The sequence below is a fragment of the Sphingobacterium micropteri genome, assembly GCF_014692515.1.
In the GTDB taxonomy this organism is placed as follows: Bacteria; Bacteroidota; Bacteroidia; order Sphingobacteriales; family Sphingobacteriaceae; genus Sphingobacterium; species Sphingobacterium micropteri.
Genome location: NZ_JACOIK010000003.1, coordinates 115343 through 230685, shown reverse-complemented (window position 1 = coordinate 230685; position 115343 = coordinate 115343). Strand labels below are relative to the sequence as shown.

The window sequence follows — 115343 nt, the reverse complement described above, 5'->3', positions numbered from 1 at the left end:
TATGGGACGACGGACAGGAACTAAGTGCACAGTTTCCGATCCACATCGCACACGACGGCACTTTCTCTGCTGTTTTATTTGACGGCGAATACAAATTAGTACGCAAGGCCAATTCCCCTTGGCTTCCAGAATTGACGGATACCCTTGTCATTCAGGTAAACGGGCATACCGAAATAGACGTCCCGGTACAACCCTATTTTACAGTGAGCAATAGCAGTATCCAACAGAATGATGGCACGGTTACGGCGGACTTCACATTAAACAAAGTGGCAGAAACTGCGACTTTAGACAATGTAAATATCTACTTTGGCAAAAATATGCTAATCGATGATGTCCGCCATGACCATAAAACCTCGATACCTGCTGCCGACATTACGATAGACGGAACAAATAGTATAACGGCCGAGATTCCAGCGACCCTAAGTAGTCTAGGATACATTTTCATACGGATAGGTGTAAAATCCACTGCTTCCGGAGAACTGTATTATACGCAGGTTCAAAAAATTAATTTATAGCATCTGATACTTGATTTGATATAGCATGATAAAAACAAAGTCTTTATTACCCCTAGCTTTCGTTTGGTTACTCACAGGTGGAATACCATACGCCGTCTTCGCACAACCGGGCTTCGGCCAGGCAGAAAAAATAAATAATAACTGGCGTTTCCATCTTGGCGATACCGACCAAGCTATCGCACAGGATCAATTGGGTCGCTCATGGCGTTCTGTTCAACTGCCGCACGATTGGAGTGTGAAACAGCCCCTGAGTCCTACCTTGGCAAGTGCCACCGGATACCTACCCGGCGGTATTGGATGGTATAGAAAGACCATAAACTTTTCGCAGAAAGACAAGGGTAAAAAACTCTATATTTATTTTGAAGGCGTGTACAACCGCAGTGAAGTGTTTGTCAACGGACAATCGATTGGCAAACGTCCGAATGGATATATCTCGCTCAACTACGACATTACACCCTATATCAAATATGGCGAAGAAAACACTATAGCGGTCAAAGTAGACCACAGCCAAGACGCCGACTCCCGCTGGTATACCGGTTCAGGAATCTATCGAGATGTATGGTTGGTACGTGCTAACCCAATCCATATAGAGCAATGGGGTGTGTACGCCTATCCGGAAGTTAAAAACAACCGGGGAACACTGCACGTACAAACGGCTGTACAAAATGAAACAGGCCAAACAACATCGTTGTCTGTACTGACAGAACTTCTAGATCCCCAAGGTCAGGTCGTAGCAAAGAAAACCACAAAAACAACATTGGCGGCTGGTGGGCGTGAAGAGGTACAAACCTCACTGGACGTGAAAAACCCAAAATTGTGGAGCTTAGAAACGCCACATCAGTATACATTAAGGACCCGCGTTCTACAAGGAAAAGAGCAGATCGACGAATCAGAAGTCAAAACAGGCTTCCGTACCTTAACTTTTGATCCTAACAAAGGTTTTGCGCTTAACGGTGAATGGATGAAAATGAAAGGGGTCTGTATCCACCATGATTCGGGTGTGTTAGGTGCCGAAGCCTATCCGGAAGTTTGGCGTCGCCGTTTATTAGCTTTAAAAGAACTCGGCGTGAATGCTATCCGTACCAGTCATAACCCGCAAGCTCCTTCTTTATATGCGTTGTGCGATGAGCTTGGCCTCCTCGTCATGAACGAAGCATATGATGAATGGGAATTTCCTAAGAGAAAATGGTTGGAAGGCTGGAACGTAGGAACGCCAGGATTCCAAGGATCGTATGATTTCTTTGAAGAATGGGGCGAAAAAGATCTGGAAGACATGGTGAAACGCGACCGCAACCACATCTCCATCTTCGCCTGGAGTATCGGTAATGAGGTAGATTATCCTAACGATCCCTACTCCCACCCCGTGCTAGATGGTGGTGCCGAAAGTGGGTTTACACAAGCCATGTTTGGAGGATACAAAAAAGATGCTCCAGATGCAATGCGTCTGGGCGCTATTGCTAAACGTCTCGCAGCGGTCGTGCGCAAATTCGACAACCGCCCGATAACGGCTGGATTAGCAGGGGTAGCCATGTCTAATGAAACGGAGTATCCTAGTGCATTAGATATCGCCGGCTATAATTATACCGAAAGCTTTTACCATCGGGATCATGAGCGGTATCCCGCACGTGTTATTTACGGAAGTGAAAACCGCCACGACATGGGTGCGTGGAAAGCTGTACGTGACAACGAACATATCTTCGGGCAGTTTCTTTGGACAGGTATCGACTATCTTGGCGAATCCGGCCGCTGGCCATCTCGTGGGTTCTATTCCGGATTATTAGATTTTGCAGGTTTTGTGAAACCACGTGGGCATTTCCGTCAAGCGCTATGGGCAGACAAACCCGTGGCACACTTAGGCACATATCCGCTACAAGGTGGTGGTGCTGCGACCGATGTATGGTCTAGACTAGAAGCCGAACAAGGGCAACAAAAAGATCAGGCTCCATCCATGGATGCTTGGCCGACCTGGAATTATCAAGAAGGACAACAGATACGCGTGGTGTGCTACACCAACAGTGCACAAGCACGACTAGAACTCAACGGAAAAGTAGTTGGTGAAACCAAAGCCTACAACGATGAGCATGGAATTATTTACTGGGATATTCCATATACAGCTGGAAAACTGGAAGTGATCGGACTAGATGACAACAACCAAGAGGTAGTTCGTCAACATATTCAATCCAGTAAAAAGCCGCATGCTATCCAGATCATACCGTCGAATAGTACGTCCGTGCAAGCTCAGGGAGGTGTTGCACAAATCGAATTGCAGATTGTCGATGAGGATGGCCTACCGGTTATCTTGGCGGAGGATGAAATCACCTGCCAAGTTGCTGGAAAGGGTAGATTGCTAGGCATGGAAGCTGGTAATAACTCCGATATGGGTGATTACACAGACAATAAACAACGTGTATACCACGGTAAAATGATTGTATATGTACAAGCCAATGGGAATCCAGACGAAAAATTAGCTGTGCGGTTTACAGCTCCTTGGCTAGAAGCAGCCGATGTAGAGATTACGTTAAACTAATAAAGAAAAAAGCGCTGTAACAAAACAAAGCGCTTTTTTCTTTATTTATTTCTTTTCTTTATTGTACCCCTTCTGTGGTCATCACAATACGCTTGATTGTCCCGTCATCATCATGGTATAACCGATCGATGCATATCGAACGGCTATAGCTGCCTCCATCCGTATTAATACCGCCATTATGGTATATAAAATACCAATCTCCTTTAAATTGGACGATAGCCTGATGGTTCGTGTTGCTATTGCCAGCAATTTCATTGAGAATACCCTTATATTCATAGGGACCTTCGATATTGTCTGCCGTAGCATACGCAATTTTTTCGGGAAATTCCGTGGCATAGGTCAAATAATACTTGCCATTATAGGTATGGATCCATGGTGCCTCGGTAAAGCTAAAGCCATCAAATTGTACTTGTTTGATCTCGCCATCAATCTCGATCATATTATCTTTTAGCTTCGCATAATAACACTCTCTGTTTCCCCAAAAAATCCATGCTTGTCCATCGTCATCAATAAATACTGCCGGATCAATGCAAGCCCAGGAATGGGTCGATGCAAAACAGTCATCATTTGTCAACAGCGGCTTACCCAAAGCGTCTTTGAATGGCCCTTCGGGACGATCAGACACGGCGACGCCGATTCCCGACCAGTTCGTGCTGATATAACAATAATATTTGCCGTTACGTTTCACCATATCTGCCGCAAACGCATCACCACTTTTTGCCCAGGAAAAATCCGTTATTTTCATCGGCACTGGATATTCTGTCCAATTTTTCATATCGGTCGTAGAAAACACCAACCAGTCTTTCATCTTATATCCCCGCTGACCTCCCGCAAAATCATGCCCAGCATATAACCATAAGGTATCCCCTTGTACAAGAGCCGCAGGATCTGCCGTATAATGATGGGTAATAATCGGGTTGCCTTTTGCTTCGAAATGATAACGATCTCCTTTTTCGAGAGGCTGTAGCAATGCCGTCGGCACACCTCCCCATTTCGCATGTAGACGACGTGCTACCTGTTTCGTAATGCCAATGACGCTTCCATGACGCGGATGGAAATTCTTATTAAATGATTCTGTTTCCGTTGTAAAGTCAAACAAATCCGTACTCCGTTGGAATTCATACCGTCCGTCAGCATAAAGATCATACATCAAGATATATTCATCGCTATCATTCAGCTTGAAGACACTCGATCCTTCAACCACCATAGATGTATCCGCATAGGCATCCAAATAGATAAAATCCTCTTTCCAAGGCCCTTTCAACGATTTACTGGTTGCTTGTTGAATGCCATTTTTGAATTCTTTCCCTTCGGCGTCTTTGGTATTTCCTTTATAAAAGAAGTGGTAAAGCCCATCTTTGTAAATAATATCACCATCGATACCGCCAAACTTGGGGCTAAACAACAATGTAGGCTCTTTTTCAAATCCTGTAAAATCTTTATTCGCATACGCGCCATAAAAATCCAGTTTGGTATTGTCATGCAAGCGAACGGTAAAATATACGAGGTATTTTCCTACTTTTTTATCATAGAAAACCTGCGGTGCCCATACCCATTTCACATTCCCAAACTTTTTAGGGTATAATTTAGCCAGATCCAAAATACTATGCTTCCAATCGATCAGATCGTCCGATTTCATTAAGATAATACCCGGGTTGCTATCCCAACCGTCGCGCATCGTAAACATATCTGTCGCGACCATATAGAAACGATCATCCCCCTCTCTCCGATACAAATGTGGGTCACGTATACCCCCGGTTTGGGAGATATCGGAGGACGCCAGAATAGGTCTGTTTCCATTCAGGGCTGTCCAATTTGTTGCATCCGCACTAACAGCCAAGCGAAGTTGTTCCTGTTCGTCCCTTTCGCCCGAGCCTTCAAAATAAGCAAATAAGTACCCCTCAAATTTAGATTCCTGCGTTTGCGATTGCCCGTGTATATACGGCGGGTGGAACAATAAACAAAAGAAAAACAATGCGCCCAATAGGGTTTTTGATACTTGGTCTGAACTTTTCATCATATTTTGTCTGAATATATGTGTTAGATTAATGGAGGGCGATTATCTCCTGATTATTTAATACGCGATTATAAACGTGAATACCTTGAACCCAACTATTGAGGGATGTCCATTTAACAGCTGGTTGATTGATTTTCCCAATCACTATACATTGATCTAACAGACCATTGATATAGGTATACAAGATTCCTTTTTCATACGTTAAGATCAACTTGAAACGCTGTAGTTTTTCAGGAACATACCATTTTCCGCTTGTACCACGGTTATACTGTCTCCAACTATCTGCAGAGCCAAGTACATTCGTGCTAGGGTATATTGTTCCTTTAAACTCAACTTGTGGTTTCAAGCTATTGCTATCCAACCGATAAGACAAATCTCCAATCTGGAACAACGTGCCTTCATAATTTGTCGTATCGGTCACTACATCCAATGAAATGGTAAATCTTTTGCCAAGTTTGCCTTGAAAACCATTCTCCTTGCTAACGACTCCTTTGGCAAGATCAACAGCCGTGTTCATGCCTTCAAAGTCACTGTGAATCGCCGTTGGATAACCCGGACGCGACTTGCTTACAATCCAATCATAATAATCCCCATGCATCCAAGTCAGGCGCAGCGGTATCCCCAGACTTCCCTTGATCATATAAGGTCGTATATTATTCTTAGGTGAGTTGGAGGTAATCGCTTCCGTCGACAGGATATCACCGGCATCATCAAGGGTATATTTTATCAACTCATATACATATCCATGCGTACCATCCATTGGGACGGAACAATATATCTCATTTACCTTATCCGGATTAATTGCCATTCCGCCGCTATAACACATTTCTAAGTTTTCCGTCTGGTGAAAATGTCCGCCACCGTTTGCTAAAAACGTCTTTTCCCACGCTGCTCCTGTCCACCTCCCGTAATAATAATCGTGCGACTTTTTGTCTTCACTGATCCGCACAAAGGCAATGACCGGAGAGCCATCTTTATCAATGGCCACCTGCCAAACCCAATCACGCTGTTCTGGATTATCCACCACGGTGGCCGGAAACTCTTGTAGATATGCATCGGTTTTGTTGACACGAAAAGCCCCCTCTTCAATTTTCGCGAGTGCAGTACCCTGTACATCGTGCAATGTCAGGCTATTTATATCCACATAACTGAAATACAAAAAGTTTGGATTTTCATTATCTGGATGTCCTGTTGTATACGCGATATAAATTTTGTCTTTACCATTGGATACATATTTAGCATAAGGTCGGGAACCTGTAGATTGGACAATCTGACGTGGTTCACCTACAAAGGCTACATTGTCTGCTGCATCCGGTAAGGACAAACGAGCGATCGTCGGATGCCAGTTCAGCCCTCGCCAACAGAGATAAAAATGTTCCGGATCGTCTGCCAAGATAAAAGGTGACGGATAGGTTGTATTGTGATCTGTTTCCAGCCTTTTTTCTTCACCTAGTGTCGTGATATCACCTGGCTTTTGTGAAATCCGGTAATAAAAACAGCGTTCATCGGTGTGGCGGGAATAAAATACCATCACCCGGTCATCGGGTAACACTAAAAACGTAGGATTATTGTGATCGTCGGGCTGAAACCAAGAGCGTATCAATACCTCCACCTGTTCGTTTTTTACGAAGTCGTACTGCATCGCCTTGATGTTGCCGTGCACATCAATATAACCGATATATGTTTTTTGGATTTTCTTTTTGGGGTTTTCATGATGGATAGCTCTCGGATCGGCAAACCAACACCATGCTCCTTCGGGAGATACTTCATATCCTTGTCCGAAAACTGGAGCAGCAACATTCAAAAGATGCGCTAAAAGAAGTAAAACTATGTAGCATATTTTTTTGACCATATTATCCATGTCATTTGATTAAGTCTATAAATTTGGATATTGCTGCACAAAAATGTACAAATATGCCCGTTTTTGTGTCTGTAAATTGCCCAAATAGGTTTAAAATCCATTCATCCAAGCCAATGGCCATAGTGTGAAATAAAAATAAATGTTATTTTTACATTTGTCAAGTAAATTTCGTTTATTTAAGAAATTTTATTGTTACACCTAGATGTAAACCTTTATATGATGAACACAAATTCAATAAAAAGACAGACCTATCTTAGCCCCCTCTTGCTTTTATACTGTGTGGTTATCGGCGTCACACAAAGTAAAGCACAACAAGCTCCGACAGAAAAAGACATGAGTGCTTACCTCATGGTTTTTCATAACGACGACACCCATAGTTTACATATGGCGTTAAGCCATGACGGTTATACCTTTACCGCACTGAACGACGGCAACTCCATTATCGCGGGCGATACTATTGCCGACCAAAAAGGTATCCGGGATCCACATATTTACCGGGGCCCGGACGGAGCCTTTTATCTAGCCATGACCGATCTGCACATCTATGCTCAGCAAGCCGGATATCGCGATGCCGAATGGGAGCGCGAAGACTATGGCTGGGGAAACAACCGCGGGTTGGTCCTCATGAAGTCCCCCGATCTGATCCATTGGAAACGCGCAAACCTACGGTTAGACAACCAGGCTCCCTTCTTTCAGGATATCGGATGTGCATGGGCTCCCGAGATCACCTTCGATGAAGAAGTCGGAAAACTGATGATTTACTTTACCATGCGGCACCGCACAGATGCCGCAAAATTATATTACGCTTATGTCAATGATGATTTCGACCGTTTGGAATCCACCCCGCAGATACTATTTGAATATCCCGACGAAAAAATCACTGCATTGGATGCCGATATTACTAAAGTAGGCGACAAATACCGGATGTTCTACGTTTCGCATGATGGGGTCGCGGGTATTAAGCAAGCTGTATCGGATCGTGCAAACGGAGGTTACGTATTCGACCCTCGTTGGTATGATCCGGAACCTCAAGCCTGTGAAGCTCCTAACGTATGGAAACGCATTGGCGAAGAAAAATGGGTACTGATGTATGATTGCTACGGGCAATCGGTTCACAATTTTGGTTTCAGTGAAACAACAGATTTCGTAAACTTCCAAAATCTCGGACAGTTCAACCAAGGCGTTATGAAAACTACTAATTTTACCTCACTCAAGCATGGCGCGGTTATTCATCTCACCAAAGCGGAGGCTGATAAATTAATAGAAAAATGGGGATTATAAGCCCCAACTGTTTTATAGATTCAAACACTATTTGTGAGAATATTTCTTTGGTAAATCCATCATTAAGAACTAAAACAAAGTAGCCTTATAATAAGGTTACGTAACATTATTAAACATCTAACGACTTCTTAGCAAAAGGTGTTCACCTTTTGTCTTTTCCACCCCCCTTTCGGGCCGTTTCTTTGCGGGTTTTGTGCTTTCCGAACTGAGGCGAGCGGAAAGCTAACTGGTTTCTCGGCAGCTGCAAGTACATTTTTCGATTTACCATTCACTTTTACAAGACCACCGTTTTCTTCTCGTAGACGGGTATCCTACTTTTTCCTATACGTATATAAACGACACAAAAAATAAACACTTTCACGTTGTTCCCACTTTCTTTTTCAGTCGAACAGTTCCCGTTTTTGCTACCTCTCTTCCCTTTCTACTGATTTCCACTCACATTTTCCGAAAGAGCAATGGTTTTATTGCTAGACCTAAACGCTTTTTCGGTGAACCCATTCCCTTTTAGCTGGTTACTAGCTACTTTTTCCGAAAGAACAGTGGCTTTATTGCGAGACCTAGACACTTTTTCAGAAAACCATTCTACCTTTCTCAGATTACCATTTGCTTTTTATCGGAAAGCATTCCCTCCTCGCGGGAACTACGTAACATTATAATAATACTACGTATTCATACTTATCGTTCGGTTGCCTTAATCGAGCAAGTAGTTACGTTCTCCCAGAAAGGGATTGCCTCTAGGGAGAAACCATTCACTCTTCGCCAAAAAGCTATTGCTTCCATCGCAAAACCGTTCCCCCTAACACAAAATGTAAACAGGAATTTTGCTTAAGCAGTTACTTTTAGCTATATTTAACACGCCTCTCCGAATCAAGCAGTTTGTTTTCGGACGCAAGTAACAACCTACCGGACAAACCCAATCGATCAAAGAGAAAACATGAAATACCAACGTGCTAAATCAAGTTTCTTTCGCACAAAAGACGCCCATTTGGCCATCCAAGCAAAAGCAATCCTACACGGACTGGACGACGAAACCATTTTTCCATCCCCTATCCCTGCACTTCCAGAATTGAAAGCTGCAATAATAGATTATGAAAGCAAACTCCATAAAGCACTTAGCGGAAGTCTGTTGCAGCGCGAAGCAAAACGGGAAAGCAAGAAACGATTGGCAATCCTCCTGCAGCAACTGGCATTCTACGTTAACCGTATTGCAGATGGGGATCTTACGATACTGTACCGATCCGGCTTTCCCATATTCACAGGACGGAAAAAAGGGCTTAGTCCTGACACACCCGGCTTGCCTGTACTCAAAGACAGTATCCTCAGTGGCGAAGCTGTACTTTCGTTCCAACCGGTAGGACGCGACATGATCTACGAGTACAATCTCGCCGATCATATCGATAGCAGTACCAAAGAGCCCGCCTGGGGAGAGATGAGATACACCACGCGGTCGTTTAAGAATATCATCAAAGGCTATAGCGCCGGGCAGTGTATCTGGGTCCGTGTCCGCGCCCGTAACAAACATGGCGCTTCCGATTGGACAGAAAGTGTAAAGTGGATGATTAGGTGAGGTATCTGTAGATAAAGATCTTTGGTTCAGACACTTTTTTTAGGAATGTTCAACCGATGCTTTTGTTTTAGACTTTGGTGTTTTTTCCTGTATTCCGATGGGTTCATACCAAACAGCTTTGAAAACTGTGCTCTAAAATATTTAATATCATTGAAACCCGCTGAAAAAGCAACTTCGTTGATGGTGTATTCCGTGTCGATTAATTGCTTAGCGGTATGCCGCAAACGGACAAACCGTATAAATTCATTAGCTGATTTTCCTGAAATAGATTTTATGCGCTTGTAAACATAGGAGTGGCTCATACCAATTTCTTCGGCTAGCATTTTCACATTGAAATCTGGATCATCGAGATTTTGCTCTACGGTATCGATGGTTTTTTCTAAAAACTCCTTATACTCCGATGAAATTTTATAGTCGTTTTTTTGCAGCGTAATCTCCTTGTAGAAATAATCCTGTAGCCTATTTCTACTGCGTATAAGATTATTGACACGGGCAACCAAAATATCCTTGTTAAACGGCTTTGTGACATAGTCGTCGGCGCCAACTTCAATGCCTTTTAGCTTTACTTCTTGCGAGGCGCTGGCCGTCAGCAAAATAAACGGTATTCGCGATAAGAGTGGATTAGACTTAATCTTTTGGCATAGATCGATGCCAGAAACGCTTTCCATAACGACGTCACTAAGTATGATATCCGGCTCTTGTTTTTCTATATACAGCAACGCATTTTCCCCACTAGATGCCAGCGCGATGTTATACTCTTTTTTAAATAGATTCTCAAGGTAATGACGAATATCGGCATTGTCATCTACCACCAACATGGTCTTTTTCGTCGTTGTAACATCCGTCACGTTTTGGATTGCTTCTTTGTCGATATCTTCGTGAGTATTTACCTCGTCATACATTATCTTATTGTCTAGATCGTCCAAGACTTCTTCCATATATACCGAATGTTCAGCGACATCCTCGAATACAAAGAACTCTTGGAAACAATCTTCATTGGTCTGCAATGCCAAGGTAAAGCAGGTTCCCTGTGGTTTGTTCGGCTGATACGAAATAGAGCCTTTGTGGGCTTCAGCGAATTTTTTCACCAAGAATAATCCGATACCAAATCCATCTTTCTGCTTGGTTTGCGAACTATAGTCGCGTTGAAACATCTGGAATATACGATCTCCCCCCTGCTCACTGATCCCACAGCCGGTATCCTTAACATGAACAAGTACGCGGTCGTCGACTGTTTCTATCTTAATACTGACATTTCCGCGTTCAGCAGTATATTTAATGGCGTTGCTGATCAGGTTGAAAAGGCATATCTCCAGTTTTTCTTGATCGGCAAGGATTTCGCAGATTTCCATATCGGAATCCAAGTGGTAAGTTATTTTTTTAGAAGAAGCATGCTGTTTGAAGCACTGGTATACTTCATTGGTCAATTTAACCAGATCCAGTCGTACTAACCGCAGGTTATCAAAACCACTTTCGGTCTTTCTGAAAAGCAACAGTTTATTGATAAGTGTCAATAATCTTTTGGAATTGTTATAGATAGGCGTCAATTCACTTTTATTGATGTTGCCATCAGCAATAATTAGCATCTCCTTTAGTGGATTGGTGATAAGTGTCAGCGGGTTTCTGAACTCATGTGCAATATGCGTAAAAAAAGCCAGTTTCTTGTCTATGAGTTCTTTTTCCTGATTAGATTTCATTTTGACCAATTCGAGCTCATAATGCAGTTTCGTTTCGTGTCTGTCATACCGTATATATATAAACAACAATAGCAGGCCACTGGCAATATAGGCCATGTATGCCCAGCCGGACCTCCACCAGGGAGGGAGAACTTCTATGCGGACGACTTTTTCTTCGGTGTTCCAAACCCCATTGGCATTTGTTGATTTGATACGTAGTGTATACTGTCCTTCCCGTAAGCCCGAGTATAATGCCGTGCGCTGATTGTCGACATAATTCCAGTCGTTATCCCACCCTTCCAAAAAATAAGCATACTTGATCTTATCTGGAAAGGAATATTCTAAAGCTGCAAAACTGAAAGACAAGGTGGCGTCTTCGTAACCCATAGAAATTGCATTTAAATCGGTTAAACTGCCTATTGCGTCACTATACAGGTCGTAATGCTTATTGTTAACTTTAAAAGAGGTTAAAACGATCGGCGGATTGAGTGTATACTGTTCCAAGCTATCCGGATGAAAGACGTTAAATCCGCGTATACCGCCAAATAACATTTCTCCGGATGGAAGCTTTAGCGCAGCATTATAACTAAACTGATTGCTCTGTAATCCATCGGATTTATGATAATTATGGAATTTTTCATCGTGGACAGCAAACTTACTCAACCCCTTGTAAGTAGATAGCCATAAATTTCTTTGACTGTCCTCCAGTATCGTAAGGATGGTATTACTGGACAGCCCATCTTGTTCTGTAAAACGTTGATACTTATAAGTATTTTTGTCAAACTTTAATAGTCCTCCCCCCTCTGTTGCTATCCATAGTGTATTTCCGTCTCCTTTATGGATCTCGCGTACCGTGTGGCCGATATCGATCTCTTGTTTTTCTCCACTCTCAAGGTCAAACCGAGTGAGTGTAGACCAACTTCCAAACCAGAATATGCTACTGTTTTCCTCATAAATAGTCAACGCATCATATATTTTACCTTCCACAACCTCAAACGAATCCTTGGCAGGGCTGTAGATAAACACATCTCCTCGATTGAGTGTCGATGCCCAAATTCTCTCTTTACTATCTTTAAATAATTTCCATATGTTGCGTAATTCGTGACCGGTAGAAGGGGAAATACACTTGTATTGTTTGAAATTACCTGTGGCCACATCCAATCGATTAATACCTCCTCCGTGTGTGCCGACCCACACATCTCCGTCTGGATTCTGTAGTGTGGCGGTTACAAAATTATTGGACAGATTAGTTTTGCGATGTTCATACATTTTAAATGTATTTTGCTTCCTGTCCCAATGTAATAATCCTCCCCCATCGGTTCCGATCCATATTCCTCCTTGCTTATCCTGAGAGAAAGAAAGAACAAAGTTTTGTTGGCTATTGGTATTTTTACCAGGTGAGACCTGTACATGTTTGAACCCGCCCCATAACGTATCAACAATGTTTACCCCCCCTCTAAGAGTCCCAATCCATGTCCTGGATAGGTTATCTTGATATACGGTATAGACGGCCTGACTTTGTATATTGTCCATGATATTTTTCGACGGCACACTAACCGTATCGTTATCAATGTCCACTATGTATATCCCTCCGCCATCCGTAGTTATCCATATCTTGTTTGTTTTGTCCAGATAAATCCCTGTAATAAGAAGATTTTGAGGAAGTCCCTTTTCAACACTGTAATGTAGGTATATTCCCTTTTTTTGGTCATAGCGGTGTAGACCATTTTCAGCCGAAACCCATATATCGTTATCCCTAGAAATGACCATGTGTGTGCCTGATAATATATCTGAACTTTTAATTATCAAGATATTTTCTCGTTCATCATAGTAGCATAAGCCATGTTCATGAACGAACGCCCAAATAGAATGGTTTTGATCTACTGCAACATCTCTTACCGTATACCTTGTTATCTTTTTCTCCTGAGATAATAAAGGGATGGTCTCACCGATAGGCCTTCCATCTTTTACTTTTTTAATCTGCAGAAGTCCGGTATGCTCCGTACCTGCAAATAGTCGTTTGTCTTTCCAGTTCATAAATTTCGTAATACCGGAATTGATGGGGGTGTATTCTCCGTTATTTAGCCATTGTAGTTCCCTAAAAAAAAGTTGGTTTTTCGATAAATAAGCAGCTCCATTTTTCGTGGCTACCCATAATAGGCCCTCATGATCCTCTACGATGTCTGTTATCCTGTTGTCGGGCAAAGACTCCTTAGCCCCTAGATTATTTTTGTAAGATTTGAAGGTATAGCCATCGTACATATTTAACCCATCGTACGTGCCAAACCACATGAAACCGGTTTGATCCTGATATATCTTGGTCACATTATTATTAGATAGACCATGCTCAATGCCTAAATAATGTATAGGGTTTTCTTGGGCGGAGGCGGCTATATAATATAGCAATATAGAGATAACAAGGTTGATTTTCTTCCGCATACGAGGTATTATTGGTTTATAATAATTACATTATAAATGTATACAATTAATGTGAGGTATAAAAACAAAACCTTGCCATTGCTTTAAAAAAATACGGATTTGTCCCCCTATATATCAGAATATATCCCCTTTTGTAAACAGAATTTAGGTACAACTTTGTAGTGTTAATCAAAAACCTAATCAGTATGAGAAAACATTTTATTTTAATCACTTATGTAATGCTGATGCTATTCGCATATAGTTGTCGGCAATCTACGGAAGACGAATGGGAAGCATTGAAACTGCCTCAAATTACTTTAATAGATATCACTGAGCACCCGGAAATAGGGGTAATTGTCAAAGGACGCGTAGTAGGCGACAAAAGCATACATGGCTATGGCGTATGCTGGGGCAATCACCCCAACCTAACGTTGTTGGACAATAAGATGTTGGAAACATCACACTTAGACGATGGAGAGTTCGAGTTTGTTTTGACTACTTTGAACGACCATACACATTATTATATATCTGTATTTGCACAGAATGAAGAAGGAACCGCATTTAGTGATGCACATCGGATATTGACGCTGTCTGCACCAGGTATCCCTCCCGTTGTTTTTTTGGATTCGATGACTTTTGACTCGCCGGAAAGCTTTGATGCCCATTGGAATATGTATTATCCGTGGGGAATAGAGCATAATGGGTCTGCGAGAATGTATGACAGTCAGGTCGAGCTCCTCGAAGAGGGAGTATTGCGCATAAAAGCAGATGTTATCGATTGGTGGGAAGGCACTAGCGGACATGACCCTTGGTTAACCATCCGTTATCACGCAGGAGCCATACATTACAAACAGCATATCACCGTCACCGACGAATTTCCCGAATGGGAGATCAGTGGCGATTTTCAGGTGCCGACCGTAATTGGTACATGGCCGGCATTCTGGATTACAGGTGTTGAAAACTGGCCGCCAGAGAGTGATATTATGGAGTTTAAGGGCGATAATATCAACTGGCAGAATACCGTAACCGGACCAAATTGGACGGCGACATACTGGCAAAACGAACTTAGGGCTGTCGCCAATGCCGGAGGATGGCATAACTATAAAGTCATTATACGTAAGGTTTCGGATACGGACACGGAATTAGACTATTATATAGATAATGTGAAAACAGCGACACATTATGCTGATTTTGTGGATAAGCCTTTTTTTGGTTGATTATTAACCTACAGATGGAAAATTCTTGGGATCAGCTGGGACAAGGACCTGACTATGCAGAGATGCGTGCAAGAAATATATATGTAGCAGCGGTGCCAAAAAAGTAGACATATATACTTTTTGGAAGTGCTGACAGAAGATAAATTAAAATTATATATCTAATTATAAATGCAGTTAATAATAAATTATGGTATTGTCTAGAATTTTTTCAGTATTTGGCTGTCTCGTTATAGGCTTGTGCTTTGCTGGACAGGTGTATGCGCAGACAGGCGTAGATGGTCGTGTAACGACAACGCAAGGAGAGCCTTTACCAGGTGTGAGCATAATTGTCCAGGGAACGTCTAACGGTGTTACCACGGATACCGAAGGTTATTATCGGTTGGACAACGTCTCCGAAAGCGCGATTTTAGTATTTCGATATATCGGATATCTGAGTATAGAACGTCCTTTGCAAGGGCGAATCACGTTGAATGTACAGCTCGAACAAGACCCGTCCACACTGGACGAGGTTGTCGTAGTGGGATTTGGTACACAAAAGAAAGCTACGCTTACGGGAGCAATATCCACGGTGGAAGGAAAAGAACTGGTACAGTCGCCCGTTGCCAATATCAGTAACTCGTTGGTCGGTCGTTTACCTGGGTTGGTGGCATTACAACCTAGTGGCGAACCCGGATTTGACCAATCCCGCTTAAAGATTCGCGGTATCGGGACGCTGAACGAAGGGTCTGAATCCGACCCCTTGGTGTTGGTAGACGGCGTGCCCCGTAACTTTAACGAAATAGACCCAAATGAAGTCGAAAACATCAGTATTTTGAAAGATGCTTCCGCCACAGCCGTATTCGGTGTACGAGGGGCAAATGGTGTGATATTAATTACGACCAAATCAGGTAAATCGGGAAAACCGCAGATCAGCTATACGGCCAATGTAGGTCTGCAATCGCCGAATAGCTTACCCCAGATGCTGGATAGCTATCAATATGCCATGCTACACAATGAAGCCGAACGCAACATGGGTAGGGATCAGGTTTTCTTTTCCGAGCAAGATCTGGAAGCATATCGGACGGGTTCAGATCCTATATTCCGTCCCAGCACCAATTGGTATGATCAAGTCCTTCAAGAAACTTCCGCTCAGCAACAACATAACTTTAATATCCACGGAGGGTCTCAAGATACCCGGTATTTTGTGTCGGCAGGATATTTTTCGCAAAACGGAGCATATAAAGTCAACGAAATACAACGTGATTTCTCTGCTAACCCCAAATACAAACGTTATAATTTTAGGTCAAACTTTGATATAGACTTCAACGATAATTTTTCAACCTCATTAAAGTTGGCTGGACAAGTTGCGGATATGAACTTTCCAGGCCAGAGTGCAGGAGAGATCTTTTTCCGTATGCTACGGGCAAATCCATTGATGAACCCGGGCATTGTCGACGGACGTATCATCGACAATGTAGAGGGGTTGCCTTCTAATATCAATAACCCGCTCAGCTTTATCACATCCAGTGGTTTTCGGCGGAATTTCAATAGTACACTGAATGCGAATATCGGGCTTACCCATAAACTCGGGTTTATAACAGAAGGTCTCTCTGCTCGGGGGATGTTGGCATACGACCATTATTATCAGCATTGGGTAGCGCGGAATAAATGGACGGCTACCTATAATATTGTCAGAAATCCGCAAGATATTAACGAGCCGGTATTTATCCGCAACGGTGAGGATACACCGTTCTCTTTCAACGAAGGGTATGGCCGAAACCGTAAGATATATACCGAACTCGCTGTGGACTATGCTAGGACGTTCGGAGATCACAATATCGGTGGGCTCTTGTTGTACATGCGTGAGAAAAGTCATAACCCAGGTTACGCATACGCGGTTCCTATGGGATACATCGGTACGGTAGGGCGCGTAACATACGACTATGCCCAAAGATACCTGGCCGAGTTTAATATGGGTTACAATGGCTCTGAGAATTTTCCGGAAGGCAATCGGTTTGGTTTCTTCCCTTCATTTTCATTGGGGTGGGTATTGACAGAAGAGCCGTTCATGAGCAATCAAAAATGGCTGAGTTTTATGAAAATTCGTGGTTCTTATGGCGAAGTCGGCAATGATAAAATCGGCGGAGAGCGCTTTTTGTACCTACCGGATGTCTTCAACTACGGAGGCGGCTATAATTTTGGCGATGTCAACGCCGGAAATTTCCAATGGTACGGAGGGTCGCAGGAAGGTAAAGTCGGAAACCCAAATGTTACCTGGGAACGTGCACAAAAAACCAACATCGGACTGGAGTTCAATCTCTTTGATAACAAAATCGGTTTCGTGGGCGATTTATTCTGGGAAAAAAGGGACAATATCCTTTCCTATCTCGGCACGGTGCCCGCTTTGGTACAAGCGCCCTTGCCCCCGGCAAACATAAGCTCTGTAGAGAACAGAGGCTTCGAAGTGGAGGCAAAGTTTAATCATCATTTCGGCGATTTCAACTATTGGTTTCGGGCAAACTATACATTTGCTCGTAATGAAATACGATATATGGACGAGCCGAATAGGCCTTATGACTATATGCGGCGTACAGGGCGTCCTGTTGGTCAGTTTTTCGGTTTGGAGAGTAGTGGGTTTTATAATACGACACAGGAAATTGAGGATAGTGGAATCACGTCTTGGGCGTGGGGCTCACCACAACCCGGTGACATTCGCTATATCGATCAAAATGGTGATGGGGAGATTAACGAGTATGATATTAGGTCGATTGGTTATTCCACGTTTCCACAAGGCGTATATGGTATTTCTGTTGGTTTTGATTACAAAGGTTTTGATTTCTCTGTACTGTTCCAAGGAGCAGAAAGAGCATCCTTTTATCTGAATGAAATGGCGGCCTGGCCCTTTGATACCGATTGGGGGAGTGCACAGGAAATCCATTTGGAACGCTGGACAGAAGAGCGCTATACCAATGGAGAGGCTATTACCTTTCCACGGTTAGAGCTTTCCCCGAATTCGGGAAAGCATAATTATACGCAGTCTGATTTTTGGTTAAAAGAAGGGCGTTATCTGCGTTTGAAAAATGCTGAGATTGCTTATCGTTTTACAGGAAGCTTTCTCTCTAAAGTAGGCGCACGGCAACTGCGTGTTTTTGCTAATGGAAATAACCTGTTGACGTGGAGCAATATTAAAAATTTCGATCCTGAAGCTCCTTCTGGTCGAGGGCAGTTCTATCCACAGATGAGGGTTTACAATTTTGGTGTCAACATACAGTTTTAACGATACAATAATTAAAAACAAGATGGAGATGATACAATATATAAGGACATTTACATTGCTGAGTTTAGCTGCATGCCTGCTCATTTTGGCTTCGTGCAGTAAAGATTTTTTAGGGAAACCGGACAGCAGTGACGTTACGATAGATACTATATTCTCGGAAAGGATAAAAGCAGAAACCTTTCTCTGGGAAACCTATGGCAGTTCGATTTCAGGTGGATTACCGAGAGATTGGGGTCGGTGGGAAGGCGTAGGTGCCTCTATGTTGATGGCGGCCTGTGATGAAGGGGATGTTTATGACGATTGGCCAGAATCGAATTTGTTTAATACGGGCGTGTGGGGACCACAACGTGTACCGGAAGACGGTTTTGGACACCATTATAAGGGGATCCGCAATGCAAATATATTTATTGAAAATATAGAAAGAGTACCCGATATATCGGATACCGAACGAGCACAAATGCGTGCAGAGGCCGTTTTCCTAAGAGCTTTAAAACACGCCGAACTGCTTAAAAGATACGGGGGTATTCCTATTGTAGATCATGTGCTACTGGCCGATGGCGAGGTGCAATTACCTCGGAACAGCTATGCGGAGTGTGTGGACTTTATTGTGCAGAGCTGTGATGAGGCCGCTACTGTTCTACCGGATACGTATCCGTCCGCATTTCTGGGCAGGATTACTAAAGGAGCAGCATTGGCTTTAAAATCGAGAGTGTTATTATTTGCCGCCAGCCCGTTGGCCAATAGCCCAACACCTTATAACACCCAAGACCGAGAGTTTACTGGCTATACTGATTATAACCCGGAGCGTTGGCGAGCCGCGGCAGATGCCGCCAAGGCCGTATTAGATTGGGCAGCAGGAGCCGGAAATATTCGTCTTATCGTCGATGCTCAAAACCCGGGGAACGCCTACGAAACTGCTGTCTCACAACCTGATAATGCAGAAATAATACTCGCGGATAAATCGGTAGACTGGTGGGGAGACTGGTGGCCCATGACATTTCAATTTGTGATGCCTCGAGGTGTGTACAACGGATGGTATGGCCATGGGGTTACGCTACAACATGCCCAAAAGTACTATACTGTGGCCGGAAACGACCAAGATTGGCCAAACGAAGGCTCCTATGCGGAGTTCTTGGATAAAATGGGTGAAATGGAACCTCGTTTTCAGCGTTCTGTATTCTATTCGGGTTCGTCATTCAATGATCAATATGGTGTTAGGGAGTTTTATAGGAGGAACAATGGTGCTTGGACGGAACACGCCCCCGTAAACGGCGTAGGATATATGAAAAAATTTCTAGCACGATTCAATTGGGGAGGAGGCCGGTTCAATTGGCCGATCTTTAGATTGGCCGAGTTCTACCTCAACTATGCAGAAGCACTTAATGAAGTCAGCCCGATGGATAACCAAAGCTTCACGGCACTTAATGCGATCAGAAATAGAGCGGGTATCCCGGAAGCAAACAACGGCGATCAACGATACAATTCGCAGGAAAAATTAAGGGAAGCAATCAGACGCGAAAGAGCGATCGAATTGGCTTTTGAGGAACATAGGTTTTGGGACGTTCGACGGTGGATGATTGCATCTAATGAAGGTGTGATGCGCGGCGCCATGTACGGTCTCAACCTATATCAACAGGGCGATGGATCGATTGTTTACCGCAAAGAGGTATTTGAAAACCGGGTATGGGAGGATCGGATGTACGTATACCCCATCCCTCAGACCGAGTATGACAAAGGATATATTTCGCAAACCCCAGGGTGGTAAACTTCCCGCCTAAGTAAAAAAGAAAAGAATATGAAACATATATTAATGACAATCCTGCTGCTCTCATGTCTGTTTTCGCATGATGCCTCTGCGCAGGAATTGATTAAGGGAAGGGTGGTCGATCAGTTTGGATATGGTCTAGCTTTCGTTGATATTTACGACTTGAATGATGAAATTGTGACCCAGACGGACGAAAGTGGCGGTTTCTCCATTACCGATGTACATACCGATGTATTGGTCTTTCGTTTGGAAGGATATCTTCCGATCCGTGAAAAGATCGACCGTGGTCAAGGTGATATGACCTTGGAAATGGTGCAGGATATCCGTACAGCAGATATTAACGTCGCGTTTACCAAACAGCAGGCATTAGGCTCCACGGCGGCGATATCATCCGTCAGTTCGGCCGATATGAACAAAACTTTCGTGCCTAATCTAGCGAACACGTTGTTCGGGAGATTGCCTGGTTTAACGGTCATGCAAGGGAGTGGCGAACCCGGATATGATAGCCCTAATATGCTTATCCGAGGTCAAGGAACTTATCAGGACAACGGTTTCTTAGTCTTTGTTGACGGATTGGAAACCTCTTTTGAACATTTGTCCGTGCACGAAGTACAGTCTGTTTCCGTCTTAAAGGATGCGGCGGCGTTGTCGCAGTTTGGTATACGGGGTGCAAATGGGGCTTTATGGGTAACGACCAAGCGTGGAGAAGTTGGGAAAACCCGTATTACGCTCGACGCACGGAATGGGTGGCAAAGCCCTGTTGCCTTGCCTAGCTTTGTCGGATCTTTCGACTATGCCAGCCTTTATAACGAAGCTCTCCAAAACGATGGGCTATCGCCCCGCTATACAGATCAGGATTTAGAAGCCTATCGTACTGGTAGCGACCCGTATTTATATCCTGATGTAAACTGGTATGATGAGGTGCTACGCAAAAGCGCGCCGCAACGAGATATCAATTTGACGTTTTCAGGCGGTGGAAATACGGCAAGATACTTTGTCTTGCTTGGATACAATCGGACAGAAGGACTATATGATAATACCGACTCCAAGCGTATAGAAAATTCAAATGCTGATTTTCAACGCTATAATTTTAGGGCAAACGTGGATATGCAATTGAGCCAATATGTCACAGCCTCCATGGATTTAGGGGGACGGGTGGAAGATCGGGCGTTCCCTAATTTCAATGGCGGTGACTTGTGGAATAACATGGCGCGTTTTCCGGCCAATGCTTACCCCGTGCGCAACCCGAATAATAGTTGGGGAGGAAATGCACTGTTTTTTGATAATCCAGTGGCCTCTGTGCTGGATAGAGGGCTGAACACCACTACAGACCGTAACCTGTTGGCCAATCTGCAGCTGGTCGAAAAGCTGGATTTTATCACAGAAGGACTAAGTCTACGTCAAGCGGTTGCTTTCAATAACTGGCATAGAGGGCATTACGATAAAACCAGAAATATCGCTGTCTATGAAATAACTGGAAAAACAAACGGTACAGCTGGAGAAGAATATACCTATCGGCAACACGGTACAAGAACAGACCTTGCCGTGAACCAAGGTGGGAATAACCAATGGAACCGGACAAATTTGCAGTTTTCGGCACACTACGACCGTTCTTTTGGGCTAAATGCCTTATCTGCTCAGGTGATGTATTACCAGGATCTGTATCAGACCAGTGGAAATAATGTTCCCTATGCCACACAAAATATAATGGGGCGAGTTCATTATGGGTATAATGATACCTACTTCGCGGAGCTCGGCTTTTCGTATAGTGGTTCAGAAAGGTTTCCTCCGGGAAAAAGATTCGGTTTTTTCCCCAGCTTGTCCACAGCCTGGATTGTGAGCAATGAAAGTTTCTTGAAGGATAACCAGACGATTAATTTCCTTAAAGCCCGGGCATCTGTTGGCCTACTTGGAAATGACCGTCTGATAGGGCAACGTTTTGCTTATCGACAGGACTACTATTATGATGGGAGTTACCATTTCGGACCGGATTATAACGGATTCGGAACAGTTGTCGAAGGGGTTGCCGGAAACCCAAATATCTCTTGGGAGAAGTCGTTACAGACCAATATAGGTGTTGAAGCTACGCTTTTCCATAAACTGAACATCTCTTTGGATGCGTTTTATGAAAACCGTTGGGATATCCTCGCCTCGGGAGATGCTACAGTTCCGGGATATGTCGGCATATCGTCAGGTTACTTTAACTATGGAAAGGTAAAGAACATAGGAGGTGAAGCCGTACTGACCTTTAGTGATAAAATTGGTGACCTTACCTATCAGGTCGGCGGAAGCGTATTCTACACCAGAAATAAGATATTGGAAATGAATGAAGTTGTCCGAGCAGAAAGTTATCTATACCAAACCGGCCAGCAGGTTGGCCAGCCATTTGGGTTGCAGGCAGTGGGATTTTGGCAAACCGGAGACTTTGATGCTTCTGGTAATGTATTGAACGGGCTTCCTGTATCTACCTTTTCTCGCGTACAACCGGGAGATATACGCTATGTAGACCAAAACAATGACGGCTTAATCAATGAGAACGATTTTGTACCTATCGGGCATAGTAATAATCCTTCTTTGACGTATACCTTTAATATTGGAGCGGCATACAAAGGTTTTGATGTCAGTGCATTTCTGCATGGTATCGGCGAACGGAGCATTTTTATGAACGGCACATACTTCTTCGCCTTGCAGAACGACAACAATATTCCGTCCATCGCCATGAACCGTTGGACTGTCGAAAATGCTGCAAATGCAGATTATCCACGGCTGAGTACATTGCCGAACGATAATAATTATAATACATCTACTTTTTGGATGCGTAGCGGATCGGCTATCCGGTTAAGAAATGTAGAATTGGGCTATACATTACCGGGTCGGCTTCAAGACCAGGCCCGCCTAAAAGATTTCCGGATCTATGTCAATGGTGTAAATCTTTGGACATCAGCTCCTATTAACGGGTTTGATCCCGAATATATTGGAGGATATCCACCGCTGAAATCTTACAATATCGGGCTGACGGCGAGGTTCTAATAAAATTTGAATATAAAAAGATTTTTCGATCATGATTATCGTAAATAATATGAAAAGACTGTTTTTATTACTCATAGCAACGGGATTATTAGTCTCTTGTGAAAAAAGCTTTTTGGACAGGAGGATAGATACCAATTACTCGCTAGAGCAGGTATTTAATTCGGTCGGCACGATGCGGGATTTTGGACTAGGAGTTTATACGCAACTTCCAGAGGGATTTGATAGAATCGATGGAGCGTTACTGGCTGCAGCTTCGGACGAGGCCGTACATGCGTGGCCCGGTTCAAACATACAACGCCTTGTCAACGGCAGTTGGGGAGAGTTTTACAATCCGGACGACCAATGGGGACGTAATTATGCAGGTATCCGAAAAGCAACGATTTTTTTGGAGAACTCGATAGATTATCGCCAAATCCTCTTCCGGGACACTATAACCGAAGCCGGGCGGAATAACTATATCAATGATGTAAACGACATCGGTTGGCTTCGTGCCGAAACCCAGGTGTTACGTGCGTTTTTTTATTTTGAACTGATCAAGCGATATGGAGGCGTACCTATTATTGAAGAGGTGTTGGATCCTCAGGACGCACCCTTATTGCCGCGTAATACTTTTGACGAATGTGTTTCTTACATCACTAAAGAGATAGATGCGGCGGCACCGCGTTTGCGAAGCACCTGGAAAGGATTTCAGTCCGATAGGTATTTGGGCCGGCTGACTACGGGTGCGGCATTGGCTTTGAAGGCCCGTGTGCTTCTGTATGCTGCCAGTCCGCAGCATAATACCACGGCAGACCCCGCGAAGTGGGAAGCTGCTGCGGAAGCAGCACACGAGGTTATTTCCTTGAACCAATATCAATTGGCCACGAATTACGGCGAGTTATTTAGGGCTGTAGACAACAGTGAAATTATCTTTGAAAGAAGGTATCCTGCTACGAACAGTTTGGAGAGGGCAAGTTACCCAGTTGGTTTTGATGGTGCGCAAGGCGGAACAAATCCTTCCCAAAACCTAGTTGATGCCTACGAAACGGTCAATGGGCTGTCTATTCAGCAAGATACAGACTTTGATCCGCAGAAACCTTATGAAAATAGAGACCCACGGTTGCAGATGTCAATCATCGTCAATGGATCTGGATACAAAGGGCGGACAGTGGAGCTATGGTCGGGGGGAATCGATGGGCGTGGTCGACCTAGGACAACTGAAACCGGATATTATATGAAGAAGTTCGTCGATGAAGGGCTTGATCTGGTCTTGAACCGTACAAGCACGCATAACTGGATATATTTTCGCTACGCAGAGGTGCTGTTAAACTATGCAGAAGCAGTCAATGAGGTATATGGACCCGATGTTGTTCCTGCGGGACTTACGCTTTCTGCTCAAGAGGCCGTTAATCAAGTTCGGGATAGAAACGGGGTACAGATGCCTGAAATAAATGTTTCGGAAAAAGAAGCATTCCGTTTGCGTATCCAAAACGAGCGTCGAGTAGAACTCGCATTCGAAGAACATCGGTTTTGGGACGTACGCCGTTGGCAGATTGCCGAGCAAGCATTAGGCCAATCCATACGAGGTGTGCAAATTAATCGGAACACAGACGGATCCTTTACCTATATATATCCGACACAAGCTGTACAAATGCGGGTGTATGATAGAAAAATGGATCTATACCCCATTCCAAGGGTTGAGGTAGACAAATCAGAAGGTATAATTTCTCAAAATACAGGGTGGTAAATATTATTTTGCATTATAACAACAGAAACAACATGAAGTACACATTTTTTTTAGTAGCTGCCACATTAATTACTGCAAGTAGCTGTGCTCAGGACAACGAGGCTTATCAATTGGTATGGTCGGATGAATTTGACCAAGATGGACTGGTTAATGCCAATAATTGGGTTTTTGAAGAAGGGTTTATGCGTAATGAGGAAGCTCAATGGTATCAGAAAGACAATGCTTATGTAAAAGACGGGCTGCTCATTATTGAAGCTCGAGAGGAAACAAGACCTAACCCGACCTACGAGGAAGGAAGCAAACATTGGGCGCGTTCGCGCGAGGATATTCAATATACCTCATCTTCTATTAATACGGGAGGTAAACATAGCTGGCAGTATGGTCGTTTTGAAATACGGGCAAAAATACCCGTAGGAACGGGGCTATGGCCGGCTTTTTGGACATTGGGGGTGGATAAGGAATGGCCTTCGAATGGAGAAATAGATATTATGGAATACTACAAAGGCAATATCTTGGCCAACGTTGCCCGTGGCACCGACGAACGCTGGAAACCAAAGTGGTTCGATAGTAAAAAGTCTGTAGAAGAACTTGGTGGGAAAGCTTGGGCAGATGAGTTTCATATATGGCGAATGGATTGGGATGAGCATGAAATCACGTTGTATGTCGACGATTCGTTGATGATTAAAGTTGAAATGGAGCAACTTGTCAACGAGGATGGAAGTGGCTTCAATCCGTTCAAGCAACCGCACTATATTTTATTGAACTTAGCGCTGGGAGGTATCAACGGTGGTGAAATTGATGAAAGTCTGCTACCTGCGAAGTATGAAATAGATTATGTTCGGGTATATCAAAAATAAAAACAAACAATTTGTATGACACTTCCAACTGGACAGAAAGTGTCAAGTGGATAATTAGGTGAGCGTGCAACACACGCTCACTCCTATTTAGGATTAGACACCCTGATCACCGAAAAAGAATACGGAGGAATCTCGTAAGCCCAATCTTTCTCCACCGTAATCTCCGCTGTCACAGGCTGTGCTTTATCGTCATCGGGTTGGCCGCTCAATACCATTTTTGTTGCCTTGGCAGTTTCCGTTAACAAGCCGTCCAAAGTCACTTTACTACTTACGCCTACAGGTAATAAATTCGCCAAGCGGATGATGATATCACCACTCTCCCCATCTTTTACGACCGAACAGGCAACACGTTTTCTGACAGCTTCATCCGCGTGATTTAGTTCGATTTGATTGGCAAAATATTCGTTTCCAGCGTGTACACCGAATAGTTTTTGCACATAATACCCTACCGTTGGTTTGATCTCGTCGTTATTGAAGTAAATCAGATCCGGGCTCCACTGTGTACGTTTTTCTTTGGCCAACAAAGGTGCATAACTGGTCATGCTCACCATATCGGCATTCCGTTCGATATTGATCAGGTGCAAGGCCTCCGTCAATGCTGTTTCTATATTGGTCGCACGGTTAGGTAAATGGGCTGCGTATTCTCCCACATACACTTTTGCTTTGCTGCGATCATAGCGATCATAAAAATCCTGATTGTGGATATACCATCCAGGAGTCTGGTAGTAATGTTCATCAATCATCGGTACACCCAGGTCCGTAGCGACTTCCCATCCACGTTCATAGTCTGAACCTTCCGACCACGGCCCACTGGTACCGATCACAACGATATCCGGATATTTCTCCTTGATGGTGTCAAAAATCATTTGGAAGCGCTCTATAAATACTTCCGATATCAAGTCTTCGTTTCCGACACCGATATACTTCAAGTTAAAAGGTTCAGGATGTCCGGCATCCGCGCGCATCTTGGCCCATTTGTTTGTTTTAGGATCGCCATTTGCCCATTCAATCAAATCCAAGATATCTTGGACGTACGCGCCCATATCTTCCAATGGAATTCCCCCCTGTTGCCCTCCGATCGGATGATCACATTTTTCCGAATTTTGACAAGGAACTCCAGCCGCTACGATAGGCATAGGCGCAGCACCGATATCCGCACAGAACTGGAAATATTCGTAATAGCCTAATCCCATCGACTGATGGTAGCCCCAAAGGTTGCGCTGTGGTTTACGAGCTTCCAATGGCCCGATCGTATTTTTCCAGTGGTAGATATTTTCTATACCCTGTCCGTGTGCAACACACCCGCCCGGAAAACGCACAAAGCGAGGTTTGATATCCGCCAATACTTGGGCTAAGTCCCGACGTAAGCCATTCTTACGTCCGTTAAACGTCTCCTGGGGAAATAAGGAAACCATATCTAAGGCAATCTTCCCTTCTGCTTGCGGGATTATTTCCAGTCTTCCGTTGGAGACATCTCCTTTCGAAACCAACACGGCTTCATGTTTCTTCCAATTTTCAGTTAACGCACCAGTTGTTGTTTCGCCATATACTGTACCGTGTTCATCTAGCAGGCGTATTTTCAAACGGGCGTCCTTTCCATCGATCGCTTTGGCGAAGACCGAAAAGTCGTATTTTGCATTCGCTTTTAAAGAAATCCCATCAAAGCCCTCATTCTGCAATCCAGCACCAACCTTGTTCACTGTCAAGACGGCATAGTGCTTATTATTTTCATGGATAGGCGATGCGGTTTCGATCGCAAAGGAAACGTCATTATTTGTTGTTTTCCAAGCGGTCTTACTGTGCCAATTCGGGTCATTTTTTCTATCCGTCGGTTGGTACTCAAAACCTCTATTCTGCACGAGCTCGGCATAGATCCCACCATCTGCCGCGTAATTGATATCTTCAAAGAAAATCCCGATCAGCTTATCGCTGATCGCCTTGGATTCGTTGGCCTGAACCGTAATATTGGCTTCTAACGGATGGAGATCCCTAAAACGTGTTGGATCGTCACGCATTAACTCTGCATGTTGTGCATTTCTGTACTTGGAAACTTGCACATGTTTAATCAAACCGTCGATCAGTTTCCACGATACTTTGTGAATGGTTCCGGTTTCCGTACGATTAGCAATATTTGCCTGGGTTCTTTGATTTATGCGGATACCCTCATCTGCTTTTTTCACAGGCGTATAATGCTTAAAATCAGTCGTGCTCGTACTGAAAAACTTTTCTGACCCTGTATGGTTACCTATCCAAGATAAAATATACTGTTTTCCTGTTCCATCACCCTGAATCTCTACTTCCGTGCAGTTATCACGGTGATGCAAAATAGGATATTCCTGTGGTATCCACCGCACGAGATCAGGAGATTTCGCATAAGCAAAAGTCGGGTCTTGATCGTTGACGCTCCATAGCGCATGCCAGTAGCCATCTGCACCGAATGTCAGCACTGGTGAAAACATCCGTTTTTCCCCACCCCAAACACCATAATCCGATTTTACAAACGCAAACTCCGGGCCGATGGCATGCCATGTCTTTTGGTCTCGGCTCCATGCAAAATGCAATCCGGCCTTATTATTCTGCTTGCCGGTAGAATAGGCAAAAATATACGCCGAATCCGGTTCATTAGCAAATAAATTCAGTAAAGGACTACTTGTCAGAAGCAATAAAAGTATCCATTTCATTATTGTACAGGTATTTTAATAACAGTAAACGAATAAGGAGGAAAGGTATCCTTAATGGCTTTACCTTTATAATTCACCTGCTCTGTCTGTGGCTTTATTCTCAAAGGTTCTTCGAGGCTATTTACCACATTCCGATCGGCATTTGCCAATGTAATCTTGGTTGCATTCCCCTTCATTTTTTTCTTGGTATCCAGTTGGAAGTTGGCCTCAACAGACTGTTCGTTGTAGTTCACAAATTTAACGATCAGCTCTTTTGTATTAGCATCATACACAGCGGAAGCGTATAGACTGTCCTGACCAACAACATTTTGATCGCCAAGTTTTACAGGGATAATATCCGTACCTTTATTTAAGGAGTACAACTTCTGAACGTGATAACTTGGTGTACCATATACATTCAGGTTGTCTACCCAAATAAGGTCGGGCGACCATTGCCAACCGTCTACATGGCCAAACAGCGGTGCATAAGAAGCCATCGTTACCACATCACCGTTACGTTCCAATCCCGTCAAGAAAGCTGCTTCGGATAATGCTGCCTCCCACGTACTTCTTCCTGGACCTTGTGGTCGTGTAGTATGCGATGCATATTCTCCGGCAAAGATCTTCGGCCCGTTACGATCGTAGTCGTCATAGCGATCTGCTCCTGAAAGGAACCATGCCGGTGGACGATAGTAATGTTCATCGATGATATCCACCTTCATGTCGCGGAGTTTTTCATCCAGATAGTCAAAGCGCTCCCCATTCGGATCTGTACCCGAGCTTGCGATGATCTGTATTTCCGGATGCTTCTCTTGCAAAATCTTTTGGAAGATCGCTAATCTTTCGATATACTGCGGGCCCCAATTTTCATTTCCGACACCCAACATTTTCAAATTGAAAGGTGCTGGATGTCCCATCTCCGCACGGAGTTTACCCCAAGGTGTATGGGTATCGCCATTGGCAAATTCAATCAGATCCAAGGCATCTTGGATATATTCGTCCAATTCGTCCAACGGAACGACTTCTCCAGTATTAAACTGACACGCCATTCCACAGTTAAGGATTGGAACCGGTTCTGCACCGATATCTTCCGATAGCAAGAAATACTCATAAAAGCCCAAGCCGAAGGTTTGAAAGTAATCGGGTGTCAAGCGGTGGCTAAACTCTGTATTCCAACGATTGATAATCAGCTCACGCTCTTCGATTGGCCCGACGGTTTTTTTCCACTGAAAACGTGTTGCCAAGTCTCTACCTTCTACGATACAGCCTCCCGGAAAACGAACGAAATCAGGCTCCATATCTGCCAATATCTGCACCATATCTTTCCGAAGGCCTTTAGGACGGTTTTTCCAAGTATCCTGCGGGAAAAGCGACAACATATCCACTTCTACATCACCCGCTCCTTCAAACCAGATGTTTAATTTTCCTTTTGGTGAGGTCTCCGACGAAGTGAACGTCACCGATCCCGTCTGCCAGCTGGCTCCTTGCGACAAAGGTAACGCCGCCGTACCGATTACCTGGTCTTGTTCATTTAGCAATTCCACTTTAATCCGTATACCCGGAGACGCCTGCCGATATAGCAACGAAAATTCGTAACCATCTCCTTTCTTCACGCCCATGCCGCGGAAGCCTTCATTTTGCAGACCCGTTTTAAAGTCCGTTGGTTTATGTATTTTTAGTGATCTCGCATTTCCTTTGCGACGGCCGTCGTTGACAATCAAAAAAGTACCCTCCGGAACGTTCTCCAAACGTTTCCATCCCATCATCGGATGGTCAAACTCAAACGAACGGTTTTTAACAAGCTCCGCATAAATACCCCCATCAGCACCAAGGTTGATGTCTTCAAAGAATATACCCCACATGTGTGGTGATATTTTGCCAGAGGCATTATCTAGTTGGACTTTCAGATCGACAGCATTCTGGGCATATAAAAACGAGCCGCAAATAGCTAAAACAGTCGTTAATGATAATATCTTCTTCATTTTTTATCTATCCTAAATTTTATATTTCTTGTGTTTTTGAGAAAGTTAAAGAGTTAAAAAGTGAGACAGATCTAACTTCCTAACTTATACTAACCTTCTAACAACATGATTTGATATCTTTTTACTAAATAAGTTCCAATACAATAACCGAATGTGCTGGAATATCGATCTCTAGCTGATTATTCTTCAATTTGGCATCTTTATATTCTTTTGGAAGTACCGTATTGGGTTGCTCAAATGTATTGTGTTCTCTTAAATTATTGGTAGTCAGAATACGCCCGGTAAGATGTTTTGCCTTGATGCCCCCTAAGTCCAATGAAACTTTCTTTTTTGCTTTCGGATCAATATTCACGACAGAAATGTGTACTCTACCTTGTTTATCTTTTGATGCAGAAGCCGAGATAGCCGGGATTTCTTCTTCGCCATATTTATATGTATCGCTTTGCAGTTCGATCGGGATCAACTGCGCATCTTGGTGCACCTTATACATTTCCATCACATGATAAGTAGGTGTCACGATCATATCTTTTCCTTTGGTTAAGATAACAGCTTGCAACACATTGATAGTTTGCGCTAAGTTTGCCATTTTAACGCGTTTTGCATGGTTGTTAAAGATATTTAAAGTCATCCCAGCGATCATCGCATCGCGCATGGTATTTTGCTGGTATAAGAAACCCGGATTTGTTTCCGGCTCTACTTCATACCATCCTCCCCATTCATCCACAACAAGGTCTACCTTTGCTTGGGGGTCGTATTTATCCATAATTGCGCTATGTTTTTCGACAAGCTCATTCATAAACCACGCGGATTTCATCGTTTTGAAATATTCCTCATCAGAAAATTTTGTTGACGAACCCTTTTTATTCCAGTTGATGACCGCATAATGATGTAATGCGACACCTTTCATAAGATGGTTTGGTATATTCTTCATGAGTGTTTCCGTCCAGTGGTAATCGGCACTATTCGCTCCGGATGCGATACGGTATAATCCACCACTGTTGTCCCAATCGGCCATAAATGTTGCATATTTCCGGTAGATATCGCTGTAATACTCGGCAGTCATGTTTCCACCACACCCCCACGCTTCGTTTCCTACCCCCCAAAATTTAACGTTCCAGGGTTCTTCTCTTCCGTTTTCACGTCGGAGATCCGACATCGGACTTTTTCCGGCAAAATTGACATACTGTACCCAGTCGGCTAATTCCTGTACTTCCCCACTTCCTACATTACCCGCTAGATAGGGTTCCGTTTCCAACAGCTCGCACATGTTGAGGAAGTCGTGCGTGCCAAAGGAATTGTCTTCCGTAACGCCACCCCACCAGCTGTTGACGATGGAAGGACGGCCTTCTTTTGACCCGATTCCGTCCTTCCAATGATAGGTATCCGCAAAACATCCTCCCGGCCATCTTAAATTTGGTATCTGTAATTTTTTCAGGGCATCGACCACATCATTCCGGACACCAGCAGTATGTGCAATAGAATCATTGGCTTCTCCTACATAAAAACCATCGTAAATACATCGTCCAAGGTGTTCGGCAAAATGTCCGTAAATGTGTTTATTAATCGTAATATCGGTTTGTGTGTCCGTTAGCTTAATATTGTTCTGTCCATAAGAAAGCGTGCAGACTGACAATAAAGCAATGCTCAGTTTTAATTTTCCCTTGATCATATTTAGTTGTTTTGTTTACATACCGGTTTATAATACCTTTTGTAAGCACTCTCCTAGTAGGCTATAAAAGCTCATTTTTTGGATAGCGCTTAAAATTAGTGTCAAAATAACACTTATTTTCATAATCACAAATTTTTTTTTGTATTCTGTGCTAGATAAAAGTCAAGAAGCCGAAAGATTAAATCTTCCGGCTTTTCCTTCAAGCGTATGCTTTTTTTATTTACTATATCCCGGATTCTGCGTCAACGGCTCTCCTTCCTTGTTATTCAGTTGAATTTCGCTCAACGGAATAGGAAGCAGTGCGTGGTAATCCTGAAAACCTGACGTAATCTTATTTGATGGTCCATCATCGCCATTCAATGCAATACGCTCTCTCAACTTTCCGGTACGCACCAACGTCATCCGGCGATTTTCTTCCGAAATCAGTTCTCTTGCGCGCTCATCGAGAATAAAGTCCAACGTGATATCCGCTGCACTTACCTGCCCCAGATTGGCATTGCCACTTTCTTCGCGTGCCATTTTAAATGCCCGGTCGCGAAGTACATTGATATCATCAGCTGCTCCTCCGGTATTTCCTTGGCGTAATTTGGCTTCCGCACGTAAAAGATAGGTTTCTCCTAAGCGCATCACAGACCAGTCTTTCACCAGAGCATATCCAAAATCATCGGTTTCATCATATCCGCCCCATTTTGTTGGAAAAGGATACCACACCTCCAAGCTATCCGTTTTAAAAGGAATGGCTTGATCACCCGTTTTAATAGTCACGTTTTGTACGCCCGCATCTTTCGCCACACGCCAGCCATCGGCATCAATACCTATCTCTGCCGAATAACCCGGTCGGTTGTAATTCACAGTTCTACGGATGTTGTAGTTACTGTTCCGGATATCTCCTTCCAGCCCTTGCCATACCGTATATTTCATGAAATTGCTCAAGCGAAGACGTCCGTTACCACGTCCGCCCAGCGAATCCGCATTGACCATTCCTTCCCATTTGTGGTAAGCAGGCTGCCAAACCCGACGATGCTGTGGATTATCGATGGTACCACCGTTTACTTCGCGGTTATATTCTAGTTCAAATGTCCATATCGCTTCCGTATTGCCTTCGGAACGGCGCATATTTCCCTGACGGAACATATCCCGGTAATAATCACCGCCTTCACCTAAGTACTTTCCATAGCGTGCCTCAATCAATTGGTACTTGCCACCATCAATGATAGCAGAAGCCATTTGCTCGGCTTTTTCAAAATAAGAAGCATCACGCTCGCCCATACGAAGATAGGCTTCTGCAGCCAACTGTCTCGCTACATCTTTGTTTATCCGGCTTCCGGTACGTGTTTCTCCAACATTGGGTAGATTAGCTACCGCATAATCCAAGTCTTCCTCGATTACGATATCGACATCGGCTACCGAAGCTCTCGTGTAGTTAAAAGTAGGTATATCAATGGATTCGGTCAATAATGGAACATCTCCCCATAATGTAACGAGCGTATTATAAGCGTAGGCCCTGAAGAAACGTGCTTCCGCAGCTGCCGCCGGATTTTCGTCTCCCACCGAACTAATAATGGTATTGGCATTGTTGATAAACTGATACGAACGCTCCCAAAGGTAAGATACGCCTCCGTTTTCCGAATTGAGATCGGCATATTGATAAAAAGGATTCTCGACACCTTCCGTTGCTCCGGCACTGGTAATATCCATCCCTATTTGCCAACAGGATAAGAATCCCTGTCTACCACTCCATCCCCACAATTGGGCATAAATATAATGAAGTCCTATTAATTGGTTCTCCACGATAGAAGGGTCGCCGGTTCCTGCTTCATAGTCAGAGTAGGGCTTCTCATTCAAAAAACTATCACTACACGATGCTACCCCTAAAGAGAGCAACGCAAGCACCGAGCATAATTTTGTATGTTTATATATCTTCATGACTTTATTTTAAAATGTAAGGTTTACTCCAAAAACGTAATTACGAACCATCGGATAGTTGGTATTGTCTCCAACGCCATCCTGACTATGCCCTCTTGGGATATCCCTTGATTCTGGATCCCAGCCCAACCAACTTGTCCAGGTATAGAGGTTTCTACCGCTAGCATAGAGCGTTACGCCCGATACACCTATTTTGCTAGCGATATCTGCTGGCATATTATAACTTAATGTTACATCTTTCAGCCGTGTAAAACTTGCACTCTTCGGAAAGCCATATCCATAGATGTTGGAGCGATTACTCAATGAACGCCATTCGTTGCTCTTATTTTCGGGTGTCCAATACCCTAAATCTGCCGGCGCACTACGTCTTCCCAATTCATCAGATGCACCACCGATCTGCGGATTGTTGCGCATGGCTCCTTGAACCGTTTGAATAAACACGTTTAGCGAGAAGTCCTTATAGGTAAAAGTATTCGTAATACCACCCGTCCATTTTGGAGCGGTTTGTCCTAAGATGCGGCGATCATCGTCGTTGATGAGACCGTCACCACTTAGGTCGGCCAATTTCACCGCGCCTGCTTCTGCCTGCTCATCCCATCCGTTATGTAGACCCGCTGCAATTTCGTCCTCTTGCCATATACCTACTTGGGTATAGTCATAAATCACGCCCACCGGGTGCCCGATAAACCAACGGTTTCCCAGATCGTCTTTCTTATCGCCGTATACATCCACAATTTTGTTTTTATTATGTGCAAACACCAACATCGACGACCAGCTAAAATTATCCTTAACAATATTCTTAGAATTTAAGGTCACATCGATACCGGTATTGGATACTTTCCCTAAGTTTGACCAAACATCCGCAAAACCTGTTATCCGAGGTAACCGTTGTAGGATCAACATATCTTGTGTATTGGTTTTATAAAATTCTACGGTACCACTTAGACGATTTCCCCACAAACCAAAATCTACCCCGGTATTGAAACCTGCTGTTTTCTCCCAGCGTAAATCCTGATTACCCATTCGTACACGGTAGCGCAGTGCCGCATTTGATAACGTGCCCAAAGCTAGTGGATTGGAGTCCATCAAAGATAATGTCTGATAAGGAGTTATGGCTTCATTTCCGGCAACACCATACGAAACACGTAGTTTCAAATTATCAATAACGTTTCTGGTGCTCTCCATAAACCTTTCATTGTGAATGTTCCAAGCAGCGGCGCCTGAAGGAAAAACACCGTACTTATGGTTGTCGCCAAATACGGATGCTCCATCCCGACGCACTGTAAAGGTTAACATATAGCGGCTATCGTAACTATAGTTCAACCGGCCCATCTGCGAAATTGAACGGTAAAGATCCGCTCTCGAAGATACTTTGTGCGTGGAAGCTGTACCCAAACCTCCCCATTCTAATACATCGTTCGGGAAGATCTCCCCTACGGCTTCAGACTCCTGCCAGTATTTACTTCTTGCGGCATAAAGACCTGTAAAGTCGAAACGGTGCAGACCGATGGTTTTTTCATACGTCAAAATATTCTCCAGTGTGTAGGTCTGGCTTTCCGCATTGTGTATCCGTCCCCAACCATTTGCGTTATACACCGACAAACCGTGGTATTCGTTTGTGCGTTTCGGCACGTAAGAATAACCACCGTTAAACCGGTATTTTAATCCGGATAGTGGCTCCCATATATTGCCAAAATTCATTTCGGCGTAACCGTTTAACGACATATTAAACTCCCGCCGTTCTGGATTAGTAGTGGTATGTAGCAATGGGTTTTCCCATAATTGCTCCGAGTACATTGGCCACCGTGTCAATGTACCATCATCTCCATACATGCGCGCATACGGGCTCATCGCCAGGGCCTGTGTGAGGTTCGCACGTCCGCCATCCCGTTTATGGGCAGATATAAAAGCAGACGTACCGACGGTCAGGTACTTTGTTGGATCAAAATCTGTGTTGGTCCGGAAAGAGTAACGGTCGTAATCAAACCCTTTCACAATACCCTTTTGCCCAAAATAGTCGACCGACACATAATATTTTGCATTTTCGCTTCCACCAGATAAACCGACGTTATGATTTTGTATGGTTCCTGTTTGCATAACAGCATCCAACCAGTCTGTCGTTACACCATTTTGGTAATTATCATATTCATACTCATTACGTACCGGACCACCGTTAAATAAACTTGTATTGGTAATCCGCGCGTATTCTGCATATCTTGCCAATAGCTCTTCTGCTGATACGGGATCCAACATGTGGGATGGCTCCTCAACCCCGGCATAACCGCTATACCGTATAGTCGGCGTTCCGGTCACCCCTCTTTTTGTGGTGATCAAAATCACACCATTAGAACCGTTCACACCATAGATTGCCACAGCGGAAGGGTCTTTCAAAATCTCCACCGATTCAATATCATTCGGGTTAATATCGTTAATAGAACCATCGGTTTTGGTTAATGGTATACCGTCTACTACAATATATGGTCCTGAACCTGCACTCATCGAATTGAGCCCGCGTACTTGGGTTGCCGGTGAATCGCCCGGAATAGAGGATGCTTGGCTAATATTGACATTGGAAACAGCTCCCTGGATGGCCTGCATTACATTCGTCACAGGAAGATTGGACAGGCGTTCTTTTGGAACGGAAGCAACGGAACCGGTAATATCGGACCTCTTTTGCGAACCATACCCAACCACCACCAATTCATCCAACACATTTTCAGAAGAGACCAGCTCTACCGTAATTGTGGTGGATTGCCCTACGGCAACTTCTTTCGGATCATAGCCGATAAAACTAAAGACCAACGTTTGTCCTGTAGACGCTGAAATCGAAAATGATCCCGTAGCATCTGTTTGTGTGCTGTTGGACGTTCCCTTCACCGCCACGGTGACCCCTACAATTCCACTCCCTGTACCAGCATCTTTTACGACACCATTCCGCGTCGTCTGTTGTGCGAAGCCTAATGTAACGCTGAGTATCGCACACAAAAGCAAACAAAATGCTTTGTAATAATTTTTAGTAAAATGTTTCAACATAGTTTTTATAGTTAGTGATTTTGGTTAACATCATGTTTTGTCTGACTAGCATAGCCAATCAGCTTTCTTAATTTCCTAGCCTAGTTCAAATTGGATACATATCATTCCGTTTAATGTTTAAAAATGGTTAACTTATATTTTTAGCGTCGTGCTAACGACTTTTCCGCTTCGCTAGCTTTATCATATTTCTGTTACAAACATAGTATCGTACCAAATTCACGAGGTTGGATTATCGTTCAAAAGTGTCTAAAATGAATGCAGGAAGGATATTTTTTCGTGGAGCAATAAAAAAACCTCGTATTAACGAGGTTTGGCAAAGTTTTTATGAAACGAAGTGGTGTATGTATTTACTTATATTCTTTCAAAAACTTCTGTAGTTTAGGAGCGATAACCGCAGCACAATATGGATTACCCGGATTTTGGTTAAAATAATCGTGGTGGTAGTCTTCTGCCTCCCAAAATGTGCCGGCTGGCTCTACTGCGGTTACTATAGGATCAGCAAGAATAGCTTGTTTGTCTAATTCCTTGATAAAGCGCTCAGTCGCTTCTTTCTGTGTTTCGTCATGATAAAAAACAACGGAGCGGTACTGTGTGCCAACATCATTTCCCTGTCTGTTTAATGTCGTGGGATCATGCGTTTTAAAAAATACTTTTAATAAGGCGTTGAAATCTACTTTAGTTTCATCAAAATCCAGTTGTATAACTTCAACATGGTCTGTATCACCATTGCATACTTCTTTATACGTCGGGTTATCAGTTTTCCCGCCCATGTAACCGGGTAAAACACTACGAACTCCGTCAATGTTTTGGAATATCACTTCGGTACACCAAAAACATCCTCCTCCAAATGTTGCTTTCATAGGATAAAGATACAAGGAAGAAATTAAAAATAGAATAGATTTTAGGTATACAAAAAAGTGTATATTTTCGTTAAGTATAAATTTAAAGAAAATGCAAGCACCAATATGGCATACCCGAGAAATGGGGGAATTTATTTTACGTTTCCGACCTTATACACTGGAAATGAAACACGTATTCACGGTAGCGTCTTTCAGTCGGACAACAACACCAGTTGTTTTGATAGAGCTGGAATATGATGGGGTAGTCGGTTATGGTGAAGCCAGTATGCCTCCCTATCTTGGCGAGTCTCAGGAGAGCGTCATCAATTTGCTAAACAGAATTGATCTATCTACATTCAGCTCCCCTTTTGAGACAGCGGAGATATTGCATTATATAGATCATATTCAAGAAAAGAATACCGCAGCGAAAGCTTGCATAGATATTGCCCTACACGATTTATTAGGCAAACTTATGGGAGAACCTTTCTATAAAATCTGGGGGTTAAATCCGAATCTCATTCCGCCCACTTCCTTTACAATAGGAATTGACACGGAAGAGATCGTGCGCAGAAAAGTGGCAGAAGCAGATCAATTTAAGATTTTGAAAGTCAAACTCGGCCTCGATACAGACAAAATGATGATCAATACCATTCGGTCTATGACGGATGTTCCCTTATGTGCCGATGTCAATCAAGGTTGGACGAATAAAGAGCAGGCGCTGGAGATGACCTATTGGCTCTCTGAACAAAATGTGGTCTTTCTTGAACAGCCCATGCCCAAGGAACAAATAGACGATATAGCTTGGCTAACAGAGCGTTCTCCGATTCCAACCATTGCCGATGAAGGATGTCAGCGGTACGACGATATTATCCGTTTAAAAGATATCTATACCGGTATAAACATTAAGCTCATGAAATGTACAGGTATGCGCGAGGCAAAAAAAATGGCTGAATTGGCAAAGGCTTTGGATATGAAAGTAATGCTTGGCTGCATGACAGAAACATCATGTGCAATTTCTGCTGCCGCGCAGTTAGCTCCTCTGGTAGATTGGGCGGATCTTGACGGTGCCCTATTAATCAGCAACGATGTATATAAGGGTATGCAAATACACGAAGGTCGGTGTATACTACCCAGTGCTCCTGGCATTGGCGTTATAAAAAAGTAGAGACGCAATATATTGCGTCTCTACCTGTTATTTTATTGAACACGATCCAATTGTCGCGATTCCGACTACCAATACATGATATATAACGCAGCGGTCGCCAAAGCCACGATGAGCGCACCCACGACAAAGCCAGGGTGTGCCTTGAACATCTTGGTATCGACCTCCAAACCGTTTGGCACAACTCCTTTAGCATTTTCTATTTTACTAATGATATACATACCAACAATACAAATGATAAATACAAATCCCATACGATCAAGGAACGGGATCTCATATAGACCACTTGCCGGGTTTACGACCGCAAAACCAGTTGCATTCAAGAAAGATAAGTCTGCAAAATTCGGCAGGAATTTAAAGAAAACGGATAACAGGAATCCACCGATGGTAGCAAACAGCGCGGCATTGGAAGTGGTTTTCTTCCAGAAGAAACCAAGAATAAACATCGCAAAAATACCAGGCGATACGAAACCGGTATATTCCTGAATATACTGAAAGCCTCCTTTCTTATCAATACCCAGATGAGGTGCAATTAGTACTGCCAATATCATCGATACAATAATGGTGATTTTACCCGTATTGACCAATTGTCTTTCAGAAGCCGTCTTATTGAATACTTTCTGATATATATCAAGCGAGAATATCGTAGCGACACTGTTTGCCTTCCCGGCCAACGAGGCTACTACCGCTGCCGTTAATGCTGCAAATGATAAACCTTTCAAGCCCGATGGCAGCAAGTTTAACAACACGGGATAAGCCCGATCTGGATTGACTTCCCCTCCTTGGAGCATCTCCGCCTGGAAATGTCCATCTTTCCAAAGAACATAGGCAGCGATCCCCGGCAATACAACGATAACCGGCATCAACAATTTCAGGAAAGCAGCAAATAAGATTCCATTGCGCGCTGTTTTTAAATCAGCGCCTAGCGCCCGTTGCGTAATATATTGATTACAGCCCCAATAGTTGAGGTTTACGATCCACATACCACCAATCAACACGGACAACCCCGGTAAATCCAGATAGTTCTCGTTATCTTTCGCAAAAATCATCTCGAAATGCTCGGAAGCTTTATCGGTCATGATAGCATAGCCATTCAATACACCATCGCTACCATAGTGTTCAGAAACCAAGCTCAACGCTAGATAGGTCGTTGCTAAACCACCAAGAATCAGGAAGAATACCTGGATAACGTCCGTGTATCCAATCACTTTCATTCCGCCCAGGGTGATAATGACGGCGAATATGGCGATCGCATACATACAGAATTCCAGACTAAATCCGGATATACTGCTGACGGCCAAAGCACCTAAATACAAAATGGATGTTAAATTGACCACTACATATAGTGCTAACCAAAAAACAGCCATAATCATGGCCACTGTTCCGTTATAACGCTTATGTAGGAATTGTGGCATCGTGAAAATCTTGTTCTTTAGATAAACGGGTATAAAGAACACGGCTACAATGATTAATGTAATTGCAGCCATCCACTCATACGTCGCTATTGCCAGCCCCATTTTAAAGCCCGAACCGCTCATACCAATGAACTGCTCTGCTGAAATATTGGAGGCGATCAACGATGCACCAATGGCCCACCACGTCAGGGAGCCCTCTGCAAGAAAATAATCCTTAGAGTCTCCTCCGGCTACCTTTGATCTTTTTTTGTTATAGACCCAGATACCATACGTGGCAACAATCACGAAATACACGAGGAAAACTAAATAGTCTGGAGTTGATAATATATTATTCATACGGTTTATTTGATCCCGGCCGCTAAGGTAATAAAAGAATTTATAAATTAAATAAATCGATTTATGATATTTTCAATATATTCTTGTTTGCCGCTGGTTAATGTTGGCTCGCCGTGCTGCAGCGCGTAACTTCTCAAATCTTCCAATTGCAATTTACCGCTTTCAAACTCAGCCCCTTTACCATTGTCAAAACTGCTATATCTTTCTTTTCGTATCTTCTTATAATCCGAGTGCTGCAAGACATTATCGGCTATGATAAGAGCCCTTGCAAAATTATCCATACCACCTATATGCGCATGGAACAAATCGACCGGATCAGTTGAATTCCGGCGTATTTTAGCATCAAAGTTTACACCTCCTCCTTGTAAACCTCCGGTTTCCAATAGGACAAGTAACGCTTCAGCAAGTTCATTTAAGTTGTTGGGAAATTGATCAGTATCCCATCCATTTTGGTAGTCGCCACGATTCGCATCGATAGAACCCAATAAACCAGCATCTGCGGCTACTTGCAATTCATGTTGAAACGTATGACCTGCTAATGTAGCATGATTTACTTCTAGATTTAGCTTAAAATCATCCAATAAATCAAACTGGCGCAGAAAACCGATCACCGTAGCAGCATCATAATCATATTGGTGCTTTGTAGGCTCACATGGTTTAGGCTCAATCAGAAAAGTTCCCGTAAAGCCTTGTTTTCTAGCGTAATCTTTTGCCATATGAAGAAAACGTGCAAGATGCTCTTGTTCTCGCTTCATATTGGTGTTTAACAAGGACATATAACCTTCACGTCCTCCCCAAAAAACGTAGTTTTCACCCCCCAAAGCAATCGTCGCATCTATGGCTGCTTTTACTTGTGCTCCACCATGAGCTAGTACATGGAAATCCGGATTTGTCGCTGCTCCGTTCATATAACGATGGTGACTAAATAGGTTCGCCGTACCCCACAGTAACTTCACACCGCTTTGTTGCTGTTTTTCCTTTGCATATGCTACAATTTGCTCCATATGGCGCTCATTCTCGGCGATATTTTCCGTATGGTCTATCAAGTCGACATCATGAAAACAATAATAAGGAAGTTGCATTTTCGTCATAAACTCAAAAGCGGCATCCATTTTATCTTTTGCACGTTCTAAAATTGTCTCTTTTTTATCCCATGCAAAAAATAAGGTAGGACCACCAAAAGGATCTGATCCGTTGGCATTGAAAGAATGCCAGTAGGCACAAGCAAACTTAAAGTGTTCTGCCATGGTCTTTCCCGCGACAACGCGCGATGCATCATACCAACGAAAAGCCAGCGGATTATCTGAATCCTTACCTTCGTATTTTACCTGTCCGATGTTTTTGAAATACTCTTGATTTCCTAATAAAATGTTCATGTTATTAATTTGTTTTTATTTATTTATGTAAGTTGTTTATAGTGTTATGAGGTTAGAAAGTTATAGTGTTAAGAGGTTAGAATGTTAAAAAGTGAGAAAGGTTCTAACTGGCTAACCTATGCTAACTTTATAACTCCTCGATAACTTTTAGCCTCCATTCTAGACTTCTTTTCCATTTATCGTATAATTCCTGATAACGTTCTACATTTGTGGGCTCGATGGTAACATGCTTCTTGAGCCCGGAGAACGCATCACCACGATCACGATATACACCGGCACCTAAACCAGCCCCCAATGCCGCACCCACACTACCATCATTATCATACAGCTCTACCCCAACACCCGTAGCACCCGCAAAAGATTGTTGAAATACGGGGCTCAGAAATAGATTGGCGTGCCCTGCCCGAATGATTTCCGGTTGGATACCATTCTCCCGCATAATATCCAGGCCATATCGGAATGCAAATGCAATTCCTTCCTGTGCTGCTCGCCAAAGATGAGCCGCGTCGTGACGTACAAAATCCAAATTTTCGATATGGGCATGCACCGTTTTGTTCAGCAACATCCGCTCTGCACCGTTACCAAACGGCAGTATTTGAACTCCCTCTGAACCTATAGGGACCGCAGCCGCCCGTTCATTAATTTGCGGATAGTCATAACCCATTGCCGTTATTTTTTTCAACCAACTATTCTGAATCCCTGTTCCATTAATACACAGCAGCACACCTAGGTTAGGATTATTGTCTTGATAGTTTACATGCGCAAAGGTGTTCACTCGAGATTGCTTATCGTAAACCAATTTATCTGTCACCGCATAAATGACACCCGACGTGCCTGCTGTAGCAGCTACTTCTCCTGGCTCAAATACATTCAAGGAAAGAGCATTATTAGGCTGATCTCCAGCTTTAAAACTCACGACGACATCGGACGAAAAACCAAGTTCATCAGCTACACTAGGTCGAATTTTACCGTAAGTCGAAAAAACAGGAAGAAGATGAGGTACCAGGCTCTCCTCGATACCGTAATAACTCAATAAGGATGCAGACAATTGATGTTTTTCAAAATTCCATAAAATCCCTTCTGATATCGAACTTACATTCGAATTTATTTCTCCCGTAAAGCACATACTCAAATAATCGCCGGGTAACATAAACTTGTGTATCTGCTCATACAGCTCCGGCTCATATTGCTTAACCCATGCCAGCTTGGAAGCTGTAAAATTTCCCGGAGAATTTAAATGCGCTCCTAAAAAGGCCTGTTCTTTTAGTTGGGAAAAAGCTTCATTCCCGAGTTCCACGGCCCGGCTGTCACACCAAATAATGGCATTTCGCAACGGCTTGTGCGCTTTATCGACCACAACCAGACCATGCATCTGGTAGGCAATACCAATAGCCCCTATATCTTTTGGATTATACAGCCCACTCTGATGTGCTTTTTTAATAGCTTCTTTTGTATCAGACCACCACGTCAGTGGATCCTGCTCAGCCCATCCGACTTTCGCTGATAATATCGCAGCCTCTGAATCCGGAAAACTCGTGGACACTATTTTGGTATTTGTCGTTGCATCTACAACAGAAACTTTAATAGATGATGTACCTAAATCTATCCCTAATAATAACATGTTCGTATATCTTAAAAGCTGGCTGCAGCATGCAACCGCTTGCATAAAATTATTTAATAAATTTTATATTTACAAAAATTAAATTTAAAAGATTTTATTTTGGCTAAGAAAACGACCGTCTACGACATTGCTAAAGAGCTCAATATCACTGTATCTACTGTATCCAGAGCATTAAATAATATATCGACGATAAGCGAATCAACCCGCAAGGCTGTTCTGGAAACAGCACAGCGTATGAATTATCGCCCCAATAAAATTGCCTCTTCCCTTACATCCGGCAAAACATATACTATTGGTGTGGTGATTCCGAGCGCCCAGATTCAATTTTTTGCATCGGTTATTCATGCCCTCGAGACATCTCTAAAATCATTTGGCTATAGCATTCTTCTATATCAAACCAATGAGTCCCTAGTCTCGGAAAAGAATGGTATAGCCACTCTTTTAGAAGCGCAAGTAGATGGTATAATCGCTTCTATGTCTTTGGAGACAAAGGATCCCTCCCATTTTGAAAAAGTCAAAGAGGAGGGTAAACCGCTTATCATTTTTGACCGGACACATGATGACCTACAGTGCGCGATGGTGAAGATCGATGATCTACACGCGGGTTATATTGCTACGAAGCATCTGCTGGACGAAGGTTATCGAAAAATAGCCTATATCACCACCAAACACAAGATCAAAATTTTTAAAGAACGGTATGAGGGATATTTACGTGCATTACGAGAGGCAGGTCTTCCGGCAAGTCCTGGATATACAATATTGGGAGAGCTAAACGTAGAAGGAGGTTATGTAGGCACACATGAATTATTAAAACTTCGAGAACGCCCAGACGCTATTATAGGTGGTGATGACTACGTAGCTCTCGGCATTATTAAAGCGCTACATGATAAAAATATCACACCACCCGAAATAGGTGTAATCGGTTTCGCCAATCAAAATTTCTCGGAACACATTATACCAAGTCTTTCCACGATCGATCAACAGGCACTAAAAATAGGCGTCACCTGTGCAAAAATGTTTCTCAAAATTATCGAACAACCGGTTTCTGCACGTCTAGATCAAAAGCCGGTAGTGCTTGAACCACTGCTTTTGGCCAGAGAATCCACCAACCGGAGAAATAGATAATGGCTTAATCTTATTCTTTGGTGAACATATTCCCTATCTCCCGACTGATTTTTCGGAAGATAGGTGCTGTCTTCACATCTTCGTAATCATCTATATGCTGATTTTCACGACGACTTGGAAAAATCAAAATCAAATTTTGCTTTTTGAAATAGCGTCCTACCCTTTTTGCCAACCCGTCCAACGAATCGCGATAAGAAACGTCGCCATAACGTGCAGACACAAAAACCAATAATGCATCTGCATTGCTAAAGGTTGCCAATCCATAAATATTATTCCAGTCTTCATAATTATCAAAAGAGCACGGAACACTTGTTTCGAGCATTTTCAACACCTCCAAAATCGCCAGTTGTGTGCGCTTGTTACAAACAAATGTGAGTGGCAACGTTAATTCTCCGGCTAATTTTAACATTTTTTCCATCCAATACTCAAACCCTTTCTCTGATTCTGCTAGTGGTGGAACAAAAATGATCATGGATTTATTGGAAAGAAACGGATTATCAAATTTGCACATAAACAGATTCGTATTTGTACGATTTAAGATACTTTCCGTTTTCTCACCTACAATCTTATCAATAAAGGATGTAGCACTTGGCCAACCCAGAATAAGGCAATCTGCTAATATTTCTTTCGACGTACGTCCAATACCACTGGCTATATTGAAATCTATTGTCGACAGTAATTCCACATCTGTTTCTGAACCAGAGGCATACTTTGCCATACTATCCAAATTCTTCCGTGCATTTGCCATATTGCGTTCCGCTTGTTCATTATCTGCCACAACACTTAATATATGCAGCGGGTGGGGAGATTTTTTTGATTTTATCAATGTCGCAAAATCTAAAATCGGCTCCATAGTATCCAAATTTGCTATGGGTAGCAACAACCGTTCTTCATGCTCAGGAACATGTTCAATATGTTCATCATCCTGATGCCCCGCCATCACGATACGACGCGATGCATTCTCCGTCACCAAAGATGCGATGATACAGGTGATAAGGATTAGCACAATCGTACCATTTAATACGTTTTCATCTATAATCTCTCGGTCATATCCGACCATAATAATCGCCAAGGTAGCCGCCGCGTGTGCATTACTCAGTCCGAAGATCAAGTTTCTATCGTTTCTAGCATATTTGGCAAGAAAGCTGGTGGCTGTAGCCGCTAAAAATTTACCGGTAACGGCGACAACCGTCAATGTTCCTGCGATGATAAGTGCCATAGGACCTTTCATTAACACGCTAACATCTACAATCATCCCTACTGAGATTAAAAAGAAAGGAATAAAAATAGCGTTCCCAATGAATTCTATCCGATTCATTAACGCTGAGGAATGTGGTATTAATTTGTTCAATGCTAATCCGGCAACGAACGCACCGATAATAGGTTCTAACCCTGCAATTTCAGCAAGAAAAGCGGCAAAGAAAACCACGGCAAGGACAAAAATATAATGTGCTGTCTTCTCGCTTTCGATCTTCTGAAAGAACCATTTGGCTATCCGCGGAATAACGCCGAACATAATAAAAAGAAAAAGCACAAACGATACACCTAAAGTCACCCAAAAATCTTGATTGATTTCACCTTGCGATGCTCCCACAATGACGGCAAGAATAATCAACACGGCCGTATCGGTTAATATTGTGCCCCCAATGGTGATGGCGACTGCCTCCCGTTTTGAGATACCATAATTATTAACAATCGGATAGGACACCAGCGTATGTGTTGCAAACATACTTGCTATCAATATACTCGGCAAGAGATCATAACCTAACAAGTAGTGGCAAACAGGAAATCCGATGCTAATCGGAATAATGAACGTTAAAAACCCAAACAATAAACTCTTATTTCTAGTTTTCTTAAACTCATTCATATCGAGTTCCAATCCGGCGATAAACATGATATATAAGAGCCCAATCGTCGAGAATAAGTCAATAGCATCTACACCATTTCCTTGTAGCGTATCTTTATCAATCTTTGCCAGCCAGTTCAAACCATGAGGACCTAACAGCACACCAAACAAAATCAATCCGATAATACCCGGCACTTTAATCGGGCGCAAAATAATAGGAGAAATCAGAATAATAGTGAGGATAACGCTAAAAACCAGAACAGGATTCGTGATGGGCGTTGAAAACGCCTCTGATATATGATGTAAGAGTTTATCCATAAAAATAACTATTGTTATACAACAACTAGGAACTGAAAATAAGAAAAGTTCTTTCAATTTCCTAATAGAATAGGCGAAACCTTAAACACATTCCTGTCGGTGAACTATTTAAATTGTATTGTTTTGATGGGTGAAATCCGACTAATAAGCATTGCCGGAATAAATAAGGTAAGTAATCCTATTATCACGATAGCTACATTTAACCCAAGGACTTCATACCAGGCGATATCCATAGGTACATAGTGGATGTAATACGTATAAGGATCTAATGTAAAAAAATGTGTCTGGGTTTGAAAAAAATAGAGCGAAAGAGCAATTAAATTACCGATGAGTAACCCCACACCGATCAGGTACATGGAACCATACAAAAACACTCGTCGAATCCCTCTATTTGGATAACCAAGTGCTTTCAATATTCCGATCATCGAGGAGCGTTCCAAAATACTGATCAACAAGGAGGAGATCATATTGATAACGGCTACGATAACCATCAACACAAAAATGATATTATCATTCATATCAAGCATATTCAGCCAATTAAAAATATCAGGCATTTGTTGCACAATATTGGTTGCTTCCAGTTCGATTGGTAAGATATTATCAATTTCCTGTGTGGTATTTTCCAGTAAATCAAAAGAGGCTATTCTAATTTGATATGCCCCCGCTTCATTCTCCTGCAAATTATTCAACCTTCTAATCAAGTCTAGCGAACCAATAACATACGTTTTGTCCAGCTCTTCCGAATGTGTTGTATAGATACCTCTAATAGTAAAAGGACGCCGACGTATGGGATCCTGTATAAAATACATAATGAACTTATCTCCTACGTCTAAATCCAATCTGTTTGCTAAATATTCAGAGATCAAAAGTTGTGTGTTACCCTCTTCGGAAAAGTTGAGTGTATCCCCTTTTACTATATTTTTTTGTAAATATTGTTGGTTATAACTTTGATCCACCCCTTTCAATAATACGCCCTCCACTTGACCATCAACATTCATGATGCCCGCTTTTGTCGCAAAAGGAGTGATATCCACGACTTGCGGTAAAGCTTCTAAGTTTTTTAAATTTTCGGACGACAGTTGAATAGGCGTGTTTTCGTAGGAAGCACTCAAATCATTTTTCGTGACGACAATATCCCCAAAGAACCCTCTTTGTTTCGCTATAATCTCCCGTTTAAAGCCATTCAAGATAGCCACGGATAAAATAATAGCGGAAATGGCCAGCGCCAATGCGCCAATAGTCACGCGGACAATCAGCTTCGAAAAAGTCCGATGCCCCATGAATGTAATCCGCTTAGCTAAAAAGTAAGGAAAATTCAAGGTGAATATTAATTTTGTAACTTCGCAAAGTTAATAATTTTTGTCACTTGAAGTTGGCTAAAAGACACGATATCATCAAGCGTATTTTTTTAATTTTTTACTTTTATTATATACTATACTATGCGGATTATTTTTATGGGTACCCCCGATTTTGCAGTAGCATCTTTAGAAGCTTTACTACAAGCTGGCGAAGAGGTTGTAGCTGTTGTTACCACACCTGACAAACCAGCGGGTCGCGGCCAGAAAATGCACGAATCAGCTATTAAGAAATATGCTATACAACAGGGATTGCCGGTATTGCAGCCGGAAAAACTAAGAAATCCTGAGTTTATCACAGCATTGCAATCCTATCGAGCAGACCTACAAGTGGTCGTCGCTTTCCGTATGCTACCCGAAGTGGTGTGGAATATGCCTCCTTTAGGTACCATCAATGTCCATGCATCGCTCCTTCCGCAATACCGGGGCGCAGCCCCCATCAACCACGCTATTATCCAAGGCGAAACGCATACCGGGGTGACAACGTTTTTACTACAACATCAAATAGATACTGGAAATATTCTTTTCTCGCAGCAAGTAGAAATTGCTCAAGAAGATACAGCTGGTATATTACATGATAAATTAATGGCCGCAGGAGCCGAAGTATTATTAAAAACAGTGGAAGCCGTAAGAAACAACGATATTCATCCGGTTCCTCAGGCACAGTTAGAAACAACTGTGTTAAAAACCGCTCCAAAGATCTTTAAAGAAGATTGTCAGATTCTATGGGATAGGCCTACAGATAAAGTCTACAACCAAATCAGAGGACTAAGTCCTTATCCTGCAGCATATACGATATTAAACGATAAAGTTCTGAAAATTTTTGAAACAAAAAAAGGGCAATCACTGGGTGAAACACCGGGAACGTATAGCAGCGATGGAAAAACTTTTCTGTCATTTGCAACACAGGATGGTTCGCTTTTAGTTACCTCTCTCCAACTCGAAGGCAAAAAAAGGATGCAAATAGAGGAGTTCTTAAGAGGATATCGTTTAGACTAACAACTTTATCTTTCTTCTTCTATGTACTCCATAATATCCCCTGGTTGGCAATCCAATGCTTTGCAAAGTGCTTCCAGTGTGCTTAATCGAATTGCTTTCGATTTTTGATTTTTGATGATAGAAAGATTTGACAAGGTTATCCCCACGCGATGACTAAGCTCATTCAGGGAGACCTTTTTTTCAGACATAATCCTATCTAAATGAATTTTAATTGGCATAACTTCTCAATTTAAATATGACATATTGTGCCTAAAGGTAACAATTTTATGATCTAATATGTTTTATTGAATTTCAAAATTTTCGTTCTTCGTTAAAATTAAAAACTTCATAACAAATACGTTACGGCATACGTTTTTAGAAAATGAACAAAACAAATCCTACATTCTTACGTTTTACTTAATAACACAAGTGGAATTGGAATAATTTTTGCTGATAAAACAACACCAAAGCCCTTATGTTAACTTCCTCATACAGAGTATTTAATTTACACTTATATGAAGGAACTATGGGTAAAAATCACTATTTTTGCAGACATTTCAAAAGAGAAAGGTATTTATACATTTAAATGAGACAGCTCAAAATTACACAATCCATTACCAATCGCGAATCTCAATCGTTAGATAAATATTTGCACGAGATTGGTAAAGTAGACTTAATTACCGCAGAGGAAGAGGTAATCTTGGCACAACGCATCCGCGAAGGTGATCAGGTTGCTTTGGAGAAATTAACAAAAACTAACCTGCGTTTCGTTGTTTCTGTTGCCAAACAATACCAGAATCAAGGACTCACGTTAGGTGACTTGATTAATGAGGGCAATTTAGGCTTAATTAAGGCAGCAAAACGTTTCGATGAGACAAAAGGGTTTAAATTTATCTCCTATGCCGTATGGTGGATTCGTCAGTCTATCCTGCAAGCTATTGCTGAACAATCGCGTATTGTACGTTTACCGTTGAACCAAGTGGGTTCATTAAGCAAAATCAGCAAAGCTTTTTCCAAATTGGAGCAAGAGTATGAGCGCGAGCCCTCTCCAGAGGAATTAGCTGATATTCTGGAAACTACGGTTGACAAAGTGTCAGACACATTAAGTAACTCCGGAAGACATGTATCTATGGATGCACCATTTGTTCAAGGGGAAGAAAACACGCTTTTGGACGTCTTGGAAAATGCAGACCCAGATACGGATAGCATACTGATTGATGAGTCCCTATCAGAAGAGATCAAACGCTCGTTGTCCACCTTGACAGAGAGAGAACGTGAAATTATCGTCTTATTTTTCGGATTAGGAACCAACCACCAATTATCCTTAGAGGAAATAGGTGAGAAATTCAGCTTGACGAGAGAACGTGTACGTCAAATCAAGGACAAAGCGTTACAGCGCCTTCGCCATACGTCGCGCAGTAAAATTTTAAAATCTTATTTAGGCTAATTGCCTACACATTATGAGCAATGCGCAGCCTAAAAGCTGCGCATTTTTTGTTAATCCTCCCCTGTTACTTCTCATCCGGCAAAAGGACAAATTTAAACAGGTGGTCTTCTTTCAGATACTTGTTGGCGATGTCTTTGACAGATTCTACTGATATCTTGTCCAGATCCTCCAAATAACGGTTAATATAAGTTGGATCTTCCTCTCGCTGGTATGCACCTGAAAGTTGTCCCATCCAGAACTTATTTTCTTTTAAAGAGAGTTCCAATTGACGTCTTTGCTCGATCTTGAATTTTTCTAAATCAGATGCCAAAGGACCATTTTGCTTCACTTTATTAATTTCATCCAATGCGGATGCGATCAAAGACTCATATCGATCTACCCCTGTACCGAATGATACGGTAAAACTATACCTATTTTTTGGATGCTTATTGGTGGATGCTCTTGCTCCGGTTCCATATACCCCGCTTTCTTCTTCCCGCAGACGTTCAATAAGCTTAATACTCAACACACTTTCTAATGCGTTCATATTTAGATTTTCCATCTCGCCGTATAGATAATCCCCATAGTACGTCAACATTACATTTGCCTTTTCTTCCTGACCTTTATGCACTATTTTTTCAAAGCCTTGCTCCGGTTCATAAAGCCCTAAATCCTTTGCTTCTTCCTTGCGGTCCAGCACCGGCAAAGCGGCAAGATAATTCTCCAAATAAGGCTTGATTTCCTCTTCTGTAAACGAACCAACAATCGTAAATACAAAATCCGAAGCATCTGCAAAACGCTCCTTATAAATTGCCAACGCCCGTTCTTTATCAATTTGCTTGATACCGTCCTCTGAAATAGGCATACGGCGGATACTGCCGTTATACAGGTTTTCCAAAATTGATTTCCGAAAAACAAAAGATGGGTCACTCTCTTGGTTGCTGATCATAGACAACGATCTTGTGATGATGCTTTGGAATATATCATCTTCTATACGCGGTTCTGTGAAGTAACCGTAAATCAATTCGAAAGCAGTCTGGAGGCCCTCTTTATCAGCGTAACCTGACACTCCTTCACTACGTTCGCTTATATAGGGACTAATATTGACATTTTTTCCCGTCATATATTTGCGAAGTTCGATCGTATTCAGTTGACCAACACCACTGCTATTCACTAAATTAGCCGCTTGCGCTGCCGAAAAATAATCGCTGTCATCATACAGCGAGGTTCCTCCCGGACTAAAAGCACTAATTAAAATTTCGTCATTTTTAAATGTAGTAGGCTTCAAAATTACCTTTACGCCATTGTCCAGTGTCCATTCCTTGGTTTCTATTGCAACAATATCCTTCACCGCAGCCGTCTTGCCTGCTTGAGGCTCTTTCAATAATAGCGGCAAATCAGATACTTTATCGTCGTAGGCACTGATTTCCTCTCCCGCTACTTCGCCAAACCACATATGCACCTGTTGTTGGTTGGGAAGATTATCCTTTTCCTTATCGGGCGCCATAATAATAACATCTCGATTAGCATCTACATAAAACGTCTTCCCTATCTCTTCCACCTCTTCCAATGTCAACGTAGGTAATAGCTGCTTATATAGTTTATACAAGTCTTCATTGCTTAATGCAGGACTATCTTCCAGATAAAAATTCAAATATCGATTCACATAGCTATCCGATTTCTTCTTGTCACGCTCGATATAAGCTGTTTCATTATTCTTTTGGATACTAACTATGGCCCGTCCAAACTCCGTTTCCGTAAAACCATGTTGTTGCACACGCTCCAGTTCGCGAACCAACGCTTTGAAACCGCCTTCAAACTCGTTCGGCTTCGCCACAAAAAAAGCCGTATAAGCGTCCAGTCCGCCCAAAAACTCATCTATTCCCACGCTAGCCTGTATAAAAGGCGGATGGGCAGATTGTCCCAACTCGGAAAGACGCGCATTTAGCATATTGGCATAAACTGATTTTAAAATGCTTCTTCTAAAGTCGCGGACGGTCTCCACCTTCTCTTCCGGATGCTTTATAGAAATTTGTCCTAAGGTATACGTCATTTCTGGGTCTGTCACCGCTATAAACTGATTTTTGTCCAATAAAGGCACTTTATGCTCCACATGTTCAGATGGATTTTCGGGCGACTTTAAATCGCCAAACAACCGACGAACCTCCGCTTCTATCGCTTCTACATCAATATCACCGACGATAATCAATGCCTGTAAGTCGGGACGGTACCATTTTTCATGAAAATGCCGCAACACTTCGTATGGAAAATTCCGGATAATATCTTCTGTACCGATCGGTAAACGATGTGAATATAGCGAATTGTTTAACATAATAGGCAGGTATTGATCGCGCATACGTTGGCTAGCTCCACGTCCTCCCCGCATTTCCTCCAACACAACGCCTCTTTCCTTATCAATTTCTTCATCCGTCAACAGAGCATCCTGTGCCCAATCCCGTAACACTTGAAGTCCATTTTTCAACAGTTCGGGGTCGTCAGAAGGAATGGGTAATTGATAAACTGTTTTATCAAAGCTGGTGTACGCATTCAAGTCGCTCCCAAAACGTACCCCCGCACGTTGTAGATAGTCCACTAGCTCATTTTTTGGAAAATGCTTCAAACCATTGAAATTCATATGTTCCATAAAATGAGCTAAGCCTAATTCTTCTTCTGTTTCCAAAACAGAACCGACTTTGGTTGCCAAATACATCGTAACACGATCTTTGGGTTCTACATTTTTACGGATGAAATATTGAAATCCGTTTTCCAGTTTACCTGTTTTAACTTCCTGATCAAAAGGCAAAGGTGCCTCCCAAGAAAGCGTATCGAGACCGAGAATATTCCGAGATTCTTCCATCATAATCGTTGGCGAAGCTTGGCTAAGCGGAAACAATCCTGGCAATAAAAATGCAATTGCAATAGGCTTTATTAAATTCATTAGCAATTTAATTTGTTGTTTATAAATAATCGAATATGGTAAACCTACAAAATTTCCATGATTTTCTAAACGAGGATTCACAATATATGGGATATTATCCTTCTGAAAAGAAAACAGCGTTTTCACAAAAAGAAAACGCTGTTGGAAGAAGTAGTGTCCCCGACGAGATTCGAACTCATATCTTCAGAACCGGAATCTGAAATTCTATCCATTGAACTACGGAGACTGCGCTGGCAAAAATACTATTTTTTACCTTACTTTAAAATCGAAATGAAAAATATAAATGCCAACGTATATTTTTTAATGATGATGACCATCTTCGGACACCAAATGAACCGCTACTTTCAGATCTAAATCGTTCGCTCCGGTAAATTGGGTGAAGTTTGTATTGTTCCAATCGGCAGCCGTAATGTTGTCTTTTACACCCGGATTTAAATGGCGCATTACATAACGCAATGTAAAGGTATTCGTTTCTTGTAGAACTGTTAAATAACCTGTAACACCTACGTTTACCCGTTGATTATCCGCATTTCTATCCGCGTAAACGTATTCCAGACTCCCAGCCTCCGCGCCGAGTATAAAAGCTTGATGTATATCGGCACGGCTGACGAATGTCTGTTGCGTTTCGCGGCCGGCAAAATCGGTAGCGAGCAATTCCAGCCGATAGGTTTTCCCAACTTCCAAATGCAAATGCGCATCAACCGGCGGCAGCATATCCTTGCCTTCAAACTTAACTTCTTCTATTTCAGGATCGGTTATATCGTTGTAATGATAGTGATCTCCATGCGCTTCACGTTCTACTTCTGTAAAAGTCAGTGTGGCTGTGCCCACTTCCTCTTGGTCTTCTTCTGGTATAGGATCATCCTTGGAGCATGATGGTGCAAAGAAAAGTATGCTAATGGCTAAAATAAAAATATTAATTTGTTTCATGATTTTGATAATTTTAAAATTGATAAGAAATTTTTACGTTTATATTTCTACCCATTTGGTGGGTGAAATACCGAAATCGATCCATATAATCCTTGTAGGAACGATTGAATAAATTTTCTACCGACAGCATAACCTTCCAAGATGTGCCGGTATCCGTATCTGTTTTGATCTGCTTACTCGCCACGACGTCAAACAAATGGTAAGCGGCTGGTGGTGCAATATAATCCATTCCTTCCGTATATTGGGTTTGCTTCGCTACAAAGCGATGCGCAAACTTGAAATAGCTTTCTGGCTGCGATTGGCCACAATAGACCCAGGAAAGCGCTTGTTGAAAACGTGCTGATGGAATATAGGGCAGATAAGTATCCAACTCCACATTACGCGCACGCACGATGGATGCACTCACGTCATAGTGAACCGTATTTAGAAACGCATAGCGCAATTGCAAATCAGCACCATAAAAAAAAGCGTCGTGCTGTTGATAAGCAAACAGTGGAAAGGTACCTCGAATCGTTTGGCGAACAGCATCCGGGTTGGGCTGTGCATAAATATAATCGTATAGCATCTGCGCATAGATATCGACCGTTGCCTGGAGACGTTCATCACTCCATATAAAAGCATTTATCCATTTTAAGCCTTTTTCACTGCGAAGATCTGGATTTCCCAGCTCATAGGTCGCACTTCCATGGTGTACGCCGTCACTATACAACTCATTAACGGAAGGTGCGCGCCAAGCCAGTCCGATATTACTTTTCCAGCTTAATTTGGGCGAAAAATGATAAAGTGTACCAGCTGTTCCCGACGCATTGTGAAACCGACGAGTGTCCGTTAGAAGATACTGTTCTACTGCTCCATCATCGATAGCATCTCTTCGATAGCGATATCCCGCGATATCCAAATACTTGAAATCATAGCGAGCACCTATCTCCGCGTGCCACCTATCGATGTGAAACTGGTGCACGGCAAATATGCCGGCTGCGTAGCTGTCAAAATTAGGTATAATAGGTGTCGTACCCGTACCTGGCGTATTATTATTGACCTGTATTAAAGACTGTACGCCTACCGAACTATGACCTTCCTTCACCACGATATCCAAACTCTGTGTTGTCAATACCATATCCGCCATGGGAAGATCGTCTGATTCCACCCTTCGCAGATCGTATTCCCGACGATGGTTTCGTTGTAATCCATATTGCATTTCCAATCGACGGTCAGCACGAAGTTGATGTTCCCACGACGCTTTAACCAAATCGTGCGTTACCTTTTGTCGAGGTGCTTCGATTTGATAGCTAAAATCATAAGTTTCAAAAGGACGTCCATGGTCTATACGTGCTTGAATATCTTCAACCGTACCGATATGAGCGCCGCGAAAGATACCCAATTGTGTTCCAAAATGACTAAAATACAATTCCAGTTGATTTTTGTCTTTTTTATATTGCAATGTTCCGGCATAGTTGAATTCATCTACTCCCGTATTACCCAAGAAGTAATCGGCCGTTTTATAATTTCCCAGTTTCTTACCACTTGTTTGCATACGCCAACCTAATCCGGGCAAGGCTTTCACCGCCCCCTCCAAAAGTACATTTATCATTCCCCCACGTCCGTTCGACTGCCCTATCACATCAATATCGCCTTTCCATTCTTTCTCTAAATCAATATCATTTGCCGACACGAGAATAACACCTCCCAACGCATCTGCCCCATATCGAACACCTTGTGCTCCTTTTACGACCTCCAACTGGTCTGCAGTAAAAGGATCGATTTCTGGCGCATGCTCTATACCCCACTGCTGTCCCTCCTGGCGGACTCCATTGTTTAAAATAAGTATCCTGTTGCTATGAAGTCCATTGATAACAGGCTTCACAATGCTGCTCCCCATACCAATCGTAGATACCCCAGAAATATCCGTCAGCGATTCTGCCAACGGTTTCCCTTTGTTTTCTTGCATCTCCTGTGTAGAGAGACGGTGTATACTTTGGGATAGTTCGCCGCGACGCCCAATGACTTCCACATCTTGCAGATGAATGGAGTCCTGTCTTTTCAAAGACGATGAACGTTCTTCTTGCCCCTTACCAGGGGCGGCAAAAAGCCATAGCACCCAACACAGGGCTAAGCATTTGTATTGCATCTATTTAAAAAATTTTTAGATAATGTTATAAGAGCCTGTTTAAAATTCTGATCATACAAATTAACAGGATCTAAATCTGAACGACGTGGGTTTATACGTGCTGCGGGGGGTCTTTGTTGCGTTGTAAACGTTCTATTCCATCCGGAAAAAATAAAGAATTTCTTTCATTAAGTAGATTTATACACGTCTGTACCGCGATATCCGGCAACAAACTATCTACCGCAAAATGATGACTTACTTGATGTAAAACAAACCAACAAAGTGCACATTCATCTGCATCGGGATATTCTTGATGATCCGAAGATGAACAATGGTGATGATGTGTAATATCATGTGTATAATGAAGTCCATTACTTGTTGACAACACAAGTAATGCCATGATCACACCTATAAACCGTCCTATCTTCGCTACCATAAGAAGCCACAAAGATAAGTAAATGCAATCATATTGCAAATTAAAGTTTACTTAGTTGCATTAACATTCGGCGGAGACTAGGACCTTGGGTGGTATTGTGTGATAACAGACTGTAAATAATCTTTATCAATATGTGTATAAATCTCCGTAGTTGTAATGCTTTCATGCCCAAGCATATCCTGTACGGCACGTAAATCCGCCCCCCCCTCTACCAAGTGGGAAGCAAACGAATGCCGAAAAGTATGGGGACTGATCGTTTTCGTCAGGCCTATTTTTTTGGCTAGATCTTTAATAATAAGGAATACCATAACACGCGTTAACTGCCTTCCTCGCCTATTTAGAAATACGGTATCTTCATATCCTGTTTGTATCGGAATATGAGGACGTATTTCTTCCAGATATATTTTCAAATATTTAATAGCCTGCTGTCCGATAGGAATGAGACGCTCCTTATTTCCCTTTCCCTCTACTTTGATAAACTCTACATCTAAGTAAAGATTCGAAATTTTTAATGTCACCAATTCCGAAACACGCAAACCACATCCATACAATACTTCCAAAATGGTTTTATTACGCATGCCTTCTAATGTAGACACGTCAATAGCCGCAATTAGTGCATCTATCTCTTCGACGTTTAGCACACTGGGAATTTTGCGGTTTAACCGAGGGGATTCCAATAGTTCAGTCGGATTATCTTTCCGGTCATATTCAATCTGGAGGAATGCAAAAAAAGTTCGCAACCCGGAAAGAAGTCTGGCTTGTGTAAAAGGCGAAATACTGAAATCATTGATAAAAACGAGAAATTGCTGTATAAAAAGGGTATCTATTTCATCAAGCTCCTTTCGCTTAAAGCTACAATAGGCTTCCAACTTCTGCACATCATTCAAATAAGCAGCTATCGAATGGTTTGCTAGATTACGTTCCAATTGCAAATAGCGCTTGAAATCTTTTTTCACGATATCCCATGTCATATATGAATAAATTGTCTTTTAAAGATCATATGGAATGTCCAGATTATATTCATCGGTGTTTGTGCATGACAAGCATGGACATTTCATATTATCAAAGGTAGTGAAAACAAATAATTTTCAATAACTTCGTCGTCATGGCAAAATCAATCAATCTCAAACCTCTTAAAGATTTTTTAGATTCCAGTACAGGTGGCGGCATCTTATTATTCATATGTCTTATTTTATCATTAATTATTGCAAATAGCCCTTTATCTGAAGCATTTGATAATCTTCTAGGCACCCATCTGGGTTTTGAAACCACCAACATTCACCTCCGATATAGTGTAGCCGACTGGATAAATGATGGGCTCATGGTGATCTTCTTTTTATTGGTCGGTCTAGAGATAAAACGAGAGCTGGTAGAAGGTGAATTAGCTTCTCCCCGTCAGGCTGCATTACCGATATTAGCAGCCATTGGAGGCGCTTTGGTCCCGGCACTCGTCTACACCTTGTTCAACGCAGGAACAGAGACGCATCACGGATGGGGTATTCCGATGGCAACAGATATCGCTTTTGCGCTGGCAGTTATTTCCATGCTTGGCAAACGAGTGCCTGTAAGTCTCAAAGTTTTCTTAGCTGCACTGGCTATTGTAGACGATCTATTAGCTATTCTGGTCATTGCCATTTTCTATTCTACCGAACTTCATTTCACTTATCTCTTATATGCAGCCGCGATCCTCTTGCTGTTAGTTGCTTTCAATCGTTTTGGGGTGAAAAACCTGTGGATTTACCTCTTCTCCGGTATTTTCATATGGTATTTTATCCATCATTCGGGTATCCATGCCACGATTGCGGGGGTTCTCGTAGCCATGACTATCCCAACAAACGATACGGACGTAGAATCTCCACTGGAGAAACTAGAACATGCCATCGCAAAACCAGTCAACTTTATCATCGTTCCTTTGTTTGCCATTGCAAATACCGCTATCACGTTTCAAAGTGAAATGATTGGTGGGTTGACTTCACCTATGGGTCTCGGTATTATGATTGGTCTTTTCGTCGGCAAAACAGTGGGTATCTTTAGTACGTCGTTTCTATGTATAAAATCCGGTCTTGCACAGTTGCCTGATAAAGCAACATGGGCGCATATTGCCGGTGTTGGTATGCTTGGCGGAATTGGTTTCACGATGTCTATTTTTGTCTCATTACTATCTTTCAGTGATCCCCTACATGTAGAAGAAGCAAAGCTGGCGGTTTTGGTAGGTTCACTGCTATCGGGGTTGTGCGGTTACTTCTTTTTGAAAGCATTGAGCAAACGACAGCACGTATAGCAGAAAGGGGCAAGTTTTTCAAACTTGCCCCTTTCTGGTTTAAAAATCTATTTTATTTTAAAATACTGGCGTATTTTCTTGTTGTTCCGGAGTGTCTGCAGGCACTTCAGCCTCCGTGCTTGTTTCCGGCGCTTTATCAATCAACTCCATAAACTGATCCAGTTTCGGCGTAATGATAATTTGTGTGCGTCGGTTTCTTGCTTTTCCATCGGGCGTTGTATTGTCGGCAACAGGATTATATTCCCCACGTCCTCCAGCTGTCAAACGTTTGGGTTCAACACCATATTGGTTCTGTAATGCTTGCACAACAGATGAAGCACGCAATACACTTAAATCCCAATTGTTTCGAATATTCTTCTGCGAAATGGGATCGGTATCTGTATTACCCTCAATCAACACATCATATTCTCTATAATCTTGGATAATCTTCGCGATTTTACTAAGTGTCTCTCCAGCTCTTTCAGAGATCTCGTAACTACCCGACCGATAGAGCATGTTGTCAGATAATGATATATAAACCACCCCTTTTAGCACTTTAACGTCTACATCGCGTAACTCTTCGCGACTCAAAGAACGGGTCAGGTTATTTGTTAACACCAGATTAAGCGAGTCACTTTTGTTTTTGGTATTCACCAAATGCTGGATGTATCTGTTCGATGCATTAATTTCATCAACCAACTTCGAGATATTCACATTTCCCTGCGTATTTTGATTGATACTCATGTCCAACGTTCCCTGCAAACGCTGTAATGCTTCCCGTAAGGAGGCATTGTTTTTACGCTCCATAGCCAATTGCTCCTCTAAATTTTTAACGTTCGTCCGACTTTCTGCCAGTTGCATCTGGCTTTGTTGATAACGTTCGGTCAAATCCTGGTGCTGCATTTGCAATGCGGCATATCTTTTCTTCCCTCCACAACTCGTAAGGAATAAACCAGAAATCAGGATAGCCATGATGATTATTCTTCTATGTATCATAAGTTGACATTTTGTTTTCTAATACCAAACATTACAAAAGTAATGCCTAAAAATTTCTAATCATGTTAGGGAACAATGTGGAAAAAACATATTAAATCGTTATTTTTAAATAAAAAACAATGAAGATTCTCTCCGCTGCTGATATCTACAAATGGGAACAAGCCACTCTGATAAGTCAAAATATCAGCTCTGTTGAATTGATGGAACGGGCTGCAGAGGCACTGTTCCAAGCCATACAACAATATGTTGGTGAACGGCAAGCCTCTTTTGTGATCTTATGCGGCTTTGGAAATAATGGTGGGGATGGATTAGCGCTTGGAAGGATGCTGCACATGGCAGGACATATCGTTAGGATCCACCTATTAGAGCATACCTCCTACAGTGCGGAAAACGAAATCAACCAACAACGTCTTCACGAAATGGACATTTCTATTTCTTCATTGAGCCCCGAAAGTATTTTAGAATTTCCAGCGAAAAGTATCCTTATCGATGCTTTATTCGGTTATGGTTTGGCTCGCCCGCTAGATGATCGTTGGAAGCCACTACTTTACCAAATCAACACCGCTTCCAATCCTGTCCTCTCTATCGATATTCCTTCTGGACTTTTTGCTGATAAGCCAACTCCTATCGAGGCACCTATTATACAGGCTCATCTTACCTATACTTTTGCCTGCGCTAAACTCAGCTTATTGTTTCCCAAATATGCTTCTTTTACCAGCAACTTTCAGATATTAGATATCGGATTAGAAAAAAATATAGAAAACACATTATCAACACCTTACGAATACCTGCAAAAAGAAGACGTACAACTATTAATACGTCCGTTACAAAAGTTCTCGCACAAAGGAACTTTTGGCCACGCGTATATGGTTGGGGGTCGCTATGGTAGTATTGGCGCAGCTATCTTAGCCAGCAAAGCGGCATTAAAAACAGGGTGTGGATTGATAACAGCGTATATCCCTGCCTGCGGTTATACTATATTGCAAGGTGCTTTTCCGGAAGCACAGGTAGAAACAGATCCCCTCGACACCCATATCAGCATGTTTCCAAAACAAATTACTGATTACGATGCTATTGGTATGGGTATGGGTATGGGAACCCATCCAGATACGGAAATTGCTTTACGCCAATTATTCGAACGTCTAAAACTTATGCCTAGCATACCGCACCTCCTGTTCGACGCTGATGCAATAAATATCTTGGCAAAAAATCCCGATTGGCACGTTCTCATTCCGCCGAATAGTATCTTAACACCTCATCCTAAAGAACTGGAGCGTTTAATTGGACTTTGGACAGACGACTTCGAAAAAATTGCAAAGGTTCGTGACTGGTGCCGCCGTTACCAACAGATTGTCGTGATAAAGGGGGCGAATACCGCAATTGTCTTACCTAATGAGATGGTACATTTCAACTCAACTGGTAATCCGGGCATGGCTACCGGCGGCAGTGGCGATGTGCTTTCCGGCATTATTACTTCCTTGTTAGCACAGGGCCATACACCAGCAGATGCGGCTTTATTAGGTGTATATCTTCACGGTCTGGCAGGCGACATCGCCGCAACTACTATTCACGAGCGGAGCATCACGGCTACGGACATTATTGCACACCTATCAAGCGCTTGGCAACATCTGCAAAATCCCTATCTTTGAGGAATACAAATTCCTTCTTATCATTCACGAGACTAAACATGCGATACGCTTTACTTTTTCTACTATTTTTTATTGCCAGCGATGGAGCGAAAGCACAGTTAACGAAAGCCAAAGAAATATTCAGTAAGGCCGATTCCCTGCGAGGGACACTAACGCCTTTCCGGACATGCTATGATATCAAATATTACCACCTCGATATCAAAGTAGATATCAACAATCGCTTTATATCCGGAAGTAATCTCTTTAAATTTGAATCTGTTAACGATTTCAAAAGATTACAATTTGATCTTTTTGAAAACCTTTCGGTAGACCGCGTGGAGTACCAGGGAAAAGAACTGCCTTTCGAACGATCTTACCATGCGGTTTTCATAGACTTTCCCCATATCATCCCAAAAGGAGCGATCGATTCTTTTAAGGTCTATTATTCGGGTGCCCCCATTGCCGCAACACGTGCACCGTGGGATGGCGGTTTTGACTGGAAAACGGATCGCCATGGAAAACCTTGGGTGGCGACTACTTGTCGGAGTCTGGGTGCAAGTGTATGGTGGCCAAATAAAGACCATCAATCCGACGAAGTTGATAGTATGTTGATTTCTGTCGCCGTTCCAAACGAGGTCATGAATGTATCAAATGGCCGACTGGTAAAAACGGAAAAGCTCGGCAGACATTATACCAAATACCATTGGAAAGTACACAACCCCATAAACAACTACAATGTGGCATTGAATATTGGAGATTATGCACATGTTACAGAGACATATCAGGGAGAAAGAGGACCACTTTCCATCGACTACTACATACTAAAAGAAAACAAAAATAAAATCAAGCATTTACAAAAGAATGCTAAAGAAACACTAGAGGCATTCGAGCATTGGTTTGGCCCTTATCCGTTTTATGAAGATGGCTATAAATTGATAGAAACGGCGCATTTAGGCATGGAGCATCAAAGCGCTATTGCCTACGGCAATAAGTTTCAGAACGGATATTTAGGCGAAGACAGTTCGGACACCGGTTGGGGATTGAAATGGGATTTCATCGTTGTTCATGAATCTGGCCATGAATGGTTTGGCAACAACATCACGGCCAAGGATATGGCTAATATGTGGATACATGAAAGTTTCACCACTTATTCCGAAGCACTTTTTATTGATTACCACTATGGAAAGGAAGCAAGCCAGGCTTATGTAAACGGTAACCGAAAAGGCATTTTGAACGACAAACCTTTACAAGGACCTTACGGCGTAAATAAAGAAGGGTCCGGTGATATGTACCTGAAAGGCGGTGTGTTGCATAACATGCTCCGAACCATTATAGACAACGACGAGGCATGGCGTTCTATTCTTCGCGGATTGAATAGTAAATTTTATCATCAAACAGTAGACTATAACGATATTTTGAACTATCTAAACGACAAATCAGACTTCGATTTCACGAAGGTCTTTGAACAATATGTTCAGCATAAAAGTGTCCCGGTACTGGAAATTCTACAACGCGATAATGGAAAGGTGTTTTGCCGTTGGGTTGCAGACGTATCAGACTTTAAAATGCCTATTCACATCGGAAAAAAAGGACAGTCCAAAACACGTTATGAAATCAATGCTACCTTTCAGGCTTTACCTATAAAAGTGGATAATATCGACGAACTGGATATTGATACATTTAATTATTATATCGGGGTGATGGAGTGTAGATAAAACCATTTTTTTTATTTAGGTTTGCATTAAATTTGAGAAACAAGACAATATACATTGCATGGGGTTATTTAACTGGTTTACGCAAGAAGTTGCTATCGATTTAGGGACAGCAAACACCTTAATTATACACAATGACAAAGTAGTAGTGGACGAACCTTCTATCGTTGCTTTCGACCGCACCACCAACAAGGTGATTGCTATCGGAAGACAAGCGATGCAGATGGAAGGTAAAACACACGACAATATAAAAACAGTAAGGCCATTGCGCGATGGTGTTATAGCAGATTTTACAGCTGCCGAACATTTAATTCGCGGAATGGTAAAATTAGTGAACAAAGGTAAGTCTTGGTTCTTTCCGTCGCTACGGATGGTCGTCTGTATTCCCTCGGGTATTACCGAAGTAGAAAAGCGTGCGGTACGCGATTCCGCAGAAATTGCAGGGGCCAAAGAGGTCTACTTAATTCACGAACCGATGGCTGCGGCAGTTGGCATAGGTATTGATGTCGAAGAGCCTGTGGGTAACATGATCATCGATATTGGCGGTGGAACCACAGAGATTGCCGTTATCGCATTGTCTGGTATCGTTTGTGATCAATCTATCCGCGTTGCAGGTGACAATTTTGATTCCGATATTGTACAATATATCCGTCGTCAACATAATATCATGATCGGAGAACGCACAGCCGAGAAAATCAAAATTGAAGTGGGAGCAGCTCTTCCCGAGCTATCAGATCCACCGGCAGATTTTGCCGTACAGGGTCGGGACCTCATGACGGGTATTCCCAAACAGATTACCGTTTCCTACACGGAGATAGCACACTGTTTGGATAAATCCATTTCAAAAATAGAAGAAGCGATTTTGAAAGCACTGGAAATCACCCCTCCCGAACTATCCGCAGATATTTATCAAACCGGTATATACCTCACCGGTGGAGGGGCATTATTACGGGGCTTGGACAAACGTATACAAGCGAAAACAAAACTTCCGGTACATGTTGCCGAAGATCCGCTACGTGCCGTGGTAAGAGGTACGGGAATAGCGTTGAAAAATATTGGTCGGTTTAAATTTTTAATGCAGTAAAAGCATTATAATTCATTGATATATACGCGATATAGACGAACTGGTCGTTTATATCGCGTATTTGTTGACAGCTAAATAATAGAAACCAAAACACATGAGAAACCTTTGGCTATTTCTGGTTAGATATAACGCTATATTTTGGTTTATTCTCTTTTTTGTCGTATCCATTATTTTAGTTGTGCGTCATAACAACTTTCAACGTTCTTCCTTTATCAGTTCATCCAATGTTTTTATAGGTTCCTATTATAAACAAGTAAACTCTTGGAAAAGCTATCTTTCGTTAAATGAAACGAATGAAGAACTGGCGGCTGAGAACGGCATGTTAAGGCAACAAATCCAAAGCCTCCTCCAGGCGGATACGACGGCAGATACCGTCCGTATTATAGATTCCATCGAACAGGGCCGGTATGCTTTCATCGTAGCAAAGGTTGCCAACAACAGTATTCACCAAAAGAACAATTATCTTACGCTCGACAAGGGTTCTGCCGATGGTATAGAGAAAGGGATGGGTGTCATCACCTCCAATGGCGTTGTCGGCATTGTGCTCCAAACTTCAGCTCACTTCAGCTCCGTACAGTCACTTTTACATCCGGACACGAGGATTTCCGTTACATTGGACAGCTCTGAAGTTATTGGTTCCCTTGTATGGGGAAGCAGTATAGATCCCCGCTACGGTGTGGTAAGAGATATCCCGAATCACGTTAAGGTCGAACAGGGTGAAAAAGTATATACCTCTGGTTTTTCGTTATTCCCCGCAGGTATTCAGGTCGGAAAAATAGTGGAAACAGGTATAACATCTGGAGAGAGCTTTTTAGACCTTAAAATCGAACTATCTACGAATTTCAGCAATCTGCATCATGTATATGTGGTAAAAGATTTACTGATTAAAGAAAAAGAACAACTAGAAGCTGACAGTCAAGACAATGGGTAGCGTAATAATTATAAATATTGTCCGATTTATTATCATGGTTCTACTGCAAGTAGCCTTATTTAAAAACATAGGCTATTACAATGTGGCGACCACTTACCCCTATATCTTCTTTATCTTCCTTTTGCCAATAGGATTACCAAATTTGTTGCTGTTCCTAATTTCCTTTTTAACAGGTTTGACGATAGATGCTTTTTATGATTCTGTTGGCGTACATGCTGCAGCATGTGTTAGTCTAGCGCTATTTCGAATATTCTTCCATAAAATCACCATAGAGGTCGAACTGAAAGAGTCTTTTAACACACCTTCCTTGGGGGTGATGGGCACCAAATGGTTCCTATCCTATGTGTTTTTTGGCGCCGTTGTACATCATTTCTTTCTTTTTCTTATAGAAACATTTACATTTTCTAATTTTCTATATACACTAGCAAGTACTATTTTAAGTAGTATATTTACAACTTGTATCATTCTACTGGTAAGTTTGCTGGTTTATAAAAGAAAGTCACGTATTGGTAGTATTTAAAAAGGTTAGCATACGCCTCTAACTTTTTAACAATAAAAGGAACACACGGTTCATGAATAGTTTTTTCGCTCGTAAGTTTGTTGTTCAGGGAATTTTTATTGCTATAGCGATCGTTATAGTAGCTCGTCTATTTTACATTCAGGTTATTGACAAATCTTATTTATTATCAGCGAATCACAATGTGTTACGTAAAGTTGTCGTATATCCTGCAAGAGGGGTAGTGTTCGACCGAAATGGCAAAGTTTTGGTACAAAACGAGCCTGTATACGATCTGTTGGTGACACCTATCGAGGCAAAAGAAATTGACACAGCACTTTTGTGTCAGCTTATTGATATCGATCGCGAAGGGTTCCAGACAAGAATAAATAAAGCGCGTTCCCACTCTCCTTATCGTCCGTCTATATTTGAAAAACAGTTATCTGCAACTACTTATGCGCAGCTGCAGGAGCATCTATATAAATTTAGAGGTTTCTACGTACAAAACCGGACTGTCAGGAGTTACCCGGACAGCATCGCCCCACAACTTCTGGGCTATATACAAGAAGTTAACGATAAAGATATTGAGCGGTCGGAAGGCTTTTATCGTCCGGGCGACTATATCGGCGCGAGTGGCATCGAGCGTTCTTATGAAGAGCTTCTACGTGGACAACGGGGCGTTAAAAACCAAATGGTAGATGCACTTAATAGACCAAAAGGCTCTTTCATGGAGGGCAAGTATGACACGCTTGCCGTCGCTGGCGACGGCTTGGTTTCGACGATTGACCGTGATCTACAAGTGCTGGCGGAGAAGCTCATGAAAAATAAAATGGGCTCGGTGGTTGCTATCGAACCCGCGACTGGAGAAATCTTAACTTTTGTCAGTGCACCATCCTACGATCCGAACTTGATGGTAGGAAGGCAAAGGGGCAACAACTACATGAAACTTTTACGGGACGAGACACGCCCTTTGTTTATCCGTCCTATCCAAGCCTCCTATCCTCCAGGATCGGTTTTTAAGGTAGTTGCTGCGTTGACGGCGCAACAAGCGGGTGTTATTGACGAAAAAACGGTGTTCTATTGCCCTGGTGGATACCGCTATGGCGGCGGGCGTGCCATTATGCGTTGTACACACGTAGATGGGGCTACCAGTTTGATAAAATCCATACAAACATCTTGTAACACGTATTACGGATACACCTATGCACGCATGATCGACTCCCGTGGTATGTCGGGACCAAAAGCGTACGATCTTTGGCGCGAAGCGTTAGGCAAATTTGGTTTAGGCCATACTTTAGGCATAGATCTCCCCGGGGAAAAACCAGGTTTAATCCCGACTTCCGACTTTTATACCAAACGTTATGGTAATGACAAATGGCGTTCAAGCTTTAATATCTCTTTGTCTATTGGACAAGGTGAAATGGGTATTACCCCTCTGCAGATGGCTAATGTCATGGCTATCGTGGCCAACCGCGGCTTTTATTACCGTCCGCACCTCGTAAAGGCAATTGGCGAAAAGGGTATTGTAAAAGACGAGTTTAAGGAAAAAATAAGTGCCGGTGTGGATGCTAAATATTACGAATCCGTGATTGAAGGGATGAGTCGGGCGGTGAATGTTCCGGGTGGTACGGGATACCGGGTACGCGTTCCTGGCGTGGAAATGTGTGGCAAAACTGGGACTGTACAGAATCCACATGGTGAAAACCATGCTGTCTTCTTTGCTTTTGCGCCGCGCGAAAACCCGAAAATAGCCATTGCCGTGTTTGTAGAAAATGCTGGATATGGTGGTACTTGGGCGGGTCCTATTGTCAATATGTTGGTCGAAAAATACTTGAAGGATACTATTTCCTTATCAAAATACGATCAAGATCGAATCTTAAATGCCAATTTTCTTCCTACACCAAAGGAAAAAAAAGTAGAGGAACTACATAAAAGTACGTCGACTAGTAAGCCAACAGAACAACCTGCCACACCCAACAATAAGACAACGGAGCCGCGGCGTGAACTTTATGTACACCACAGTCAACTAAGAAAGGACCATCCATAACATGAAAGAGAAAAGTTTTTTTGGACGTATCGATTGGTTCACCATTTTACTGTGGTTCTCACTCTGCTTGATTGGCTGGTTTAATATCTATGCTGCCGTTTATGATCCCGAGCAACCTAGTATTTTCAGCATGGCAACCAACTATGGCAAGCAATCGATTTACATTTTCACGGCCCTAATTATTGGGTTTAGCATTCTGATTATAGACGCTAAGTTTTTTATTTCAGCATCCCCACTCATTTATATTGTGGTTATTTTGTTGTTGATATTGGTATTGATTATTGGTCGGAATGTCGGCGGGAATCAAGCTTGGATACCGCTAGGCAGCTTCCGTTTACAACCTTCCGAATTTGGTAAACTAGCCACTTGTCTACTCCTGGCCTCCTATCTTAGTTCCCAAACCAATAAAAATCCAAATACCAAAACACTACTTATTGGTGCCTTGATTATTCTATTCCCCGTCGCATTGGTCATGCTCCAACCCGATACCGGTTCAGCGCTTGCATTCTTCGCACTGGTTTTTGTATTTTACCGCGAAGGTTACGTCGGCAACACACTCTTGCTATTAGGTGGTCTCGCCATTCTTTTATTTATATCCGCGCTGCTCGTTAATCAATGGATTATTATTAGCATACTAGCACTGATTGCAGGGTTATTCATTTATTTGCTACGCAAAAAACGCAAATATATCATCAACGTAGGCTTACTTTTTCTTGGTTGTAGTGTGTATGTACTTTGTGTTGATTATGCTTATGAACATGTTTTACAATCACATCAACGCAATCGAATTGATGTGATTTTAGGAAAAATACACGATCCGCGTGGCGAAGGGTATAATCTCAATCAGTCCAAAATCGCAATTGGATCCGGACAGCTACTGGGTAAGGGTTTTCTCCAAGGAACACAAACCAAATATAAATTTGTTCCGGAACAAAGTACCGATTTTATTTTCTGTACCATCGGCGAAGAATGGGGATTTGTGGGTTCTACATTTGTTATAGCCATCTATCTCGCACTCCTGCTCCGTTTAGTCAATATCGCGGAACGCCAACGAACAGCTTTTGCGCGGATTTATGCCTATGGCGTCGCCTCTATCCTATTTTTCCATTTCTTTATTAACATCGGTATGACGATCGGTATAGTTCCTGTTATTGGTATTCCCCTCCCCTTCATCAGTTACGGTGGTTCTTCTTTATGGAGCTTTACTATACTATTATTTATTTTACTATGCTTTGACTCTAGTCGTAAGGGTTTGAATGGTTAAATAAATTCAATATCTTTAACACACGGAACAGCAAAGCACGATATGATAAAAACAATTGTTAAAGAACATCCTCTCAAAGATATTACACTCGATTTTGATGACGAGATCACACCACCATCGTTTGAAAAAGAAGCGTTGCAATCCTATTATGAAGCTCATGATAAAACTTGGGAAATCAAAGCACACGTCACCGAAATAGAACGTAAATTAAAGACGGTAGACGATATCATTGCAGACCTCTCTTTTCGCCGTTTAGGCATCGAGCAGGAGCTGGAAATACTAGAAGATTGGCTCGATGTTACAGAGCTGGAAGACAAAGAACTTTTTGACGGAGAAATCACCATCGATATCGGAACATTCTTTGCGGTTTGTGACAAACACAACGTGGACATACAAAATCTCTATGAAAAAGTAGTCGACCTGACGGAAATCTATAATCGCGATATAGAAAATATCTACGAAGATGACGCCGTGATTGATCCTGCTTATTTCAATGCCCTCGATGAAGTATACCCACGTTATGAAGAGGTATCTGTCCATACCGTATCGTTGGACGATGACCATCAGGCGTTTCTAGAAGAATACGGGAAAGTAGAAGAATTTTTCTTTCATTATACCGAATTAGCAAGAGAAATATTCGATAAATACAAGAACTTGGTTGAAACAACTCAAGTTGTGTATCGGCGGGTTGAAGTAATCGATCAATTACTAAGAGACAAATTAAAAAGAGAAGGAAAGTAACCAATACAGCTAAATCCTTTCTAACACAAACCGTATGACCTTGTCTATAATCTCTTTGGGGTCATCCACAAAAGCATCATGTAGCCTACTGGCAAGGATCGCGTTAATAGAAAGTGCATGGTGGCCAAACATATTTGCTAGCGCATAGATGCCTGCCGTTTCCATTTCTAGATTCGTAATAGATCTTCCCTCCAACTGAAATGCATTCGCTTTTCGTATAAGATCGGGATATACATTCCTTGTTCTCATGGACAGATCTTGTCCATAAAACCCCGGTGCCGTCATGGTTATACCTTTTGGAAGATCACGAGCTATCCGATGGAGCAACTTTTTACTTGCGCTACCAACGTAAGGCGTAAAACCTAACTTATCAAAATGGTTCATTACGGCATGTTGAATCGCTTTTTCTTCTTCCGAATAATTCTTTACATAATATTGCATCAACGTATCAAAGCCGATCGCATATTCACTTGCCAAGATGGTACCCATCCGAATATCACCTTGTATTGAGCCGGAGGTTCCGATACGAATAATATCTAGGCTCGTTAATGGCGATCTCAATGTACGCGTTCCAAAGTCAACATTGACCAATGCATCAATTTCATTGAAAACGATATCAATATTATCGGTACCGATCCCTGTAGAAATAACAGAAATACGCTTATTTCGCAACATACCTGTATGGGTGATGAACTCCCGTTTTCCCTTTTTCACATCGATTTGGTCGAAATAACGAGATACCTCCCCCACTAGATTAGGTTCACTCACAAAAACGATGGTGGATGCCAAATCTTCTGGCAATAGATTAAGATGATAAGTACTGCCGTCGGCATTAAGTATTAGTTCTGAATCAACTATCATAAAGTATGAAGATATGCATAATGAACACCATCTAAATTGTCGAGCTTTTGGATAACTTGGTTAACGAGTAACTTCCTCACTTCAACATCCATAGAACAGTTGTTATCGAACTCTTGTTTTAAAATAGGCAAATTTTCTTCTTTTACTAGACGCATTACATCATTCATCTGTAGATAATCAAACGTAATCCGATAAACATCATTGACAGTTTTCGTGACAATTTTTCCGGCCCCCAATGCTTCTTGCGTAGCTGTTTTATAAGCATTTATTAATCCTGGAACGCCCAATAATGTACCACCGAAATAACGCACCACCACAACCAATATATTCGTAACATCGTAGGACAATAGGGTGTTCAAAATGGGACGGCCGGCAGTTCCCGACGGTTCGCCGTCATCGTTCAACCGAAAAACAGAACGGTCTGGCGTCAGACGGTATGCCCAGCAGTGATGTCGCGCTTTAGGATGCAAAGCCCTCAATTCAGCAATAATCTCTTTAAGGGCCGCTTCCTCCCCAAAAGGATAAGCATAAGCGATAAACTTGCTTCCTTTGTCCTTAAATCCCCCCTCACAGGGTGTTTCAATCGTTAAATACGTATCTTCAAATAGACTCACAGATATGCGATAATTAAAACGGAAATCACAGCTAACACCAATCCGATCCTATTCAACATGGTCAATCGCTCTGCAAAAAAGCCAACACCGACAACTGCCCCCAACAGGATAACGCCAATATTCATTCCTGTAAACACAATCGAAGGACTGCTAGATAAAGCCTGATGGGCTTTCATGTAAAATAGGATATTCCCAAAGTTAAACAATCCCAGAAGGATTCCCCAAATTACGGCTCTATATTGTATACGTTCTTTTTTTACCACAACACGATATACAAGAAAGCCAAATGCCACAATCATCGCCAGTATAAATACCAATAACATCGAATAAGTGTAGGACACATCTCGATACAGGGCTACTTTTTTAAATAGAATATCGATAACCCCCATTCCAAGAAACACGGCGACGGCATAACTCCATGTACCTTTTTTAGCAATCACACCTGTTTTTTTCCAACCGATAGAACACAAAATGGCGGCAATACCAATCGCTATTCCGACGAGCTTGTTGATTCCTATTGCTTCATGGAAAATGAAAAAGGCTGCCAATAAGGGGATGAATAACGATAAACGTTGAGCAATTTCTGTTTTTACAATACCACTATATTGGATCGCATAAGCAATACACAAAAATATGGTCGGTAAAAGCAGTGCCAGCGATAAGTATAACCCCCAAGGCAATACACTTAAGGGGATCGCCGCTGCTTCCGGTTTCAGGAACAATACCGTGGCTAATGCCGCAATGGGATAATTCCACACAATAAGATGGAGGTGCTGAATGCCCTGTTTCTTGGCGAGTTTGAGAATAACCGATACAGTCACGCTGCAAATAACACTGATGAGTACATATATCATAGTATAAAAGGAGATATGCCGACAAAGGAATGAAATTATGCGTTCTTCTCCAAGCCGGACTAGAGTTCAATTCTGAACCGGTAGCCCCATCTCTTCTACAGGGATTTACTTTTGTGCAAAAACAAAATAAATACTAGGATATGAGGAATAGAGAAGCATTGCGTCATGATTGGACAAAAGAAGAATTGTTAGCTATTTACAACAAACCAATCTTGGAACTGGTATATGAAGCCGCAAGTGTTCACCGCATTTGGCACAAAGCCGATGAAATACAGCTGTCAACCTTACTATCGGTAAAAACGGGAGGCTGTCCGGAAGATTGTTCCTACTGTGGACAAGCGGCTCGTTATCATACCGACATCAACGTGCAGGCGTTATTACCCACGGAAACGGTCTTGGCACACGCAAAGAAAGCAAAAGAGAATGGATCTTCCCGCTTTTGTATGGCAGCCGCCTGGCGCGAAGTCCGCGACAATCGGGATTTTGACCGGATCATCGATATGGTAAAGGGTGTCAATGAACTGGGGCTGGAAGTATGCTGTACATTAGGCATGCTCACAGCGCATCAAGCTAAACGGCTACAGGAGGCAGGACTCTATGCCTACAATCACAATATGGACACTTCTGCTGAATATTATGAGAAGATCATCTCTACCCGTCAGTTTGACAATCGTCTTAACACGATTCAGAATGTTAGAAAAGCAGGGATAACGGTATGTTCCGGCGGGATTATTGGTCTAGGCGAATCGACGACGGATAGAATATCGATGTTGCTCACCTTAGCTAACATGGACATACATCCCGAATCCGTACCGATCAATGCTTTGGCAAGAGTAAAAGGAACACCACTCGAAAATAACCCTAAAGTTGGCATATGGGAAATGGTACGGATGATTGCAACGACACGGATCGCCATGCCGGGATCCATGGTCAGGCTAAGCGCTGGACGTCTGGAAATGACCGAAACAGAACAAGCATGGTGTTTTTTGGCCGGGGCAAATTCTATCTTCACCAGCGACCGGGAGACGCTTTTGGTCACCCCTAATCCCAGCATCACAAAAGACATACAAATGCTTCAAAATTTAGGCTTAAAACCTATGAAAAAATAGATAAAAAAAAACAACTTTTATAACATTAAAAACATAAAAAAAAATGCAAAAAATTCTATTAAAAAATGTTCAATAAAATAACTATTAAAAATTAAAATACTCAAAAACAAATATTTACAATATTTGTAGAAAAAAGTAAAGGTTAAAAACGTTCAATAAAAACTATATAATTTTTAATCAAAAATTCAGTTATTTATTAGCCCTAAAACACTACAAAAAACAAATATTTTTAAATTTATTTTGTATATATAAAATAATAATTATACCTTTGGATTATAAAATTTGAGACATGATAACACACCATACATACTTCTATTTTAACAACTTTTACTTTAAGCGGTAAAACTGGGAGTTTGTATGTTTGTGTGAAATAAACAAAAAAGTCCCGGATTACATTCGGGACTTTTTTTGTTGCAGCATAGCAACGATTAAAACAATTGGATGAAAGAGGAATAAATAGATGAAAACAAGAATTGCAATACAGGGCGTTAAAGCCTCCTTTCACGAAGAAGCGGCGCATAAATATTTCGGTGACGATGACATTGAAATCTTAGAATGTGAATCTTTCAAGAAGACCTGTGAAATGTTGAAACAGGGCAAAGCGGATTATGTGGTCATGGCCATAGAAAATGCTATTGCAGGTAGTATCTTGCCTAATTACAATCTGCTTCGCGATTATAAATTTCATATCATTGGCGAAGTACATTTAAATATACAGCAAAATTTACTGGCACTAGCCGGTACGAAACTTTCCGATATAAAATTTGTAGAGTCCCATCCGATTGCCATTCGTCAATGTGATGAGTTTTTGAGTGATTATCCCGAATGGACGGTAAAGGAAGGTATGGATACCGCCGCATGTGCTAAAAGCATTATTGAGAACAAATTAACCAATACCGCGGCAATTGCGAGTGTGGCAGCAGCTAAATTATACGGCTTAGAAATTCTGGAAAAAAGAATCGAAACCAACAAGAAAAACGCAACACGTTTCTTGATTCTCTCCAACGAGATTATCGAACAAAAAAATGCAAACAAAGCCTCCCTATCTTTCCAAACAGGAAATAGCGTAGGTGCTTTAGCCAACGTATTACAGTGCTTTGCAGAGCAAAATGTAAATCTGAGCAAAATCCAATCCATGCCGGTAGTAGGTCGTCGAAACGAATACGATTTTTATGTGGATGTAGAATGGAAAAAACAAAGCGATTATGATGCCGCTATCCGCAAAGTATTAAAACATACCATCAATTTCACCATTATGGGGGAATATGTTAAAAACGAGAAAGTATAACAAATATTATTCATTAGCAAATCATTGAAATCATGAAACATACATTAGACATCGTTCCTTTAAAATCTTGGATAGATACAGGCGATAAACCCTTAATCATTGCAGGGCCATGCAGCGCAGAGACAGAAGAACAATTAGTCTCTACTGCACATTTATTAGCAAATACCGGAAAAGTAAATGTACTACGTGCGGGTATATGGAAACCTCGGACACGTCCAGGTGAATTCGAAGGAATAGGCAGTGTAGGTTTGGAATGGTTAAGAAGAGCCAAAGCAGAAACAGGCTTATTAACCGCTACAGAAGTGGCTACTGCTAAACATGTTGAAGAAGCTTTAGCTGCCGGTATAGATATCTTGTGGGTAGGCGCCCGTTCCACCGCAAACCCATTCACCGTACAAGAAATTGCAGATGCTTTACAAAGCGTTGATGTACCGGTATTCGTTAAAAACCCGGTTAACCCAGACCTTTCTTTATGGATCGGAGCACTAGAGCGTATCAACCGTGCAGGGATTAAAAAATTAGGGGCTATCCATCGTGGATTCTCCTCATTCGAAAAAACCGCTTTCCGTAACGAACCGATGTGGGACTTAGCCGTACAGTTGAAATCAGCCTGTCCAGAACTTCCGATCATTAACGATCCTAGCCACATCTGCGGAAATCGTGAACTGATCCCTTACATCGCACAGAAAGCCATGGATATGGACCAACAAGGTCTGATCGTGGAATCACATATCGACCCATCCGTAGCTTGGACAGATGCAAAACAACAAGTAACGCCCGCAGCATTGGCCGACCTACTTGATAATTTATCGGTTCGTCACCCAGAATCCAATAATCCAGTTTTCGATGACAAATTAGCCGAGTTGCGTCAGCAAATCGATAAATTAGATGATGCCATCCTAAAACAAATTGGCGATCGCATGAAAATCGCAGAGAAAATTGGGGAATACAAGCGCGATAATAACGTGACCATCCTGCAAGTTAGCCGCTGGGATGAGATACTGGAAAAAAGAGTCCAGTTGGCAAGAGCATTATCACTCAGTGAAGACTTTGCGGCGAAATACTTGGAATTATTGCACAACGAATCTATCCGCAAGCAAAACGAAGTCATGAATGTAAAACCTGTGGCGGAGGCGTAAATGAGTTCAACATCACTTACACTTCGTCATCCGTCGAAAGTAATACAGGGCACGGTTCAACTTACTGGTTCTAAATCAGAGAGCAACCGTGCTCTTATTATACAGGCATTAAGCCGAGGCACAGTTAACGTAGAAAATTTATCCGCCGCCGCCGATACGGTTATTATGAACAAAGCGTTGGCACTGGCCGACACGGGGCGGGAGACGGAGGAGATCGTTACCGTGGACATTGGCCCTGCAGGAACGGCTATGCGCTTCCTTACCTCTTATCTGAACCTGATAGAAGGAAACTTTGTCTTGACAGGCACGGAACGTATGCAACAGCGTCCTATTGGCATTCTTGTCGATGCCTTAAAAACGTTGGGGGCGGATATGACCTATGAGAAAGCAGACGGTTTTCCTCCCTTGAAAATCAAAGGAGGGATGGCACAAAACCAACGGAAAATCCGCATACAGGGCAATGTTAGCAGCCAATACCTGTCTTCGCTCCTGCTTATCGCCGCTTCGCTTAACGACGGACTCTTATTGGAAATTGAAGGTGAGCTCACTTCCAGACCCTATGTGACGATGACGCTGAACATGCTGCAGGAAGCAGGCATATCCTATAGCTGGATAGACAACAGTATTGCGATTGAACCACAGGAATTTCAGCCAACAACCATTTATGTTGAACCGGATTGGAGTGCTGCTTCGTATTGGTATGCGATGGTAGCTTTATCCGAAAAAGGAGAAGCGGTGTTGCCGGGCTTGAAAGCGCATAGCTTACAAGGAGATATAGCCATTGTCGACATCATGTCTCATTTTGGCGTCGCCAGCTCGTTTCAGGAAGACGGACTGCATATCGCGAAGGTCAACAATGGCTCTGACAAAGTTTTGTTTGACTTCAAAGAATGTCCAGATTTGGCACAAACCATTGTGGCATTAGCTGCAGCAATCCGGCGCGATATCTCGATCACAGGTGTAGAAACCTTGAAAATCAAGGAAACAGACCGACTGGCCGCATTGAAAAACGAAATTGAAAAGTTTGGCGCAACCATCATTGCAGATGGAGAAACTTACCATGTCAATACGAAGGACGCTTATGTTCCGAAAAACGTTACATTTGACACCTATGAAGATCATCGGATGGCGATGGCATTTGCGCCTTTGGCACTGGCATTTGACGAAGTGATTATTAACGATCCGATCGTGGTGGAAAAATCTTATCCTGATTTTTGGGAACACTTGCAACAACAGGGATTCACCGCCGAGCAATAGGTAAACAGTTAAACAAATAGAAAAATTACATCATGGCAGGAAACTCATTTGGCCACCTTTTTAAAATAACTACTTTCGGCGAATCGCATGGAAAAGCGATTGGTGTTATTATTGATGGTTGTCCGCCCAATATTTCCATCGACGAAGAGTTTATACAGTCCGAATTGGATAAACGTAAACCAGGACAATCTAAAATCACGACACAGCGTAAAGAAAGCGACACTGCCCAAATTCTATCTGGCGTATTTGAAGGAAAATCAACTGGAACACCTATTGCTATTCTGATACCGAATGAGGATCAACGTTCTAAAGATTACTCGCATATCGCAGACAAATATCGTCCATCTCATGCTGATTACACCTATCAACAAAAATATGGTATCCGGGACTACCGTGGTGGTGGCCGATCTTCCGCTAGGGAAACAGCAGCACGGGTTGCAGCCGGCGCGATCGCCAAGTTATACCTCAAAAGCCAAGGCATTGAAATTTTCGCCCATGTTTCTGCTGTCGGCACCTTGGAAGCTCCGAATTTGGACACCACTGATTTGTCTTCGCTACTCGAGATACGGGAAAGCAACATTGCCCGCTGCGCAGATCCAGCAACAGCAAATGAAATGATTGCTCTTATTGATTCGATAAGAAAAGCAGGAGATACGATTGGCGGAAAAATATCAACCATCGTCCGCGGCGTACCTGTCGGACTTGGCGAGCCCGTATTCGATAAATTACACGCGGATTTAGGAAAGGCTATGTTAAGCATTAATGCTGTTCATGGATTTGAATACGGTTCGGGATTCAGCGGTTCGGAGATGCAAGGCTCTGAACACAACGATATATTCGTGAAAGAAGAAGAGCAAGTGCGCACGCGCACAAATTTCTCGGGCGGTATCCAAGGCGGCATATCCAATGGTATGGATATTATGTTCCGTACAGCTTTCAAACCGGTTGCTACGATTATGCGTGACCAGGAAACATTGAATGAAGCTGGCGATAGCACTACGATTTCGGGCAAAGGGCGCCACGACCCTTGTGTTGTTTCCCGCGCCGTTATCATTGTGGAGGCGATGACGGCTTTGGTATTAGCGGATCATTTATTACGGTTTAAAGCGTACTGTTAATGCTGATAAGATAAAATAACAAATTATCATTATCTAAAAATAGCAGTTACTATTTAACAAATAGTAACTGCTATTTATTTAAAATAACCTCGGAAATGCGTTTTCGCTATATTCACTCATCATTTCGTAAGCCAGTTCTACCACATCATCCACAGATGGCTTTGTGAAATAATCGCCATCCGATCCATACGGCGGACGGTTAGCTTTAGCCGTAAGCGTTCTGGGCTGACCATCCAATAGATAATACCCATTTTGCTTTTCCAATATCTCCTGCGTAATAAATGCTGCTGCTCCGCCCGGCATATCTTCGTCTACGACCAATAGCTTATTTGTTTTCTCCAACGATTGACGGCAGATCTCCGTGCGGTCAAAGGGCTGTAAACATTGTGCATCAATAATCTCTATAGAAATTCCTAATTTTTCCAGTTCAATAGCAGCTTCCTGCACGACACGCAAAGTTGCTCCATACGACACCACGGTAATGTCCCTTCCCTCGCGTATCTGTTCCGCTATACCAATGGGGATCATGAACTCCCCAATATTGGACGGCATTTTTTCTTTCAACCGGTAGCCATTCAAGCACTCGATCATAACAGCCGGTTCATCCGAACGTAACAGTGTGTTATACATACCAGCCGCCTGTGTCATATTACGCGGCACACAAATATGCAAACCACGGAGTCCACCTAGCAGTACCGTCATCGGTGAACCCGAATGCCAGATACCCTCTAACCGGTGGCCTCGGGTACGAATAATAACAGGCGCCTTCTGTGTTCCTTTCGTACGATAGCTCAAACAGGCCAAATCATCACTTAATACCGGCATTGCATAGATCAAATAATCAAGATATTGGATTTCAGCGATAGGGCGTAAACCACGCAATGCCAAGCCAATACCCTTACCGATAATAGCCGATTCACGAATGCCAGTATCAAAAATACGTAGTTCGCCAAACTGTTCCTGCAATCCGGCAAAACCTTGATTAACATCCCCTATTTTCCCTACATCTTCCCCAAATGCGACTATGCGTTCATCACGTCTAAAATTCGCTTCAAAACAGGCATTCAATACCTCTCTCCCATCCACCATGGCGACATCCTGTTCATAATGCGCAACTATATCCTCCTTTTTCAAAGGAGAATCAGCGGTATCCGTAAACAGTTTATCGTTATAACGATCAAAATTTTGTTCCTGCTTCTGGGCATACCAAGTCATCAACACATCTTTTTCAGGCGAATCTATACCACGTAAGTCGCGGATAGCTCTTCTTACATTACTGTAAATTTCTTTTAACGACGGTTCAGCTAACGATTGCAGGGTTTTTAACGGCACATCAACCACGGGGTTTCCAATCGCGGACAACAACGTTATCGCTTCATCCAGATCGACTTGCAGTGTTTTATGATAATCAGCCCACGCACGCCGCTGTTCTCGACGCACAAAATCTTTGGCTTCTTTTTCCAGTTCTATCAATTCTTCTTCTTGAGCAATACCGGATTGCAATAACCACTCGCGCATTTTCAGGTTACAATCGAACGCTTCTTCCCACGTTAGACGTTCGGCAGATTTGTAGCGTTCATGCGAGCCGGATGTAGAATGTCCTTGCGGTTGTGTCAATTCCGTCACATGAACAAGACATGGCACATGTTCTTCTCGCGCATAGCGCGCTGCCTGCTCATAAACCTCGCATAAAGCCGGATAATCCCAACCACGTACTTTAAATATTTCCATACCATTTCCATCACCATCACGTTGAAAACCCTTCAATGCTTCAGAGATGTCGGCTTTCGTTGTTTGTACTTCATTCGGGACCGATATACCATATCCATCATCCCAGACGGAAATAACAACTGGAATCTGCTTTACGGCAGCCGCATTCACTGTCTCCCAAAATACACCTTCCGATGTAGAGGCATTACCAACAGTACAAAAAACAACTTCTTTTCCCCCGTGAGAAAAGTAGGTTAAATGATCCAGACTCCGATTTTCTTTGTACAATTTAGACGCTAAGCCTAAGCCCATGATACGCGACATTTGTCCGCCTGTGGTCGAAATGTCAGAAGCTGAGTTCTTCTGTTCTGTTTGGTTTAACCAGTTCCCGTCCTCGTCAAGCAGCTGTGTAGAAAAATGGCAGTTCATCTGCCGTCCGCCAGACGATATATCCGCTTCTAAGTTAGGGTTAGCATATAATTGTGAGAAGAAATGATAAACATTAGATATACCTGAGGCGAAGGCAAATGTCTGATCTCGGTAATATCCCGAACGCCAGTCGCCGGGTTGGAATACTTTAGCGAGCGCAATTTGCGCGATCTCTTTACCATCACCAAACACGCCGAATTTTGCCTTTCCAGTTAACACCTCTTTGCGACCCGACAGACTTGCAATGCGGCTTTCAACCGCTAATCTATAATCGTTTAAAATGATTTCGCGAAAATCGTCAAAACTGATTTTCGACGTTTCAAAATCACTGTTTATATTCATGGTGATATTAGACATGTTTTAACCGATGGTTTCAGCAAAAATAGTAAAATATACGTGTTATTGGAAATAGCAGTAAAGATATGCTACATTACTAAAATACTCCGTATATTTGTACTTTGATTTGAAGAACGTTCAAAATACACCATTAGTAATGATTCATTTCTTTGTGAACCCAAGCCACACCGTGTATGGTGTGCAAACCCAAAACGACTTATCGACAGAAGATATTTCCAGATTAAATTGGCTCTTTGGAAAGGCTGAAAAGCTTGACCAACAGACGTTAAACAACTATTATGTCGGCCCTCGTGCTGCGATGGTGACCCCGTGGAGTACCAATGCCGTTGAAATCACACAAAACATGGGGATTCAAGGGATTATCCGAATCGAAGAATTTTATCCGGTGGATGAAAGCTTTACGGATTTCGACCCGATGATTTCGCAGAAATATGCCGTATTAACACAAGATATGTATACGATCAATATTCAGCCAGAACCTATTTTGGAAATTGACGATATTGATACTTACAACAAATCAGAAGGTTTAGCTTTGAACTCGGAAGAAGTAGATTATTTGAATAACCTTTCGGGGAAAATCGGACGTAAACTGACGGATTCTGAAGTTTTTGCTTTTTCACAGGCAAATTCGGAACATTGCCGGCACAAGATATTTAACGGAACCTTTATCATTGATGGTGAAGAGCAACCTGCCTCCCTATTCAAGCTGATCAGAAAAACTTCCGAAACCCATCCGAACGAAATTGTTTCGGCCTATAAAGATAACGTAGCGTTCGTCAAAGGGCCTAAAGTGACCCAGTTCGCCCCAAAATCGGCAGATAAACCGGACTTCTACGAAGAAAAGGTATATGAATCGGTACTTTCACTTAAAGCCGAAACCCATAACTTTCCGACAACTGTAGAACCATTTGCCGGTGCCGCTACCGGCTCGGGTGGTGAAATTCGCGACCGATTGGCTGGCGGCCAAGGAGCGTTACCTTTAGCTGGTACCGCTGTCTATATGACTGCATATTCGCGCCTTGAAACGGATACTGCGCAGGACAGATTCTTCGGGTCAGCTCAGAAAAAACCTTGGGAAAATGGCATGGAGGAACGCCAATGGTTGTACCAAACGCCAATGGATATCCTAATTAAAGCGTCTAACGGTGCTTCGGATTTTGGTAATAAATTCGGACAGCCTTTGATCGCTGGCTCCGTACTAACTTTTGAGCACGAAGAAGAAGGTAGAAAATTAGGCTATGATAAAGTCATTATGCAAGCCGGTGGTGTAGGTTATGGTAAAGCCGACCAAGCGAAAAAACATACCCCAAAAACAGGTGATAAAATTGTTATTCTCGGGGGTGAAAACTATCGTATCGGAATGGGGGGAGCAGCGGTATCCTCTGCCGAAACAGGTGCTTTTGGTTCGGGTATCGAACTGAATGCCATCCAACGTTCCAACCCGGAAATGCAAAAACGCGCGGCAAATGCGATCCGTGCTTTTGTAGAGTCGGACAACAACCCCATTGTTTCGATTCATGACCATGGTGCTGGCGGACACCTTAATTGTTTGTCCGAACTGGTGGAAGAAACTGGTGGATTAATCGATATGGATAAATTGCCTGTTGGTGACCCAACACTATCGGCAAAAGAAATTATCGGTAATGAATCCCAGGAGCGTATGGGCTTGGTCATCGCGGATAAAGATATAGAAACGCTGAAAAAGGTAGCGGATCGGGAACGTGCCCCGATGTATGCCGTAGGGGATGTGACGGGAGATCATCGTTTTACGTTTCAATCGAAATCCACGGGAGAAAAACCAATGGATTACGATTTAGCAGACTTTTTTGGTTCTTCACCAAAAACGGTGATGAACGACAGCAAAATCGATCGTCAATATGCGGACCTTTCTTACGATGTTAATGAGGTGCCTACCTATTTGAGACAACTACTGCAATTGGAAGCGGTCGCCTCTAAAGACTGGTTGACAAATAAAGTGGATCGTTGTGTTGGCGGCCGTGTTGCCAAACAACAATGTGCCGGTCCTTTACAACTTCCATTAAACAATGTGGGTGTTATGGCATTGGATTACACTTCGACAGAAGGTATAGCAACTTCCATAGGCCATTCTCCATTGACAGCACTAGTTGATCCTGTTGCAGGTTCTCGCAACGCTATCGCTGAAGCGCTCTCTAACTTGGTATTCGCACCTATCAAAAATGGTTTGGCTGGCGTATCACTTTCGGCAAACTGGATGTGGCCATGTAACAACGAGGGTGAAGATGCGCGTTTGTACGAAGCTGTAAAAGGTTGTTCGGATTTTGCTATCGCTTTGGGTATCAACATTCCTACAGGGAAGGATTCGCTATCGATGAAACAAAAATACCCAAATGGCGAAAACGTCATTGCGCCAGGTACATTGATTATCTCGGCAGCAGGTAACTGTACCAACATCCATAAGGTAATTGAGCCGGTATTATCAAAAAATGCAGGTTCTATTTATTATATCAATCTATCGCAGGACGCATTCAAATTAGGTGGTTCTTCTTTTGCACAGATAAACAATAGGATCGGTAAGGAAGCACCAACCATCCAAGATGCGGATTATTTTAAAAAGGCATTCAACGCTATACAGGAAGCCATCCTATCAGGCTATGTAGCTGCAGGGCATGATGTAGGATCGGGCGGGTTAATTACCACCTTATTGGAGATGACGTTCGCGGATGTTAATTTAGCGGCACAATACGATTTAAGTGAATTAGGCGAAGCGGATACGGTTAAAGCATTGTTCAACGAAAATATTGCTGTCGTATTGCAGGCAAAAGATGACGCTGCTCTTGAAACGGCATTATCCCAAGCAGGCGTACAAGCGGTGAAAATCGGAAAGGCGATCAACGGAACAGCTGTATCTTTCAAAAACAATGCAGAGGAATTTACATTTGACGTCGTGGAAACCCGCGATATATGGTTCAAAACTTCGTTTTTATTGGATAGCAAACAATCTAAAAACGGCATGGCGCAGGAGCGCTATAACAACTATAAAAATCAACCGATAAAGGTGGTTTTTCCATCGCAATTTGATGGTAAAAAGCCCGTACGTGCAGCAGATGGGACGACAAGGCCAAAAGCAGCTATCATCCGGGAAAAAGGTTCAAATTCCGAAAGAGAAATGGCCAACGCGATGTATCTAGCTGGTTTTGACGTAAAGGATGTCCACATGACCGACTTGATTTCAGGTCGCGAAACACTAGAAGACATTCAATTTATCGGTACGGTAGGCGGTTTCTCCAATTCAGATGTATTGGGCTCAGCAAAAGGTTGGGCCGGAGCTTTTCTTTATAATGAGAAGGCGAAAAAGGCTTTGGAGAACTTCTTTGCGCGCCCAGACACGATGTCTGTCGGCATCTGTAATGGTTGCCAGTTGTTCATGGAATTGGAACTTATCAATCCGGATCACGACGTGCATGGAAAAATGCTCCACAATACATCGCAAAAACACGAATCTAGTTTTGCTTCGGTAAAAATACAAGATAACAACTCCATTATGTTATCTACTTTGGCAGGGAGCACATTGGGTGTATGGATTTCGCACGGTGAAGGTAAGTTTAACCTCCCACACAGCGAAGACCAATACAACATCGTGGCTAAATATGCTTACGAACAATACCCGCATAATCCAAATGGATCAGATTTTAACACCGCTATGCTTTGTGATAAGACGGGGCGTCACCTTGTAACGATGCCACATATCGAACGTTCTATCTTCCAATGGAATTGGGCATACTATCCTGCTGACAGACGGGATGAGGTTACCCCGTGGTTAGAAGCTTTCGTGAATGCACGTAAGTGGTGTGAAAAAAATAAATAATACATTCGACCCGCCAATTGGCGGGTCTTTTTTGTATATTAGAAGAATATAAAAGGTAAACCTCGTGCAATAGATTTTATGAAAAGTACAGCCAAAATCATCTGTTTTCTGCTTTTATGCGTACTACTTTTTCAATCGTGCAAGCTAGGAAGATTTGTGTTCTATAACTTCGCTAACATCACCGATCACAAAATATTCCCTTACCGGACGATAGAAACCACACCCTCTCCTTTCATCTTTCCTGCAGCTCAACAGCCTAAACTGCTTAAAGGTATCGAAATAGCGGAAGGAAATGTATCTTTTGACACGTATTTGGAGTACACCAAAACTGTAGCGTTTTTGGTTATACAAAATGATAGTATTCAATATGAAAAATATTTCAACAAATATGATGATGAATCTATAGTAGCCTCTTTCTCCATGGCAAAGTCCGTTCTATCAATGCTCATCGGCATTGCTATTGAAGATGGAAAAATTCAATCTGTAGATGATCCTATCACCAACTATATCCCTGAATTAAAACGGAAGGGATTTGAAACTGTCACCATAAAACACTTGTTGCAAATGACTTCTGGGCTTGATTTCAACGAAAGCTATACCAATCCTTTTGGGCATGCAGCTACTTTTTACTATGGCACGAATTTACGTAAGGCCATTAATAAGCTGAAATTGAAAGATATACCCGGTGAAAAGTTTGACTATACCAGTGGAACAACCCAACTTCTCGGACTGGTATTGGAAAGAGCTTTAGAAAACCAAACCATTAGTTCTTATCTAGAAGAAAAGATTTGGAAACCACTGGGGATGGAATACGAGGCCACATGGAGCCTCGACAGAAAAAAAGACGGACTGGAAAAAACCTTTTGTTGCCTCAATGCCCGTGCAAGAGATTTTGCTAAGTTAGGACGGCTGTATCTACACAACGGAAATTGGAATGGAAAACAAATCGTTCCAGAACAATGGGTAAAAGAATCTATCCGCTTAGACACAGCTGATCATAGTGCGCCTTTTTACCAATATCAGTGGTGGCTCACAAAAAATGCAAAACAATTCTATGCAAAGGGTATATTAGGACAATATATTTTTGTTGATCCTCATAAACATCTTATTATCGTCCGACTAGGGGAAAAAACAAGTAAAGTAAACTGGGATAAGTTTATCACACAAATCGCGGATTCTTACTGAACTTTCTCGCCGGCCTCTCCTCGGTTATTCCAAGAATTTCGCTTAGGAATGTTCGTTTCCGTTTCGGTTACCGTATCTTGATATCTAGCCATTGCATATGCTGTTCCGGGCAAAAAAATAAAGAGGAACACTCCCACCCAAAAACCGAGCAGCTTCCCAGCAAGGATACTACAAAACAAAACCAATAACGGATACGAAAATAAAAGAGCGGCAAACAGGAGAGAATCGTAAAAGATGGTTCCCGCTGTCTTCTTTTTCATATAATTCCGCCACAGCCGGTAAAACCAAAATTGTGTGTAATATCCGATTTTGGCAGGAATACGCCACCAATAGGTTTCTTTACTTGAACGGAGCTTTGCAACCAATGGTGTCATAACCATCGTTTCCAAAAGATCATTCCGTACATCTTGGATAACATCACCTGTTCGCATCTGATGACCAGCGATATACTCCGTCGTATCTAAAGGAGATAATGCACGCAATTCGATCGCTTTGGGTACATGTTGGAAAGAATTATAATTTAACGTATACGCTTGAATCTGCACAGGCAATCCTGCCTTATAAGAACGTTCCAGCAGCGATGTCAATCCGCCGTTCATAAATGGCTGCAGTTCCCAGATATTCCGGGATTTTCCCTCCGGAAACAGGAGGATATGTTGCCCTGCTGCCAGTCGTCGCATGCACTCATCAAATGTAAAATCGTTTTTGATCCCGGATTCCTCATCATCTCCTCGTTTATAGACGGGCAACATATATAATCCGCGTAGAACAATATTGGCTACCGGATGTTTAAAAGCATCTCCCCGGGCAAGAAAACAAATCTTTACCGGAGCATAAGCTGCAATTACCAAGGCATCAAAAAAAGAATTTGGATGATTAGCAAGGACAATAGCGGGATAGGAATATGGAGCCAACTGCAAATGTTTAACTGTCAGCCCCGGCGCATACCATTTTAATCCTAAGCGCACAAACCATCTTAATAAAGAATAAAACATATAGTTGAACAATACTTACGTAATCACCTGTTTTTCCTTTTACAGCAAAAAATAGACCTAAAAATCACTGCTTCTGCATGGATTTTGTAATCTTCTCTATATTCAAACTATTGGCCATCGCGGTAAAGATACGATGATACACGCTGTGGTTGGGATACAAGTCTTCGTGCGTACCGTCTTCCACGACCTGTCCTTTTTCCATCACGACAATATGTTCAGCATCGATAATCTGCGAAATACTATGCGAAACAATAATCACCGTCCTTCCTGTTTTAATAGCATCTAGACTATTTTTTATCTGTTCTGTAGCGATTGCATCTAGATTTGCCGTCGGTTCGTCTAAGAAAATAATGGGTGGGTCTTTCAAGAAGAGACGTGCGATAGCAATCCGTTGCTGCTGTCCTCCGGACAGCAAATGGGCATCCGACTCATATCCATTGGGTAAATCCAGAATCTGCTCGTGTATATATGCTTTTTTTGCTGCTTCTATAATTTCATCCATAGTTGCTTCCGTTTTTCCGTAGCGGATATTCTCTGCAATGCTTCCCTTAAAGATATGATTCTTCTGCAACACTAAGCCGACATGTTCACGCAAATAGGCGGTGTCATAATCGGCCAGATCTACACCATCCAACAAAATCTGCCCTTTCGTAGGGCTATAAAACTTATCCAACAAATTGATAACCGTACTTTTACCCGCACCAGACAATCCGACCAAAGCTGTATTCTGATTAGGCTGGACTACCATACTCACATTTTTTAACGCCTGCAATCCGTTAGGATAATGAAAATCGACATTTCTTATTTCAATTAATCCTTTAATTTTATGTGGCCGATAGGTTCCGGTAGGTTCGCGCTGTTCTTCTTCTTCCAAAATACTAAAGAAGCCTTCCGAATAGATTAATGCATCATTTACTTCATCATAGATACGATGGAGTTGACGAATAGGTGCAGACACATTATTGAAAAGCAGAATATGGAACATGATGGCACCCAGGCTCATTTGCTCGTTCAATACAAAATAAGCCGTCAGCATAATGACCAGTACAACCCCAATTTGTTCGATAAAACTCTTCACACTTTCAAACAGATAGCTTGTTTTACGTGTCGCCATCTGGTTTTCTGTCATATCGTATTGAATTTTCCGATGCCGCTCGGCTTCAATTTTCTCTCTACCGAATGACTTTATAACCAGAATAGATTCAATCAGATTGATAATTTGGTTGCTTTTGTTTTCACGATACTTCCGCATACTTCTCCGGAAGCCAGACAATCGACGTGCTTGGCGTTGTGACACATAAAAATAGACAGGCACCAGTAACAATCCAACTAACCCTACATAAAAGTTTGCCAGGAACATACAGACCAACGCGACGATCGCATTGCTGAACAACGGAAGAATATCGATAAAAAAGTTCTGCACCAATCTGGTCAAGCTGCTTATACCAGCGTCGATACGCGTTTGTAGCTTACCCGATTCATTCTCGGGTGAGGTAAAGAAAGCCATTCGATACGTTAATATCTTTTCGATGATGGCGTGCGAAAAATCGCGGGCAATCTCAATTCTCAACTTCTCCCCATAAAATTTTTGTCCAAATTGAACGGCTGTATACAAGATTTCCTTTCCAAGCAACACCACGGCTATAATACCCAACAGATAGAAACCCTGGGATAGCGGTTGGTTGTCGACCAGAAGCTCACTAATGGTATCTACCGTATATTTTAATATAAAGGCATTCACCTGTGCAGCGAAAGAACCAACCAACGTCAATAACAGCGTATAAGCAATTAAATTCTTATAGGGTTTTGTAAAGGGCAGTATTTTCTTAAATAGTTGTGTTACGGTCATTACTTTGTTAAACATTTTTTTTGAAAAAAAGTTTAATCATGTTTATTACGATCCGTGTATTCGCCACAGAAATAGTCTTTCTTCCAACACGAACGGTGCATTGATGTGAAGGAAATTTTGATTATTTTTTTTGAGGTAAACAAAGTAATGACTTACTTTGGACATGAGAACAATCGGAATTATCCCAGCCAGGTATGAATCCTCCCGATTTCCGGGAAAACCGTTGGTTGATATTAGTGGCAAATCCATGATACAACGTGTCTATGAACAGGTAAAGGGTTGCGCTGGTCTTTCGGAAGTCATTGTCGCTACGGACGACACCAGAATTGAGGAGCATGTGCGCTCATTTGCCGGAAATGTAATCATGACATCTTCGACGCATCAATCTGGAACCGATCGCTGTGCTGAGGTGGTTTCAAAAATAAGTGGCTTCGATGTGGCCATTAATATTCAAGGTGATGAACCTTTTATAAGCCCTTTGCAGATTGAGCTGCTGAGTAACCTTTTTCAAGATGCATCAACCGAAATCGGAACCTTGATCAAGAAAATAGATAATCCCGATGATCTCTTTAATGAAAGTACGCCCAAGGTAGTCGTGAACGCCAGAAAAGAAGCTTTGTATTTTTCGCGGCAGACTATCCCCTTTCAACGAGACACGCAACGAGAAGACTGGCTAAAGGCTTATACTTATTTCAAACATATTGGTATATATGGTTATCAAGTCGACATCCTAAAGGAGATCACGAAACTACCCGTATCGTCTTACGAAAAGGCAGAAGGATTGGAACAATTACGGTGGTTGGAAAATGGTTATAGAATCAAAATCGCCGAAACCGAATTCGACACGATAGCTGTTGATCATCCCGAAGATATTGCGCTTATCAAAAGGAAGTTTTTTAGTCAATAAAACTGTATCTTTGCTGCATGGAATCATTTGCTGTGATATTTGACATGGATGGGGTAATTTGCCATACAAATCCCTTCCATGCGAAAGCATTCGAACATTTTTTTGATAAATATAAAATTCCCTATACCGAAAAGGAATTTGAAGAACACATGTATGGGAAACATAATAGTTATATTATGACCCATTTCTTCAAAAGAACGATCACAGGGGAAGAGTTAGCGCAATTGGAAAACGAAAAAGAATCCCTTTTTCGGGAAATCTATAAACAAGAAATAGATCCATTACCCCATTACTTAACATTTCTGGACGATTTAAAATCAAAAGGATTTAAAACGGCAGTGGCTACTTCTGCCCCCTTAGCCAATCTAAAATTGATTGTTGATGAATTAAAGATTGAAACTAGAATGGAGTCGTTATTGGCTAGTGAAAATGTCACGCAGCATAAACCGCATCCTGAGGTCTATTTAAAATCTGCTGATAAACTAGGCGTACCGCCGAGTGCCTGCGTTGTCTTTGAAGATTCTTTTTCAGGTGTCACTGCTGCACGAAATGCGGGAATGAAAGTGGTTGGTGTATTGAGCTCCCACCGGAAAGAAGAATTGCCGCCTTGTTCTCTTTATATTCACGATTATAGTGAAATCGACGCCGAACGCGTATTGGATTTATTGAAAAGCTAGTTCATGAACGAAGCACTGCAACTCCTTTCCTCACCAGTCGGGTGGGCATTGTATTTTGTATGTGCCGTGCTAATAGGTATGTCGAAAACAGGCATCCAAAATATTGGAACATTAGCTGTACCGTTATTTGCTTTCTTATTCGGCGCAAAGTATTCGACTGGCATCGTATTGATTCTACTTTGTATCGCCGATCTCGTCGCTGTTATTTATTACCGGAAAGAATTTCTTTGGGGAGAAGTAAAAAAACTATTGCCTGCTTCCCTCTTTGGGCTGATTGTTGGGTTACTTCTCGGTAATTATATCGATGATAAAGTATTTAAACTGCTTATTGGTATCTGTATTATCGTGGGGGTAGGTATTATGATCTGGCTGGGAAAAACATCCCAACAGAAACAGGATAAACTGACGAAAAACCGATGGTATTCCCCTGTGTTTGGTTTTATCCTCGGTTTTTCGACAATGATAGGTAATGCTGCTGGCCCGGCGCTATCCGTTTATATGCTTTCTAAACGGCTAAACAAAATCAGCTTTGCGGCTACTTCTGCCTGGTTCATTATGCTTTTGAATTTCACAAAAATCCCATTGCAGGCTTTCGTTTGGCATAACCTTACCTGGGCAGGATTTTATCTCAACTTATTCGCTATCCCTTTCATTCTGCTGGGCGGTTACATCGGTATAAAAATTGTTAAGATTCTTCCAGAGAAGAAATTTCGCATACTCATTATGACATTAGTCGTTATTTCGGCGATATTATTGATTGTTTTGTGATTTTGAAAACACCGCTCCAACTTTCTCATCACTCACTACGCTAACACATCCCGTTCGCCGGGGTATCGTTCAAATACCGTTTTTGCAAACGAACAAGCCGGAACTACTTTCCAGGCATTCTCCCGTGCTTGACGAATCGCTGCCAACACAAGCTCCTCCGCAATTTTATTTCCACGATAGAAAGGTTCAACCTCGGCATGAGAAATCGTCATAACATTATCCTCCACTTGATATATCAGCTCCCCAATCTGTATTTCATCATTTACAGCAAGCCATCGTCCACTATCTGCTACATGTGTTAGTTCCATATTATAGATGTTTTAAGATTTTAAATTCGTTTTTCAAATAAATATAACAATATTTTGTAAGAATAGTTTATCAGCGGTATAAACCTTTCGTTAAAAAAATAAAAATCCTATGTATCTTTGTTGATAATGAATGTAGACAAATTACTTGAGCGCGCGCTTAATTTTGAATTCCTATCCAAGGAAGAGGGTATGTATTTATACCGGAATGCTGCGACGGCGGATTTGACCTATGTGGCTAATGCGTTGCGAAAAATACAAGTTCCGCATGGCAAGGTTACCTGGCAGATTGATCGCAATGTCAATACGACCAATGTTTGTATTGCAAACTGCAAATTTTGTAATTTCTTTCGTCGTCCGGGCCATGAAGATAGTTATATCACAGATATCGAAACGTACAAACAGAAAATCGAAGAAACATTCCGCTATGGCGGCGACCAACTACTTTTACAAGGTGGACACCATCCTGATTTGGGTCTGGAGTTTTACACAACATTGTTCAAGCAACTCAAAGAACTCTACCCAACCCTCAAGCTACATTCCCTCGGTCCTCCGGAGGTTGCACATATCGCAAAATTAGAAGGATTATCCCATATTGAAGTACTTCGGGCATTGAAAGCATCGGGATTGGACTCGTTGCCGGGAGCCGGCGCAGAAATACTGAACGATCGAGTACGAAGATTAATTTCAAAAGGCAAATGCGGTGGACAAGAATGGCTAGACGTGATGCGTGCTGCGCATCAAGTCAACCTACCCACATCTGCTACTATGATGTTCGGTCATATTGAAACCATAGAAGAACGTTTTGAACATTTAGTGTGGATTCGCGAAGTTCAACACGAAAAACCTGCGGACGCTTATGGATTCATTGCCTTTATACCTTGGCCTTTCCAAGATGATGGCACCTTGTTAAAACGACTACGGGGCATCACCAACAATGTGAGTGGTGAAGAATATATTCGGATGATTGCATTGAGCCGTATTATGCTTCCCAATATCAAGAATATACAAGCCTCCTGGCTAACCGTAGGAAAGAAAACGGCACAGCTGTGTTTACATGCAGGGGCAAATGATTTCGGTTCCATTATGATAGAGGAAAATGTGGTTTCCGCTGCGGGCGCACCGCATCGTTTCACATCGACATCTATACAGGAAGCTATTCGGGAAGCTGGGTTCGAGCCACAATTACGTACGCAGAAATATGATTTCCGGGAACTGCCGCAGATGGAAGAACAAGTCATTAATTACTAAATAGTTAGAGAGATAAAAGAGAAGAAGGATGAAGGATATATTGTTAAATATAGAGGCTATTATTTTCGCATCCGAAGAGGGCATTAATGCCAATGATCTGAAGCAGGTACTTAAAGATGCATTAGCCATCGACATCACTAAACAGGAGGTATTAGATCTATTAAAAAAAATCACAGAAAAATACGATGATGAAGACCAAATCTTCAGCCTTCAAATTTTTGGTAACCATTACCAGTTTTTGACGAAAGAAAAGTACCACGAAGCTGTCAACCAACTTCAAGCACATAAGGACAAAAAGAAACTTAGCCAAGCAGCTTTGGAAACATTGTCTATCATTGCCTATCGACAGCCTATCACCAAATTGGAGGTGGAGCAAATTCGGGGTGTGAACTGTGATTACTCCATTCAACGGTTGTTGGAAAAGAATCTCATCGAAATTATAGGAAAAGCAGAAACTATTGGTAAACCCCTGCTATACGCAACTAGTGGGCAATTTATGCAGCACTTCGGCATCAAGTCGGTTAAAGATTTACCGCAGTTGAAAGACATTATTGCGGAAGATAATAGTATAGGTGAAGCGAGAAAATAGCTTAATCACGTATTCTCATTTTAACTCACTGGCTGACAAGCGATAAAAAAACAAAAAAAATTTCAAGTTAGAAGATTCTTGATTATTTTTACGGTCGGTAACAAACAATAGATTTATCATTTATTAACACGACAAGACTATGATGGTAGCGGCAGAAAATGAGGTTTTGGTTGAAGAAATTATCAATTTTAACGGTCCGGAAGATGATGCGGATGATGTCTATGATGACGATTTCGAATTAGATGAGATGGATTCTATCGAAGAATTTGGCGATTTTGACGATGATGACGATGATTTTTAATGGATGAAGATTCATATATGAATCAAAAAAAGAGAGCATAGTGTTATGCTCTCTTTTTTAATAAATCAAAATCCCTAAATTACTTTTTATGAAGCTGTTCGTATAGCTCGATAACCTTCTTTTGTAACTCTATTACTTCAGCCTCCCGAACTTGCAGTTTGCTATTCAGCTCCTCAATTTCATCTTGTGCCTGTCGATCTTCTTCCGAATCCGATGTAGACAATAACTGAACCAATGACATACCAAATAGTTTGGAAATCTGGTTCAATCTGGATAAGTTTACGTCAGTAATACCTGTTTCAATTTTCGAAAAGGCAGGAATTGAAATGTCCAAACGTTTGGCTACATCTTCCTGACTCCATCCTTTTTGATGTCTTAACAGACGAATTTTCTTTCCTAGTGCATTCATTTCTGGTAGTTGCTATCTTTTTCAATCGGATAATTCTCTCTCTTCCAAAAATAATAAAAAGACAGCATTTTACAGAATAATTAATAATTTTTAAGGAATTTATCTGCAAAACTGACAATATCCATACTATTATGGTCAGGTGAAATCATAAATAAAAGATTAAAACCCAACGACTTAAATTTATCTAAATAGATTTCTAAAGAAGAAACGTCCGTCAAGAATACGAGATTTTTATGATTAAAGACCTGTTGAATTTCCGACTCTAAATTACTTATTAATATATTTTTCTCCTTTATAACGTCTTTATTGATCAAGATCACTGCATAATCGGACTCGTTCATGGATTCCCGATAAGTGTCTAGAAAACTTCTATTGATGACATCATAGGCATTTAGTTCAATAATGGTTACCAGCTCCTGACCGGGAAATTGCTCTTTAACCGCATGAATACTCGTTCGGAGCTTATAGGGGGAATATAGAAAGTCTTGATATACCACACTTTCGTTATCGCTCGCCACAAACTCTAGATAGCGGATGGAGCTTCTAAAATCTTTGATTGCGTCGTAAAAATCAACTCGCTTTATACCCAGCCATTCACATACCGTATATGCGCCTGCTATATTCGATAAGTTTAATTTCCCGAACACTTGTAAGGGAATACGGTTTTCACCTAAATGAAGATACGTTACGCCTTTATTAATAGAGTATTCGGGCAGCTTATAACCATGTCGGTTAATAGGACAGTCAGAAGTCGCTTCCACAATCTTCACCAAATTCAGGTTATCCTTGTTGTAAATTAGCGTACCTTTAGGGACAATAGTATCTATAAATGTTTCGAATTGTTTAATATACTCATCCTGTCCCATATTTGCCCTGCTCTCGTTCCATTCTACCCCACTGATTAACGCGATATTAGGATGAAAAAGATGAAACTTAGAACGATGATCTATTGGAGAAGCATAATATTCGTCTCCTTCCAATAAAATAATTTTATTATGGGCAGTCAGTTTTACCAGCGAATCAAACCCTTCCAACTGTGCACCTACGAGATAATCAAAATCACGTCTCAATTTTTTGAGCACGTGCATAACCATACTCATGATGGTCGTTTTGCCATACGTTCCAGCAATAACTACTCGCATTTTATCCATGCTTTGCTCATAGATAAATTCTGGAAAAGAATATATTTTGATATTAAGTTCTTGTGCACGAAGCAATTCCGGATTATCACTTTCAGCATGCATTCCTAGAATGACGGCATCGATATCCTCCGTTATTTTCTCCGGAAACCAACCCATCGTTTTCGGTAAAAGCCCTGCATTTTTGAGCCTGGACTTTGAAGGCTCGACAACTTGGTCATCAGATCCACTCACTTGATGTCCCTGTTCGGCCAATGAAATGGCCAAGTTGTGCATCACCGCACCGCCAATCGCTATAAAATGAACTCGCATGCTTCTTAAAAATAAAAAGTCAAAATCTTACCCGTCGGTTTAGTCGCCCTCATCGGTACAATCATTTCCTGATAAACTTCGCTGCACACCATCTATCTTGCATTTTTTTATGCTGATAGTCAAATCCAACAGATCGCGCTCTTCCTATCAACATTTCCAGATCTTCCCCATCATAGAAACCGCTAATATACAATTCTCCACCAGACTGTGTGCTTAAACTATATTGGTCTAGTTGTTCCATTAAGATATTACGATTGATATTGGCGAGAATAATATCAAACATCTTACCCTCTATACGTTCCTCCGATCCTAATTCAGCACTAATTGGCACGATATTATTCCGTATTTTATTTTCGTTTACGCTATCTACACAAACTTCATCATAGTCTACTGCCAGAACATGTTTCGCATCACGTTTGACCGCCAATATAGCAAGAATCCCCGTACCGCATCCCATATCCAACACTTCTTTATCCTTGAAGTCATTCTCTAAAATATAGGAGAGCATCATCGAGGTTGTTTGATGATGCCCAGTTCCAAATGACATTTTAGGGTCTATGATAATTTCGTAAGGCGCATCCGGTTTCGGTGTATGAAAGGTGGCCCGTACGTAACATATATCATCCACCATAATCGGCTGAAAATTACTCTCCCATAACTCATTCCAGTTCTGATCTTCTATTTCTTTGATAGTATAATGGATATCAAAACCTACAGCTTCCTGCAACAACATGGTTTCCAATGCCTGTACATCCAGGGAAGCGGTGGGGATGTAGGCTATAAATCCTTGCTCTAGCTGCTCAAAAGTATCGTAGCCAATCGTTCCCAAAGAATCAATGAGCAGATCCCGCTGCCAATCCTCTATGGTGGAAGAAGTAAACGTAACCGAAGAATACTTCATTATTTCGTATTAAAAACCTTTACAATTTCTAAAAAGTCTCGTGATTTCAAGGATGCACCACCAATCAGTCCACCGTCGATATCCGGCTGTGAAAACAACTCATTCGCATTTGCCGGATTACAGCTCCCCCCGTATAGGATAGTCGTTTCATCGGCAATTTTTTGTGTATATTGATTCGCAATCGTTTCACGTATAAACGCATGTACTTCCTGCGCCTGCTCCGGAGACGCCGTTAGCCCCGTTCCAATAGCCCACACGGGTTCGTAAGCCAATATTACTTTTTCAAAATCTTCACTAGACAAATGGAATATGCCCTTTTCCAGTTGTGCTTTGATAACATCAAAAACTTTCCCTCCTTCACGTTCGTCTTTTGTTTCTCCAATACAGAAAATTGGCTTTAAACCGTTTGTTAATGCAGCATCAACTTTCTGTGCCAATAAAGCATCGGTCTCCTCAAAATATGCTCTACGCTCCGAATGGCCTAAAATAACATAACCTGCACCTGTCGATTTTACCTGCGCTCCGGATATTTCACCTGTATATGCTCCAGATTCTGCTTGGTGGATATTCTGCGCACCGACAGCAACGTTACTTACGGGCTCCGCTAGCTTTGCAATACTGTGCAAATGAATAGCGGGGCTACATACGATAACTTCCTGGTCGCCCACGACCTCATCCTTTACCATATTTACAATTTCCGAGAATAAGCTTACACCTTTCTCGTAATCCAGATTCATCTTCCAGTTTCCTGCTACAATGTTTTTTCTCATCGTTTTTAAATTGTTATCTATTTTATATATTAAATTCTTCCTGCCTCGTCATACAATAGACCTCCCACAATAGGCGAAGATCTTTTTCCTGTACACGTTTATTTACTATTCTCCCCCGCTCTTTCAACATATCCTCAAATTTATGCCACACATATCTTTCCTTCTTTTCATCTGTCATCCAGGAAAAGTCCGGAACAAACTTCGGAATAATATTTGACATAGACACCTGTACGCCTACCCCAATCACCGCACCGGTCGTAATAGACGAGTTGATACCACACATAGCGAAATCGCCCATAAAAACACCTATTTTATTCCGTACTGTTTTCCGCCAATCACCAAGTTTATAATCATACAACTTAATAGGCTTCCAATTGTTTTGAAGGTTAGAATTGCTTGTACCTGCCCCCAAATTGCATCCTTCGCCAATTACAGCACAGCCGAGATAGCCGTCATGCCCTTTTGCACTATTTTCCCACATCACGGTGTTATTGACTTCTCCTCCAATAGTAGCGTTCGGTCCTACACTTACATTCGGATACAAACGGCTTCCCATCTTTACTCTCCCACCTTTACCGATAGCAATCGGACCTTTTAAATGACTTCCCTGTTCCAGCAAAGCATCGTCGGCGATATAAATAGGACCATCCAACGTATTAAACGTACAACTAAATGCCGTCACATTTGTCCCCACATAGAGGTTATCACCTATCACCGTATTAGAATCATGTAAGATAGCCGAAGTTTTTCCTTTTGTGAGCAACTCAAAATCAAAAGAAATTTGCGTAGCATTATGAAGATAAATATCCTCTAAAAATTGAATACGGTGCAGTTCCCCCTCATAAGGATGTACGTTTAATGTATCTCCCGTAGGTTCTGGACACCACTTATTGACCTTATAGGCAATCCAATCACCATCTTTTTCCAACACACATCCTTCCTGCAAAGTCGATAAAGCATTGACCAAGTCGATAGTCGGACATAGGTCGGCGCGCACGACCAAATAGGTTGCAGAAGGTGACGGACTATGAAATTTCTCTTGAAGATAGAGTTCTGTATAGAAGCTGACCGAAACACCCAATAACAATTGCCATTTCTCCTGGATTGTCAAAATTCCTACTCGAAAAGCTCCCACTGGTCTTGTGAAAGCCATAGGCAATAAATGTTCTCGCCATGGGGCTCGATCATGTAATACGACTTCTAACAGCATAGTCCGATAAATTTACATAAAAAAATCCCGACAAGAAGAACCTATCGGGATGAAAGTTATTTTTGACCGAAACCGGTAATTTAAATTACTTCTGGTAACGGCTACGGAATTTGTCGATACGTCCTGCTGTATCAACTAATTTCATCTTACCTGTATAAAAAGGGTGTGATGTGTGCGAAATCTCCAATTTCACCAATGGATACTCGTTACCATCTTCCCAAGTAATAGTCTCTTTTGTGTCTACACATGATTTAGTTACAAAAGAATAGTCGTTAGACATATCTTTGAAAACAACTAATCTGTAGTTTGATGGATGCAGATCTTTTTTCATTATATTTTATTTTATTTTTTTCCTATGATTATTATATCTTCAACAATTCGAGGTGCAAAGATAATCTATTTCTATAAATAAAACAAAAAAATACATATCGTCTTTTCGCTATTTATTTTCTTGCTTCAAAAAATGAAGTAACACGATCGGGGCTCAACATTTGCCAGAGCGACGCAACCGTCCATCCGGGTGCAAATATATCGTTATAAAAGCCTTTCCCATTTTTGCCATAATCCCAGTTGGTATGCTGTACAACTTCTGGGTAATAGCCAGGCTTCCCAATGTCGAACAAAGAATTTTTTTGCGGCATCAGTTGCAACATACTTGTTTTTATCACCGAAGAAAATTCGGAAAACCTTGGTTCCTTTTTTTCTTTTGCTAACCAATCGAGCACTGTCGCAAATTCAAAAATAAAAACATCTATGTGATTGTTCTCGACCGAAACATTTCCCCAGCCTCTAGATTTAAAATTCACATCACCTAACATCTGTCCCTGTGCAAAAGGAACATCCCACAAATAATACCAAGAAAGGCAAAAATAGGCTGCTTGCTGACACAAATCAACATAATGTTGCCTTTCTTTTCCGGTTGTTACCATCGCTAGGTAATGCATGGCGGTAGAGGCATACAACGACGCTTCTTTATCTTCACAATTAGCGTCCAACGTAGAAGAAAAATAGTCAGCTTTCGTTATCAGTTCTTCCTCCAGGTATTTCCCCGCACGTTTGGCACTTTCCAGATAAGACTTATTTTTAAAATAAGCATAGCCCATAGTTAGTGGCAGCACCGCAGAAGGTGTACTACCTCCAGAAGGATCCGTAATATGAAATGCTCCGTCAAACTTTCTGGGGAAGCTTCCATCTTCCTCCTGTAACTGTTGTAGATTTGTAAAAAGTGTTTTTACTTTATTTTCCCATTCAGGATGTTTTCTCCCTTTGTCTCGTTCATATTTAAGATAGTTTAATATGGCAAAGAGTCCTTCTGATTGGCGACGGAGACTGTATTCCAGCGTCACGCTGTCCTTCTGGTAATCAACATATTCATGGAAGAACCCGTTTTCAGAAAACCCGTGCAGAAGATAGGAATCAAACGTATGACGAGCCTTGCTTATAAGATCGTTATCTGCCTTTTCCTCTCCATACTCCAACGCATTGAATGCATTCAATAAAACCCGGCCGATAAAACCGACTTCAGTCGCGTCTGTACTTTCGCAATCATCAGTACGCATATGTACACCGGAAAAGTATTTCAAATCAAATTTGTCTACATAACTTTCTCTAAAAAAATTAGACAGAGCCTCTTTCGCTTGTCTCGTGCTCATAGCATCCGCATAAACGGTTGGCTTTAACGAATCATAAGAATAAGTCCACACATCAGCCACAAAAGCGGAATAGTTTATGGCTCTACCTTTTCGAATTTCCCAAGTCAACCGGCGAACTTCACCTTTTTCCAATCTCTCGAATGCTCGTACTGCAGGGGCAAGAATAAGTTTACGTATATACGTATTAGGAGCTTCATTATAAGGAAAGCCAAAAACAAGGGAAGCGGTTCCTCCCTTATTACGAAAGCCTGTAAAACCGAGTGAGGTTTTTCCAGAAAGAATCACTTCTCCTTCGCTAAGTGCCGTAAGGCTTTCATGAGCGAATTCATCTAAGCGCATGACGGTATAATAATCGCCTGTTTTCTCGTTGTATATACCCGTCAAAGGTATACTCAAACGATCCTCACGTACTTGCCAGCTATCACTGGTTGCAAAGGAAGGCGCTTCCTGTGGAGAACGTAAATTCCGACGATACCAAAATCCGGGCATCAAAAACTGACAATCGTGGTGCTCCACAGCTGGCAATTCGTAAAGTTCCTCAAAATTATAGAAAACGGTCTCTGTAGCTGTCAACTCGACGACAATACGCATGCCGGTTGTTGTTTCGCTTACTTGACGTGTTATGGCTATCGGGAGATTTTCGTCGGTCCCCAACACGCCAGAATCATTCGCTTTCAACTTATAATCCACCGCCGGATTGCCCGGTTTTTTTAAGGAAATCCGCCAAGTTGATTCGGGCGTGATATGCCCATACCCTACACTATATACTAAAGTTAGTACAATTATCGAAAAAAGTTTATTTACCATGTATCTCATTATCTCTAATATCTTTTACGGAATTCATAGTGATTTGCCATACGTTTATCTGCTGACAACAGGAGCCAACACTTCTTCACCAATTTGCATAACGGGCACTGCATCATCTGAAAAATCCACATCTGCAATCAACATAATACGAGGTAACACCTTACCGGGAGCATAATGGGCGTGGAAGACTATTTTTAATTGTCCTTGTTTATCATTGAAAAGTGAATGATGTCCGACACCAATATAGTCTTTTGGTTTTTGCAAGATAGGATTCCCTTCGTATTTCGTCCAAGGTCCTTTGGGTGAATTTGCCGTAGCATACCCAACACCATAGTAAGGGCTTTCAAAATGATTAGCCGAATAGGTCATATAATACAGATTTCCATGTTTAACGATAAATGGACCTTCGTTAATTCGCCCTTGGATCCTTTCCCAATTTTGTGATACATGAATACATGGGGTCAGCGTTTCATTCTTTATGGTCTTCAAATCATTTTCCAACTCCGCAACCCAAACTACCGATCCATCGGTGAAACGGACAAAGTACAAATAAGGCGTACCATCATCGTCTATAAATAAGGAATTGTCTATCGCTTTTCCATCTGTCCACATCGGTTCTTTCTTTTCTTGGGTAAATGGACCGAGCGGATTGTCTGCTGTGGCCACACCTATATGCTCATCAGCGGTAAAATACATAAAGAATTTGTTTTTTTCAGGAACATAGTACACTTCGGGTGCCCAAAACCATCGCTCTGCCCAAGTGCTGTCCTTATGTAAGGCTAAATGAGGAGATTTATGCCAAGTATGAAGATCGTCAGAAGTATATACCTCAATGCCGTCAGAGGCATTCGTGCCGTAAGCATAATAGGTATTGTCATGATACAAAATATTCGGATCACCCAATAATACCGGGGTGGTATATTGGAAATCACTTACGCTGTTTTTCTCACAAGACAAAAAGCCTGCAAGAATAAGAACCAGTGATAGATAAACTAATCTTTTCATATGAATAAATTTTAACTGTTCTATTTATTAATATCTCGGGTTTTGATCCACATTAGGATTATTATTGGCTTCATCGGACGGAATCGGTAAGCTTCTATGACGTCCTATCACAAAATTATTGAAATCGGGATCTCGTTGCTTCAACTCATCAATTCCCTCCTGTGTATCCAACAGTTCCCATCTCTTGATGTCGGCCCAACGGTGTCCCTCGCTTGCCAACTCCAACACCCTCTCCGTTTGTAACCTTTTAAGGAACCGCGCCCGATCGGTCGTCGCTACGAAGTGGTTTGTAGCGAGTGGCGGCATATTTGCGCGAGCTCTAACCCGATCTACGTGTGGCACAGCGTCAGCTAGGCTTCCACCCGCTTCCGCAATACATTCTGCATACATTAATAGCACATCGGCAAAACGGATAACCCTTACATTAGTCGGGTTGTAATAATCGTCAAAACCTCTGTCTGTGGAAGAATATTTACGGAAGAATACCCTTCCCTGCCAATTCCCTTGTTGCCACAGTGCATTGCTGCTAGTCAGCGAATAAATTCGATTATTATCTGAAAAATCGTTTTCCATTCCTTGATAAAAAGCGGTATACTTCAGTCGAATATCAAATCCATTGGTAAGATTACGTTCTTTTTTAAGTTCGGTAACAAGCCAAGGACGCAGCTCACCGTCTGTCCATCCGATGCCTGGAGGTGCGAAAAACTGTCCTCTATGGAGACCTAGATTAGGGTCTATTGAATTCGGGCCATCTCCTGCCGGAGCTTTGTTTACATCCGAATATTGTATTTCGAACACCGATTCGATATTATTCTCCGCCGCCGACGTAAAATTATCTGCATAATTTGACATCAGATCATAATAACTTCTTCCTTCTCCTTCTACCAGCCAATGCAAATCAGATTGGGCTTCCTGCCACTGATGTATTTGCATGTAACATTTCGCGCGAAGCGCTAAAGCAGCGCCCTTGGTTGCCCTACCTTTATCTTGACCTGTCCAAGCCTCCGGAAGCATATTTTGAGCTTCGGTAAGATCGTCGATAGCTTGCTGATAGATTTCAGTTTCTGTATTCCCATTAGGTTGCATACCCGGTGTAGATGGTTCGAGCACAATAGGCACGCTCTTATTCTCGCTACCCCATAATACCGCTAAATTATAATAATAAAGACCTCTCAGAAAATAGGCTTGTCCAAGGAGACGAGACTTCTTTTCTTCATCTTCAAACGCAATATCAGGAATGTGAAATAGGGCTTGGTTGGCTCTGAAAATAGCCTGATAGCATTCGGCATAGGTCATCCCATTGCCTTCTGAAAAATTATAGTTATTATAAATAAACTGCGTCCATTCCCGCAATTCTGCCCATGGACTTTGGCTAAACCCTTCATCTGAAGTCAGGTCAAACCTAAACCACATCCACCGGGCATACGTGCCGGGTTTGTAGAACATATTATATATGGCATTGACACCATATTCTGCATCCAATTCTGTGTTCCAGAAACTTTCCAAGGTGATCGAATTTGGGTTCTCTACCTCCACCTTGCATGCACTAAGCATACATATACTTAAAAATATATAAAATAGCTTTTTCATTTTTTTATAATTTAGAATGACAACTGTGCACCAAACGTAAAACCTTTTGGATTAGGGAATGCTCCACCATCATATGAGCGATCCCAAATATTGGTATTCAAAAACTCCGGATCAAGCCCTCTGTAGGATGTAAATGTGACCAGATTTTGCGCATTCACGTATACCCGTGCACCTCTAATATGTTGACCAAGCAAAGACTTGGGTAAGTTGTATCCTATTGCGATCTGCTTAATCCGTAAATAATTTCCATTTTCTAACCATCGATCTTGATCGGGACGCGCATTTCTGGAGTCTGCAAAAATCGGCCTTGGGTCTGTAGCACTGGGGTTTTCCGGTGTCCAGGGATCATAATCAGCCCTATAGTTCGAGTTATCATCAAAACGGTCAAATCCAGATCGCGGACCGTTGAAAGCCATATGGCCAAAAGCACCGGTCGATTGGATTTGCATATCAAAACCCTTGTAATCAAAAGACATATTCATTCCTAAATAATATTTTGGAATAGTCGATCCGAGATATTGTCTATCGGCATCGGTAATCTGCCCGTCATCATTATAATCCAGGTATCGTATATCGCCGGGCTTAGCATTAGGCTGGATCAGTGTACCTTCACTATTCCGGTGTGACATGACTTCCTCCGTGGAGCGAAACAGTCCGTCAGTTTTAATCAAATACCACTCTCCTATTGGACTGCCTACAACAGATTTTGTATTCCATTGGTTAAATTCCTGACGCCCATATCCCAATTCAACAATCTTGTTTTTCAAATAAGAACCGTTAACGTCCAAACTATATCTAAAATCACTACCGATCTTATCTTTCCAGTTTAACGCCAATTCTATCCCTCTATTTTCGAGGGTAGCTGCGTTAACAAAAGGATTCCCTCCATTATTCCCCGTAGACAACAAGATTTGCATAGGAGTAAGCACATCTTTTGTCGTTTTAATAAAATATTCAAACGTCACATTAAAACGGTTCTTTAGAAAAACAGCATCAAAGCCCGCATTCATTTGCGATAACTTTTCCCATCGCAGGTCGGCATTGGACAATTGAATTTGTGTCATGCCGGGAACGGAGCTGCTATTATCCCCAAAAGATGCTTGTGGAAAAGTATTGATCAAAGCGACCCAATCCCAAAACCCAATATTAGAGGTTCCTAAAATACCGTAATTCGCTCTTATTTTTAGATCATCTATCCAAGACGCATTAAAAAAAGATTCTTCACTTACACGCCAGCCCAATGATCCTGATGGAAAATAACCAACATTATATTGTGGCGAGAAACGTGAAGATTCATCCCTGCGTATAGTACCGCTTAGCAGGTATTTGTCTGCATAATTGTAGTTAACTCGTCCGAATACCGAAAATAGCTTTGCTAAGTTTTGAAAACCACCAGTCCTTGGGTCTCTCAGTGCAGCATCCAGATGTTCAAAATATGCGTCGGTTTGACTGTTTACTAAAACATCATTTTTTGCTCCCCAAACTTGCTCATAGCTATACGGTTGGTAACTAGCACCGACTACGGAAGATATGGAATGCTTATCGAATTGTTTGTTGAACTCTAACGTATGGTCAAAAACAAATTCGCTATACTGTGCTTGACGTCTCGTTAATGTCGACGGATCAATAGGTTGGTTAACTTGCCAGGAACCAACCTTACGCAAATAACGATGATTGTCATTACTAAAGTCAAATCCAAAGCTAAATTTGTATTTGAATAAACTGAAAAGATCTAAAGAGGTAAAAGCATTTCCACGAACTCTCAAATTACTATTTCTAGTATCTGTAAAATCTTCTTTTGCGAATGGATTAGTACCAAAAGTAATATTATATGGTCCACTTCCATATCCATACCCTCCATGGTTTCTAGGATCATAGATCGATATCGTCGGCAACATACGGTAAACATCAACAATAGGATTCGTATCCATTTCGTCAATACCGTAGTGACTTAAAACAATATTCTCGCCTATGGTGAATTTAACATGTTCTCCAAAATCTCGACTGGCAGATGCATTTGAACGGAGTGTATAACGTTTGCTTTTCGTACCGATAACTGTTCCCGAATTTGATTGATAGTTTCCAGAAATAAAATAACGGCTGTCACGGCCTCCTCCTGAAAAAGAGACATTGTGATCATCCACAATTCCGGTCTTGAACACCTCACTTTGCCAATCTGTATCCCCTTCGAAATGATTTGCCAGCCCATTGATATTAGGGTTTCCATCTGCAATTGTATTCATGAATGCCAAATCATTCAACTTGATCCATTGCGTTCGATCAGTTAAGTTATATTTCGGCAACCATTGTAAAGAGCGCCTGGAAGAAAGATCAATTTTCATCTTTCCTTCCGCTCCTTGCTTAGTCGTGATAATAATAACCCCATTTCCTGCTCGGGAGCCATAAATTGCTGCCGCTGACGCGTCTTTTAGAACTTGGATACTTTCAATATCATTAAAATTGAAGTCTCTATTTGCACCAGAGATCACACCATCTACAACATACAGCGGATTACTATTCCCAAATGTGCCGGTTCCCCGGATTTCGACTTTTCCTTCCCGTCCCGGTGCACCTGCTGTCCGGACGTTTACACCCGGCACCGTCACCAATGCATCGCCTACGGTACCTGTAACAGTCGTATTCTTCATTTCATCTGGTTTGAATACCGAAACAGCTCCTGTAAGATCTGCCTTTCTAATTGTCTGATAACCGATGACGACCACTTCATCCAATTGTTGATCTTCGGCCATCATGATTATATCTATTGTAGTCTGGCCACTGAAAACCATCTCCTGTACAACCATCCCTATTTTAGAAAATAGCAGCACATCACCGATCGCAGCACTAATTACAAAATCACCTTTTGTATTGGTAGAAGTAACACGTTGCTCACCTTTTATCCGAACAGTAACTTCGGAAACAGCTTGTCTATCCTCATCAACGACACGTCCTTTTACCTGTGCTTGTTGTCCATAAGTCATCATCGTCGTGACAACAAGCGTTATTATCAAAAATATCCTTATCATAATTATATGTTTTTATATCATTAATTTATTCCCCTCCCTATTCCTTGTTGGTTTTAGGACTCCATATGGAGTTTTCATCTATTGTTATGGCCTTGTCTTCTATCGAGAGATTGGCGATATGCATAAATCGAGGATGCACTGTCGTCGTATCATGATGTGCATGGAATACATATTTATACGCTCCTTCTTGATCTTGAAAATACGCCCCGTGTCCAGTGCCGGTTAAACCTTTTTGTGGATTCTGAAGAATAGGATTCTTATCCGATTTTTGCCAAGGGCCTATTGGTGATGAAGACGTAGCATATCCCACACCGTAATCGGGACTTCTGAAATCATTACCCGAATACAACATATAATATAAACCATCACGCTTAAGTACAGAAGCACCTTCGGTTACACGTCCCAAAGCGGCTTCCCATCCTTCAGTCGAAGCCTCTATGCACATCGTAAGTGTCTCTTCTTTGATGGTTTCCCAATCATCTTCCAATTCAGCCACCCAAATTACATTCCCGTTGGTAAATCGGACGAAATATAGGTATGGCGTACCGTCATCATCTATAAAGAGCGAGGAATCTATCCCTTTTTCCGCCAACATCGGTTTTTTAATTTCTTGGCGAAATGGACCTAATGGCGAATTAGATGTTGCCACACAGATATGTTCTTCAGCAGAATAAAATAAATAAAATTTGCCTTTTGCTTCGTTATAGTAAACTTCCGGTGCCCAAAACCATTTCTCACCAAAAGAGTTCTCTTTTTTTAACAACATCTCTGGATGTTTTTTCCATTCATGCAAGTCATCAGACAAAAACACCTCAAACCCTTTATCTGAACTCGTTCCGTATGCATAATATACATGATCATGGTAAAGGATAAATGGATCTGCTAAGGGTATAGCATTCAACATTTCTTCTTCCTTTGCGGCGGAATATATGTTTTCTTTGTTGCCTTGACCGTTGACCGAGCTCTGGTTGTTATGGCATGACAACAGTAGCAATCCAGATAACAACAGACAATAGATATTATTTTGTTTTTTATTCATCGATGTAATTTATTCGTCTTTTATCACTCTAATCCTTGAATTTACCAGATCGGCCACATATATATTCCCGTTTTTATCCATCGCGATGCCTTCTGGTTCATTGAATTTAGCACTGCCTCCTTGTCCATCCGCAAACCCTTGATTTCCTGGCCCCCCATCCCCTACATATTTCAATACATCACCTGAGGGAGACACCGTGCGTATCCAATGATTAAACTTTTCCGCAAGATATAGTGTACCCTGTGGGTCTACTATAACTTGTGCAGGCTGATCAAAACTTGCATTTGTACCATTGCCATCAGATTGGCCCCAAGAGCCGGTACCGACAAATCGCTGGAAATTGCCTACAATTTCATTTGTGAATGGGCTATATGCTGCGCGAAGTATGCCAATAAAGGGATATTTAGCGACGACATACATTGATGTTCCATCGGGCGAAAAGGCAAAATTTGCATAGAAATCACCATTGATGCCGGCAACCGTCGCTAGATCATACAATAATTCTGCACGATTAGTAGACTTATTCCATTTGTACAGCTTTCTTGGCCAACAATAGAAAATAAGTGTACCATCAAGCGGATGTACTCCAGCGAAATTAACATGGTTTGATGGAGCCGACATCACGTAATTCTGCTGGATGCTAAAATCAGTGTCTCTGGTAAGGATGGCGACCGAAACATTATTCGCATTGCCCGCATTATCATTACCAATGAATAGGGTATCACATGTTATCGACATCGTAATACTTCTTGGGTTATTAATTGATCCGGAAAGGGAAGCAACAGTTTTCACCATTCCATCTTTAATCCGTCTAACACGTCGTCCTTCTTCCAAAACAAATAATGCATCATCTTTTTTATCATACGCCAACCAATAAGGTCTGTTGAAACTGGCCTGCCGAAGTGCTCCATCAACACTGACCGCGGTACCACTACCACTATAGGTGGATACGTTACGGGTAAACTGAAATGTAAACTGACTAGACAAATCAAACTCCTTTTCGCGAATGGATACTTTGACAGCCCCACTTCCAGCCGCAGTGGGAATAACAGCGTATATCCGTGTTGGAACTACACTGACAACCTGTGCCTGCAAGCTGTTAACCCATACTTTCACATCGGTTATTTCATTTCCAAAGTTCTCTCCTTGTATAACAATCTCTGTTCCGGCGCGCCCAGCTTCCGGAGTATAGCTGGTAACTACCGGATCTTTTACGAGTTCAACTTTGGTGTCTTGACGACATCCGGCAAGGTAAACCGAGACCAGCAACGCGAACAAGCCAATCCGGTTTACAAAAATCTTCATTCGAGAATTTTCCATTAGATTTAAATTAAAGTTTATAATAGTACCTGGTGTGCAATTGATACTAATCAATGTATCAATTGCATTGGCAAATGTAGTGTGCTAAGACTTTTCTTGTTAGAAAAAAAGTCTCAATAAATGGAAGATTCGTATCATTCTTGCATAAGAAAAATACATAAAACACTCATTAACAGAAAATTAATTATAATCCTTAGGTAATACTCCAAATTGCTCACAAAAGCACTTGGCAAAATAGGATGGCGAGTTAAAACCGACGATATAGCAAATCTCTCCGATGGGGTATTTATTCTCTTTTATCAAATGTGCGGCCATTTTCAATCGTTCTAACCGAATATATTCGTTGGGTTTCATATCCAGCAGACCTTTGATCTTTCTATAAAAACTAGCTCTGCTCATATTCAACGCTTCCGCTATTTCCTCTATAGTAAGGTCAGCGTTACTTATATTTCGATGAATTTCGTCTCGTAATGTATTCAAAAAAACAATATCCGCTTCATTATTTACCATGGTATTGGAGACCGTCAACGGATTCTTCATAAATGCTTCACGAAGCTTCTCTCTGTTATTAATTAAATTAGCTATAATCGCTAAAAGATAATCTGGTGAAAATGGCTTTTCCACATATGCATCGGCCCCAACATCAATTCCCTCTATTTTTGACTGTAAGGCGGTCTTTGCCGTTAGCAATACTACCGGAGTATGACTATAATTAATATCTGATTTAATAAGTCGACACAATTCAACACCACTCATTCCGGGCATCATGACATCGCTAATAACCAAGGTCACAAAACTTGTCTTTAATAACGCCAAAGCCTCTTCTCCGTTCGACGCAACCTGTATTTTATATTTTTCGGGTAATACCTTTTTGATAAAACGCTGCATCTCTAAGCTGTCTTCCACAATCAATATGGTGTGGGACTTGGCAGAGGTGTCTATATTGGTTTCGCTAAATTCATGTACTTCGTCTTTTATTTCTATCGCATTAGATTGATGATATATCGGAATAACTAAAGAGAATATATTTTTATTTGTCGTGGTCAACAACAGCAATTTCCCATTATGCAATTCCGCTAAAGTCCGCGCCAAATACATACCTATGCCTGTGCCGGGTACATTCGTTTGGCTCCATTCATGAAGTCGTATAAAAGGTTTAAATATTTCTTCATGTTGTTCATCTGGTATCACCATACCATCGCTTTCTACATGAATTTCAAAGAGGTCTTCCTGTTTATCGATTTGTAAGCGCACGTGAATATATCGATCTGCATATTTGATAGCATTACTAAAAAGATTAGATATGATTTTAACAAATGCCTCCTTATCTATAAACGCCGAGAATGTATCCTCCTCCACATTCAAGATAAACTCGCGGTCATATTCTCTAATTAAGGGAGAAAAACTTTGGTGTATTTCTTTTAGAATAACTGGTATATCATATGCTGATAATCTTAATAAGAATCCTTCTCGTTCGGATTTCCGAAAATCCAGCAATTGATTCGTTAAGTCCAGCAATCGATCGGCATTATTTTTCATAATATGCAGATCTTCCAACACATCAGGATCTTCGATACTATTTTTTACGATGATATGTTCCAAGGGCCCTTTTATAAGCGTAAGTGGCGTCCGTATCTCGTGCGTTATATTGGTAAAAAAGCTAATTTTAGCATCGTGCAATTCACGTTCTTTATCCTGTTCCAGTTTCTGCATAAACCATTTTTGCTTGAGCTGCTGGCGATTCCTGAAAAACTTAAAAAAGAATAGGATTATACCAACAAGAAGCGCCAAATAAATCGTATATGCCCAAGATGTTAAGTAAAAGGGAGGTAAAATCTCAATATAAAGCACTTTTTCTACCGGATTCCACAACTTATCATTGTTTGAACCACGTACCTTAAAAAAATATTTACCACTACTTAGGTTCGAATAGCTAATCAAAGAGGACTCGGTTACATTTTGCCATTCTTCTCCAATTCCTTCCAATTTATACTGTATGGCATTCACTTTGGGCGCTTGGTAACTCAGTGCCGCAATCCGAAGGGAAAAGTGATTCTGATCATGCCGAAGCGTTATCGAATCTGAATATAAAATACTCTGTTGTAGAGGAGATTTTTCGTTGGCGACATTAACAGCCTTTCCAAACAAGAAAAAATCGGTAATGTATACAGGAGGGATATACGTGTTTTCGCTAAAAGTATTGGGGTTAAAGGATATAAGACCACTGATACATCCAAATAGAATATTTCCTTCTGCGGTTTTATAACTGGATTTGTAATTGAATTGATCACTCAAGAGTCCGCTGGCTACAGTATACGTTTTGGTAGTTCCATCCTCTGGCTGAAACCGAATTAAGCCATTATTAGTCGTTAACCAAAAGAAGCCCTGATCGTCTTCTATTATCTGGTAGACGACGCCATAATTCAGGTTAGTCTGGTCTTGATACTGGACGAAAGTTTTGGTAGCATCATCGTACTTACAAAAACCTTTTCCTTGTGTAGTAACCCATATTTGCCTTTTACTATCTTCGAAGATGCTCAAAATTTTATTATAGGGAAGACCACCTTTTTTTTCGGATTGTTGAAAATGTTCCCATTTCCTACTTATATGATCACGTCGATAGAGTCCATTACTATATGTTGCCACCCATATATTCCCATAAAAGTCTTCTTTTATATCATACACCAGATTCTGTTGCAATTCTGGTATCTTTTCAAATGTCCCTCTCTTTTTATCATATCTCATCAGGTTCAAAGATGTCCCGAGATAAATATCTCCATCAGAAACTTTACATATAGAGAACACATAATTGTCCGCAATCGTACCAGGATTGTCCTCAACGGTAAACGATTTTACTTGCCCTGTGGCTGTATTGATAACACGCACACCTTTTGAAAATGTTCCAACCCAGAGTTCATCACCATCCATGCACAGCCCATGTATGTTAGAAAAACTAGCACTCGCATTAAAATGTTTGAATTCTTTGGTCTGTGTATTAAAACGAAAAAGTCCGGCATCCTCTGTTCCAATCCAGAGATCCTGTCCATTACCTTTGCAAATCTCCCGCACACGCTGGCCCTGTAGGGTCTTACTATCATTGGTAGGGTAATATTTCTCAAAATAGGTTGTCTGTTTAGGATAGTAATTTACACCACCGAAATAAGAACCTATCCACATTCCTCCTTCTCTATCCTTGTATAAGGAGTATATCGCATTATCTGATAAGGAAAAGGGATCCGATGGTGTATACTGTAATTGTCGAGAGGTTTTATTTGATAGATTATAGATATAAACACCTGTTTCTGTTCCGACCCACAATTCGTCCTCTGAATAAGGTTGCAAGCAGCGCACAAAAATAGGATCGTAAGCACGTAGTGAAAGCGGTAATCTGCGCATTGTCTGCGCCTTTAGGTCTAATTCGATGAGACCATTTTTTTCCGACCCCATGAAAACAAAACCTGATTTCTCCAAATAAAGTGTCGTAATTGATTCGTCCTTAAATGGTTCTGTACCGTCTTTCCATCGATAAGGTTCCACCGTTTTGAAATTATCATCTGTATAATATAAACCTTTGTAAAAGGTAATCCAGATTCGACCGCTTCTATCAAGTTGAAACTCCCGTACGGAACCCAATGTAGAAAATGGATAGTTATGAAGTTTCTTTTGTTGTTCCTCATATACGAAGAGACCAAGCCCATCTACCGCAAACAGCGTAGAACCATTTATACCCCGACCAATTTTGTTTATAGTCTTATCCATTATCCGCCCATTTTGTGCTGGAATCGAAAAATGATCAAAATATTCTTCATTGGGATGGTAGACATAAACACCTAAATCAGTACCAACCCAAATCGAATGATTCTGTCCCTCATATAGGGTCGTTATGAAACCATGTTTCAGCCCGTTGTTACTGTCTTTATGGTCTCTATAAGTTTTAAAAGATATTCCATCATATCGATTCAGACCGTCTTTTGTTCCAAACCACATAAATCCACTCTCATCTTGGATAATAGCATTTACGGTATTTTGAGAGAGGCCATTATTGATATTCAGGTTATGAAAATAATAAGAAGGCTGAATTTGGGATTCAGCTATAGAGACATTCATCCCTAATATAAAACAGCACAAACAAAATTTATACAGAAGTCGCATTTAAGATTGACAATTATAACGCATTAGTTATGTCGCTAATGTACAAATTATCTAACCTCTTTTCCACTTTTTTTCCTATTTTTGCGTTCTCATTTAGCACTTTGAATCATCAACATGAGCACTGTATTATCAGAACAGGAACAACAGCGTAGACTAAACCTTCAAGCCCTTATCGACTTAGGTGTTAACCCTTATCCAGCGGATGAGTTTAAAGTAAATGTCTCTGCTGCAGATATTCTGGAAAATTACGAAAGAGATAAATTAAATTATAAAAACATCCGTTTTGCCGGACGAATGATGAGCCGCCGTATTATGGGGAGCGCATCGTTTATGGAATTGCAGGATGCTACGGGACGTATTCAGGCTTACGTAAAACGGGACGACATATGTCTAGGTGAAGACAAAACCTTATATAATACCGTTTTTAAGAAGCTATTGGATATCGGTGATATCGTCGGCATTGACGGATATGTTTTCACGACCCAAACTGGCGAAATCTCCATCCATGTCGAAAAGCTCACCATATTGACGAAATCATTGCGTCCTTTACCTATTGTGAAAGAAGCAGATGGTAAAACGTATGATGCATTTACCGATCCGGAGCAACGCTACCGCATGCGTTATGTCGACTTAATCGTTAATCCACAAAACCGGGAAATATTCGTCAAACGAACTAAATTATTTAATGCCATGCGGACGTTCTTCAACGATGCAGGCTACATGGAGGTGGAGACACCTGTTCTTCAATCCATCCCGGGAGGTGCCGCAGCACGCCCATTTATGACGCATCACAATGCATTAGATATTCCACTATATTTACGTATTGCAAACGAACTTTATTTAAAGCGGCTTATTGTAGGCGGTTACGACGGGGTATATGAGTTTTCGAAAAACTTTCGTAATGAGGGAATGGATCGTACGCACAATCCGGAATTTACCGCGATGGAGATATACGTAGCGTACAAGGACTACAACTGGATGATGAGCTTTACGGAACGCTTACTCGAACATTGTGCGCTTGCTGTCAATGGAACAACCAAAGCTACTTTCGGAAATCACGAAATCGATTTCAAAGCGCCCTACAAACGCATAACCATGGCAGATGCCATCAAAGAATTCACAGGCTTTGATATCTTAGGAAAAACAGAAGAAGAAATTCGTGAAGCTGCAAAAAACATGGGTGTCGCGGTTGATGATACGATGGGAAAAGGTAAACTGATTGATGAAATTTTCGGAGAGAAATGCGAAGGTAATTATATTCAGCCTACATTTATTACAGATTACCCTATCGAAATGTCGCCGTTAACCAAAAAACACCGGAACAATCCGGAATTGACGGAACGTTTCGAACTCATGGTATGTGGAAAAGAAATTGCCAATGCTTATTCGGAATTAAACGACCCCATAGATCAACGTGAACGTTTTGAAGAACAACTTCGTCTTTCTGAAAAAGGAGACGATGAAGCGATGTTCATCGATCAAGATTTCTTACGCGCGTTGGAATATGGTATGCCGCCTACTTCGGGACTTGGCATTGGTATGGATCGTTTGATTATGTTCCTAACCAATAACGCTTCTATTCAGGAAGTACTCTTTTTCCCACAGATGCGCCCGGAGAAAAAAGAAGCCATTATAGAATTGACGGAGGATGAAAAGCTATTATTGGCACAACTTACGGAAGAACGCAATATCTTGGCAGACGTGAAGCAGGCAACCGGATTGAGTGGAAAAAAATGGGATACAGCGACAAAAAGTTTACGCCAAAAGAACCTGATTAACATTGTTGTCGAAGGCGACCATAAGTTTATTATAAAAAATTAATTTATAATTTGTTAGAGCGTTGAGGTATTAGAAAGTTGGACCTTTCTAATACCTCAACGCTCTAATTTTTTTCTACACTTCACAAAACCGCTTCGCGGATCCGAACTAATTTCTCGAGCAAGCCTTCCAGCAAATCCAAGTGTAGCATATTTGCTCCATCCGATTTCGCATTTGCTGGATCGGGATGTGTCTCTATAAATAATCCGTCTGCCCCTACAGCAATGGCTGCTTTAGCGATCGTTTCAATAAGCTCCGGTTTTCCACCGGTAACACCCGATGTTTGATTAGGTTGTTGTAGCGAATGTGTACAATCCATCACCGTCGGCACACCAAAAGCACGCATTTCTGGCAATCCGCGAAAATCCACAATCAAATCTTGATATCCAAATGTATTTCCCCTATCGGTCAGAAACACCTTTTCGTTGCCGGC

79 protein-coding genes and 1 tRNA gene (2 of these 80 running past the window's edge) are annotated in these 115343 nt (G+C 41.9%); 37 read left to right on the top strand and 43 right to left on the bottom strand.

The window, feature by feature from the left end; genetic code table 11:
* Both H8B06_RS05115 and H8B06_RS05110 read left to right on the top strand, forming a co-directional pair.
* Positions 1-515, top strand: the 3' portion of a protein-coding gene (locus H8B06_RS05115) for a DUF3823 domain-containing protein (RefSeq protein ID WP_190993227.1). Its footprint begins 163 nt before the window's first position; 515 of the gene's 678 nt are visible here — the last part of the coding sequence; the start codon falls outside the window, past its left edge; its stop codon occupies positions 513-515.
* Between the two features lie 25 nt (positions 516-540).
* Positions 541-3042, top strand: a complete 2502-nt coding sequence (locus H8B06_RS05110) for a sugar-binding domain-containing protein (RefSeq protein WP_190993226.1) — start codon at positions 541-543, stop codon at positions 3040-3042.
* A 58-nt stretch (positions 3043-3100) separates the two neighbouring features.
* On the opposite strand, the gene H8B06_RS05105 is transcribed toward H8B06_RS05110, so the two are convergent.
* On the bottom strand, positions 3101-5062 hold the full coding sequence (locus H8B06_RS05105; protein WP_223857485.1) for a family 43 glycosylhydrolase: 1962 nt from the start codon (positions 5060-5062) through the stop codon (positions 3101-3103).
* Between the two features lie 25 nt (positions 5063-5087).
* Positions 5088-6911, bottom strand: a complete 1824-nt coding sequence (locus tag H8B06_RS05100; RefSeq protein WP_190993225.1) for a BNR repeat-containing protein — start codon at positions 6909-6911, stop codon at positions 5088-5090.
* A gap of 225 nt (positions 6912-7136) precedes the next feature.
* On the opposite strand from H8B06_RS05100, the gene H8B06_RS05095 reads away from it, so the two are divergent.
* Both H8B06_RS05095 and H8B06_RS05090 read left to right on the top strand, forming a co-directional pair.
* Positions 7137-8201, top strand: coding sequence for a glycoside hydrolase family 43 protein (locus tag H8B06_RS05095; RefSeq protein ID WP_223857484.1), 1065 nt, complete (start codon positions 7137-7139; stop codon positions 8199-8201).
* A gap of 934 nt (positions 8202-9135) precedes the next feature.
* Complete coding sequence (locus tag H8B06_RS05090) at positions 9136-9768, top strand: hypothetical protein (protein WP_190993224.1); 633 nt, start codon at positions 9136-9138, stop codon at positions 9766-9768.
* 26 nt (positions 9769-9794) lie between these two features.
* Here the strand turns inward: H8B06_RS05090 and H8B06_RS05085 are convergent, their stop codons facing one another.
* Positions 9795-13883: a hybrid sensor histidine kinase/response regulator transcription factor gene (locus tag H8B06_RS05085; protein ID WP_190993223.1), complete on the bottom strand. Its 4089-nt coding sequence runs from the start codon at positions 13881-13883 to the stop codon at positions 9795-9797.
* A 185-nt stretch (positions 13884-14068) separates the two neighbouring features.
* Between H8B06_RS05085 and H8B06_RS05080 the strand changes: the two genes are divergently transcribed.
* The 6 genes from H8B06_RS05080 (at position 14069) to H8B06_RS05055 (ending at position 25713) form a co-directional block, all read left to right on the top strand.
* The gene (locus H8B06_RS05080; protein WP_190993222.1) at positions 14069-15079 is read left to right on the top strand and encodes a LamG domain-containing protein; all 1011 of its coding nucleotides are present in this window, start codon (positions 14069-14071) and stop codon (positions 15077-15079) included.
* Positions 15080-15266: 187 nt separating this feature from the next.
* Positions 15267-18335 carry a SusC/RagA family TonB-linked outer membrane protein gene (locus H8B06_RS05075; RefSeq protein WP_190993221.1) on the top strand — a complete coding sequence of 1023 codons (3069 nt, stop codon included), beginning with the start codon at positions 15267-15269 and terminating at the stop codon, positions 18333-18335.
* Between the two features lie 28 nt (positions 18336-18363).
* Positions 18364-20100: a RagB/SusD family nutrient uptake outer membrane protein gene (locus H8B06_RS05070; protein ID WP_190993220.1), complete on the top strand. Its 1737-nt coding sequence runs from the start codon at positions 18364-18366 to the stop codon at positions 20098-20100.
* A 30-nt stretch (positions 20101-20130) separates the two neighbouring features.
* Positions 20131-23130, top strand: a complete 3000-nt coding sequence (locus H8B06_RS05065; protein WP_190993219.1) for a SusC/RagA family TonB-linked outer membrane protein — start codon at positions 20131-20133, stop codon at positions 23128-23130.
* Positions 23131-23179: 49 nt separating this feature from the next.
* Positions 23180-24856: a RagB/SusD family nutrient uptake outer membrane protein gene (locus H8B06_RS05060; RefSeq protein ID WP_223857483.1), complete on the top strand. Its 1677-nt coding sequence runs from the start codon at positions 23180-23182 to the stop codon at positions 24854-24856.
* A gap of 32 nt (positions 24857-24888) precedes the next feature.
* On the top strand, positions 24889-25713 hold the full coding sequence (locus H8B06_RS05055; protein WP_190993217.1) for a glycoside hydrolase family 16 protein: 825 nt from the start codon (positions 24889-24891) through the stop codon (positions 25711-25713).
* An 83-nt stretch (positions 25714-25796) separates the two neighbouring features.
* Here H8B06_RS05055 and H8B06_RS05050 read toward each other — a convergent pair whose 3' ends face one another.
* The 6 genes from H8B06_RS05050 to msrA all read right to left on the bottom strand — a co-directional run bounded on the left by H8B06_RS05050 (position 25797) and on the right by msrA (position 37843).
* The gene (locus H8B06_RS05050) at positions 25797-28394 is read right to left on the bottom strand and encodes an alpha-L-arabinofuranosidase C-terminal domain-containing protein (RefSeq protein WP_190993216.1); all 2598 of its coding nucleotides are present in this window, start codon (positions 28392-28394) and stop codon (positions 25797-25799) included.
* Positions 28394-30355, bottom strand: a complete 1962-nt coding sequence (locus H8B06_RS05045; protein WP_190993215.1) for an alpha-L-arabinofuranosidase C-terminal domain-containing protein — start codon at positions 30353-30355, stop codon at positions 28394-28396. Before H8B06_RS05045 ends, H8B06_RS05050 begins: the two co-directional genes overlap by 1 nt.
* Positions 30356-30479: 124 nt before the next feature.
* On the bottom strand, positions 30480-32024 hold the full coding sequence (locus tag H8B06_RS05040) for an alpha-N-arabinofuranosidase (RefSeq protein ID WP_190993214.1): 1545 nt from the start codon (positions 32022-32024) through the stop codon (positions 30480-30482).
* 216 nt (positions 32025-32240) lie between these two features.
* Positions 32241-33950 (bottom strand): RagB/SusD family nutrient uptake outer membrane protein, encoded by a 1710-nt coding sequence (locus tag H8B06_RS05035; RefSeq protein ID WP_190993213.1) that lies wholly within the window; start codon positions 33948-33950, stop codon positions 32241-32243.
* Between the two features lie 9 nt (positions 33951-33959).
* Positions 33960-36983: a SusC/RagA family TonB-linked outer membrane protein gene (locus H8B06_RS05030; protein ID WP_190993212.1), complete on the bottom strand. Its 3024-nt coding sequence runs from the start codon at positions 36981-36983 to the stop codon at positions 33960-33962.
* A 347-nt stretch (positions 36984-37330) separates the two neighbouring features.
* Entirely contained in the window at positions 37331-37843 is a 513-nt protein-coding gene (msrA, locus tag H8B06_RS05025; protein WP_190993211.1) for a peptide-methionine (S)-S-oxide reductase MsrA, read from the bottom strand.
* Between the two features lie 91 nt (positions 37844-37934).
* Here msrA and H8B06_RS05020 point away from each other — a divergent pair, with 91 nt between their 5' ends.
* Complete coding sequence (locus H8B06_RS05020; protein ID WP_190993210.1) at positions 37935-38987, top strand: dipeptide epimerase; 1053 nt, start codon at positions 37935-37937, stop codon at positions 38985-38987.
* 65 nt (positions 38988-39052) lie between these two features.
* On the opposite strand, the gene H8B06_RS05015 is transcribed toward H8B06_RS05020, so the two are convergent.
* From H8B06_RS05015 to H8B06_RS05005, 3 genes are all read right to left on the bottom strand, one after another.
* Complete coding sequence (locus H8B06_RS05015) at positions 39053-40735, bottom strand: sodium/sugar symporter (RefSeq protein ID WP_190993209.1); 1683 nt, start codon at positions 40733-40735, stop codon at positions 39053-39055.
* A 47-nt stretch (positions 40736-40782) separates the two neighbouring features.
* On the bottom strand, positions 40783-42111 hold the full coding sequence (gene xylA, locus H8B06_RS05010; RefSeq protein ID WP_190993208.1) for a xylose isomerase: 1329 nt from the start codon (positions 42109-42111) through the stop codon (positions 40783-40785).
* A gap of 127 nt (positions 42112-42238) precedes the next feature.
* On the bottom strand, positions 42239-43732 hold the full coding sequence (locus H8B06_RS05005) for a xylulokinase (RefSeq protein WP_190993207.1): 1494 nt from the start codon (positions 43730-43732) through the stop codon (positions 42239-42241).
* A 99-nt stretch (positions 43733-43831) separates the two neighbouring features.
* Here H8B06_RS05005 and H8B06_RS05000 point away from each other — a divergent pair, with 99 nt between their 5' ends.
* Positions 43832-44857, top strand: coding sequence for a LacI family DNA-binding transcriptional regulator (locus H8B06_RS05000; protein ID WP_190993206.1), 1026 nt, complete (start codon positions 43832-43834; stop codon positions 44855-44857).
* 10 nt (positions 44858-44867) lie between these two features.
* Here H8B06_RS05000 and H8B06_RS04995 read toward each other — a convergent pair whose 3' ends face one another.
* Together H8B06_RS04995 and H8B06_RS04990 are read right to left on the bottom strand one after the other, a co-directional pair.
* A complete protein-coding gene (locus H8B06_RS04995) occupies positions 44868-47021 on the bottom strand; it encodes a cation:proton antiporter (RefSeq protein WP_190993205.1) in 2154 nt (717 codons plus the stop codon).
* Positions 47022-47125: 104 nt separating this feature from the next.
* Positions 47126-48340: an ABC transporter permease gene (locus H8B06_RS04990; protein ID WP_190993204.1), complete on the bottom strand. Its 1215-nt coding sequence runs from the start codon at positions 48338-48340 to the stop codon at positions 47126-47128.
* Between the two features lie 120 nt (positions 48341-48460).
* Between H8B06_RS04990 and fmt the strand changes: the two genes are divergently transcribed.
* Positions 48461-49375 carry a methionyl-tRNA formyltransferase gene (gene fmt, locus H8B06_RS04985; RefSeq protein WP_190993203.1) on the top strand — a complete coding sequence of 305 codons (915 nt, stop codon included), beginning with the start codon at positions 48461-48463 and terminating at the stop codon, positions 49373-49375.
* Positions 49376-49380: 5 nt separating this feature from the next.
* On the opposite strand, the gene H8B06_RS04980 is transcribed toward fmt, so the two are convergent.
* On the bottom strand, positions 49381-49593 hold the full coding sequence (locus H8B06_RS04980) for a helix-turn-helix domain-containing protein (RefSeq protein ID WP_190993202.1): 213 nt from the start codon (positions 49591-49593) through the stop codon (positions 49381-49383).
* A gap of 347 nt (positions 49594-49940) precedes the next feature.
* Here H8B06_RS04980 and H8B06_RS04975 point away from each other — a divergent pair, with 347 nt between their 5' ends.
* A complete protein-coding gene (locus H8B06_RS04975) occupies positions 49941-50801 on the top strand; it encodes a sigma-70 family RNA polymerase sigma factor (protein ID WP_130139837.1) in 861 nt (286 codons plus the stop codon).
* 64 nt (positions 50802-50865) lie between these two features.
* On the opposite strand, the gene H8B06_RS04970 is transcribed toward H8B06_RS04975, so the two are convergent.
* The 6 genes from H8B06_RS04970 to xerD all read right to left on the bottom strand — a co-directional run bounded on the left by H8B06_RS04970 (position 50866) and on the right by xerD (position 58162).
* Positions 50866-53718: a M16 family metallopeptidase gene (locus tag H8B06_RS04970; protein WP_190993201.1), complete on the bottom strand. Its 2853-nt coding sequence runs from the start codon at positions 53716-53718 to the stop codon at positions 50866-50868.
* 154 nt (positions 53719-53872) lie between these two features.
* A tRNA-Arg gene (locus H8B06_RS04965) sits at positions 53873-53944 on the bottom strand.
* A 74-nt stretch (positions 53945-54018) separates the two neighbouring features.
* A complete protein-coding gene (locus H8B06_RS04960) occupies positions 54019-54648 on the bottom strand; it encodes a hypothetical protein (RefSeq protein WP_190993200.1) in 630 nt (209 codons plus the stop codon).
* Positions 54649-54661: 13 nt separating this feature from the next.
* On the bottom strand, positions 54662-56776 hold the full coding sequence (locus tag H8B06_RS04955; RefSeq protein ID WP_190993199.1) for a TonB-dependent receptor: 2115 nt from the start codon (positions 56774-56776) through the stop codon (positions 54662-54664).
* A gap of 91 nt (positions 56777-56867) precedes the next feature.
* Entirely contained in the window at positions 56868-57191 is a 324-nt protein-coding gene (locus H8B06_RS04950) for a hypothetical protein (protein WP_190993198.1), read from the bottom strand.
* A 77-nt stretch (positions 57192-57268) separates the two neighbouring features.
* Positions 57269-58162 carry a site-specific tyrosine recombinase XerD gene (gene xerD, locus H8B06_RS04945; RefSeq protein WP_190993197.1) on the bottom strand — a complete coding sequence of 298 codons (894 nt, stop codon included), beginning with the start codon at positions 58160-58162 and terminating at the stop codon, positions 57269-57271.
* A 134-nt stretch (positions 58163-58296) separates the two neighbouring features.
* Between xerD and nhaA the strand changes: the two genes are divergently transcribed.
* Positions 58297-59472 (top strand): Na+/H+ antiporter NhaA, encoded by a 1176-nt coding sequence (gene nhaA, locus H8B06_RS04940; protein WP_190993196.1) that lies wholly within the window; start codon positions 58297-58299, stop codon positions 59470-59472.
* 57 nt (positions 59473-59529) lie between these two features.
* On the opposite strand, the gene H8B06_RS04935 is transcribed toward nhaA, so the two are convergent.
* Positions 59530-60447 (bottom strand): OmpA/MotB family protein, encoded by a 918-nt coding sequence (locus H8B06_RS04935; protein WP_190993195.1) that lies wholly within the window; start codon positions 60445-60447, stop codon positions 59530-59532.
* A 119-nt stretch (positions 60448-60566) separates the two neighbouring features.
* Between H8B06_RS04935 and H8B06_RS04930 the strand changes: the two genes are divergently transcribed.
* The 8 genes from H8B06_RS04930 (at position 60567) to H8B06_RS04895 (ending at position 70350) form a co-directional block, all read left to right on the top strand.
* Complete coding sequence (locus H8B06_RS04930) at positions 60567-62096, top strand: NAD(P)H-hydrate dehydratase (RefSeq protein ID WP_190993194.1); 1530 nt, start codon at positions 60567-60569, stop codon at positions 62094-62096.
* Positions 62097-62134: 38 nt separating this feature from the next.
* Positions 62135-63790 carry a M1 family metallopeptidase gene (locus H8B06_RS04925; RefSeq protein WP_190993193.1) on the top strand — a complete coding sequence of 552 codons (1656 nt, stop codon included), beginning with the start codon at positions 62135-62137 and terminating at the stop codon, positions 63788-63790.
* Positions 63791-63848: 58 nt separating this feature from the next.
* Positions 63849-64871, top strand: coding sequence for a rod shape-determining protein (locus tag H8B06_RS04920; RefSeq protein WP_130139823.1), 1023 nt, complete (start codon positions 63849-63851; stop codon positions 64869-64871).
* Positions 64872-64965: 94 nt separating this feature from the next.
* On the top strand, positions 64966-65802 hold the full coding sequence (mreC, locus tag H8B06_RS04915; protein WP_190993192.1) for a rod shape-determining protein MreC: 837 nt from the start codon (positions 64966-64968) through the stop codon (positions 65800-65802).
* Positions 65795-66322: a rod shape-determining protein MreD gene (locus tag H8B06_RS04910; protein WP_190993191.1), complete on the top strand. Its 528-nt coding sequence runs from the start codon at positions 65795-65797 to the stop codon at positions 66320-66322. Before mreC ends, H8B06_RS04910 begins: the two co-directional genes overlap by 8 nt.
* 52 nt (positions 66323-66374) lie before the next feature.
* A complete protein-coding gene (gene mrdA / locus H8B06_RS04905; protein WP_190993190.1) occupies positions 66375-68345 on the top strand; it encodes a penicillin-binding protein 2 in 1971 nt (656 codons plus the stop codon).
* Positions 68338-69609: a rod shape-determining protein RodA gene (rodA, locus tag H8B06_RS04900; protein ID WP_190993371.1), complete on the top strand. Its 1272-nt coding sequence runs from the start codon at positions 68338-68340 to the stop codon at positions 69607-69609. The genes mrdA and rodA overlap by 8 nt, the downstream gene beginning before the upstream one ends.
* Positions 69610-69651: 42 nt before the next feature.
* A complete protein-coding gene (locus tag H8B06_RS04895; RefSeq protein WP_190993189.1) occupies positions 69652-70350 on the top strand; it encodes a hypothetical protein in 699 nt (232 codons plus the stop codon).
* A 9-nt stretch (positions 70351-70359) separates the two neighbouring features.
* Here the strand turns inward: H8B06_RS04895 and H8B06_RS04890 are convergent, their stop codons facing one another.
* Genes H8B06_RS04890 through H8B06_RS04880 form a run of 3 tightly spaced genes read right to left on the bottom strand, consistent with a single transcriptional unit; the run spans position 70360 to position 72679 of the window.
* Complete coding sequence (locus H8B06_RS04890; RefSeq protein WP_190993188.1) at positions 70360-71211, bottom strand: nucleoside phosphorylase; 852 nt, start codon at positions 71209-71211, stop codon at positions 70360-70362.
* Positions 71208-71825 carry an IMPACT family protein gene (locus H8B06_RS04885; RefSeq protein ID WP_190993187.1) on the bottom strand — a complete coding sequence of 206 codons (618 nt, stop codon included), beginning with the start codon at positions 71823-71825 and terminating at the stop codon, positions 71208-71210. Before H8B06_RS04885 ends, H8B06_RS04890 begins: the two co-directional genes overlap by 4 nt.
* Positions 71822-72679 carry a DMT family transporter gene (locus H8B06_RS04880; RefSeq protein ID WP_190993186.1) on the bottom strand — a complete coding sequence of 286 codons (858 nt, stop codon included), beginning with the start codon at positions 72677-72679 and terminating at the stop codon, positions 71822-71824. The genes H8B06_RS04885 and H8B06_RS04880 overlap by 4 nt, the downstream gene beginning before the upstream one ends.
* 140 nt (positions 72680-72819) lie before the next feature.
* On the opposite strand from H8B06_RS04880, the gene bioB reads away from it, so the two are divergent.
* The 5 genes from bioB to aroC all read left to right on the top strand — a co-directional run bounded on the left by bioB (position 72820) and on the right by aroC (position 78590).
* Positions 72820-73788, top strand: coding sequence for a biotin synthase BioB (gene bioB, locus H8B06_RS04875; RefSeq protein ID WP_190993185.1), 969 nt, complete (start codon positions 72820-72822; stop codon positions 73786-73788).
* 460 nt (positions 73789-74248) lie between these two features.
* A complete protein-coding gene (locus tag H8B06_RS04870) occupies positions 74249-75076 on the top strand; it encodes a prephenate dehydratase (RefSeq protein ID WP_190993184.1) in 828 nt (275 codons plus the stop codon).
* Positions 75077-75108: 32 nt separating this feature from the next.
* Positions 75109-76215, top strand: coding sequence for a chorismate mutase (locus tag H8B06_RS04865; RefSeq protein ID WP_190993183.1), 1107 nt, complete (start codon positions 75109-75111; stop codon positions 76213-76215).
* On the top strand, positions 76216-77472 hold the full coding sequence (aroA, locus tag H8B06_RS04860; protein ID WP_190993182.1) for a 3-phosphoshikimate 1-carboxyvinyltransferase: 1257 nt from the start codon (positions 76216-76218) through the stop codon (positions 77470-77472).
* 32 nt (positions 77473-77504) lie between these two features.
* Complete coding sequence (aroC, locus tag H8B06_RS04855) at positions 77505-78590, top strand: chorismate synthase (RefSeq protein ID WP_190993181.1); 1086 nt, start codon at positions 77505-77507, stop codon at positions 78588-78590.
* A gap of 78 nt (positions 78591-78668) precedes the next feature.
* Here aroC and H8B06_RS04850 read toward each other — a convergent pair whose 3' ends face one another.
* Positions 78669-81086, bottom strand: a complete 2418-nt coding sequence (locus H8B06_RS04850; protein ID WP_190993180.1) for an alpha-ketoacid dehydrogenase subunit alpha/beta — start codon at positions 81084-81086, stop codon at positions 78669-78671.
* A gap of 136 nt (positions 81087-81222) precedes the next feature.
* On the opposite strand from H8B06_RS04850, the gene purL reads away from it, so the two are divergent.
* Positions 81223-84933: a phosphoribosylformylglycinamidine synthase gene (purL, locus tag H8B06_RS04845; protein WP_190993179.1), complete on the top strand. Its 3711-nt coding sequence runs from the start codon at positions 81223-81225 to the stop codon at positions 84931-84933.
* A 78-nt stretch (positions 84934-85011) separates the two neighbouring features.
* The gene (locus H8B06_RS04840) at positions 85012-86118 is read left to right on the top strand and encodes a serine hydrolase domain-containing protein (RefSeq protein WP_190993178.1); all 1107 of its coding nucleotides are present in this window, start codon (positions 85012-85014) and stop codon (positions 86116-86118) included.
* Here H8B06_RS04840 and H8B06_RS04835 read toward each other — a convergent pair.
* Both H8B06_RS04835 and H8B06_RS04830 read right to left on the bottom strand, forming a co-directional pair.
* The gene (locus H8B06_RS04835) at positions 86112-87086 is read right to left on the bottom strand and encodes a 1-acyl-sn-glycerol-3-phosphate acyltransferase (protein WP_190993177.1); all 975 of its coding nucleotides are present in this window, start codon (positions 87084-87086) and stop codon (positions 86112-86114) included. The two genes, H8B06_RS04840 and H8B06_RS04835, sit on opposite strands and share 7 nt — an antisense overlap.
* A gap of 91 nt (positions 87087-87177) precedes the next feature.
* Complete coding sequence (locus H8B06_RS04830; RefSeq protein WP_223857480.1) at positions 87178-88977, bottom strand: ABC transporter ATP-binding protein; 1800 nt, start codon at positions 88975-88977, stop codon at positions 87178-87180.
* Positions 88978-89125: 148 nt separating this feature from the next.
* On the opposite strand from H8B06_RS04830, the gene kdsB reads away from it, so the two are divergent.
* The 3 genes from kdsB to H8B06_RS04815 are packed head-to-tail and all read left to right on the top strand — an operon-like array spanning position 89126 to position 91314.
* Entirely contained in the window at positions 89126-89869 is a 744-nt protein-coding gene (gene kdsB / locus H8B06_RS04825) for a 3-deoxy-manno-octulosonate cytidylyltransferase (protein WP_190993176.1), read from the top strand.
* Between the two features lie 17 nt (positions 89870-89886).
* Positions 89887-90546 carry an HAD family hydrolase gene (locus tag H8B06_RS04820; RefSeq protein WP_190993175.1) on the top strand — a complete coding sequence of 220 codons (660 nt, stop codon included), beginning with the start codon at positions 89887-89889 and terminating at the stop codon, positions 90544-90546.
* A 3-nt stretch (positions 90547-90549) separates the two neighbouring features.
* A complete protein-coding gene (locus H8B06_RS04815) occupies positions 90550-91314 on the top strand; it encodes a sulfite exporter TauE/SafE family protein (RefSeq protein WP_190993174.1) in 765 nt (254 codons plus the stop codon).
* A 35-nt stretch (positions 91315-91349) separates the two neighbouring features.
* Here the strand turns inward: H8B06_RS04815 and H8B06_RS04810 are convergent, their stop codons facing one another.
* Positions 91350-91622: a GNAT family N-acetyltransferase gene (locus tag H8B06_RS04810; protein WP_190993173.1), complete on the bottom strand. Its 273-nt coding sequence runs from the start codon at positions 91620-91622 to the stop codon at positions 91350-91352.
* 126 nt (positions 91623-91748) lie between these two features.
* Here H8B06_RS04810 and mqnC point away from each other — a divergent pair, with 126 nt between their 5' ends.
* The 3 genes from mqnC to H8B06_RS04795 all read left to right on the top strand — a co-directional run bounded on the left by mqnC (position 91749) and on the right by H8B06_RS04795 (position 93760).
* Positions 91749-92870: a cyclic dehypoxanthinyl futalosine synthase gene (gene mqnC, locus H8B06_RS04805; RefSeq protein ID WP_190993172.1), complete on the top strand. Its 1122-nt coding sequence runs from the start codon at positions 91749-91751 to the stop codon at positions 92868-92870.
* 28 nt (positions 92871-92898) lie between these two features.
* Positions 92899-93459 carry an SMC-Scp complex subunit ScpB gene (gene scpB, locus H8B06_RS04800; protein WP_190993171.1) on the top strand — a complete coding sequence of 187 codons (561 nt, stop codon included), beginning with the start codon at positions 92899-92901 and terminating at the stop codon, positions 93457-93459.
* 139 nt (positions 93460-93598) lie between these two features.
* Positions 93599-93760, top strand: coding sequence for a hypothetical protein (locus H8B06_RS04795; protein ID WP_165384625.1), 162 nt, complete (start codon positions 93599-93601; stop codon positions 93758-93760).
* Positions 93761-93839: 79 nt separating this feature from the next.
* Here H8B06_RS04795 and H8B06_RS04790 read toward each other — a convergent pair whose 3' ends face one another.
* From H8B06_RS04790 to H8B06_RS04730, 13 genes are all read right to left on the bottom strand, one after another.
* Positions 93840-94169 (bottom strand): helix-turn-helix domain-containing protein, encoded by a 330-nt coding sequence (locus H8B06_RS04790; RefSeq protein WP_130139799.1) that lies wholly within the window; start codon positions 94167-94169, stop codon positions 93840-93842.
* A gap of 80 nt (positions 94170-94249) precedes the next feature.
* Entirely contained in the window at positions 94250-95620 is a 1371-nt protein-coding gene (locus H8B06_RS04785) for a Mur ligase domain-containing protein (RefSeq protein ID WP_190993170.1), read from the bottom strand.
* Between the two features lie 61 nt (positions 95621-95681).
* Positions 95682-96521, bottom strand: a complete 840-nt coding sequence (gene prmA / locus H8B06_RS04780; RefSeq protein ID WP_190993169.1) for a 50S ribosomal protein L11 methyltransferase — start codon at positions 96519-96521, stop codon at positions 95682-95684.
* Positions 96521-97291 carry a triose-phosphate isomerase gene (gene tpiA, locus H8B06_RS04775; protein ID WP_190993168.1) on the bottom strand — a complete coding sequence of 257 codons (771 nt, stop codon included), beginning with the start codon at positions 97289-97291 and terminating at the stop codon, positions 96521-96523. The genes prmA and tpiA overlap by 1 nt, the downstream gene beginning before the upstream one ends.
* Before the next feature lie 22 nt (positions 97292-97313).
* The gene (locus tag H8B06_RS04770) at positions 97314-98501 is read right to left on the bottom strand and encodes a putative sugar nucleotidyl transferase (RefSeq protein WP_223857479.1); all 1188 of its coding nucleotides are present in this window, start codon (positions 98499-98501) and stop codon (positions 97314-97316) included.
* A gap of 85 nt (positions 98502-98586) precedes the next feature.
* Entirely contained in the window at positions 98587-98832 is a 246-nt protein-coding gene (locus tag H8B06_RS04765; protein ID WP_130139794.1) for a type B 50S ribosomal protein L31, read from the bottom strand.
* Positions 98833-98944: 112 nt separating this feature from the next.
* Positions 98945-100960 carry a hypothetical protein gene (locus tag H8B06_RS04760; RefSeq protein ID WP_190993166.1) on the bottom strand — a complete coding sequence of 672 codons (2016 nt, stop codon included), beginning with the start codon at positions 100958-100960 and terminating at the stop codon, positions 98945-98947.
* Between the two features lie 54 nt (positions 100961-101014).
* The gene (locus tag H8B06_RS04755; RefSeq protein ID WP_190993165.1) at positions 101015-101965 is read right to left on the bottom strand and encodes a glycoside hydrolase family 43 protein; all 951 of its coding nucleotides are present in this window, start codon (positions 101963-101965) and stop codon (positions 101015-101017) included.
* A gap of 27 nt (positions 101966-101992) precedes the next feature.
* Positions 101993-103555 carry a RagB/SusD family nutrient uptake outer membrane protein gene (locus H8B06_RS04750; RefSeq protein WP_190993164.1) on the bottom strand — a complete coding sequence of 521 codons (1563 nt, stop codon included), beginning with the start codon at positions 103553-103555 and terminating at the stop codon, positions 101993-101995.
* Positions 103556-103566: 11 nt separating this feature from the next.
* The gene (locus H8B06_RS04745; RefSeq protein WP_190993163.1) at positions 103567-106581 is read right to left on the bottom strand and encodes a SusC/RagA family TonB-linked outer membrane protein; all 3015 of its coding nucleotides are present in this window, start codon (positions 106579-106581) and stop codon (positions 103567-103569) included.
* Positions 106582-106618: 37 nt separating this feature from the next.
* The gene (locus H8B06_RS04740; protein WP_190993162.1) at positions 106619-107620 is read right to left on the bottom strand and encodes a glycoside hydrolase family 43 protein; all 1002 of its coding nucleotides are present in this window, start codon (positions 107618-107620) and stop codon (positions 106619-106621) included.
* A gap of 9 nt (positions 107621-107629) precedes the next feature.
* Entirely contained in the window at positions 107630-108925 is a 1296-nt protein-coding gene (locus tag H8B06_RS04735; protein ID WP_190993161.1) for an IPT/TIG domain-containing protein, read from the bottom strand.
* Between the two features lie 195 nt (positions 108926-109120).
* Complete coding sequence (locus tag H8B06_RS04730; RefSeq protein ID WP_223857478.1) at positions 109121-113047, bottom strand: hybrid sensor histidine kinase/response regulator; 3927 nt, start codon at positions 113045-113047, stop codon at positions 109121-109123.
* 159 nt (positions 113048-113206) lie between these two features.
* Between H8B06_RS04730 and lysS the strand changes: the two genes are divergently transcribed.
* Positions 113207-114913, top strand: coding sequence for a lysine--tRNA ligase (gene lysS / locus H8B06_RS04725; RefSeq protein WP_190993159.1), 1707 nt, complete (start codon positions 113207-113209; stop codon positions 114911-114913).
* Between the two features lie 79 nt (positions 114914-114992).
* Here the strand turns inward: lysS and kdsA are convergent, their stop codons facing one another.
* A protein-coding gene (gene kdsA, locus H8B06_RS04720) for a 3-deoxy-8-phosphooctulonate synthase (RefSeq protein ID WP_190993158.1) crosses the window boundary here: on the bottom strand, positions 114993-115343 show its 3' end. It continues 465 nt past the right edge of the window; only the last 351 of its 816 coding nucleotides appear in the window; the start codon falls outside the window, past its right edge — the gene reads right to left on this strand; it ends in the stop codon at positions 114993-114995.

Excerpts from the sequence above, each read along its gene's own strand:
- H8B06_RS05110 (WP_190993226.1), top strand. The coding sequence starts at position 541 with ATGATAAAAACAAAGTCTTTATTACCCCTAGCTTTCGTTTGGTTACTC.
- H8B06_RS05105 (WP_223857485.1), bottom strand. The coding sequence starts at position 5,062 with ATGATGAAAAGTTCAGACCAAGTATCAAAAACCCTATTGGGCGCATTG.
- H8B06_RS05100 (WP_190993225.1), bottom strand. The coding sequence starts at position 6,911 with ATGGTCAAAAAAATATGCTACATAGTTTTACTTCTTTTAGCGCATCTT.
- H8B06_RS05095 (WP_223857484.1), top strand. The coding sequence starts at position 7,137 with ATGATGAACACAAATTCAATAAAAAGACAGACCTATCTTAGCCCCCTC.
- H8B06_RS05090 (WP_190993224.1), top strand. The coding sequence starts at position 9,136 with ATGAAATACCAACGTGCTAAATCAAGTTTCTTTCGCACAAAAGACGCC.
- H8B06_RS05085 (WP_190993223.1), bottom strand. The coding sequence starts at position 13,883 with ATGCGGAAGAAAATCAACCTTGTTATCTCTATATTGCTATATTATATA.
- H8B06_RS05080 (WP_190993222.1), top strand. The coding sequence starts at position 14,069 with ATGAGAAAACATTTTATTTTAATCACTTATGTAATGCTGATGCTATTC.
- H8B06_RS05075 (WP_190993221.1), top strand. The coding sequence starts at position 15,267 with ATGGTATTGTCTAGAATTTTTTCAGTATTTGGCTGTCTCGTTATAGGC.
- H8B06_RS05070 (WP_190993220.1), top strand. The coding sequence starts at position 18,364 with ATGATACAATATATAAGGACATTTACATTGCTGAGTTTAGCTGCATGC.
- H8B06_RS05065 (WP_190993219.1), top strand. The coding sequence starts at position 20,131 with ATGAAACATATATTAATGACAATCCTGCTGCTCTCATGTCTGTTTTCG.
- H8B06_RS05060 (WP_223857483.1), top strand. The coding sequence starts at position 23,180 with ATGAAAAGACTGTTTTTATTACTCATAGCAACGGGATTATTAGTCTCT.
- H8B06_RS05055 (WP_190993217.1), top strand. The coding sequence starts at position 24,889 with ATGAAGTACACATTTTTTTTAGTAGCTGCCACATTAATTACTGCAAGT.
- H8B06_RS05050 (WP_190993216.1), bottom strand. The coding sequence starts at position 28,394 with ATGAAATGGATACTTTTATTGCTTCTGACAAGTAGTCCTTTACTGAAT.
- H8B06_RS05045 (WP_190993215.1), bottom strand. The coding sequence starts at position 30,355 with ATGAAGAAGATATTATCATTAACGACTGTTTTAGCTATTTGCGGCTCG.
- H8B06_RS05040 (WP_190993214.1), bottom strand. The coding sequence starts at position 32,024 with ATGATCAAGGGAAAATTAAAACTGAGCATTGCTTTATTGTCAGTCTGC.
- H8B06_RS05035 (WP_190993213.1), bottom strand. The coding sequence starts at position 33,950 with ATGAAGATATATAAACATACAAAATTATGCTCGGTGCTTGCGTTGCTC.
- H8B06_RS05030 (WP_190993212.1), bottom strand. The coding sequence starts at position 36,983 with ATGTTGAAACATTTTACTAAAAATTATTACAAAGCATTTTGTTTGCTT.
- msrA (WP_190993211.1), bottom strand. The coding sequence starts at position 37,843 with ATGAAAGCAACATTTGGAGGAGGATGTTTTTGGTGTACCGAAGTGATA.
- H8B06_RS05020 (WP_190993210.1), top strand. The coding sequence starts at position 37,935 with ATGCAAGCACCAATATGGCATACCCGAGAAATGGGGGAATTTATTTTA.
- H8B06_RS05015 (WP_190993209.1), bottom strand. The coding sequence starts at position 40,735 with ATGAATAATATATTATCAACTCCAGACTATTTAGTTTTCCTCGTGTAT.
- xylA (WP_190993208.1), bottom strand. The coding sequence starts at position 42,111 with ATGAACATTTTATTAGGAAATCAAGAGTATTTCAAAAACATCGGACAG.
- H8B06_RS05005 (WP_190993207.1), bottom strand. The coding sequence starts at position 43,732 with ATGTTATTATTAGGGATAGATTTAGGTACATCATCTATTAAAGTTTCT.
- H8B06_RS04995 (WP_190993205.1), bottom strand. The coding sequence starts at position 47,021 with ATGGATAAACTCTTACATCATATATCAGAGGCGTTTTCAACGCCCATC.
- fmt (WP_190993203.1), top strand. The coding sequence starts at position 48,461 with ATGCGGATTATTTTTATGGGTACCCCCGATTTTGCAGTAGCATCTTTA.
- H8B06_RS04980 (WP_190993202.1), bottom strand. The coding sequence starts at position 49,593 with ATGCCAATTAAAATTCATTTAGATAGGATTATGTCTGAAAAAAAGGTC.
- H8B06_RS04975 (WP_130139837.1), top strand. The coding sequence starts at position 49,941 with ATGAGACAGCTCAAAATTACACAATCCATTACCAATCGCGAATCTCAA.
- H8B06_RS04970 (WP_190993201.1), bottom strand. The coding sequence starts at position 53,718 with ATGAATTTAATAAAGCCTATTGCAATTGCATTTTTATTGCCAGGATTG.
- H8B06_RS04960 (WP_190993200.1), bottom strand. The coding sequence starts at position 54,648 with ATGAAACAAATTAATATTTTTATTTTAGCCATTAGCATACTTTTCTTT.
- H8B06_RS04955 (WP_190993199.1), bottom strand. The coding sequence starts at position 56,776 with ATGCAATACAAATGCTTAGCCCTGTGTTGGGTGCTATGGCTTTTTGCC.
- H8B06_RS04950 (WP_190993198.1), bottom strand. The coding sequence starts at position 57,191 with ATGGTAGCGAAGATAGGACGGTTTATAGGTGTGATCATGGCATTACTT.
- xerD (WP_190993197.1), bottom strand. The coding sequence starts at position 58,162 with ATGACATGGGATATCGTGAAAAAAGATTTCAAGCGCTATTTGCAATTG.
- nhaA (WP_190993196.1), top strand. The coding sequence starts at position 58,297 with ATGGCAAAATCAATCAATCTCAAACCTCTTAAAGATTTTTTAGATTCC.
- H8B06_RS04935 (WP_190993195.1), bottom strand. The coding sequence starts at position 60,447 with ATGATACATAGAAGAATAATCATCATGGCTATCCTGATTTCTGGTTTA.
- H8B06_RS04930 (WP_190993194.1), top strand. The coding sequence starts at position 60,567 with ATGAAGATTCTCTCCGCTGCTGATATCTACAAATGGGAACAAGCCACT.
- H8B06_RS04925 (WP_190993193.1), top strand. The coding sequence starts at position 62,135 with ATGCGATACGCTTTACTTTTTCTACTATTTTTTATTGCCAGCGATGGA.
- H8B06_RS04920 (WP_130139823.1), top strand. The coding sequence starts at position 63,849 with ATGGGGTTATTTAACTGGTTTACGCAAGAAGTTGCTATCGATTTAGGG.
- mreC (WP_190993192.1), top strand. The coding sequence starts at position 64,966 with ATGAGAAACCTTTGGCTATTTCTGGTTAGATATAACGCTATATTTTGG.
- H8B06_RS04910 (WP_190993191.1), top strand. The coding sequence starts at position 65,795 with ATGGGTAGCGTAATAATTATAAATATTGTCCGATTTATTATCATGGTT.
- mrdA (WP_190993190.1), top strand. The coding sequence starts at position 66,375 with ATGAATAGTTTTTTCGCTCGTAAGTTTGTTGTTCAGGGAATTTTTATT.
- H8B06_RS04895 (WP_190993189.1), top strand. The coding sequence starts at position 69,652 with ATGATAAAAACAATTGTTAAAGAACATCCTCTCAAAGATATTACACTC.
- H8B06_RS04890 (WP_190993188.1), bottom strand. The coding sequence starts at position 71,211 with ATGATAGTTGATTCAGAACTAATACTTAATGCCGACGGCAGTACTTAT.
- H8B06_RS04880 (WP_190993186.1), bottom strand. The coding sequence starts at position 72,679 with ATGATATATGTACTCATCAGTGTTATTTGCAGCGTGACTGTATCGGTT.
- bioB (WP_190993185.1), top strand. The coding sequence starts at position 72,820 with ATGAGGAATAGAGAAGCATTGCGTCATGATTGGACAAAAGAAGAATTG.
- H8B06_RS04870 (WP_190993184.1), top strand. The coding sequence starts at position 74,249 with ATGAAAACAAGAATTGCAATACAGGGCGTTAAAGCCTCCTTTCACGAA.
- H8B06_RS04865 (WP_190993183.1), top strand. The coding sequence starts at position 75,109 with ATGAAACATACATTAGACATCGTTCCTTTAAAATCTTGGATAGATACA.
- aroA (WP_190993182.1), top strand. The coding sequence starts at position 76,216 with ATGAGTTCAACATCACTTACACTTCGTCATCCGTCGAAAGTAATACAG.
- aroC (WP_190993181.1), top strand. The coding sequence starts at position 77,505 with ATGGCAGGAAACTCATTTGGCCACCTTTTTAAAATAACTACTTTCGGC.
- H8B06_RS04850 (WP_190993180.1), bottom strand. The coding sequence starts at position 81,086 with ATGTCTAATATCACCATGAATATAAACAGTGATTTTGAAACGTCGAAA.
- purL (WP_190993179.1), top strand. The coding sequence starts at position 81,223 with ATGATTCATTTCTTTGTGAACCCAAGCCACACCGTGTATGGTGTGCAA.
- H8B06_RS04840 (WP_190993178.1), top strand. The coding sequence starts at position 85,012 with ATGAAAAGTACAGCCAAAATCATCTGTTTTCTGCTTTTATGCGTACTA.
- H8B06_RS04830 (WP_223857480.1), bottom strand. The coding sequence starts at position 88,977 with ATGTTTAACAAAGTAATGACCGTAACACAACTATTTAAGAAAATACTG.
- kdsB (WP_190993176.1), top strand. The coding sequence starts at position 89,126 with ATGAGAACAATCGGAATTATCCCAGCCAGGTATGAATCCTCCCGATTT.
- H8B06_RS04820 (WP_190993175.1), top strand. The coding sequence starts at position 89,887 with ATGGAATCATTTGCTGTGATATTTGACATGGATGGGGTAATTTGCCAT.
- H8B06_RS04815 (WP_190993174.1), top strand. The coding sequence starts at position 90,550 with ATGAACGAAGCACTGCAACTCCTTTCCTCACCAGTCGGGTGGGCATTG.
- H8B06_RS04810 (WP_190993173.1), bottom strand. The coding sequence starts at position 91,622 with ATGGAACTAACACATGTAGCAGATAGTGGACGATGGCTTGCTGTAAAT.
- mqnC (WP_190993172.1), top strand. The coding sequence starts at position 91,749 with ATGAATGTAGACAAATTACTTGAGCGCGCGCTTAATTTTGAATTCCTA.
- scpB (WP_190993171.1), top strand. The coding sequence starts at position 92,899 with ATGAAGGATATATTGTTAAATATAGAGGCTATTATTTTCGCATCCGAA.
- H8B06_RS04795 (WP_165384625.1), top strand. The coding sequence starts at position 93,599 with ATGATGGTAGCGGCAGAAAATGAGGTTTTGGTTGAAGAAATTATCAAT.
- H8B06_RS04790 (WP_130139799.1), bottom strand. The coding sequence starts at position 94,169 with ATGAATGCACTAGGAAAGAAAATTCGTCTGTTAAGACATCAAAAAGGA.
- H8B06_RS04785 (WP_190993170.1), bottom strand. The coding sequence starts at position 95,620 with ATGCGAGTTCATTTTATAGCGATTGGCGGTGCGGTGATGCACAACTTG.
- prmA (WP_190993169.1), bottom strand. The coding sequence starts at position 96,521 with ATGAAGTATTCTTCGGTTACGTTTACTTCTTCCACCATAGAGGATTGG.
- tpiA (WP_190993168.1), bottom strand. The coding sequence starts at position 97,291 with ATGAGAAAAAACATTGTAGCAGGAAACTGGAAGATGAATCTGGATTAC.
- H8B06_RS04770 (WP_223857479.1), bottom strand. The coding sequence starts at position 98,501 with ATGCTGTTAGAAGTCGTATTACATGATCGAGCCCCATGGCGAGAACAT.
- H8B06_RS04765 (WP_130139794.1), bottom strand. The coding sequence starts at position 98,832 with ATGAAAAAAGATCTGCATCCATCAAACTACAGATTAGTTGTTTTCAAA.
- H8B06_RS04760 (WP_190993166.1), bottom strand. The coding sequence starts at position 100,960 with ATGGTAAATAAACTTTTTTCGATAATTGTACTAACTTTAGTATATAGT.
- H8B06_RS04755 (WP_190993165.1), bottom strand. The coding sequence starts at position 101,965 with ATGAAAAGATTAGTTTATCTATCACTGGTTCTTATTCTTGCAGGCTTT.
- H8B06_RS04750 (WP_190993164.1), bottom strand. The coding sequence starts at position 103,555 with ATGAAAAAGCTATTTTATATATTTTTAAGTATATGTATGCTTAGTGCA.
- H8B06_RS04745 (WP_190993163.1), bottom strand. The coding sequence starts at position 106,581 with ATGATAAGGATATTTTTGATAATAACGCTTGTTGTCACGACGATGATG.
- H8B06_RS04740 (WP_190993162.1), bottom strand. The coding sequence starts at position 107,620 with ATGAATAAAAAACAAAATAATATCTATTGTCTGTTGTTATCTGGATTG.
- H8B06_RS04735 (WP_190993161.1), bottom strand. The coding sequence starts at position 108,925 with ATGAAGATTTTTGTAAACCGGATTGGCTTGTTCGCGTTGCTGGTCTCG.
- H8B06_RS04730 (WP_223857478.1), bottom strand. The coding sequence starts at position 113,047 with ATGAATGTCTCTATAGCTGAATCCCAAATTCAGCCTTCTTATTATTTT.
- lysS (WP_190993159.1), top strand. The coding sequence starts at position 113,207 with ATGAGCACTGTATTATCAGAACAGGAACAACAGCGTAGACTAAACCTT.